General features: G+C 70.7%; 100 protein-coding genes, 1 pseudogene and 1 riboswitch (1 of these 102 cut by a window edge). Of the genes and pseudogenes, 34 read left to right on the top strand and 67 right to left on the bottom strand.

Annotation, left to right across the window (positions count from 1 at the left end):
- The 4 genes from ACFXGX_RS05900 to ACFXGX_RS05885 form a co-directional block, all read left to right on the top strand.
- Positions 1-36 carry the end of an alpha/beta fold hydrolase gene (locus tag ACFXGX_RS05900; protein ID WP_384785146.1) on the top strand. The gene continues 768 nt to the left of window position 1, outside the view, so 36 of the gene's 804 nt are visible here — the last part of the coding sequence; its start codon lies off the left edge, out of view; its stop codon occupies positions 34-36.
- Complete coding sequence (locus ACFXGX_RS05895) at positions 36-1,325, top strand: PP2C family protein-serine/threonine phosphatase (RefSeq protein ID WP_384785142.1); 1,290 nt, start codon at positions 36-38, stop codon at positions 1,323-1,325. The genes ACFXGX_RS05900 and ACFXGX_RS05895 overlap by 1 nt, the downstream gene beginning before the upstream one ends.
- On the top strand, positions 1,322-1,672 hold the full coding sequence (locus ACFXGX_RS05890; RefSeq protein WP_384785140.1) for an STAS domain-containing protein: 351 nt from the start codon (positions 1,322-1,324) through the stop codon (positions 1,670-1,672). The genes ACFXGX_RS05895 and ACFXGX_RS05890 overlap by 4 nt, the downstream gene beginning before the upstream one ends.
- Positions 1,673-1,784: 112 nt before the next feature.
- Complete coding sequence (locus ACFXGX_RS05885) at positions 1,785-3,419, top strand: molybdopterin-dependent oxidoreductase (RefSeq protein ID WP_384785137.1); 1,635 nt, start codon at positions 1,785-1,787, stop codon at positions 3,417-3,419.
- Positions 3,420-3,508: 89 nt separating this feature from the next.
- On the opposite strand, the gene ACFXGX_RS05880 is transcribed toward ACFXGX_RS05885, so the two are convergent.
- From ACFXGX_RS05880 to ACFXGX_RS05865, 4 genes are all read right to left on the bottom strand, one after another.
- Positions 3,509-4,219, bottom strand: a complete 711-nt coding sequence (locus ACFXGX_RS05880) for a hypothetical protein (protein ID WP_384785134.1) — start codon at positions 4,217-4,219, stop codon at positions 3,509-3,511.
- 160 nt (positions 4,220-4,379) lie between these two features.
- Positions 4,380-5,396 (bottom strand): iron-containing redox enzyme family protein, encoded by a 1,017-nt coding sequence (locus ACFXGX_RS05875; RefSeq protein ID WP_384785131.1) that lies wholly within the window; start codon positions 5,394-5,396, stop codon positions 4,380-4,382.
- Positions 5,393-5,605: a CDGSH iron-sulfur domain-containing protein gene (locus tag ACFXGX_RS05870; RefSeq protein WP_384785128.1), complete on the bottom strand. Its 213-nt coding sequence runs from the start codon at positions 5,603-5,605 to the stop codon at positions 5,393-5,395. Before ACFXGX_RS05870 ends, ACFXGX_RS05875 begins: the two co-directional genes overlap by 4 nt.
- The gene (locus tag ACFXGX_RS05865; RefSeq protein WP_384785327.1) at positions 5,589-6,221 is read right to left on the bottom strand and encodes a HemK2/MTQ2 family protein methyltransferase; all 633 of its coding nucleotides are present in this window, start codon (positions 6,219-6,221) and stop codon (positions 5,589-5,591) included. The genes ACFXGX_RS05870 and ACFXGX_RS05865 overlap by 17 nt, the downstream gene beginning before the upstream one ends.
- A 281-nt stretch (positions 6,222-6,502) precedes the next feature.
- Here ACFXGX_RS05865 and ACFXGX_RS05860 point away from each other — a divergent pair, with 281 nt between their 5' ends.
- The 3 genes from ACFXGX_RS05860 (at position 6,503) to ACFXGX_RS05850 (ending at position 9,860) form a co-directional block, all read left to right on the top strand.
- Entirely contained in the window at positions 6,503-6,637 is a 135-nt protein-coding gene (locus tag ACFXGX_RS05860; protein WP_384785125.1) for a hypothetical protein, read from the top strand.
- A gap of 264 nt (positions 6,638-6,901) precedes the next feature.
- Positions 6,902-8,959, top strand: a complete 2,058-nt coding sequence (locus tag ACFXGX_RS05855) for a SpoIIE family protein phosphatase (protein ID WP_384785324.1) — start codon at positions 6,902-6,904, stop codon at positions 8,957-8,959.
- A gap of 160 nt (positions 8,960-9,119) precedes the next feature.
- The gene (locus ACFXGX_RS05850) at positions 9,120-9,860 is read left to right on the top strand and encodes a GAP family protein (protein WP_384785122.1); all 741 of its coding nucleotides are present in this window, start codon (positions 9,120-9,122) and stop codon (positions 9,858-9,860) included.
- A gap of 82 nt (positions 9,861-9,942) precedes the next feature.
- Here ACFXGX_RS05850 and ACFXGX_RS05845 read toward each other — a convergent pair whose 3' ends face one another.
- Entirely contained in the window at positions 9,943-10,224 is a 282-nt protein-coding gene (locus tag ACFXGX_RS05845; protein ID WP_384785119.1) for an ANTAR domain-containing protein, read from the bottom strand.
- Between the two features lie 350 nt (positions 10,225-10,574).
- Between ACFXGX_RS05845 and ACFXGX_RS05840 the strand changes: the two genes are divergently transcribed.
- Positions 10,575-11,108 carry a hypothetical protein gene (locus ACFXGX_RS05840; RefSeq protein ID WP_384785116.1) on the top strand — a complete coding sequence of 178 codons (534 nt, stop codon included), beginning with the start codon at positions 10,575-10,577 and terminating at the stop codon, positions 11,106-11,108.
- Positions 11,109-11,249: 141 nt separating this feature from the next.
- Here the strand turns inward: ACFXGX_RS05840 and ACFXGX_RS05835 are convergent, their stop codons facing one another.
- Positions 11,250-11,813 (bottom strand): hemerythrin domain-containing protein, encoded by a 564-nt coding sequence (locus ACFXGX_RS05835; protein ID WP_384785113.1) that lies wholly within the window; start codon positions 11,811-11,813, stop codon positions 11,250-11,252.
- A gap of 174 nt (positions 11,814-11,987) precedes the next feature.
- Between ACFXGX_RS05835 and ACFXGX_RS05830 the strand changes: the two genes are divergently transcribed.
- Positions 11,988-12,245 (top strand): hypothetical protein, encoded by a 258-nt coding sequence (locus tag ACFXGX_RS05830; protein ID WP_384785110.1) that lies wholly within the window; start codon positions 11,988-11,990, stop codon positions 12,243-12,245.
- A 59-nt stretch (positions 12,246-12,304) separates the two neighbouring features.
- Here ACFXGX_RS05830 and ACFXGX_RS05825 read toward each other — a convergent pair whose 3' ends face one another.
- From ACFXGX_RS05825 to ACFXGX_RS05795, 7 genes are all read right to left on the bottom strand, one after another.
- Positions 12,305-12,532 carry a hypothetical protein gene (locus ACFXGX_RS05825; protein WP_384785107.1) on the bottom strand — a complete coding sequence of 76 codons (228 nt, stop codon included), beginning with the start codon at positions 12,530-12,532 and terminating at the stop codon, positions 12,305-12,307.
- Between the two features lie 184 nt (positions 12,533-12,716).
- Positions 12,717-13,856 carry a GAF domain-containing protein gene (locus ACFXGX_RS05820; RefSeq protein ID WP_384785104.1) on the bottom strand — a complete coding sequence of 380 codons (1,140 nt, stop codon included), beginning with the start codon at positions 13,854-13,856 and terminating at the stop codon, positions 12,717-12,719.
- A 278-nt stretch (positions 13,857-14,134) separates the two neighbouring features.
- Complete coding sequence (locus tag ACFXGX_RS05815) at positions 14,135-14,830, bottom strand: class F sortase (protein ID WP_384785101.1); 696 nt, start codon at positions 14,828-14,830, stop codon at positions 14,135-14,137.
- A gap of 94 nt (positions 14,831-14,924) precedes the next feature.
- Entirely contained in the window at positions 14,925-15,416 is a 492-nt protein-coding gene (locus ACFXGX_RS05810) for a sortase (protein ID WP_384785098.1), read from the bottom strand.
- Positions 15,417-15,708: 292 nt separating this feature from the next.
- On the bottom strand, positions 15,709-16,977 hold the full coding sequence (locus tag ACFXGX_RS05805; protein WP_384785095.1) for an MFS transporter: 1,269 nt from the start codon (positions 16,975-16,977) through the stop codon (positions 15,709-15,711).
- Between the two features lie 90 nt (positions 16,978-17,067).
- Complete coding sequence (locus ACFXGX_RS05800) at positions 17,068-17,721, bottom strand: DUF1707 domain-containing protein (RefSeq protein WP_384785092.1); 654 nt, start codon at positions 17,719-17,721, stop codon at positions 17,068-17,070.
- Positions 17,722-17,837: 116 nt separating this feature from the next.
- Positions 17,838-19,862 (bottom strand): ABC transporter ATP-binding protein, encoded by a 2,025-nt coding sequence (locus tag ACFXGX_RS05795; RefSeq protein ID WP_384785089.1) that lies wholly within the window; start codon positions 19,860-19,862, stop codon positions 17,838-17,840.
- A gap of 400 nt (positions 19,863-20,262) precedes the next feature.
- Between ACFXGX_RS05795 and ACFXGX_RS05790 the strand changes: the two genes are divergently transcribed.
- Positions 20,263-20,811 (top strand): DUF1062 domain-containing protein, encoded by a 549-nt coding sequence (locus ACFXGX_RS05790; RefSeq protein ID WP_384785086.1) that lies wholly within the window; start codon positions 20,263-20,265, stop codon positions 20,809-20,811.
- A 91-nt stretch (positions 20,812-20,902) separates the two neighbouring features.
- Here ACFXGX_RS05790 and ACFXGX_RS05785 read toward each other — a convergent pair whose 3' ends face one another.
- Positions 20,903-21,157, bottom strand: a complete 255-nt coding sequence (locus tag ACFXGX_RS05785) for a lipopolysaccharide assembly protein LapA domain-containing protein (protein WP_384785083.1) — start codon at positions 21,155-21,157, stop codon at positions 20,903-20,905.
- Positions 21,158-21,383: 226 nt separating this feature from the next.
- Between ACFXGX_RS05785 and ACFXGX_RS05780 the strand changes: the two genes are divergently transcribed.
- A complete protein-coding gene (locus ACFXGX_RS05780; RefSeq protein ID WP_384785080.1) occupies positions 21,384-21,605 on the top strand; it encodes a hypothetical protein in 222 nt (73 codons plus the stop codon).
- 94 nt (positions 21,606-21,699) lie between these two features.
- Complete coding sequence (locus ACFXGX_RS05775) at positions 21,700-22,056, top strand: hypothetical protein (protein WP_384785077.1); 357 nt, start codon at positions 21,700-21,702, stop codon at positions 22,054-22,056.
- A gap of 65 nt (positions 22,057-22,121) precedes the next feature.
- Here ACFXGX_RS05775 and ACFXGX_RS05770 read toward each other — a convergent pair whose 3' ends face one another.
- The 3 genes from ACFXGX_RS05770 to ACFXGX_RS05760 all read right to left on the bottom strand — a co-directional run bounded on the left by ACFXGX_RS05770 (position 22,122) and on the right by ACFXGX_RS05760 (position 24,388).
- A complete protein-coding gene (locus tag ACFXGX_RS05770; RefSeq protein ID WP_384785075.1) occupies positions 22,122-23,018 on the bottom strand; it encodes an NAD-dependent protein deacetylase in 897 nt (298 codons plus the stop codon).
- A 289-nt stretch (positions 23,019-23,307) separates the two neighbouring features.
- On the bottom strand, positions 23,308-23,856 hold the full coding sequence (locus ACFXGX_RS05765) for an FABP family protein (RefSeq protein ID WP_384785072.1): 549 nt from the start codon (positions 23,854-23,856) through the stop codon (positions 23,308-23,310).
- Between the two features lie 40 nt (positions 23,857-23,896).
- Complete coding sequence (locus ACFXGX_RS05760; RefSeq protein ID WP_384785069.1) at positions 23,897-24,388, bottom strand: hypothetical protein; 492 nt, start codon at positions 24,386-24,388, stop codon at positions 23,897-23,899.
- A 270-nt stretch (positions 24,389-24,658) separates the two neighbouring features.
- Between ACFXGX_RS05760 and ACFXGX_RS05755 the strand changes: the two genes are divergently transcribed.
- Complete coding sequence (locus ACFXGX_RS05755; protein WP_384785321.1) at positions 24,659-25,192, top strand: AAA family ATPase; 534 nt, start codon at positions 24,659-24,661, stop codon at positions 25,190-25,192.
- A 67-nt stretch (positions 25,193-25,259) separates the two neighbouring features.
- On the opposite strand, the gene ACFXGX_RS05750 is transcribed toward ACFXGX_RS05755, so the two are convergent.
- From ACFXGX_RS05750 to ACFXGX_RS05700, 11 genes are all read right to left on the bottom strand, one after another.
- Entirely contained in the window at positions 25,260-28,187 is a 2,928-nt protein-coding gene (locus ACFXGX_RS05750; RefSeq protein WP_384785066.1) for a hypothetical protein, read from the bottom strand.
- Positions 28,188-28,189: 2 nt separating this feature from the next.
- Positions 28,190-30,037 carry an HSP90 family protein gene (locus ACFXGX_RS05745; RefSeq protein ID WP_384785063.1) on the bottom strand — a complete coding sequence of 616 codons (1,848 nt, stop codon included), beginning with the start codon at positions 30,035-30,037 and terminating at the stop codon, positions 28,190-28,192.
- A gap of 112 nt (positions 30,038-30,149) precedes the next feature.
- Complete coding sequence (locus tag ACFXGX_RS05740) at positions 30,150-31,136, bottom strand: hypothetical protein (protein ID WP_384785060.1); 987 nt, start codon at positions 31,134-31,136, stop codon at positions 30,150-30,152.
- Between the two features lie 284 nt (positions 31,137-31,420).
- Positions 31,421-31,732: a hypothetical protein gene (locus ACFXGX_RS05735; protein WP_384785058.1), complete on the bottom strand. Its 312-nt coding sequence runs from the start codon at positions 31,730-31,732 to the stop codon at positions 31,421-31,423.
- A gap of 180 nt (positions 31,733-31,912) precedes the next feature.
- On the bottom strand, positions 31,913-32,695 hold the full coding sequence (locus ACFXGX_RS05730; protein WP_384785055.1) for a hypothetical protein: 783 nt from the start codon (positions 32,693-32,695) through the stop codon (positions 31,913-31,915).
- 187 nt (positions 32,696-32,882) lie between these two features.
- Positions 32,883-34,382 (bottom strand): MFS transporter, encoded by a 1,500-nt coding sequence (locus ACFXGX_RS05725; protein ID WP_384785052.1) that lies wholly within the window; start codon positions 34,380-34,382, stop codon positions 32,883-32,885.
- A gap of 352 nt (positions 34,383-34,734) precedes the next feature.
- Entirely contained in the window at positions 34,735-35,322 is a 588-nt protein-coding gene (locus tag ACFXGX_RS05720) for a histidine phosphatase family protein (protein ID WP_384785049.1), read from the bottom strand.
- 58 nt (positions 35,323-35,380) lie between these two features.
- A complete protein-coding gene (locus ACFXGX_RS05715) occupies positions 35,381-36,199 on the bottom strand; it encodes an ABC transporter permease (RefSeq protein ID WP_384785046.1) in 819 nt (272 codons plus the stop codon).
- Positions 36,196-36,963 (bottom strand): ABC transporter permease, encoded by a 768-nt coding sequence (locus ACFXGX_RS05710; protein ID WP_384785043.1) that lies wholly within the window; start codon positions 36,961-36,963, stop codon positions 36,196-36,198. Before ACFXGX_RS05710 ends, ACFXGX_RS05715 begins: the two co-directional genes overlap by 4 nt.
- Positions 36,960-37,964 carry an ABC transporter ATP-binding protein gene (locus ACFXGX_RS05705; protein WP_384785040.1) on the bottom strand — a complete coding sequence of 335 codons (1,005 nt, stop codon included), beginning with the start codon at positions 37,962-37,964 and terminating at the stop codon, positions 36,960-36,962. Before ACFXGX_RS05705 ends, ACFXGX_RS05710 begins: the two co-directional genes overlap by 4 nt.
- A gap of 58 nt (positions 37,965-38,022) precedes the next feature.
- On the bottom strand, positions 38,023-39,348 hold the full coding sequence (locus ACFXGX_RS05700; protein ID WP_384785037.1) for a nucleotidyltransferase family protein: 1,326 nt from the start codon (positions 39,346-39,348) through the stop codon (positions 38,023-38,025).
- A gap of 434 nt (positions 39,349-39,782) precedes the next feature.
- Here ACFXGX_RS05700 and ACFXGX_RS05695 point away from each other — a divergent pair, with 434 nt between their 5' ends.
- The 8 genes from ACFXGX_RS05695 to ACFXGX_RS05660 all read left to right on the top strand — a co-directional run bounded on the left by ACFXGX_RS05695 (position 39,783) and on the right by ACFXGX_RS05660 (position 49,381).
- Positions 39,783-40,664, top strand: a complete 882-nt coding sequence (locus tag ACFXGX_RS05695; protein WP_384785034.1) for a nucleoside-diphosphate kinase — start codon at positions 39,783-39,785, stop codon at positions 40,662-40,664.
- Between the two features lie 146 nt (positions 40,665-40,810).
- Complete coding sequence (locus tag ACFXGX_RS05690) at positions 40,811-41,623, top strand: metallophosphoesterase family protein (RefSeq protein WP_384785031.1); 813 nt, start codon at positions 40,811-40,813, stop codon at positions 41,621-41,623.
- Between the two features lie 267 nt (positions 41,624-41,890).
- Positions 41,891-42,064: a hypothetical protein gene (locus ACFXGX_RS05685; protein WP_384785028.1), complete on the top strand. Its 174-nt coding sequence runs from the start codon at positions 41,891-41,893 to the stop codon at positions 42,062-42,064.
- 50 nt (positions 42,065-42,114) lie between these two features.
- Positions 42,115-43,200 carry an alkaline phosphatase family protein gene (locus ACFXGX_RS05680; protein WP_384785025.1) on the top strand — a complete coding sequence of 362 codons (1,086 nt, stop codon included), beginning with the start codon at positions 42,115-42,117 and terminating at the stop codon, positions 43,198-43,200.
- 35 nt (positions 43,201-43,235) lie between these two features.
- Complete coding sequence (locus ACFXGX_RS05675; RefSeq protein ID WP_384785022.1) at positions 43,236-44,456, top strand: hypothetical protein; 1,221 nt, start codon at positions 43,236-43,238, stop codon at positions 44,454-44,456.
- A complete protein-coding gene (locus ACFXGX_RS05670) occupies positions 44,453-46,444 on the top strand; it encodes an aminotransferase class I/II-fold pyridoxal phosphate-dependent enzyme (protein WP_384785019.1) in 1,992 nt (663 codons plus the stop codon). The genes ACFXGX_RS05675 and ACFXGX_RS05670 overlap by 4 nt, the downstream gene beginning before the upstream one ends.
- On the top strand, positions 46,434-48,332 hold the full coding sequence (locus ACFXGX_RS05665; RefSeq protein WP_384785016.1) for a DUF4910 domain-containing protein: 1,899 nt from the start codon (positions 46,434-46,436) through the stop codon (positions 48,330-48,332). The genes ACFXGX_RS05670 and ACFXGX_RS05665 overlap by 11 nt, the downstream gene beginning before the upstream one ends.
- Positions 48,329-49,381, top strand: coding sequence for a GNAT family N-acetyltransferase (locus tag ACFXGX_RS05660; protein WP_384785013.1), 1,053 nt, complete (start codon positions 48,329-48,331; stop codon positions 49,379-49,381). The genes ACFXGX_RS05665 and ACFXGX_RS05660 overlap by 4 nt, the downstream gene beginning before the upstream one ends.
- An 18-nt stretch (positions 49,382-49,399) precedes the next feature.
- On the opposite strand, the gene ACFXGX_RS05655 is transcribed toward ACFXGX_RS05660, so the two are convergent.
- From ACFXGX_RS05655 to ACFXGX_RS05630, 6 genes are all read right to left on the bottom strand, one after another.
- A complete protein-coding gene (locus tag ACFXGX_RS05655; protein WP_384785010.1) occupies positions 49,400-50,029 on the bottom strand; it encodes a GPP34 family phosphoprotein in 630 nt (209 codons plus the stop codon).
- 91 nt (positions 50,030-50,120) lie between these two features.
- On the bottom strand, positions 50,121-50,543 hold the full coding sequence (locus tag ACFXGX_RS05650; RefSeq protein WP_384785007.1) for a hypothetical protein: 423 nt from the start codon (positions 50,541-50,543) through the stop codon (positions 50,121-50,123).
- A gap of 295 nt (positions 50,544-50,838) precedes the next feature.
- Positions 50,839-52,482 (bottom strand): FAD-dependent oxidoreductase, encoded by a 1,644-nt coding sequence (locus tag ACFXGX_RS05645; protein WP_384785004.1) that lies wholly within the window; start codon positions 52,480-52,482, stop codon positions 50,839-50,841.
- Positions 52,479-53,096 carry a VOC family protein gene (locus tag ACFXGX_RS05640; RefSeq protein WP_384785001.1) on the bottom strand — a complete coding sequence of 206 codons (618 nt, stop codon included), beginning with the start codon at positions 53,094-53,096 and terminating at the stop codon, positions 52,479-52,481. The genes ACFXGX_RS05645 and ACFXGX_RS05640 overlap by 4 nt, the downstream gene beginning before the upstream one ends.
- A 120-nt stretch (positions 53,097-53,216) precedes the next feature.
- Complete coding sequence (locus ACFXGX_RS05635) at positions 53,217-53,765, bottom strand: hypothetical protein (protein WP_384784998.1); 549 nt, start codon at positions 53,763-53,765, stop codon at positions 53,217-53,219.
- A gap of 213 nt (positions 53,766-53,978) precedes the next feature.
- Positions 53,979-54,605, bottom strand: coding sequence for an HD domain-containing protein (locus ACFXGX_RS05630; RefSeq protein WP_384784995.1), 627 nt, complete (start codon positions 54,603-54,605; stop codon positions 53,979-53,981).
- Between the two features lie 493 nt (positions 54,606-55,098).
- Between ACFXGX_RS05630 and ACFXGX_RS05625 the strand changes: the two genes are divergently transcribed.
- Entirely contained in the window at positions 55,099-59,373 is a 4,275-nt protein-coding gene (locus ACFXGX_RS05625; protein WP_384784992.1) for a discoidin domain-containing protein, read from the top strand.
- A 134-nt stretch (positions 59,374-59,507) separates the two neighbouring features.
- On the opposite strand, the gene ACFXGX_RS05620 is transcribed toward ACFXGX_RS05625, so the two are convergent.
- Positions 59,508-60,392 (bottom strand): hypothetical protein, encoded by an 885-nt coding sequence (locus ACFXGX_RS05620; protein ID WP_384784990.1) that lies wholly within the window; start codon positions 60,390-60,392, stop codon positions 59,508-59,510.
- 160 nt (positions 60,393-60,552) lie between these two features.
- On the opposite strand from ACFXGX_RS05620, the gene ACFXGX_RS05615 reads away from it, so the two are divergent.
- The 3 genes from ACFXGX_RS05615 (at position 60,553) to ACFXGX_RS05605 (ending at position 62,979) form a co-directional block, all read left to right on the top strand.
- Positions 60,553-60,792: a hypothetical protein gene (locus ACFXGX_RS05615; RefSeq protein ID WP_384784987.1), complete on the top strand. Its 240-nt coding sequence runs from the start codon at positions 60,553-60,555 to the stop codon at positions 60,790-60,792.
- Positions 60,792-61,169 (top strand): fic family toxin-antitoxin system, toxin component, encoded by a 378-nt coding sequence (locus ACFXGX_RS05610; RefSeq protein WP_384784984.1) that lies wholly within the window; start codon positions 60,792-60,794, stop codon positions 61,167-61,169. The genes ACFXGX_RS05615 and ACFXGX_RS05610 overlap by 1 nt, the downstream gene beginning before the upstream one ends.
- Before the next feature lie 103 nt (positions 61,170-61,272).
- Positions 61,273-62,979 (top strand): FG-GAP and VCBS repeat-containing protein, encoded by a 1,707-nt coding sequence (locus tag ACFXGX_RS05605; RefSeq protein WP_384784981.1) that lies wholly within the window; start codon positions 61,273-61,275, stop codon positions 62,977-62,979.
- Between the two features lie 106 nt (positions 62,980-63,085).
- On the opposite strand, the gene ACFXGX_RS05600 is transcribed toward ACFXGX_RS05605, so the two are convergent.
- From ACFXGX_RS05600 to ACFXGX_RS05500, 21 genes and pseudogenes are all read right to left on the bottom strand, one after another.
- Complete coding sequence (locus tag ACFXGX_RS05600) at positions 63,086-63,634, bottom strand: hypothetical protein (protein WP_384784978.1); 549 nt, start codon at positions 63,632-63,634, stop codon at positions 63,086-63,088.
- On the bottom strand, positions 63,631-65,550 hold the full coding sequence (locus tag ACFXGX_RS05595; RefSeq protein ID WP_384785318.1) for an amidase domain-containing protein: 1,920 nt from the start codon (positions 65,548-65,550) through the stop codon (positions 63,631-63,633). Before ACFXGX_RS05595 ends, ACFXGX_RS05600 begins: the two co-directional genes overlap by 4 nt.
- A gap of 297 nt (positions 65,551-65,847) precedes the next feature.
- Positions 65,848-67,617, bottom strand: a pseudogene (locus tag ACFXGX_RS05590) (DNRLRE domain-containing protein); the annotation flags it as partial.
- A gap of 356 nt (positions 67,618-67,973) precedes the next feature.
- Positions 67,974-69,695: an acyl-CoA dehydrogenase family protein gene (locus tag ACFXGX_RS05585; protein WP_384784975.1), complete on the bottom strand. Its 1,722-nt coding sequence runs from the start codon at positions 69,693-69,695 to the stop codon at positions 67,974-67,976.
- Positions 69,696-69,764: 69 nt separating this feature from the next.
- Complete coding sequence (locus ACFXGX_RS05580; protein ID WP_384784972.1) at positions 69,765-70,370, bottom strand: PadR family transcriptional regulator; 606 nt, start codon at positions 70,368-70,370, stop codon at positions 69,765-69,767.
- 269 nt (positions 70,371-70,639) lie between these two features.
- The gene (locus ACFXGX_RS05575; protein WP_384784969.1) at positions 70,640-70,951 is read right to left on the bottom strand and encodes a DUF3040 domain-containing protein; all 312 of its coding nucleotides are present in this window, start codon (positions 70,949-70,951) and stop codon (positions 70,640-70,642) included.
- A gap of 73 nt (positions 70,952-71,024) precedes the next feature.
- Positions 71,025-71,501, bottom strand: coding sequence for an Asp23/Gls24 family envelope stress response protein (locus ACFXGX_RS05570; RefSeq protein ID WP_384784966.1), 477 nt, complete (start codon positions 71,499-71,501; stop codon positions 71,025-71,027).
- 221 nt (positions 71,502-71,722) lie between these two features.
- Positions 71,723-73,405 (bottom strand): ABC transporter family substrate-binding protein, encoded by a 1,683-nt coding sequence (locus tag ACFXGX_RS05565; protein WP_384784963.1) that lies wholly within the window; start codon positions 73,403-73,405, stop codon positions 71,723-71,725.
- Between the two features lie 111 nt (positions 73,406-73,516).
- Positions 73,517-75,601: a dipeptide ABC transporter ATP-binding protein gene (locus ACFXGX_RS05560; RefSeq protein WP_384784960.1), complete on the bottom strand. Its 2,085-nt coding sequence runs from the start codon at positions 75,599-75,601 to the stop codon at positions 73,517-73,519.
- Complete coding sequence (locus ACFXGX_RS05555; RefSeq protein ID WP_384784957.1) at positions 75,598-76,554, bottom strand: ABC transporter permease; 957 nt, start codon at positions 76,552-76,554, stop codon at positions 75,598-75,600. Before ACFXGX_RS05555 ends, ACFXGX_RS05560 begins: the two co-directional genes overlap by 4 nt.
- Before the next feature lies 1 nt (position 76,555).
- On the bottom strand, positions 76,556-77,539 hold the full coding sequence (locus ACFXGX_RS05550) for an ABC transporter permease (protein ID WP_384784954.1): 984 nt from the start codon (positions 77,537-77,539) through the stop codon (positions 76,556-76,558).
- 273 nt (positions 77,540-77,812) lie between these two features.
- Positions 77,813-78,301 (bottom strand): beta-class carbonic anhydrase, encoded by a 489-nt coding sequence (locus tag ACFXGX_RS05545; RefSeq protein WP_384784951.1) that lies wholly within the window; start codon positions 78,299-78,301, stop codon positions 77,813-77,815.
- 101 nt (positions 78,302-78,402) lie between these two features.
- On the bottom strand, positions 78,403-78,603 hold the full coding sequence (locus ACFXGX_RS05540) for a hypothetical protein (RefSeq protein WP_384784948.1): 201 nt from the start codon (positions 78,601-78,603) through the stop codon (positions 78,403-78,405).
- Positions 78,604-78,661: 58 nt separating this feature from the next.
- Positions 78,662-81,445: a fumarate reductase/succinate dehydrogenase flavoprotein subunit gene (locus tag ACFXGX_RS05535; protein WP_384784945.1), complete on the bottom strand. Its 2,784-nt coding sequence runs from the start codon at positions 81,443-81,445 to the stop codon at positions 78,662-78,664.
- Between the two features lie 11 nt (positions 81,446-81,456).
- Positions 81,457-82,224, bottom strand: coding sequence for an ABC transporter ATP-binding protein (locus ACFXGX_RS05530; RefSeq protein ID WP_384784942.1), 768 nt, complete (start codon positions 82,222-82,224; stop codon positions 81,457-81,459).
- A complete protein-coding gene (locus ACFXGX_RS05525) occupies positions 82,208-83,161 on the bottom strand; it encodes an ABC transporter permease (protein WP_384784939.1) in 954 nt (317 codons plus the stop codon). Before ACFXGX_RS05525 ends, ACFXGX_RS05530 begins: the two co-directional genes overlap by 17 nt.
- Complete coding sequence (locus ACFXGX_RS05520) at positions 83,158-84,501, bottom strand: ABC transporter substrate-binding protein (RefSeq protein WP_384784936.1); 1,344 nt, start codon at positions 84,499-84,501, stop codon at positions 83,158-83,160. The genes ACFXGX_RS05525 and ACFXGX_RS05520 overlap by 4 nt, the downstream gene beginning before the upstream one ends.
- 26 nt (positions 84,502-84,527) lie before the next feature.
- A complete protein-coding gene (locus tag ACFXGX_RS05515; protein WP_351693958.1) occupies positions 84,528-84,755 on the bottom strand; it encodes a ferredoxin family protein in 228 nt (75 codons plus the stop codon).
- A gap of 40 nt (positions 84,756-84,795) precedes the next feature.
- On the bottom strand, positions 84,796-85,584 hold the full coding sequence (locus ACFXGX_RS05510) for a GntR family transcriptional regulator (protein ID WP_384784932.1): 789 nt from the start codon (positions 85,582-85,584) through the stop codon (positions 84,796-84,798).
- A 122-nt stretch (positions 85,585-85,706) separates the two neighbouring features.
- Positions 85,707-86,165, bottom strand: a complete 459-nt coding sequence (locus ACFXGX_RS05505; RefSeq protein ID WP_384784929.1) for an RrF2 family transcriptional regulator — start codon at positions 86,163-86,165, stop codon at positions 85,707-85,709.
- 46 nt (positions 86,166-86,211) lie between these two features.
- Positions 86,212-87,441 carry an acyl-CoA dehydrogenase family protein gene (locus tag ACFXGX_RS05500; RefSeq protein ID WP_384784927.1) on the bottom strand — a complete coding sequence of 410 codons (1,230 nt, stop codon included), beginning with the start codon at positions 87,439-87,441 and terminating at the stop codon, positions 86,212-86,214.
- Between the two features lie 832 nt (positions 87,442-88,273).
- Here ACFXGX_RS05500 and ACFXGX_RS05495 point away from each other — a divergent pair.
- A complete protein-coding gene (locus tag ACFXGX_RS05495) occupies positions 88,274-89,410 on the top strand; it encodes an LLM class flavin-dependent oxidoreductase (protein WP_384784925.1) in 1,137 nt (378 codons plus the stop codon).
- Between the two features lie 73 nt (positions 89,411-89,483).
- On the opposite strand, the gene ACFXGX_RS05490 is transcribed toward ACFXGX_RS05495, so the two are convergent.
- The 7 genes from ACFXGX_RS05490 to ACFXGX_RS05460 form a co-directional block, all read right to left on the bottom strand.
- On the bottom strand, positions 89,484-90,533 hold the full coding sequence (locus tag ACFXGX_RS05490) for an LLM class flavin-dependent oxidoreductase (RefSeq protein WP_384784923.1): 1,050 nt from the start codon (positions 90,531-90,533) through the stop codon (positions 89,484-89,486).
- 14 nt (positions 90,534-90,547) lie between these two features.
- Positions 90,548-92,311, bottom strand: a complete 1,764-nt coding sequence (locus ACFXGX_RS05485; protein WP_384784921.1) for a dipeptide ABC transporter ATP-binding protein — start codon at positions 92,309-92,311, stop codon at positions 90,548-90,550.
- Entirely contained in the window at positions 92,293-93,216 is a 924-nt protein-coding gene (locus ACFXGX_RS05480) for an ABC transporter permease (protein WP_384784919.1), read from the bottom strand. The genes ACFXGX_RS05485 and ACFXGX_RS05480 overlap by 19 nt, the downstream gene beginning before the upstream one ends.
- Positions 93,213-94,172, bottom strand: coding sequence for an ABC transporter permease (locus tag ACFXGX_RS05475; RefSeq protein WP_384784917.1), 960 nt, complete (start codon positions 94,170-94,172; stop codon positions 93,213-93,215). Before ACFXGX_RS05475 ends, ACFXGX_RS05480 begins: the two co-directional genes overlap by 4 nt.
- 3 nt (positions 94,173-94,175) lie before the next feature.
- Entirely contained in the window at positions 94,176-95,795 is a 1,620-nt protein-coding gene (locus tag ACFXGX_RS05470) for an ABC transporter substrate-binding protein (protein WP_384784915.1), read from the bottom strand.
- A gap of 492 nt (positions 95,796-96,287) precedes the next feature.
- A riboswitch (SAM riboswitch) is annotated at positions 96,288-96,402 on the bottom strand.
- Positions 96,403-96,576: 174 nt separating this feature from the next.
- The gene (locus ACFXGX_RS05465; protein WP_384784913.1) at positions 96,577-97,401 is read right to left on the bottom strand and encodes a DUF1684 domain-containing protein; all 825 of its coding nucleotides are present in this window, start codon (positions 97,399-97,401) and stop codon (positions 96,577-96,579) included.
- Positions 97,402-97,567: 166 nt separating this feature from the next.
- Positions 97,568-98,491 (bottom strand): LLM class F420-dependent oxidoreductase, encoded by a 924-nt coding sequence (locus ACFXGX_RS05460; RefSeq protein WP_384784911.1) that lies wholly within the window; start codon positions 98,489-98,491, stop codon positions 97,568-97,570.
- Positions 98,492-98,917: 426 nt separating this feature from the next.
- Here ACFXGX_RS05460 and ACFXGX_RS05455 point away from each other — a divergent pair, with 426 nt between their 5' ends.
- The 3 genes from ACFXGX_RS05455 (at position 98,918) to ACFXGX_RS05445 (ending at position 102,059) form a co-directional block, all read left to right on the top strand.
- A complete protein-coding gene (locus tag ACFXGX_RS05455; protein ID WP_384784909.1) occupies positions 98,918-100,192 on the top strand; it encodes a sulfite oxidase in 1,275 nt (424 codons plus the stop codon).
- 168 nt (positions 100,193-100,360) lie between these two features.
- Entirely contained in the window at positions 100,361-101,362 is a 1,002-nt protein-coding gene (locus tag ACFXGX_RS05450; RefSeq protein WP_384784907.1) for a universal stress protein, read from the top strand.
- Positions 101,363-101,561: 199 nt separating this feature from the next.
- Positions 101,562-102,059 carry a flavodoxin domain-containing protein gene (locus tag ACFXGX_RS05445; RefSeq protein WP_384784905.1) on the top strand — a complete coding sequence of 166 codons (498 nt, stop codon included), beginning with the start codon at positions 101,562-101,564 and terminating at the stop codon, positions 102,057-102,059.
- 137 nt (positions 102,060-102,196) lie between these two features.
- Here ACFXGX_RS05445 and ppdK read toward each other — a convergent pair whose 3' ends face one another.
- From ppdK to ACFXGX_RS05425, 4 genes are all read right to left on the bottom strand, one after another.
- Entirely contained in the window at positions 102,197-104,881 is a 2,685-nt protein-coding gene (gene ppdK / locus ACFXGX_RS05440; protein WP_384784903.1) for a pyruvate, phosphate dikinase, read from the bottom strand.
- A gap of 366 nt (positions 104,882-105,247) precedes the next feature.
- Positions 105,248-106,408 carry a homoserine O-acetyltransferase gene (locus ACFXGX_RS05435; RefSeq protein ID WP_384784901.1) on the bottom strand — a complete coding sequence of 387 codons (1,161 nt, stop codon included), beginning with the start codon at positions 106,406-106,408 and terminating at the stop codon, positions 105,248-105,250.
- Between the two features lie 8 nt (positions 106,409-106,416).
- On the bottom strand, positions 106,417-107,778 hold the full coding sequence (locus ACFXGX_RS05430) for a bifunctional o-acetylhomoserine/o-acetylserine sulfhydrylase (protein WP_384784899.1): 1,362 nt from the start codon (positions 107,776-107,778) through the stop codon (positions 106,417-106,419).
- A gap of 263 nt (positions 107,779-108,041) precedes the next feature.
- Positions 108,042-108,359 (bottom strand): hypothetical protein, encoded by a 318-nt coding sequence (locus ACFXGX_RS05425; protein WP_384784897.1) that lies wholly within the window; start codon positions 108,357-108,359, stop codon positions 108,042-108,044.
- 1,135 nt (positions 108,360-109,494) lie between these two features.
- On the opposite strand from ACFXGX_RS05425, the gene ACFXGX_RS05420 reads away from it, so the two are divergent.
- The 5 genes from ACFXGX_RS05420 to ACFXGX_RS05400 are packed head-to-tail and all read left to right on the top strand — an operon-like array spanning position 109,495 to position 114,481.
- Entirely contained in the window at positions 109,495-110,391 is an 897-nt protein-coding gene (locus tag ACFXGX_RS05420; protein ID WP_384784895.1) for a TauD/TfdA dioxygenase family protein, read from the top strand.
- Complete coding sequence (locus ACFXGX_RS05415) at positions 110,388-111,281, top strand: ABC transporter permease (protein WP_384784893.1); 894 nt, start codon at positions 110,388-110,390, stop codon at positions 111,279-111,281. Before ACFXGX_RS05420 ends, ACFXGX_RS05415 begins: the two co-directional genes overlap by 4 nt.
- A complete protein-coding gene (locus ACFXGX_RS05410; RefSeq protein WP_384784891.1) occupies positions 111,278-112,009 on the top strand; it encodes an ABC transporter ATP-binding protein in 732 nt (243 codons plus the stop codon). Before ACFXGX_RS05415 ends, ACFXGX_RS05410 begins: the two co-directional genes overlap by 4 nt.
- Positions 112,010-112,062: 53 nt before the next feature.
- On the top strand, positions 112,063-113,115 hold the full coding sequence (locus ACFXGX_RS05405; RefSeq protein WP_384784889.1) for an ABC transporter substrate-binding protein: 1,053 nt from the start codon (positions 112,063-112,065) through the stop codon (positions 113,113-113,115).
- Between the two features lie 37 nt (positions 113,116-113,152).
- Positions 113,153-114,481, top strand: coding sequence for an LLM class flavin-dependent oxidoreductase (locus tag ACFXGX_RS05400; RefSeq protein WP_384784887.1), 1,329 nt, complete (start codon positions 113,153-113,155; stop codon positions 114,479-114,481).
- Positions 114,482-114,556: the final 75 nt, after the last annotated feature.

The raw sequence follows: 114,556 nt of genomic DNA, 5'->3' as shown, positions 1-114,556 counted from the left end.
GACGCCATCCGTACGTTCCTGGAGAGCCTGCGGTGATGTGCCGCGCCGGGCAGCACCCCGATCCGCACGGGGCCGACGACGAGAAGTCGTCCGGCGCCGCGTTCGCCTCGTTGCTGGAGGACAGCGTCGAGGACCTGTACGAGAGCGCGCCGTGCGGATACCTGTCGACGCTGATGGACGGCACCATAGCGAAGATCAACACCACGCTGCTGACCTGGCTCGGTATGGAGCGTGAGGCGGTGGTGGGCCGGATGCGGTTCGCCGACCTGCTGACCGTGGGCGGAAAGCTGTACCACGAGACGCACTTCGCGCCGCTGCTGCGGATGCGGGGCGAGATCAGCGGCATAGCCCTGGAGATCAAGCATTCGAACGGCCGGATGCCGGTGCTGGTCTCCTCCGTGGTCAAGCACGGCAGTACCGGTGAGCCCCTGCTGATCCGCACCACCCTCTTCGACGCCCGTGACCGTCGCGCCTATGAGGAAGAGCTTCTGCGCGAGCGGAAGGCTGCCGATGAAGCGCGCAAGCGGGCGGAGGCCGACCGGGCCAGGCTGGAGGACGCCCTCGCGGTCCTCCAGCAGTCACTGCTGCCCGACATCCTGCCGTCGATCCCCGGGGTGGACACAGCCGCCTACTACCACACCGCCCATCCCGACCGGATCGGCGGCGACTTCTACGACGTCTTCCCCATCGACGAAAAGCGCTTCGGCTTCTTCCTCGGCGACGTGTGCGGCAAGGGGCCCCAGGCCGCCGCGGTCACCTCACTGACGCGCTACACCCTGCGCGCCGCCGCCCTGCACGGCTCCGATCCCGTCTCCGCCCTGAACACCCTCAACAAGGTGCTCTACGAACGGTACGCGGGCGCCAGCGGTGACCCGCGGTACTGCACCGCCGTGTTCGGCACCCTCGAGCCCGACCCCGACACCGGGCAGGTCGCCGTCCACCTGGCCTCGGGCGGCCACCCGCCGGTCATCGTCCTGCGAGCCGAGGGCACCGCCGCATTCCTGCCCACCCCCGGTGGCCTCCTCGTCGGCATCCTGCCCTCCGCCACCTTCGCCGCGGCCAGGACAGTCCTCGCCCCCGGCGACACCCTCCTGCTCTACACCGACGGCATCACCGAGGCCCGTACGAGCGAGGACCGCACCAGCCTGTACGGGGACGAGGCCCTGCTCGCCTTCGCCGCCGACCACGCCGGGAAGCCCACGCCCGCCCTGGTGCAAGCTCTCACCGGACTGCTGCACAGCTTCGGAGACGGGCTCGACGACGACACCGCCCTGCTCGCCCTCGGCGTCCCAGCCCCCGACACCCTGACGAGAAGCACCCGATGAGCCCGTTGAAGATCACCATCCGAGATGCCGACACCGGTCCCGTTCTAAAGATTTCCGGGGAACTCGACTACGACTCCGCCCGGGAACTGAGGGAGTTGATCCCCACGGTCGCCCTCCGACCGGGCCAGCGCCTCACGTTGGACCTCGGCGGCATGGAATTCTGCGACTCCAGCGGACTCAGCGCCCTGATCGCGGCACACCACCACGCCCACACCGCGCAGGCGGACATAGCGCTGGAGGCCGTACCCGCCAACACTCTGCGCATCCTGCGGATCGCCGGACTCGATCAGATCTTCTCCCTCGGCCAGGGTGGCGACACGGGCCTCGGGGCGGACCAGATCCGTTGAACGGGCCACAGTAGATCCGTAGCGGAATGCGGGCTGGATTGGTGGAGGATCTCATTTCACCCGATCAGGTGGATCGGCCAATCCGTCCGGTGCGCAGAACCGGATTCCCCGTGTGAGGGACGAAGAGAAGGATCAGCGAGTTCGGCCAGGCTTGTCGCGTTGGGCGCTGGGTGCGCTGAGCGGGGCGCTGGCCGCGTTCGCCGCACTGGCGGTGGCCGAACTGGTCGCCGCGTTGGTGCGTCCGCAGTCCAGCCCGGTCGTCGCGGTGGGCGGCGCGTCGATCGACGCGACACCCGCTCCAGTCAAGGACTGGGCGATCCGCCACTTCGGTACGAACGACAAGCTCGTGCTGGAGCTCGGCATCCTCGCCGTGCTGGCTGTCGCGGCTCTGGCGCTGGGTGTTCTGGCGGTGCGGTTTCGGCGGGTCGGAACCGCCGGGGTCCTTCTCTTCGGGGTGGTGGGGGCGGCGGCCGCCGTCAGCCGGCCCGACTCGGTCGGCCTCATCGACATGCTGCCCTCCGTCGTGGGGGCCGTGGCCGGGGCCCTGCTTCTGTACGTTCTGGCGAGCCGTCTGACCGCGGTGAGGCCGTCACCGGCGTCGGCGCCGCCCGCGCCCGTGACCGAGGGAGCGGGAGTCGGCTCACCCGCGCGCGAGGACTGGGACCGACGGGGATTCGTCCTGGCGGCCGCGTCGGCCGCCGCGGCCTCGGCCGTGATGGGTGTGGTCGGCCGGTCACTGAACACCTCGCGGGGGCAGGACGCGGTCGCATCACGACGGAGGGTCGTGCTGCCGGCCCCCCGGTCACCGGCGCAGCCGGTACCCAGGGGAGCCGGGTTGCGTGTCCCCGGCATCAGCCCCTTCGTCACCCCGAACGGCGACTTCTACCGGGTGGACACCGCGCTGGTGGTGCCCAAGGTGGACGCCACCGGATGGCGGCTGCGTATCCACGGCAAGGGTGTACGCCGTCCGACCGTCTACTCCTTCGACGACCTGCTGCGCAGGGAGCTGATCGAGCGGGACATCACCCTGACCTGTGTCTCCAACGAGGTCGGCGGCCCCTATGTGGGCAACGCCCGCTGGACCGGCGTACGTCTGGCCGACCTGCTGGACGAGTGCGGGGTGAGGCCTCCGTCCCGGGGAGGTCCGGCGGACCAGTTGGTGGCGCGTTCCGTGGACGGGATGACGATCGGCAGCCCGGTCGAGGAACTCATGGACGGCCGCGACGCGATGCTCGCCCTCGGCATGAACGGTGAGCCGCTGCCCTTCGAACACGGTTTCCCGGTGCGGATGGTGGTCCCGGGCCTGTACGGATTCGTCTCGGCCTGCAAGTGGATCGAGGACATCGAGCTCACCACGTTCGATTCCTACGACCCGTACTGGGTCAAGCGCGGCTGGGCCCGCCGGGCCCCGATCAAGACCGAGTCGCGTATCGACACCCCCAAGCCCTTCGCCCGGCCGAAGGCCGGCACGGTGATGATCGCCGGCGTCGCCTGGGCCCAGCACCGGGGCATCGACAAGGTCGAAGTCCGCATCGACGACGGCCCCTGGCAGAAGGCCCACCTGGCCGCCGAGGACACCCGCGACACCTGGCGCCAGTGGTCGATGCCCTGGAAGGCCACCCGAGGCGGCCACACCCTCACCGTCCGCGCGACCGACCGCACCGGTGCCGTGCAGACCGGCAGCCGCACCCGCACCATTCCCGACGGCGCCAGCGGACGGCACTCCGTCGTCGTCACCGTCGACTAGGCCGTTTCTTTCGGATCAACAGACCGTCCGCACACCGAAGAGCTGACACCCGCGCTGCCGAGGAGGCACGTGGTCGGTGAACCAGCGGCTCAGTTCTGGTTCGCCGGCCACACCGCCGCCGGGTCGCAGTGGTCCGGGCACGCGAGCAGGTAGACCTCGTTCGCCAGGAACAGGTTGTAGGTGTCGGCGCCGACGCTGTACGGCTGCTCCGGCAGACCGGGGTGCACGGCGAACTCCATGCTCTCCGGTACCTGGCAGAGGTACACCAGGTCGGAGCCGCACGCGCAGGTGTAGGACTCGGGGTCCTGTGCCCAGGACGGCGTGCCACCGACCTTGAAAGCCTGGGCTCCCAGCCCGCGCGAGTCGGGAGTGTCGACGAGGGGACTCAGTGTCAACGGCAGCGCGCGGACGGATGGTTCGGCTTCCGTCGACGGCACGGCCACGTTCCGCTGGAGCAGTACGCGCCAGAACGGACGCGGGTAGGGCGGCTGCGGAGCGTCCCAGTACCGGGGCACGAGCCGGCCGTCGGCCAACTCCGCCTCGGACGCGTCGTTGTGGGAACGGCAGTGGAAGACCATGAGGTGGTCTCCGCCGAAGTGCTCTATGTCCACGGGAATGTCGAGCTGGAAGAACAGGGCCATCCGCTCGCCGCAGAAGCACTCCGGCCAGGAGTCTGCGTCGTCGAGGAAGGGCCAGCCGCCCACCGAGTTCCGCACCGGCCGTTCCAGTGGCTCGGTCCCGACCTCGACGGTGTGGGCAGGCAGCACCGTCGGCATGTCCCTCGCACTGATTTCGGCCATCCGCTCACCCTAGCGGCTGTGCCATGAACGCTCTTCGCGGGTGAGCCGGCGTCGACCCAGGACCGCACAACTACACGGAAGAGCGCAGGGAATCGCACGGACTTAAGCGGGCATCTGACACGGCGCCCGCCCTGCCGCCCGCCCGGGCGGTCGCCGATTTTCAGCCTCCGTGCGGCCCGGTCCGTGACGGTCGGGTGACGCGGTTCGTGCGCAATGCCGACCGGCCGTCGCGCCAGGCCGGCAGCAGTCGGGCGCCCAACCGGTCCTCGAGATGTCCGGTGGCGCGGATCCCGAAGACCACGTCGGTCTCCAGCCACGGCTCGTCCGCCAGGAGTCCGGCGACGACCTCGTGCCGTACGACCTGTTCGTGCACCGCGTCGGCCTCGACGTGCTCGGTGTAGAACCGGACGGCAGCCGGACCGGCGTTCATCCGGCGCAGTGCCTGGGCCAGGCGGCGGGAGGCGGGGGAGGAGGTCACCTCGACAGTGGCGAAGTGACCCACGAGCGCTCCGCGCAGGGCACGGTGCAGGCCGAACAGAGACATGAGATTGACGGTGGCGAGCGCTTCGGCCGGGGCGGCGTCCAGGTAGTGGCCGTACGTGGTGTCCAGGCTCAGGTCGGTCATCAGGTCGGCGAACAGCCGGGCGTGGATCTCGTCCGCGCGGCCCGCGCCGAACTCGTCGAACTCCACCGCGACCATGGCGGCCTTCGCCCGCCCGCGCAGCCGGGGGATCACCCAGGCGTGCGGATCGGCCTCTTTGAGGTGGTAGAGCGAGCGCAACGCCGCGTACTGGCGGACGTGTTCGAGGCTGCCGTGGTCGCGGAGGAAGTGGGAGAGGCTCCCGTCGGCCTCCCCGACGGGTTCGAGCTGGAGTTCGTCGAGGGCGCCCTCCGCCGTGTCGGACGGGTCGACCGGCGCGTCCGTGCGCAGCGCGCGGAGGAATGGGTCCTCCAATGCGGCACGCAGGGTGAGGAGTTGGGGATCCCATTCTCGGTCGTCCGGTACGCCGTCGAAGCCGAGGTAGTGGAGTTCGTAGAGGACGTACAGCGCGAGTTGGAGATCGTCGCCGTAGGGGTCCGCGGGAAGCGGCGGGAAGTGGGCGTCCGATCCGCGCAGCGCGTCGAGGAGCGCGGCCGAGACCGGGCCACGCGGTTCCGGCAGGCGCGCGCCGGTCATGACGCCTCGTCCGGCTTCGTACGACGGCGGTGGCTGGTGTCGCACCAGGGCGGTGTGCGTGTGCGACGGCAGGTGCAGACGGCCACCACGAAACGCCGCGACACCGTCGACTCACCGTCCTCGCCCACGATCTCGACCGGCCCCTCGACCAGGAGCGGCCCCTCGCGCTGGACGCGGATACGGCGCGGGCGTTCAGGCGTGTTCGGCACGGATCACCACCAGTTCCTCTGTCGTACGGCCGCCCACAAGCCCGCGCTCGCGCAGCCAGCCGAGCCGAGAGCGCAGTACGGGTCCGAAGGGCAGCCGGGTGCGCTCGACGACCTCCGCGCGCAACCCGCCCGCGTGCAGCCGGGCCAGCGTCTCCTCGACACCGCTCAGGTGTGAATGCACGATCAGCAGCCGCCCGGCCGGGCTCAGGACCGCCGGGGCCGCAGCGCAGATCCGGTCGATCAGCAGGCGGCCGTCCGTACCCGCGTCCCAGGCGCGTGCCCGGCCCCGGGGCCGGGACTCGCCGGGGGCGGGGACGTACGGCGGGTTGGTGACCACCAGGTCGAACCGGCGGCCCGGTACGGCGGCCGACAGATCCCCGTGGCGTACTTTCACCACGTGCCCGTTGAGCAGTCCGTTGCACCACGCGGCGGCCAGCGCCCGCCAGGAGATGTCCACCGCCGTCACCCGGGCACCCAGGCGGGCCGCTTCCACGGCGAGCGCACCGCTGCCGGTGCCGAGGTCCAGGACCTCGGTGCGGGTGGTGATCCGCTCCCGGCGCAGCGCCCGTCTGAGCAGTCCGGTGTCCGTCTGCGGGCGGTAGACCCCCGGCGGGATCCAGCAGCGGAACCGGGCGGCGGGAGTCTTCTCGAATGTGCGGTTGACCAGGTACGCCTTCACGGCTCCGCTCCGAACGTGCTTGAGGGTGGCGGACAGGCCGGCCAGGAGCCGACAGCGCCACACGGGTACCCCTGAACCGCAGACGTAACGACGGTGCCGTTGTGCCGGGGGTGGACAGGACGCGCGGAGAGGTGAAGGCTCACATCTGAGCATTACGCTCGAAAAATGCCTAAAGAGTGCATATTGCGGAACTTGGGAGAGGCTGAGGAGGCAGGGAGATGCGTCGAGAGATGGTGCACAAGAAACCCGACAAGAAGTCCGAGCCCAGTCGTCGCGCGCCCGAGGAGATCGAGCGGCGTCCGCGTCCCGAGGTCCGAAAGGACATCGCGCGAACCTGGTGGCCGGACGGGTAGGCCGGCAGGAGAACGGCGCCGCCCCGTGAGCATGCCGGGGTACGCGAACTGAACCGTCGAGTGTGGCTGCGGAGGAGGCTCGCCGCTGTGTCGACCAACCCGAGAAGGTCGACCAACCCGAGAAGGGTGAGTCCGGGCCGCGCCGAGGAGCCGATCCTGGCAAAGAAGCAGGTCAGTGCCGGTGCCGAGGACACGATCCGCACCGAGACGCCGGGCCGTGCCGAGACGCCGGGCCGTGCCGAGAAGCCGGGCGGTATCGAGCCGCTGGCGGAGTCGCTCGCGCTGGCCGTCCGTCGCACCGGGGCCTCGGGCGGCGGAATCTACCTCGTGGACGACACCAGACAGCTACTGGGCCTGAAGGTGGCATGCGGGCTGTCCCGCGAAGTCGCCGATTCCTGGTTGCAGGTGCCCGTGACGGCGTCCGTGCCGGTCAGCGACGCGTTCCGTGAGGGCCGTGTGGTCTGGGTCGGCTCGCAGGAGGAGATGGCTCTCTCCTACCCGCAGACCGCGGCGGCGCTGCCCTACCGCTACGCCTTCGCGGCGGCACCGCTCTCCGGCCGCAGCCGCTGCTGGGGCGCACTGTTCCTGACCTGGCCGGCCGGCCACTCCGGCCGGGCCTCGCTCAGGGAGAGGGGAAACCTCGCCGCGCACGGCCGACGTGCCGCTCGTGTGCTGGAAAACGCCGGCCGGGCGTTCGTGCCGCCGGACGAGCCCCACATGATCCCCGTGGACGGCGCTTCCGAGCGCTTCGCCCTGTCCGCCCACGCGCCCGCCGATCTCCTGGAGCGGCTCCCGGAGGGCTTCGTCGCCCTCGACCTGGAGGGCAGGATCACCTTCATCACCAGCCGGGCCGCGTCCCTCCTCGGCCGCCGTGTCAGCCAGCTTCTGGGAACCAGGCCCTGGCAGTCCCTGCCGTGGATGGACCAGGTCCTCGTCGAGGACCACTACCGCACCGCGGTCATCAGCCGTGAGTCCGTCGGCTTCACCGTGCTGAGGCCGCCGGACACCTGGCTCGACATCGATCTCCACCCCGACTCCAGCGGCATCAGTGTCCGCGTCAACCCACGCCGCTCCGGTCCCGGTGACCCGCCCCGTACGGCCTCCCCACCCGCGCCCGAGGCGTCCGTCGGCCGTCTGTACCAGCTCGTGCACCTGGCGGCGGCCCTGACGGACGTGGCCGGTGTGCAGGACGTGGTCGACCTGATCGCCGTCCAGATCCTGCCCGCGTTCGGGGCCGACGGCATGGTCCTGTCAGCGGCCGACGCCGGACGCCTGAGGATCATGGGCCACCACGGCTACGACCCGGGGACCATCGAAAGCCTCGACGGCCTTCCGATCGAGACCAGCCTGACGCCCGCGGGCGAGGCGCTGATCAGGGGGGTCCCCCTGTTCTTCTCGGACCCCGACGAACTCGCCCACAGCTATCCGGCCGCACCCCGGATCAGCGGTAAGCAGGCCTGGGCCTTCCTCCCGCTCATCAGCGACGCCCGCCCCGTCGGCTGCTGCATCCTCACCTACGCCCGCCCCCACACGTTCACGGCCGACGACCGGGCCATCCTCACGTCGCTGGGCGGCCTCGTCGCCCAGGCCCTCGACCGGGCGCGCCTCTACGACGCCAAGCTCGACCTGGCCCACACGCTGCAGCAGGCACTCCTCCCGCGCAGCCTGCCCACTGTCGGTGGTCTGGAGGTGGCGGCCCGCTACCTCCCCGCCGGCCACGGCATGGACGTGGGAGGCGACTTCTACGACCTCATCCGGCTCGACCACGCGACCGCCGCGGCCGTCATCGGCGACGTCCAGGGCCACAACATGGCGGCCGCCGCCCTCATGGGACAGGTCCGTACGGCCGTCCACGCCACCGCGGGCGGGCGGCCCGACGAAGTGCTCTCCCGCACCAACCGGGTCCTCGCCGACCTGGAACCCGACCTGCTCGTGTCCTGTCTGTACGCGCACATCGACCTCGCCCGCGGGCAGATGAGCCTGGCCAGCGCCGGCCACGTGCCACCCCTGCTCCACCGGCCCGGGGAACGCCCCGGGGTGCTGGAGATCGAGCCGGGTCCGTTGCTCGGCATCGGTGTCGACCTCCCGTACCCGATCACCACGGTCCAGATGCCCCCGGGGACGATCCTCGCCCTTTACACCGACGGACTGGTCGAAGTGCCCGGCACCGACCTCGACCGGATGACCAGCGGGCTCGCGCAGCTCCTCGCGGGCCGGTCGCGGCCGGCCAAACTCATCGACAAGCTCATCCACCACTCCTGGCCCCATGGCCTGCCGACCGATGACATCGCCGTACTGCTGCTGAAGACCGACGAAGCCTGAGGCCGCGGCCACGGAACGGCCGGGATCGCCCGCGTCCCGCGCCCGTTGCGCAGACGGGTGACGTCGGTGCGTTCGGACGGCACGTGCGGACGGCACGTGTGCCCTTGCTGGGGCAGCATCGGGATGACTTCATCGAAAGGTGCTGTCCCGGTCGCACGACATGGCAGTTCCACGACGTGACAGTCGTACGACGTGGCAGTCGCACGACGTGGAAGGGGGTCCGGTGCTCGGCCAGGCGATGGGGGCGATGCTGCCGGCCGCGTTGGCGGTCGCGCTCAGTCCCTTCCCGCTGATCGGGATCATCCTGATCCTGTCCGGCACGCACGGCCGCCGCAACGGTCCGCTGTTCGCGGTCGGCTGGATCACCGGCCTCACGATCGCGGCCACGCTCATCGCGTTGCTCTTCGGCGGGGCGGACGACCCCGACAGCACATCGTCGGCGGTCGCGGACTGGGGGAGGGTCCTCGCCGGTGGAGCCCTCATCGTGCTGGGCGTGCGCATGTGGTGGAGACGCCCGCGCGCCGGTGAGCAGGCGGAACAGCCACGCTGGATGGCCTCCCTCGACGACGCCACGCCCGGACGGGCGCTGCTCCTCGGAGCCCTCCTCTCGGGAGCCAACCCCAAGAACCTCGTCCTGACCGCGTCGGCCACCACATCGATCGTCGAGGCCGGAGCGCACGACGTCGGGCTCGTCGCGGCCGTCGCCGTCTACGTCCTCATCGCCTCGTGCACGGTCCTCGGCTCCGTCGCCCTCCATCTCGCCGGAGGACGGCGCGCCGCGTCGTTCCTGGACGCCATCAGAGAGTTCATGGTCACCAACAGCACCGTGATCACGGTGATGGTGCTGCTGCTCCTGGGTGCCGGCGTCCTCGGTGACGGGCTGTCCGGGCTCGGCCGCTGAGCCCGCCACCGGACTCGGCCGGCGACCGGCGACGGCCCGACGAGAGGACCACCGATCGCCGATCGTGACGTCGGCGACGGAGTCACCTGTCCGCCTGCCGGAGTGCGGGGATCCGTGCGAGCTGCCGCTCCAGCTCCGCGCGGATGTCGGCGCGCAGCTCCTTGGTCCGCACCCACTCGATCAGCAGTTCCGCCACGCTCCGCAGCTTGATGTTCGTCCGCTGCGAGATCGCCCTCAGCACGTCCCACCCCTCGTGCGGCGTCAGCCCGCCCAGGGCCAGCACGACGCCGATCGCCTGGTCCACCACGGCGTGCGACCCCAGCGCCTCCTGGAGCTGGATGTTCTCCCCCTCCAGCTCCCTCACACGCGCCGCGACGCATGCCTCCAACGACGTCGAAGAGGTCGGTTTCACCTCGTCGCCCCCAGTCACCGTTTCCTCCGCGGTCTGGTATCCGGTACGGGATTCTCCACTTGCCCGTGTCTCTGCCCGCATGCCCGGATACGGCGGGTGAAAGCTCTGTCCGGGTCATCGAGAGATGTGGATCACTCCGGCGGTCGGTTCAGACAGCCCGGGGAGGACCGGCTCGCCGACAGGGGCGGCTGTGTCGCATCCCACCTCGCCGTCGAGGGCTGCGCCACATCGCGCCGCCGCCGCCCGGAGCTACCGTTCGTCGAAGGTGACTCATCTTCTCGGCAGCTCCCGGAGGGCCGGCAGTGCTCGCAGATCTCTCCCCGCTCATCGCGGCCGCCACGGAATGGCTGACGCGGGCCTACCCGGCCTGCGGTGGGCCGCTCGCGTCCGCCCTCTGTGAGGCCCAGGCCCGACAGGCCGTGACCGTCGCGGCGTGGCTGCGGTATCCGACGCCGATGGACGCCGCGCTGGTCGCGATGGCGGGCCCGGGAGGCGCCGGGAGGCTCGACATGGTCGTCGGCTCGGACGTGGCCGGTCAGGACGACGGCACGGTGGACGACGACGCCTGGCGTACGTGGGTGGACGAGGCCCTGGTGAGCTGGGCCGCGTCCCTCCTCACCGACGCCCGGCTGGCCGACCTGGCGGTCGCCGCGCTTGCCGACGGGGAGCATGTCAGGGTCGCGCCTGTGGCGTTCGGGCGTCTGAGGTCGCCGGACGACAGCGACCTGCGAGCCGCGGCCCTGCTGCGGCACCCCGACCTGCTCGCCCCGGTGGTGGCGCTCCATCACGAGGCGCTCGTCGGCCGTTTGGGGCAGGGGCGGGCGCTCGTCGCCTGAGAGGTGTCACGGGCGGGCACCGTCGCCTGAGGAGCCGTACACATACCGAGGCCCGACCGCCCGCGCGACACGAGATGTCGTACGGGCGGCCAGGTCGTCAGTCGTCATGGACGTGCGGCGCCGGTTCGGCGGAGAGCGCTGTCAGTCGAGTTTGCCCCGGCCGCTCAGCGCGTCGCGCAGCCGGTCGACCATGCCCACACCCGGTGCCAGGAGTTTGTTGGCGGGCGGAGTGTCGGGGGCCGACGGGTGCGGGCGGGTGGGCGCAACCTTCTTCGCCTGACGCACCTTGTCCCCGAGATCGTCCAGGGCTTCCGGAGGGCACGCGGCGCGCAGCATCGGGAAGAGGTTCTGTTCCTCGTCGGCCATGTGAGCGCGGATTTCGAGCATCAGGGTCCCGAGGAGCCGGTCGAACTCGGGGTCACCCGCCTCGTAGCTCTCCAGGTCCTTCATGAGCTGCTCGGCCTTTGAGTGGTCGTCGAGCTCCCGGTCGGCCATCGCGTCACCGTTCGGCACGTGGCGGCGCACGGCCGGGTACAGGTAGGCCTCCTCGGCCACCGAGTGACGTACGAGTTCCATCGTCACCTGGTCCGCGTAGACCTTCCGGTCCTTGTCGCCGGGCGCGCACCGGTCGATGCGCCCGAAGATCTCCTCGACCTCCCGATGATCGGTCGTCAGTTCGTCGATGACGTTTCCGCCGTGCCCCATGTTCTCCACCTCTCAGACGCGGTGACGGCTCCTGGATGGTCCGTCCGGTGCCTCCGGGTGCCCAGAGGGCGCAGGTTGACACGAGCTTTCGTCCGGCGGGGGTACCACCGGCGCAGGGACGTTTGAGGCCGTGGCTGGGGGACACTCGCAGGGCCCCGGCCCAGGAGGTTGGACATGAGCGACCGGTCGGTGATCGTTCACCCGCCCACGAAGCGCGACGGCCGTCAGGTGTGGGTGGACGGCAAGCTCGCGGGAGCGGCCCGGGATCTGCGAGCGCTGACCCGACTGCTGCACGAGGCGGGCTGGGCAGGCATGGACGAGGTCGACGTGGCCGAATGGGAGGTCATCGAGTGGCACGGCGGAGGCCCGGAGGCATGGTCTTTGTGGTCCGACCCGTGGCCCGCGAGCGCGCGGCTGCCTGGAGTGGGCTGAGCTTGCTCCGGTTCCAGGTCGGCACGGGCGACTCCAGCCCGTACCGCCGGGCGTCCGTCTCAGCCAACGCCCATGCGGAGATACCTCACCCCGCATTCGCGGCAGAAGGGATCGGACGCGGCGGTGCCCCAGGCCGTCGGGGGCTGCGTCCAGGCGACCTGATCGAGCTGCCGACCGCAGAGCGACACGCTCTTGCCCGCCTGCGTCATGTGCCAGAGCCCGACGCGGGCACCGACCGACTCGGGCCGGGCGCCTTCCGCGTACTCCGCTCGCAACTCGTACTCCACGAGCCGTCCTCGCTTCCTGCCCCGCCTGTCCTGCGACAGGCACCGTTCGAAGAGCCCCCACCGAGTTCCCCGGCTGATGGGGGCAAATCAGCGGACGGGTGCTGTGAGGGGGCGGCCGTCGCGGGAACCGGAACAGGACAGTCGGTGGGGACGGCTCGGTGACCCGGGCGAAGATCCCGCCGCCTCAGTTCTGGGCGTGGAGGTGTTCAAGAGCGTCCAGGACGACCGTCCGCCGGTACCAGGAGTTCCAGCGCGCCAGGTCGTCCGCGAGCGTCCGCAGCGCGGTGAGCTGTACGTGCGTCAGCCAGGGTCCCGGCCGGGCGTGGTGGGCGGTGATGACGCCCACGCACGCGCCGTCCTCGGCGAGGGCGGGCACCGCGTACATCGCGCGGCTGCCCGCGGCCAGCGCGGCGCGGCCCTCCTCCGTCGCGAGGAGGTCGGGGTCGGTCGTGACGTCCGCGACGGACACCGGCCGCCCGAGCAGGCGGGCCCGTGCGCACACGGCCGGCGGGGCGCTGACCTGGGCGACGTGCTTCCGATAGGTGGCGTCGAGACCCGAGTGGGATTCGAGGACGAGGGAGTTCCCCAGGGCGTGGTCGGCCAGATGTACTTCCGCGCCGTCCGCGTCGGCCACGGCGACGACCTCGTGGACGAGGGTGCGCAGCAGTTGCCGCCGGTCGTACGCCCCTTGGCCGGGGACGTCCAGCAGCTCGGGGGAGGGCGGGGGAGTGCGCAGGCGGCCCGGGAACCACTCGGACGAGTCCGTGGCGGGGCGCGGGGCGGTGACGACGGCGGAGGCGAGGACGCGCAGCGGCACGTTGTGGTGCTGGGAGGTCTCGCGCAGCAGGTCGAAGGCCGCCTGGAGGCCGGGGAGCGAGTAGCGCTCGAGCATGATTCCCTGGGCCATTCCGATGACGGCGCCGGTCCGGGCTTTCGCGCGCAGGCCGAGGAGCTCGTCCGCCTGGTCCTCGGGCCCTTCCGCCGTCTCGGCGGCCTGGCGCGGCGCCATCTCGGGCAGCGCGGCCAGGGCCGCGTCGAGGGTCGGGCAGACACGCAGACCCGGCGCCGGCGCGAGGGTGAAGATCTCCCGTACGTGCGGAGTGGAGACGATCACCAGGACCGGGTTCTCGGACAGGTGGCTTGTGTGGGTGTCCAGCACATGGATGCCTGCCGCGCTCAGCAGCCGCAGGCCCGTCAGATCGAGGATCACGCGCCGGTTCGAGCCCGCTGTCCGAAGGTGCGTGGTCAGTTCGTGGCCGAGCGCGGTGGCGCCCTCGGTGTCGAGAATGCCGGACAGGCACAGCACGTCCGCGCCGTCCGTCACCCGACGAACCGTGAGCGTCGCGTTCAGCTCCCGACGGCCGGTCCGAAGGGCAAGTGTTTGTTCTTGTGACATGCGGCCCGTCCTTCCCGGAGCGTCGGCCGCTGTCCGACCCTTCCTCCACCTTCACCGCACACGGGCGGCAGGGCAAGGAGTGATGCGACGCATGGCCCGAAGTGTCCCTCGTGAAGTCCCTCCGGCCACTGTCCCTCGAGAAGCCCCTCCGGCCGCGGGAGGAACCACGCAAAAGCGCACCCCTGCCACGCCGAGCAGGCGGCGCGCTACCCAGCCAGGGCGTGGCCCTTGGTCTGGCGCGCGCCGGTGAGGGTCGCGTACACCACGACATTGCCGAGGTATCCGCCGTTCCCGGCCCGGCCGCCGCAGGTGATCACGCGGAGTTCGGGCCGGCCCGTGCTGCCGTAGACCTTCTTGTCGGGGAACCGGTCCGTGTCGTAGACCTCCACGGCGTCCACGGTGAAGACGGCGGTACGGCCGTCGGCCCGGGCGATCTCGATCGTCTCGCCCTTGGTGATGGCGCCGAGCCGGTAGAACACGCCGGTGTCTCCGGCGCGTGTGTCCACGTGCCCCGTGGTCACGGCCGTACCGCGCGAACCCGGTGTCGTGCCCCCGCCGTACCAGCCGGCGAGATCGGTCTCGTCCTCGGGCGGGGGCCGCAGAGCCCCCGCCCTGTCGAGGCCCAGCCGTGCCAGGGAGGCGTTCACACCGATCGCGGGGATACGGATGCGTACGGGCTCGGAGCGAGGCAGCGGCGGGGCGGCGGGGTGTGCCGGCGGGGCGGCAAGACCCGCCGACGGGGTGGGGAAGGCCTGGTCGGCCGAGGGCTGCGGGGGCCGCCTGTCGACCATCGTGCCGAGCACCAGCAGGATGCCCGCCACCAGTGCCACGACCAGAGACGTGACCGGTGGCACGAACGTGCGCGTCGGCGCGTCGGCCTTGTCCCTGGATTCCTTCAACATCGGGCCTCTTGCCTGGAGGGAGCCGGGGGAGTCCGCTCCCGCCGTGCGGGCGTCGGGAGCGGGGATCGGGGGCCTGGGCGGCCGGAGCGGAAGGTCAGGCCCGGGCGCCGTGCGAGCGGCGGCGGATCCTGTACAGGGCCCCGGCCGCGGCCGCCGTGATCAGCGCACCGCCCATGGCCACCTGGGTGTTGGTGTCCTGGGCGTCTCCGAACCCGGCGTGGATGCCGCCGTTCGGCTGCTGGTCCGCGATCTCGTACGTGTCCGTGAGCTTGATCCGCGGCGGGCACTTCACGGTGACGGTGTCGGTGCCGGTCGCTCCCTCGGCCGGAATCGTGAACTCACCCACGAGCACACCCTTGCGGCTGCCCCCGAACATGTGGAACTGACCTCCCGCCGCAGACTCGCCCTTGCCGTACGTCACATCCGGGCCGCAGGCGGTGGTCGTGACCGTGACCGTGGAGCCCGGCAGTCCACTGCCCGGGTCGATACGGAGCTCCGTGTCACCGGCGGCCACGGCGGCCGGGCTCTGCAGAGCCAGGACGCCGAGGAGCAGTCCGACACCGACGCCAACGTGTGTGTTTCGCAAGGGAACCCTCCGACAAAGCAGTGGCCGACCTGTCCGCTCGGCGCTCCTGTGATCTCCACAGACGAGAAAACCGACGCTCCGTCAGCTCCGCAACTGGAAGCGTCGGCCCAGGTTTCACCCGGCCAGCGGCCTTGTCGTCTTCCGCATGAGCGTTTGCGCAGGTCCCCGAAGCGGACGCGCGACGGCGGCTGTCTCGCCTCAGGAGTCGGATGGGCTAACGGTCCTCATCCCCGAACGGGCCAAGGGGGCACGGCCGTGTGTCCCCTCCTCGGCGGCTGCCGAGCTCCCCGCTTCACGCGGCGCCGACCTCCGGAGTGGTGCGGACGCTGTCACCGCCGCCGCCGGTCGCGGCCGAGGCGGGGGCGGGGAGACGTCGTACGGCGGGGACGAACAGGAGGGCGAGCGACGCGGGGACGGCGATGACCGTCATCGCGTACAGCGTGGGCCGCACACCGAGGGAATCGGACACCGGGCCGGCGAGCGCGAGGCCCAGCGGCATGAGTCCCGTCGACAGCAGATAGTCGTACGAACTCACCCGGGACAGGGCGGTCTCGGGTATGTGCGTCTGCAGCGCGGTTTCCCAGATGACGAAGAAGAGGGAGACGCCGACGCCGGTGACCGCTTCGAGGAGGGCTATCACGGCGACGGGAGCGCCGGAGCCGATGATGACCGCCTGGCAGGAGCCCACCGCGAGCGCCGCGGCGGCGAGTGCCATCGGATGTCTGACCTTGAGCCGGTAGGCGCAGACGTCGCCGACGATGGAGCCGATGCCGAAGCCCGCGGTCACGATCGACCAGCCGGCCGCGCCGCCCCATTCGCGCTCGGCGAGGACGGGCCCCAGCACGAACACCGACGGCAGCACGACGACGTGGTAGACGGAAATCGCCGCCAAGCCGGACCACACCCACGTCCGGTTCCGTACCTGCGTCCAGCCGGCGCGCAGCTCCTTGAAGAACCTTCCGCCCGGGGCGGCCCGCGTCGCCTCGGGTGTCATGCCGCGCGGGGTCAGCCGGGCCAGGAACGCGGCACTGACCGCGAAGGTCAGCGAGTCCACCGCCAAGGCGCCGCCGGGACCGGCCACCGCCACCAGAATCCCGGCCACGGCGGGACCGACCACCAGTCCCGCCGACTGGACGAACCCGCGCAGGGCGTTCGCCTCCCGCAGCCGGTCGGCGCCGACGAGCAGGGGCATCAGTCCTGTGGCCGCCGGCATGAAGAACGCGTCGGCCGTGCCGAACACGATCATCAGCAGCACCAGATGCCGAATCTCGGCGACGCCGGTCAACAGCAGTACGGCGGCGAGCCCCTGCACGGCGAACCGCACCAGGTCCGACGCCAGCATGATGCGATGGCGCGGGAAACGGTCCGCCCACACCCCGCCCACGAGGGAGAACAGCAGCGTGGGCACGAGGCTCGCGGCCGCGACCAGCCCCACGTCGGAGGCGGACCCGCCCACCGAGAGCGCGGCGAAGGGCACGGCTATGAACGACACACGGTCGCCCACCACCGACAGGGACTGCCCGATGAACAGGCGGGCGAACTGCGGCTCATCACGCAGCACACCAGGAACCAAGGACTTCACGAAACGACCGATCAGGGACAGCGGACAGGAACTGCAGCGCCCGATGGTAAGCAGTGCCGTCCCCGCAGGTCACCTGAATTCAGCGGGGGGAAGGGCGGCGGACCTGCGCAGCAGCCACTGCCCGAACGTCCGGCGCGGTGGACGTACCACCACGCGGCCGTGCGCCTTCTCGCCGACCAGCTCGACCCGCAGGGTGACCGGTGTGTCCGGATGCGTCGGAGCGGGGCGGTGTTTGACCTTGCAGTGCACCAGCCGCAGTCCGTCGGTGTCGACCACGATCCCCGGCCGGGTGACCAGCGTCAGGGTCTTGCCCATCATGCCGACGTCGACGCGCAGGGTGTCGTGCGTGATCACGGCGTCGGTGAAGTCGAGGGTCACCTCGCAGAACGTCACGGCGAGCTCCAGCCTCCGCGGCACGACCCAGCGCCCCACCCGCTCGACCGCGCCGCTGTGGACCTGCTCGATCCGGACCGTGTCCTTGGCCTCCGCTCCGGCGGCGCCGACGGACGGCAGGTCGGTGGTGAGCGCGGCCAGTTCACCCAGGGTCCGCGCCGACAGGGCGGCTTCCAGGCGTTCGTCCAGCTCGTCCGCGGTCAGCAGGCCGTCCCCGGCCGCGATGCGCAGTACGTCCACCACCCGGTCCCGGTCCGCGTGCGAGGCCCGCAGCCCGAGCGACGAGCCGGGGCCGGCGGGCTTCCCGGTGGGCGCGATCTCTCCCGACATGCTTCCGTCCCGATCCTGTCGAACGACTCCGCGCGACGCGGGCAGCGGCGCGCGAGGAGAAGACTAACGCTATATCGCGATACGGGGATCCTGGTCGGACCCCCATCTCGACGGAGTCACGCGGGGTCCGCGGCAGCGGGTGAGCCGGGTGGGATCGAGGAGCCGGGTGAGTCGGGTGAGCTGGGGCGCGGGATGGTGGGGGTGGGGGCGTACTGGGCTGCCTGGGCCGTGAACATCGCCGCGTAGCGGCCCCGGGCCGCCATGAGTTCGTCGTGGCCGCCCTCCTCGACCAGCCGCCCCTGGTGCAGGACGTAGATCCGGTCGGAGTGGCGGACCCCGGACATACGGTGGGTGACGAGGACGACGGCGCGGTGCGGGGCGGCGAGTCCGCGGATGCGGTCGAACGCCGCGATCTCGGCCTCCGGATCGAGGGCGGACGTCGGTTCGTCCACGATGAGGATGCTGTCCGCCCGCGAGGTGGAGCTGCGCCAGTGCGTGCGGGCCAGGCCGACCTTCTGCCATTCGCCGCCGGACAGTTCGATGGCCCCGCGGAAGACGCGGGCCAGCAGACTCCGCAGCCCGTCGGGGAGTCTGGAGACGACCGGCCCCGCTCCCGCGTAGTCGACGGACGCCCACAGGTCGTCGTCGGTGGCCTCGGCTTCGGGGCGGCCGATCCGGATGTTCATCGCCGCCGTCACGGGCCAGCGCTGGAAGTCCTGCGTGAGCAGTGCGACGCGCTCGAAGACCTGGGAGCGTTCCAGCCCGGTGACGTCCAGGTCGCCCCAGCGCACCGTCCCTGCCTGGGGGAGCAGCAGGCCGGAGAGGACCTTCATGAGAGTGCTCTTGCCGGAGCCGTTCTCGCCGACGACGGCCGTGACCGAGCCCATGGGGATGGTGAGCGTGACCCGGTCGAGCGCCGGAGCCTCGCGGTCGGGATACCGATACGAGACCTCGTCGAGCGTGATCTGCTTGACCTGTTCCGGAACCGGACCGCCCGTCTCGGGGATCGCGTACGCGGCCGCCTCGGTCAGGAAGCGTCCGTGGTCGCGGACGTACAGGGACTCCTCGTGCAGGGTGTTGACGTTCATCACCAGAGCGCCCAGGCTCGCCGACCCGGACCGGACGGCGATCACCGCCGTGCCGGCCACCGCCAGACTCATGTGCCCGCTCATGACCAGCCAGATCATGGTTCCGTACGTGGCGGCCATCGCCAGTCCGGACAGCGCCGAGGCCACCCACTCTGTGACCGCCTTGCCGGCGGCCAGCCGCTCCTGCTCGGCCTCGGCGCTGCGCGCCATGCGTTCGTACCGGCTGAGCAGGAAGGGACCGACGCCGTGAATACGTACCTCCTGGGCGGCGGTGCGTTCGGTGAGGAGGTTGCCGATCAGCCGGCTGGCCCGCAGGTGCTCGATCCAGCTCATCACCGACACGTACCGTTCCTGGGCCACGCGCATCGCGCCCCAGCCGCGCGGGGCGGCGATGAGGACGAGCATCGGCAGCAGCGCCGGATGCAGCACCGTGAGCACGCCCGCCGTGGCCACCAGGGAGATGGTGCTGTTCAGCGCGGCCACACAGGCGCTGATCATCTGACGGGCGGACGCGGGACCGTACTGGGCGATGTCGATCAGCCGCCGGAAGTCCGGGTCGTCGATGGCCTCCAGCTCCACGGAGGCGGCGGCCGCAAGGTACTGGGTGGTGGCGATCCGCTCCACCAGCGGTTCGAGCCGGCCCGCCCGGGACGTGGACCAGCCCGCCAGCACGGAGTTGACGACGGCGATCGCGGCGGCGGCCAGCAGGCCCGGCATCAGAGCGTGCAGCCGCTCGGCCGCGGTGCCGACGCCGAGCAGTGCGTGCATGACCGCGTTGACCGCGAGCAGCCCGACGGCCGCGGCGACACCCTGCCCGATCTCGCTCACGCCGACGGCGATGAGAGCCCGGCGGTCCGTGTTCCATGCCATGCGCAAGGTCGCCCCTACCAGGGTCGGCATGGAACGCAGTGCCGACAGCATGGTCAAGTCGAGCTGCGCGTGCTCGTGTTGGGACCAGCCCATGTCGTAGCGCAACGGGCCGCCGAACAACTCGCGCTCCGCGTCGGACACTTCCGGCTCCGCGAGCCGGACCTTGCCGAAGAACCTCACCACACCGCGCCTCCCCGCGCGTGCCGGTTCCGTGCCCTGGACTGCGGGCCGCGAGCGAGTGTCGGCGGGAAGGCGCTTCTGCGTGTGGGCGCACGCCATCGGTTGGACGTCACCATCAGGGGAGGTTGCCCAACTCGCGCGTGACTATGTCGCATACGTCGGCTATCGGCCTCCGGGAGCCGGAGTGGCCGGGGTCGGCCGGAGACAGTCGGGTCGGCCGGTCGGAAATTCGGTGGAGTGGTGGCGTGGTCCGGCACTAGCGTGTCGCCGAGCCCATTCGTCCAGGCGAGGACGTGCCGTTGTACACCGTGTGAGACCTCCCGAGCGCTGATCTGTCGCGCGTCGCCCCCGTGCGCCGCGCTGCCTTTTGCTGCGGACTTCTCACTGAAACCGGTGTACCTCTGTGCTCAATAGCTGGGTGGTCATGCCCACCTGCCTGCCTACTGTTCTCCGCCGTTGCCACGCCTGCGCCTCCGAGCGCTTCCGGGCCAACGGAAAATTCCGTGTCAACGCGAACCACAAACTCCTCGACGCCTGGCTTCTCGTGCTCTGCGCCGGCTGCGGGGACACGGCGAAGCTCACGATCCTGGAGCGGGCGCACGTGCGCTCGGTCCGACCGGAGCTGCTGGACCGGATGCACGCCAACGACCCCGGCCTCGCGGCGGAGTTGCTGCAGGACCCGGTCGTGCGGCGCCGCAATCGCATCGCCCTCGACTGGGACGGCGCCTGGCGTCTCGACACCGGCGGTTCGGATCATCTGGGCCGCGAGGTGATCGACGTCTCGGTCCGCTTCGCGGCGCGGATACCCCTCCGCCCGATGCGGCTGATCGCCGACGGCTGCGGTCTTTCGCGGGCCGAGGTCGAGAGACTGATGGACGAGGGGAAGGTCATCTCGGCGGTCCGGTTGAGCGGCAAGGTGTCCGGCGACTTCACCTTCACACTCAAGCGCTGAGCCCTCTCGGGGTCGGTGCGGGCCTGTCCGGCATGATCCGCCGGGCAGGCCCCATGTCCGGGCGGCCTGACCGGGGAGTCCGGAGCGCGGGCTACCGGCGCGCCCGGCGGTAGGCGATCAGCAGCCCCAGGAGGATGCCGACGAGGAGGGTGACGGTCAGGACGATCCACAGGGGGAGGGTGACCTCAGGGATCCAGAGCCGGATGGTCACTGAGTTGGTATTGGCTGCGATGAACCAGATCGTCAGGGCTGCCAGCACGAAGAAACCGATGCTGCGTATCCGGTAGTCCCGCCCCTTGACCGTCACGGTGGACGGCCCGTGTGCCTTCGCGGTCTTCTGGGCCATAAAGCCAGTATCCGGCTGTTCATCCGAGCGGGCGACTCGATCGGCCGCGACCGGCCGGGGTCGCCGCTTCCGAGGTTCGGACCGCCCTTGTGCGGGCGGGTGGAACCCGTGGGCGGGCGAGCTGAACCGGGTGGGCGAGCTGAACCAGGCGGTGCGGCGAGAGGGTGCGGACTTGAGTCGAAAATCGAACATGTGAGCTAATCAAGCCATGGAGTCCGTGTCGCGCATGTCCTTCCCCCAAGACCTGGTCCAACTGGAAGTGGCCTGGTGTCGCACCTATGACGCCCTCGCGGTGCCCCGCCCAGTGGGGCACACGGCACTGCGCCGTCGTCTGCTGGTGCTGTCGGCCCGTCTGTGGTGGCATCCGTTCTGGACGGGGCCGGGCCGAATGCCCGCGGCCCGGCTGGAGCTGCGCAGGCGGGCCCGCGCTGTGAGCGCGCGGGGGTGAAGGCCGTACTCATCGTTGATTGTGGTCGTCGGGTCGTCGGGCCGTCGGGTCGTGCGGCCGTCGGCCGATCTGGGTCGGCCAATAGCCTCACTCCATGGATGCGCTCGTGCCCTTCGTCGTCATGTTCGGTGGCCTCGCCGCGGTCATCGGCTTCTTCGTCTGGCTCGCCGCCCGCGTCCGCGCCAGGGGTTTTGCCGGCGGAGCCGTGAACGCGGCCCTGGCCTCGTACGAAGAGGTGTTTCGTGCGACCTCGCACGCGGCCCACGTCGAGATCCAGGCACAGAAGGAAAGCAAGGCGCCGCTCCTGTCGCCCGACGACCACTGGGAGCGCGGCCCGGGCGATACGAGTCCGGCAGGTTCTCGGGACCGCCGGCCACCGGCCCGCTCCCGTGTGCGCCGTTCGCGAAGGGCCCTTGGCCGTTGGGCCGCTCGCCTACGCGGCGGCCACTGAACCACGCTCCCGGTCCGGTGGCTCGGCCGCGTTCGCGGTGGCCGGCCACCCTCACCCCGCCAGGCTCAGGCCGCGGCCTCGTCCAGGGGGATGCCGAGTCGGCCGGCCACCGTGGTGAGGGCCGTGCCCAGGGGGAGCGCGACCCGGGTGAGGGCGTGCCGGTCGCCCCGGGTCGCGTCCCGGTTGACGATCAGTACCGGCTTCCCGGCATCGGCCGCCTGACGGACGAACCGCAGTCCGGACATGACCGTCAGGGAGGAGCCCAGGACCAGCAGCGAAGTCGCCTCACGGACCAGCCGGCGGCACTCCTCGACCCGCGACTGCGGAACGGACTCGCCGAAGAAGACCACGTCCGGCTTGAGGATGCCGCCGCAGACCGTGCACGGGACCACGTGGAAGTCCCCGACCTGCTCGTCGGTGAGGTCGGCGTCACCGTCCGGGTTGACGGCGGCGGCCACCGGCGCGAAGCCGGGATTGGCCTCCTCCAGCAGGCGGGCGAGTTCGCGGCGCGGGGTGCGGGCACCGCAGGAGAGACAGACGACCCGCTCCAGGCTTCCGTGGAGTTCCACGACGCCCTGACTGCCGACGGTCTGATGCAGCCCGTCGACGTTCTGTGTGATCACCCCGGAGAGCAGGCCGTGCCGCCCGAACGCGGCCACGGCCCGGTGTCCGTCGTTGGGGCGGGCCCGGCCGAAGGTCCGCCAGCCGAGGTGGCTGCGCGCCCAGTAACGCCGCCGGGCCTGAGCGGTGGCGGTGAAGTCCTGGTAGGTCATCGGGGTGTGCCGACGCAGGCTCCCGCCCTCGCCCCGGTAATCGGGGATGCCCGACTCCGTCGAGATGCCCGCCCCGCTGAGCACCAGCACACCGCCGGTGCGCAGCGCGGCGGCGACCGGCTCCAGATCCGTGGTGCCCGGCGGGAGATCCCCGGAAGGGATCCAGTTGAGAGTGGGGCGCATGCGCATGCAACCAGGGTACGGACACGAGGACACGGTGTACGGGGAGGCAGGCACGCCACTACGCACGCCCAGGCACGGCACGACGCCGATGTGCGGGCAGGTAGGCACGGCCACGACGTACGCTCAGGCACCGCACGACGCCGATGTGCGGGCAGGTAGGCACGGCCACGACGTACGGCCGGGCACCGGGCCACGCCGATGTACGGGCACGGGCCCCGCGAGCACACACGGTCAGGTGGGAACCGCGCCGATCTCCGGCCCGGCCCGCCCAGGTGATTTGCTCCGACCTCGCGTCTCAGCTCTCGCCGGAGCGCCGGAGCCGCGCGGAAAGATGGTGCTGCAGCGGCTGACCGACCGCCTCCAGGTCATGGAGGAAGTCCAGGGTGTCCGCGTCCGTCAAGGTGTAGCGGCGGCGCGTGGCGACCACCTCTTTCGCCGTGGGAGCGAGTGCCACCTGCTGCGTGGCCAGGTCAACCGCACCGTCGGCCGCCTGACCGACCAGGATTTCCGCGATGCCGGTGGGCTGGGTGATCAACGCCTCCACGCGTCCGTCGGCCTGCATCCGCCACCAGCCGCTCTCCCGGGCCGACGGGCGCAGCGGTGAGCCGTCCGGGTCCAGCAGCCAGGCGCGTGCCTCGTAGTGCAGGAAGGGCCGGCCGTCGTGGCTGAAGGTGACCTCCTGCGCGTAGACGAACTCCTCGTCGAGCGTCGGGTAGCCACCGCGGCCTTGTCCGGCCCAGGTGCCGAGAAGTCCGATCACCGGCGTGAGCAGCACGTGCGGTGCGGGCTTCTCGTCCGAGCGGAATGCGTCGGGATACGGGTGCTGCCCGAAGAGGTCGACCATGACATCCACTCCAGGGTTGAGGCCGGTGCCGGCTGGCAGCCTAGTGGTATTCCGCCCGGAGATCGTGATCCTCCCGGCGGCGCGGCGGACGGCCCGAGGAGTAGAAAACCTGCCCCTTGCCCAGTGGCTGCTCGGGGACGGCACCTCGCCAGATCAGCAGTCCGTGAGTCCGCTCCCAGTAGAGCGCGTACGCGGCGTTGACCAGCAACTGCGCCGTGAGAGGCAGCACGCACAGAGCGGCCAGCGGGTTCGTCACGAGAGCCAGGGGCAGGGTCAGTACCAGCAGGACGGCCAGGAGTCCACCGTGGAACAAGTACGGCCGCGGGGCGTGGCCGCGAGACAGAACCGCATCGGGGTCCCGCAACGGCACCGCCCTGCGGAAGGCGCGCCCTTCCCCGATCAGGGAGAGGCACGGCACGACCACGAGGATGCCTGCGAACCACGCGACGACGTCCCCCGGTACCTCCGCATGTGGCAGCGCACGGAAGGGCAGGGCCACCACCAGACCGACGGCGGCGGCAGCCACCGTCATGCAGGCACCCCTGAGCTCGTGGTGCACATACCTGACCATGGCGATCCCCCCGACCCCGCCCACACAGGACCTCCAGTCTGCCGCAACCGCGTGCACCAGGAACCCGGACCCCGCCCATCCCCTTCACCTGTTACGAACCTCCCGACGCCGCGTCACTTTGCCCGAGAGGATGGGCCGTTGGAGGATGAAGCCCCCTCAGGACATCGATCCCGCCGGTGCCTCGGAACGTGCCCGTTGCTGTCGTCGGCCGTCGGTAGGGTGGTCGCCGTGATGGTGGGAACCGAGGAAACCCGGCTGGTCGTCCTGCGCGGCAACAGTGCCTCGGGGAAGTCCTCCGTCGCCGCCGGGCTCCGTGACAGATTCGGCCGCGGACTGGCCCTGGTCGGTCAGGACAACCTCCGTCGCATCGTGCTGCGCGAGCGGGACCGGGCCGGAGCGGCGAACATCGGTCTGATCGACCTGACCGCCCGCTACGCCCTGGACGCCGGCTATCACGTGGTGGTCGAGGGCATCCTCTGCGCCGATCACTACGGCGACATGCTCACCCGGCTGCGCGCCGACCACCGCGGTCCGACCCACGGGTACTACCTGGACGTGCCGTTGGACGAGACCTTCGCCCGGCACGCGGGCAAGCCGATCGCCGATGAGGTCGACGAGACGCTGCTGCGCGACTGGTATCAGCCTCTCGATCTCCTGCCCGATGGCGTCGAGACGGTCATCGGCGCCGACAGCGCTCTCCACGAGACCGTCGACCGCATCTTGCTCGACACCGGTCTGGCTCACCTGCCCGCACGGGATCGCTGACCAAGCATGGAGGAAGGGCTCGACCGCGGTGCCGGGACGCGCTCGTCCTGGCACCGCGGCCGGTGTGTCAGGCCTCGTCGCGCAGGCGGGACGCCAACGTCGTCAGAGGTTCGGCTTCCTCCGTGCAGCCCAGGGCGGTCAGCAGGGACACCGCCTTGTCGAGGCGGGTGAGGGCGGGGGAGACGCGTTCCAGGTAGAGGCCCTCCACGGCACCCGCGAAGCGGACGCACTCGGCCCACTCGCCCGCCCGGTCGTCCTCCGGTCCCGGCTCGCCGAGGAGGGCGAGAGCCTTCTCCAGCGCGGCCAGGGCGTCCTCGTACTCACCGGCGTACGCGTTGACCCGGCCGTGTTCGTAGGCCAGGGCCGAGTCCAGCGAGCGTCCCCGGGGCTCGTACTCGGCCTCGCGGGCCTCTTCGGCGATCCGGCCGGCGTCGGCGAGGAACGCGAGGGCATCGGCCAGGCCCTCCTCGCCGTGCTGCTGACCCTGCTGGCGGGCGAGTTCGCGCAGACAACTGCTGAGCTGCTCGTAACGCGGTGCCAGCGCGTGGGCGGCGAGTGCCTGGTTCACGGCTTCCCGGGCCCGGCCGAACTCGCCGGACTCGCCGAGGAGTACGGCCGCCTCGGCGGCGATCATGGCGTGGCTTCCGGGGTCGTCGTCCCAGTCGGCCGACTCGGCCGCGAGAGCGACGAGTTCGGTCGTGGCGGCCTTGAGGTCCTCACCCGCGTGCAGGGCCCGGGCCCGGGTCAGGCGTAGCTGGGCCAGGAGCCGGTCGTCCAACTCGCCCGCCGTGACGTCCGGTTCGGCCATCAGGGAGTCGAGCAGGGCGATGCAGTCCTCGACCCGGCCCATGTCGAGGCTGAGCTGGGCCGCGTTGCTGTAGCTGCAGAACGCCTCCGTGCGGCTGCCGTGACGCAGGTCCAGCTCAGCCGACCGTGTCAGATGGCGCAGTGCCTCGTCGGGCCGGCCCAGGTGCATACAGACCTCGGCCAGGTCGCTGTGGAGACGGCTGGTGTCGACCGCCTCGGCCGGCCAGTCCGCGGCCAGACGCAGGCCCTCCGTCAGGCTCGCGTGCGAGGCTTCCGGGTCCTGGAGGCCGAGCTGGAGCCGGGCCCGCAGACCGAGTGCGCGGGGCAGGTGCCAGGCGGGGCCCTGGTCCTTCAGCCGGCCGAGGAGGTCGTCGACCCCGGCGACCGCGGTGGGCAGGTCGCCGGAGAGGGCGTGCGTGCCGGCCTTCAGCAGCAGTGCGCCGGAGATCTGCCCGACGATGTCGTGCCGCGTGGCGAACGCCAGAAGCAGGTCCGCCTCGGCGAAGACCGGCGCGGCGTCGTCCTCGTTCCCGGACGTCTGCAGGCGCAGGCCGAGCACCGTGGCCCGCAGGCGCAGCAGACGGGCCTCGTGGACCGGTGTGAGGCCGGAGGTCTCCTCGTGCAGGGCGACGATGGACGCGTGGGCGGCGGTCAGTGCGGCGGCCTTCGCCTCGGCCCCGTCGTCGACGCCGCCCGCTGCGGCGAGCAGCGCGCAGGCGTGGGCGAGTGCCGCTCGCTCCGGCGCTCCGGCGTCCTCGTACAGTCCCGCGGCCTCCTCGTACAGCGCCTGCGCGACGGCGAAATCGTCCTTGTCGCCGGCCCGGCTCGCCTCGTCGTCCAGCAGGTCCGCGCGGAGCCGTACGAGGGGACCCACCTCCGGGTCGTCGGGGTGGGCGTAGTCGCGAGCGGCCGTGAGCGTGCGCAGCCGTGCCCAGACGGCGGTCGAGTCCGGGTGGCCCTGATCGTCCAACTCCCTTGCCCGGATGATCAGTTCACCGACCGACTCGGGTACGTCTGTGGCGGTCGTACGGGCGGGAGGCGCGGTGACCGGGACGGCCGTGGCGATGTCGTCGAGGCTGCGAGGGCGCAGGGTCAGCTCCAACGCGTCCCGGAGCGGGGCACGTTCGACGCGGGCCGCGCGGCGGTCGGCGTGGGCGGTGGTTCCGTTGCGGGCGTCGAAACGCGCGGCCAAGTCATCGGCGCGGTCCGCCACTTCGGCGCGCAGGCCGGCCACCGTCCAGGCGCGGCCCGCGAATCCCGCTGCGGGCAGTTCGCCGTGGCCGAGGTGCTCGACCCGACGGAGGAGAACCTCCACACCGGTGAGGACGTCGAGCATCTCCCGCGGCGACTCCACCTCGTCGAACAGCCCCCGGTTCTCGGCGAGGAGTTCCAGACCGCGCGCCTCGTTGCCGGTCAGCGCACAGAACTCCAGGTGACGGCCGACCTCCCCGGCCATCGACGGGTTGCGGCGGCAGGCGCGGTAGCCGGCGAGGTGCAGTTCCACGGCCCGGTCGGCAACGCCGGTGCGCAGCAGGGGGAGCAGCGCGTGCGAGATGGAACGCGCCGGCTCCTCCTGGCAGGAGTCCTTCCCCGCCAGGACGGGCTCCCAGACGCGCAGGGCCCGCTCGTCGTCGCCCGCCGCGAGGTGGTACAGGGCGCGCTCGCAGATCTCGCAGGCCTCGCAGTCGCTGAGCCTGGTGCGGTGGCGCCCCGCCCACAGTTCGTAGGCGAGCGCGGTGTCCTCACCGAGGTGCGCGGCGAGTTGGTACGCCTGCCCGTAGTACGGCTGAAGGCCCAGGTCGGCCTTCTCGTACCGGTCGCGCATCTCCGTCTGCCACTGGCGCAGGCTGGCCAGCGGTATCTCGGGCAGCGCGAGCAGCGCGTTGGCCACCCACTTGAACCGCCAGAACAGCAGGTGGCGCAGGCGCTCGTCGAAGACGTCGGGCTGCTCGTCGAACAGGGTCAGCAGACGGGCGAAGACGACGGGCGACTTCCGGGGTTCGGAGCCGTAGGTGTACGCCTCCTGGAGTTCGAGGAGTGCGCGAATGAGCGGTACCGGCTCGGCGAACTGCTCGGCCGTCTCGACGAGTTCCTCGGCGGTGACGGTGCGGGTGCGGCCGTAGGGGCGGCGGTCGTTCTCCTGGAGCGCCTGGAGCAGCTCGTCGGTGGTCTGGGGTGCGGTCGGCATCGTCAGCTGTCCTTGCGGAGGGCGTGGGCGAGGAGGTCGAGGAAGGAGCGGTTGATGAGGCTCGACTCGGCGGGCCTGAGCGGACGCCGGGACAGCATCGCCGCTTGGCCGTAGAGGGCTTCGGCGCTGGTGCGGGCGAGTTCGGGCTCCGTGATGGTGACGGCCGTACGCACCAGCGGGTTGAGCTGGTTGAGGATGAGCTGGGCCCGCGGAGCCTCCTGGCGCAGGGCGCCGAGGATGTCGCCCCACACGCCGCCTTCCTGTTCACGGGCGAGCTGGGAGCGGGTGCGCTCGTGCCGGGCCTCGCGGCTGTCGACGAGGAGGGCGGGCGCGGAGGCGGGCTGGAAGGCGCGCAGGGCGACGTCGCAGTCGAAGACGGCGAGAGCGTCGCGGGCCTGGGCGAGGTAGGCCGCGGCGGCCAGCTCCGTCTCCCGGTCGACGGGGTCGAGGTGGGCGGTCAGGGTCGCCGGGTCGAGGTCCGCGACGCTCGCCTCGGGCCTGATCTCCGGCAGCCGGTGCACGAGTTCACGGTCGTACGTGTAGCCGCCGTTGACGACGCCGAGTCCGGCGGCCGAGGCGATCGCGGCGACCTGCCGGAACTCCTCCACGCTCGACGTGACGAGCACCGTGCGGTGGGTGCGAGCGAACTCGTCGAGCGTGGCGTGCCCGTCGGTGGTCTCGAACGGCAGCCAGGGCAGCAGCATCCGCAGGATCTCGTCGTCGTGCACCGCGAGCGACTTGACGGCCAGGTGATGCACCTGGAGGAAGCGGGCGAGCAGGTCCGGGTCGCTGGCGGCGGCCCGGGCGATCCAGTCCCGCAGCCGTTCGGCGAGGGCGTCGCGGACGGCGGCGAGGGTGTCGTCCTCGTACAGGGACTCGCGGGACGCCGTCGGGCGCAGGCTCTCGGCGTCGACGACACACCGGACGAAGAACGCCCATTCGGGCAGGATCTCCTCGGCCTGCTCGGACAGCAGCATGCCCTTGACGTGCACGCGGTGGCCATGGCGGCGCCCGGCCGGCACCGTCTCGGGCAGCACGCAGGCGATGCCCTTCAGGCCCACGGCCGGCAGGTCCAGCTCGATCGTGTCCAGCGGCTTGAACCCGAGGACGTCCTCGCCGTACGCGGCCAGGGCGCGCGAACGGGATCCCGGCGTGGGGTACGTGACCGCCCAGGGTGCGGGTTCGGGGTTGACCGGCGCGGGCGTGCCGCCCGTCCCGTCGGTGAAGGTCACCGGGTGGCGCAGCAGCGAGCCGAAGTGCCGGGCCAGCGCCTGAACCTGGACCGGCCGGGTCCAGTCGCCGGCGTCGGCGCGCGGCGTGAGGGTGACCGTGGTGCCGGGCCGGGGGCGGGCGGACGCGGGCAGGGTGCGGACGGTGTAGCTGCCGTCGCCACGGCCCCGCCACTCCACGGCGGCCGCGTCGGGGGTACGGGCCGAGCGGCTCAGGACGTGGATCTCGTCGGCGACCAGGAAGCAGGACAGCAGACCGATGCCGAACTGGCCGATGAAATCGCCTCGTTGCTCGGCGATCTTCTCGGCGCGCTTGCTGCTGCGGCCGATCGTGGCGAGGAAGGTGTGCACATCGGCCTCGGTCAGACCGACGCCGTCGTCCTCGACCCGGACCACCGAACCGTCGGCGTACAGGCGGATCCCGAAGGCGTCGGTCGAGGCGCCCGGTTCGAGGGCGTGCCGGGCGGTCAGCGCGTCCACCGCGTTCTGCAGGAGTTCACGCAGATAGACGCGGGGGCTTGAGTAGAGATGGTGGGAGAGGAGGTCGACGAGGCCCCGCAGATCCACTTGGAAGGTGCGGTCGTCGCCCGCCGGGGTCGCGGCGGTGTCGGGCAGTGTCATCGGGCAGTCCGGAGGGGAGTGGAAACGGGGCGGCGGGATCGGCGTGCGCTCGGGCGCGACAGTGTTGCTGCGGGATCGGCGTGCACTCGGGCGCGCTGGTTGTGGTGTGCGCTCAGGCGCGGCGGTGATGGCGGGCGAACTGCTTCTCGGGCTCCGCGAAGTACGTCCACGGCCAGCTGGTGTACGCGCCGTCGAGTTCCTGGAAGACACGCCGGACCGTGTGACGCTCACCGGCCAGCGACAGGGCCATGGCGAACATATTGAAGTCCTGCTGCCAGCCCGGGTGCCGCGCATAGGCGGGGTGGAGGATGCTGTGGTCGGCCGCCTTGCGCAACTCGGCCTGGATCGCCGGGGTTTCGAGACAGTTCCCACGCTCCGACTCGACCCAGTCCTCGATGTGCGCCATGGCGATCACACAGCCGAGAGAGTGCCCCTGCGGGGCGCGGCCGAGCGCGTCCCGGGCGAACGCCAGCGCCTGGCCGGGATCGCCGCCCCAACGGGGCTGCAACTGCGACACCCACTCGATGTGGGTCTCCAGATCCAGCGGGTCCCGGCGCAGAGCGGCGTCGAGCCGGGCCTCCTTCACGCTCGAGGGCAGTGACATACCGCGCGCGGAGGTGAGGAGACGGCGCCACGGGGTGATCCACTCCGGCCGCAGCTCGGCGGCTTCCAGCAGTTGCTCCTCGGCGATCACGAGCCGCTCGCGGAAGACACGCCACTGCTCCTGCGTGACGTTCGCCGCGCGGTCGCTGGTGCGGGCCTCCCAGCCCCAGCTGATGTGGCGCGTCCCGGATATCAGCAGAGCCGTCGCCCGGTGCTCCTTGTCCTCCTCGACGGCACGCCCGATCCAGTCCTGCACACCGTCCAGCTCCGCCAGCTCGGCGAGCACCCTGTGGTCGCGGCCCGGATCGAAGGGGGACAGCGCGGCCTTGACGGCCTCCCAGTCACCGGCGTCGGCGGCTTCCACCAGCGCGAGCACCCGTACGTCCCCGAGCGCGCGCAGCGTGTGCACCCCGTTCCTGCCCCTGCGCGACACCGGGAGCGTGTGCGGATCCGCCGCCGGTCTCTCCGCGTCCTTGCCGAACAGCTTGCCCCACATGCCGTACCCTCCCCTGGTCCTTCATGATCGTCCGGTGCAGCATAAGCGGACCTACTGACACCGTGGCCACAGAGTTTCCGCGGGTCCTCCACGGGCCCGGATCCCACGCCGCACCGGATCTCGGCCCCGGTCCCGCCAACCGGGCGAGGCGACGGACGGAACGGCATGGTGCGAGGGCTTGAACAGGGCGGCGAGGCAGGAGCGGCTTCCGCGAGTCGTCGTCCGTGTGAGAGAGCTCTGCCGGTTCCGGTGCCTCCGCCAATGCCAGTTGCCGGCCGTCGGTGTCACCGTTCCCGTATGCGCCACCACCACCGGCGCCCGGCCGTCCACTCGCAGGCCCAGCCCGGATCGGGAAGCGTGCGTCGTTCGAACTCCGCGTCGATCCGCTCCACCAGCCGGCCGAGATCCGCCCGGGCTCCCCTGGGCAGATGCCGGAGAGCCACTTCCAGGTCGTCCCGGCCGTCCTCGTTCTCGATGCCGGGACTCTCACCGGAGCCGGTCAGATATTGCCCGGGCTGCTTGAACGCCCACGCGAACCGGTCGAGAGCGACAGCGACTGCGTTCAGGTGCAGGTAACGGGACTCAACGCGTCGCACAGCGGCCCGAGTTCGAGCCGATACGCCCGGGATCCTGAGGACGGGTGCGTGTTGGGGCGGCCGCCATCGCTCGTCGCGGACGGCCTTCGGGCGCCTACGCGGCATCGCCCTTTCGGATCAGAATCATGCGGGCATTCTGCCAGGGCCAAGCCCCCCGGAGTCGGGCGCGGGCGAGGATGGTCAGGTGGCCCAGGGCAGTCGGACGGCTTCGATCTCCGAGTCGTCGAGCAGTGCTTCGACGAGTTGTACGGGGCCGGCGACCTTTGTGGCCCACAGGTCATAGTCCGTGCAGACGATCCAGGACCGGTCTCGGGACCAGAGGTTGGACGGGCTTCTGAGATGTTCCTCGGGGTGGTCGTACAAGACTTTGGCGTCCGCGAGCCTGCCCGTGCGGATGCGTGGGTTCTCGTAGTCCCCGTCCGCGCGCAGCAGCGGGCTGTAGTACGCCAGGCAGGGGGTGTCGGCGCCCAGACGGCTGTGCTCGGTGAGGACGTCGATCAGACGGTTCCAGTCGGCTCGGGCCAGATGGCCTTCGGACGGCGCCTGGATCGTGGCCGGCCAGCTTCCCGACTTGATTGTGGGGAAGGAAGTGTGACACGGAAAGCGCCCCTCGGGCACCACCGGATCACCGATCCGCCCCGCGAGTTCGGTCCATCGCAGTCTGTGCCAACGGGGGCCGGGGCGTTCGCCCGCGAAGTCGTCGAGTACGTCGGCGGGGTCGAGGCCCGGGAAGACGTCGCGGTCACCAGAAAGCAGGGCCCGGTCATAGTCGTTCAAAGACATGTCGTTCGGCCCGAGCTCGTGCTCGTACATGGTGTGCAGTACCCAGGCCGCGTCGGGCGACGCCGGCGGCATGAACCCGGTGAGTCCGTCGTCGGCGGTCAGGTCTCGCAGCGCGTCGGCTTCCCGTGACTCGGCGAAGGGCCCCCGTGCGGCCGCTCGTGCGGCGGGTGTCTCGTACATCCGCCCAGCATCGCACCCGTGCTGACAGCCTTCCCGCGGCGGCCAGGTGGTCGGTCATGAGGTCCTCGCGGTGTTCCGTGCGCGGTCCCGCGCGCTGGGGTGATGGTGCGCGGGACCGTACGTTGCGTATCACCCACGAAGTCCGGCGCGCGCCGGGAGTCGTGACCGCTCGGCCGTGTCAGGTTCTTCAGCCGCGTCGGACCACTTCCTCCGCGTCGCCCTCCTCGAAACCCCGTCGGGCTGTCGGCGTGGCCCGTTCCGGCTCGGGGTGTGCCTGGCGTACGCGCTGGTCGGCGATGGCCAGCAGCAGGGCGATCACGCTCATTCCGACGGCGGTGAGCAGCCCGAGCTGAATGGCCGTCACGGAACGGCCGTGGTTGGCCTGATGAGCGAAGTACACCGCGCCCACCACGGCGATCCCGGCCGCCGAGCCGATGCGCTGCCCCGTCTGAAGCACGCCGCCGGCCGCGCCGGCCCGCTGCACGGGCACGCGCGTGAGGGTCAGCGTCGTATTGGGGGAGACCGTGAGGCCCGAGCCGAGCCCGCCCACGACCATGGGCAGGGCCGTGGCCCATCCGACGCTCTCCAGCGGAACCAACTGCACCGCCACGACCACCCCGAGCAGCCCCACCACCACCAGGAGCAAGCCGAAGACGACCAGCTTGCGTCCGTGGCGCATCACCAGCCGGCCTCCGACGGCGGCGCCGACCGCGGACGCGGCCGCGAAGGGCAGCACCGAGACACCGGCCGCCAGCGCGCTGTATCCGGCCGTGTTCTGCAGGAACAGGGAGTAGACGAAGAAGACCGTGGTGAAGCCCGCGAAGTAGGTGAGGCTGATCAGGGAACCCAGCGTGAAGGAGCGCAGGGAGAACAGGTCCAGATCGACCAGCGGCGCCCGCCCGCGCAGCTTCTGGCGCCGTTCCCACGCCCAGAACCCGATGAGCAGCAGCGCGCCGACCGGCAGCAGGGCCCACTTCAGCCGCCCGGTCCACTGCTGCTCCTGAACCAGCGGCAGCATGAGCGCGAGCACGGCGGCGCCGAGGAGCAGTACACCGAACGGGTCGAACTCCTCCCGCCGGCCCGTCGACACCGGGAACCGGGGCAGCAGCCGCAGTCCCGCGACGAACGCGGCCACTCCGATGGGCAGGTTGACGAAGAACACCCAGCGCCAGCCCTCGTCGGTGCCCACGGCGTCGATCAGCACGCCCCCCACCAGCGGTCCGGCCGCCGTCGAGACCCCGATCACACTGCCCAGCAGACCGAACGCCTTGGCCCGCTCCGCGCCCTGGAACATCTGCTGGATCAGCCCCGAGGTCTGCGGTGCGACCATGCCCGCCGCCGCGCCCTGGATGAGCCGGAACAGCACCAGCCAGGAGGCACTGGGAGCGAGGCCGCACGCCCACGAGGCCAGTGTGAACAGGGCCAGCCCCGCCAGGAAGGCCTGGCGCCGCCCCCGCATGTCACCCAGCCGGCCCGCCGGGACGAGCACCAGCCCGAAGGTCAGGGCGTACCCGGAGACCACCCAGGACTGGGCGGCCTCCGAGGCGGCCAACCCGTGCTCCATCGAGGGCAGCGCCACATTCACGATCGAGGTGTCGAGCAGCGAGATGAAGCCCGCCGTCAGACAGACGGCGAGCGCCTTCCACCGCCGGTGGTCGGGGGCGGGCGGGGCTTGGACAGTGGTCATGGGGTCACGCTAAGCAGCCACCCCGCCCAACGCGGGGAATGAGCCGTTCCGCGCGCGGGTCGTAGCCGAAAGGGGGTGTACGAGGCGGTCGGCGGCACCCGCACGCGCCGCCAGGCCCGCACAGTCGACCTTCGCACCGCCGCCGCCCTGCCCCGCGCGCCGCTGTACCGCCCGCGTGGCCGACCCTCGCCCCGCCGCCGTACGCCCCGCGCGCCGTACCGCCCGCGCAGCCGACCTCATGGCGCGGCCGTACCGCCCCGCGCAGCCGAATCCCTCCCGGTGGTCGCCGGGAGCGCCGGAGTGCCACTGCGCTTGGCGCCTCTCACCGCGGGCCCGGGGCATGGGGCTCGGGCTACGGGACGTTCCAGGCGGCGATGAACGGCTCTTCGTCCTCGGTGGCCAGGAAGCTGAGCGTGCCAGGATGCGGATGGCCGAGCAGGCGCGCGGCGGAGGCGTCGAGGCCGAGCCAGCGTGCGGCGAGTACGCGCGCCAGATGACCGTGCGCGACGACGGCGACATCGCCGTCGCACAGCATCGGCCGGATCCGGTCCAGCACCGCGTCCGTACGCGCGGCCACCTGCTCGATCCGCTCGCCGGGATGGTCGGCGTCGCCGGGAACGACGCCGTCCCGCCACAGGTTCCAACCCGGCCGCCGCTCCCGGATCTGCGCCGCGGTCAGGCCTTCGTAGCCGCCGTAGTCCCACTCGACCAGGTCCGGATCGGGCTCGACACCCGTCAGGCCCGCCAGTTCGGCGGTCCGTGTGGCACGGCTCAACGGGCTGCTGAACACCGCGACCAGAGGGCGTCGGGCCACCCTCGGGGCGAGTGCCCTCGCCGCGGCTTCACCCGCGTCCGTCAGCGGAACGTCGGTACGACCGGCGTGCCGGCCCGACAGGCTCCATTCGGTCTGACCGTGTCTGATCACTATCAGTTCGCCCATGGCCGCGCACGCTATCCGATCTTGAGGAAACGGCCGCACGCTTCCGGCCAAGAGGCCATCACGTCAGGAAGAGGGCCGCCCCGTCCCGCCTGCTCCTTCGGGCCCGCAGGCCCAGTACGGTCAGCGCCGCCGCCAGCCAGCACGCGCCGATCAGTGTCTCCCAGCCGGCCAGTGCGGCGGTGTGCGCGCTCGCCTCGCCCGCCAGTACCTCCCGGATCGCGAGCAGTCCGTGGGTGAGGGGCAGTACTCGGCCGAACCCGGCGAGGACGGGGGCGACGGCGTCCGCGGGCACCTCGGGGCCGCAGACGATCAGCATCACCGTGAACGCCGCGTTGGACACGACGTTGCGCAGGTCGACGGTGGTCAGCACCAGGGATCCGAGGAAGAGGCCCAGGCAGTAGCTCGTCACCGCGACGAGGATCAGCAGGGCGGAGAGCAGAGCCACCGATGCCACGCTCAGGCTCAGTCCCGCCACCGGACCGAGGAGGAGAACGGCGCCCAGTCCGCAGGCCACCCCGTCCGGCAGCCAGAAGAGGCTCCGCCCGACCAGGACGAGCGTGGGACTGCTGGGCGAGGCGACCAGCAGGGGAAGGGTGCCGTTCTGGAGCTCCCAGGTGGTGGACGCGGTCGCGAACATGCCGTGCAGCGCGACGAGCGCCACCGCGTTGCCGACCAGGAGGTAGCGGGCCTGTCCCGGCCCGAGCAGGTTGCCGATGGTGGCGAAGAACAGAACCTGGGCGAGCATGCGGACGAACCAGCCGAGCAGCCAGGTCTTCCAGGTGAACACGGTGCCGTAGTCGGCGGCGCCGGCGCGTGCCGCCCAGCCGAGCACCCGTGTGCGACGGCCCGTCCTGATGCCGTCCGCGGTGCGGCTCATCGCAGCCCCACCGTCCCGTTCTCGCGTACGAGCCGTACGACCCGACCGAGGAGGAGCCATCCGCCCGCCCCGGTGAGGAGGCCGAGCCCGAGGACGACACCGGTGCGCCACGCGACGGAGGTGACCGCCGACGGGCCGAGCGCGTCGCGCAGCAGGTCGGAGCTCCAGGAGAGATAGATGAGGCGGCCGACGGGATGGGTCCACTCCGGCAGCCGGTCGAGCGGGGTGAACACCCCGCCGAGCAGCAGGACGGGGTAACTCAGGGAGTTCTGGAAGGTGCGGGCCGTCCGGGTCGCGACGAACAGGGCGGCCATCAACGTGGCGGTGCCCGCGGTGGCGACGGCGGTGGCCAGGAGCGCCACGGCGAAGACGCCGGGATGCGGTACGTGGGGGACGGTGTCGAAGCCGAGGATCGCGACGGCCGCGACCTCCAGCACCGTCAGCAGGCTGATCGCGGTGCTCACCCAGACCCGGCTGAGGACCACCCGGGCGAAGTCGACCGGCGCGGCGATCTGGAGCTCCAGCGTGCCGAGCCAGCGGTCGTTGTCCACGACCTCCCCGGAGATCAGCATGGCCATGCTCCACACGCCCATCAGGACGGGGGCGAGCAGACCGTTGGCGAGGAGGTCGGGGCGTTCGTTGTGCCGGATCAGGAGCAGGAACACCGCGGCGAGCAGCGGTGTGCGCACCAGGTCGATGAGGTAGTCGCGGTGGGTGAGCACCAGGCGTCCCTGGAACCGGCCGGCCGCCGCGAGCAGGCTCACCGGTTCACCACACTGCGCGTCTCGTTCCGGTGCACGAGTTGCAGGTAGACCTCCTCGAGGCCGGGCAGCTCGGTGCGGACCTCGGTCACACCCCGCTCGACGACGAAGGCGAGGACACGGCCCACGGCTTCCTTGTTCTCGACCGTGACGAGTGTGGTCCCGTCGTCGGCGGGTTCCGTGCCGAGGATCCCCGGGAGCGCGCGCACCTGGGCGACCAGGGGTTCCTCGGCTCGGATCCGTATACGATCCTGGCGCGCGACGAGGCGGGCGAGCGTCCTCGGGGCCTCCGCGGCGACCACCCGCCCGTGGTTGATCATGGTGACGCGGTCGCAGAGCACTTCGGCCTCGGCCAGGTCGTGCGTGGCGAGCAGCACGGTACGTCCCTCGCCCGCGAGCCGCCGGATGAGTTCGCGCAACTGCCGTGCGGCCAGCGGGTCCAGGCCGTTGGTCGGCTCGTCGAGGAGCAGGACGCGGGGGTCGCCGATGATGCCGCGCGCGAGGTGGAGCCGCTGGCGCATGCCCACGGAGAAGGTCTCCACCCGGTCGTCGGCGCGCTCGGCGAGCCCGAGTTCGTCGAGCAGCGCGTCGGTGCGGGCGATGCCGTCCCGGGTCGTCAGACCGTACAAGGCGGCCCAGTAGCGCAGATTTTGACGTGCTGTCAGTCGGGGGTAGAGGCCTCGTTCGCCGCCGAACACGATGCCGAGCAGGGGCCGGATCCGGCGGTGTTCTGTCGCGAGGTCGTAGCCGAGCACCCGGCCGGCTCCGGAGGTCGGCAGCAGCACCGTGGAGAGGATCTTCATCAGGGTGCTCTTGCCCGCCCCGTTGGGGCCGAGGAGTCCGTGCACCTCGCCCTGCTCCACGGTGACGGAGACGTCGTCGAGCGCGACGACGGCCGGGCCGCGCCGTGTGCGGTACTCCCGCCGCAACCCGCTTGTCTCTACTGCCGGTTCGCCGTTGCCCGGACGGGCGACGCCACCTCCGCCGTTTCCGCTGTCCGTCATCGCGCTCCCGTTCCCGTGGGGGTCGTCGGACTGGTGTCTGCCGATCGGCACGGAAGGATCACGTGCCGGGCTCTACCGAGGTCGAGCGGGGCTCCTCGACAGCCTTGTCGGCGCAGGGCTCCCCAGCGACCGGGTCGCCGCCGCAGGGCTTCCCGGCGGCCGGGGCGGTGAAGGGTTCCGCTGCGGCCGGGGCGGTGGCGGGTTCCGCGGCGACCGGGCTGCCGCTCGCCGCCTCGTCCAGCCACTCCTGCCGGGCGGCCCCGGACACCAGCAGGAACGAGCCGAGCGGAGTCCGTGCCACGAGATGACGTCCGACGTCGTCCAGCCGCAGCCGGTCGGCCGGTTCGTCGCTCAGAGGTACACCGAACAGCGGCAACCCCGCGCCGAGCAGTCGCCGCGCGCCGATGCCGCGGTGGGCCAGGTCGGAGGCGAGTGCCGCGAAGCGGCCGCCTGCGCCCTCGATGCCCGACTGGGCGAGCAGAGCGGGCGCCCGGACCGGGCTGCTCCAGCGCGCCGCGGTGCGGGCCGCCCGCAGCAGCCGAGCACGCACGGCGGCAGCCCGGCTGTGGGGCGGCGCCACGGCGGGACGCCAGCCCAGCCGGGCCATGGCGCGCCGGGCTTCCCGCCACTCCGGCCACAGACCGGTCCTGGCGAGGTCGGTACGCAACTGCCGTACGCCCGTGTCGTCGAGGTGCTGGAGCAGCAGCGCCAGGTCGAGCAGATCGCGGCTGCGGAAGGGGCGCTCCCACCGTTCCGCCACCAGGGCGACCGCACAGACGGCCAGAGGGGAGCGGGAGGGGCGGGTGAGCTGCCAGGCCGGGGCACGCACCTCGGTCACGATCTCCGCGGTGAACAGGCCGACGGCGTAGGGGTCGGGGGAGGGCTCGGGTGCCGGGCTGCGGAACTCGGCTCCCAGATGCAGGGGCACGGAGTCGCCGGTCCTGGCGGGGCTGACCGTGAAGGCCGCCAACTCCCATCCTGTCGATGTCAGTTGTTGTGCGCAGCCCCACAGGTCCGCGTGGCCCGGGCAGACGACGTCGAGATCACCGGCCGCGCGGAGCACCCCTGACGGGTAGAGGCCGGCGATGGTCATCCCCTTGAGGAGGGAGACGCCGGGCGCCGCCGTCCGCAGCCCGGACCAGACGCGGCGGTAGTGGTCGACGCGTTCCCGGTGCAGGCGCAGTTCGGCCGCCTCCGCCTCGGTGAGCGCTTCGCCGCCCTCGGCCCACAGGCTCAGCAGGGTCGCGGCGAGCTTGTGGCGGCCGTCGCGGGCGGTTCGCAATACGGCCTGACGCGACGTCGTCGGCCCGGCGTCCAGCAGGGCGAGGACGGTCGCGGCCGTCACCTCCACGTCCGTCGCCGTTCCGGTCGGTGCGTCTGTCAACGCCGGCTCCGCCCCGGTGCACGAAGGTGGACGGGGCCCCCGGGCCGGGGGCCTCCGCGGTGGCCGAGGAGGAATGCGATCAGGATCGCTGGAGGGCGAACAGGCCCGGATCCGGATCCCGATCGCATTCGACGGACGACTACTTGCCCGGCTTCGGGCGGACCTTGACCTGCTTGAAGGCGACACTCATGGGACCCTCCTTGATGTGGTCGGTCATGGAAAGTAGCCTCAGCGTATTGCCCTCGAATGGTGCATGACAATGATGCAACTTGCTTTGCATACAGCGGACTTGGCGTGCCGCGCGGGTGCCGTTCCGGCCCGGCGGACAAGCGGAATGCCGGAGGAGCATGACGGTCCACGCGTGGTTGAGGGCTCCCCTCACTCATGATCCGGTAAGGCGTCGCACCTATCCCGATGACGTGTATTTCCGGGAAATGGCCGCCTTGCTGGACGGTTGGGAGACGGAAAGGGCGGACCGCGCTCTGCTGCGGTCGACTTTCGTGATGTTCAAGCCGGACGCCGTCGTCGGGCGTCGTGTCGAGCCCGCGCTCGCCTTCCTGGCAGGGCACGGATTCGAGCCCCTGGGTGCTCTGACCGTCCGGGTCGACGCGCGGGTGTGCCGGGAGCTGTGGCGCTACCAGATCAACGCGGCGCCCCTGGCGGTCATCCGGGCCGTGGACATGATTCTCGAGTCGGGACCGCCCTGTGTCTTCGTCGCGCTCCGCGACACCCGGGGTCCCGAACGCACCGGGACGACCGCGGCGGAACGGCTCGCCGAGCTGAAGGGGTCGTCCAAGAACCGCTCGGTGGACGGCGGTTCACTGCGCGGGGCGCTCGGATGCGAGCTGATGTGCCTGAACTTCCTGCACGCTCCCGACGATCCGGCCGACCTGATCCGCGAGGTGGGCGTCCTGCTGCCCCGACGGCGGGAACAGGCACTCGCCCTCCTGGCCGCCGACGTGTCGCCACCTGGCGCGACCGAAACAGCCGCCCTGGCAGGCGAGTTGTACGCCACTCACCCGGCCCACCCCCTCACCCGGCCGGTGCCCTCCGGTACTTCCACCCGGCGTCAGCCCTCGGGTGACACCTCGCGCCGCCCGGCCGAACCGGAATCGCTGCTGGCCCGGGTGGAACAGCTCGCCGCGGACGCGGAGGGGCCTCCGCTGTGGGACCGCATCGTGATCGCCGCGGAACTGGTGGAGGGCCTCCCCTCCGAAGGCCGGCCGCTGATCGGGCCGCCGCCCGGCACCCGCCTCAGCCACCCCCGCGCCCTCCGCCCGGCCGGGCCCCCGGCCACCACAGCGGCGGACCGCTGAACACGCGAGCCCCGCCCGGCGGCTGAACGCACATGCCTGCCCGAGCCCCGAAGCCACAGGCCCTGAACGCACGGGCCCTGCCCCGAACCCTGGACGCCCGGCCCCGCCCGACCGAGAACCCCCCAATCACTAGGAGGAAGGCCCCGATGACCGACGCCGACATCGAGCTGCACGGCCCCGCGAACTGGGAAGGACCGCCACGCCGGTACGGGCCGGCGGCCCGCGTCGCCGTGCTCTCCGACGTGCACGCCAACATCCCCGCCTTCGACGCGGTGCTCGCCGAACCGGACGTCGCCGCCGCCGACTTCGTCGTCCTGTGCGGCGATCTGACGTGGGGGCCGCAGCCGCAGGAGACGTACGAACGGATCCTCGCGCTGGGCGACCGCGCCCTGTGCCTACGGGGCAACGCCGACCGCTACGCCGCCCAGATCGGTACGGCCGCGCGGACCGCTGACACCCCGCGTCAGTCGTGGATCGCCGCACAGCACTCGCCCGAGGCCATCGCCTTCCTCGACCGTCTCCCCTTCGGGCTCGTCGTCGAGATCGACGGACTCGGACCCGTGCACTTCTGCCACGGTTCGCCGCGCAGTGACCACGAGCTGGTCACGCCAGGGACACCGCCGGAGCGGTTCGCCGAGCTGTCGGCGGCCATCGACGCGCGGGTCCTGGTCACCGGACACTCGCACCTCCAGTTCGACCGGGCCGTGGCGGGCCTGCGCAGCGTGAACCCCGGCAGCGTCGGGCTGCCGTACCACACGGGCGAACCGGGCACCGCGTACTGGGCGTTGCTGGGCCCCGACGTCCGGCTCAGTACGACTCGCTACGACGTCGAGGACGCCGTCGCGCGTGCGCACCGCGTCGCCGACCCGGACTCGGAACGGTACGCGGACACCCTGAAGAACGCGCCCGATCCGGAAATGATCGTCGTGGAGGCGGAGAAACTGATCTTCGTCAATTGATCCGCCAGGGGTCGCTGATCCAACTGTCCGCTGATCCAACTGTCCGCTGATCCATAAGGGTCCGTTGATCCACAAAGGCCTGCTGGATAGGACCTGCTCGTTCGACGGAATTTCTCGTTCCGTCAAATTCAGGAAACAGAAAGCGAGTTGACGGCGGATTTCCGGCATGACGTTGACATGTGAGCTCGCGGTGTGCTGACCTGTGCATGCAAAATTGGCAAGTTGTTTGGCACGTTTCTCTGGCACCGTTCCCGGCAGGAGGAATCCATGCGAACAGCTCCACTTCCCAGCGCGAAAGAACCCACCGAGGTGACGCGGACGTCGACCCCGGCGCCCGTCATGCTGCTACCGCGCCTGGTCGAACGCATGATCACGGACCGGCAGGCCGCGCACATCGTCAAGTTCCGCACCACCTGCACCGACTGCGTGCCGAACTTCTGAGCACGGCGTCGCGCGTCGGCGGACAGTCGACAGCGTCCGCCGACCTGCGCGTGGTCACCGAAGTCGTCGCGGGCACCCTGCGCGCCGCTCCTCGGGGGCTGTGCGTCCTCGCGGTCGACGGCCTGTCGCTCGAAGTGGCCGAGTCCGCGTTCCGGCACGCACATATCCGGCCACTTCGCTCCACCTTCCCGAGCACGTCGACGACAGCCTGGCTCACCGCGGTCACCGGCACCGATCCCGGCGTCCACGGCGCCGTGGGCATGGTCTACCGCGCACCCGGAGCCGACTGCGTCACCCACCTCGTCACCGGGGAAACATACGCCTTCGGCTCCCCCAGCACCCCCGGCAGCGCGCTGCTGCACGCGGGACCCACACTCTTCGACCGCGCGGCCGCGTCGGGCCGGACCGCCCTCGCGATCGGCGCGGAACTGGAGCGGCTGACCGGTCCATGGGTGGACGCGTTGCTGCACGGCGCCCGGATCGTGCCGTCACCGTCCGCCGCCGCGACACCCACGATCGACCCGGTAAGCGTGGTCGAGCGGACCGTGCGTGAGGTCGAGGCCGTCCTCGCGCGCGCCTACGACGCCCCGCCGCTGCTGTGGGCCTACGTGAACCTCGACGACCATATCCACCGGTCCGGCTACGACTCCCGGCTGCGCGAGGCGCTGTCGCTGCTCGACACGGCGGCCGCCCGCTGGGCCGAAACCGGCTGGAGCGTCCTCGCCCACGCCGACCACGGCCAGGTGGAGGTGACCCCCGACCCGGTCTTCGCCGAAGCATGGGCACGCCTCGACGCCCCCGCCCACTGCCGTATGCCCGGCGGCGGAGCCGGCCGCGTCCGCTGGCTCCATCCGCTTCCCGGGCGCGAGGAAACCGTGGCCGACGCACTGCGCGAGGCGCTGGGAGACCACGCCCTCGTCCTCACCCCGGACGAGCTCCACACACGGGGACTGCTGCCCGCGACACCCGCCGTCCGCGCCCGCATCGGCGAGGTCGTCGCCCTGGCCACCTCCCCCCACTTCCCCGTCCCCGACCCCACGGTGACCTGGGAGCACGGATCCATCTCCGAGGGCGAGACGCTCGTACCGCTGGCCGCCTGGAACCCCGTACCAGAACCCGTCCCGGCCCTGCCCTGATCCCCCCGGAACCACACGACACGATAGGAGAACCCGTGAGCACGGTCGTGTTCCGCAACAAGACCGGTGGTTCGGAGACCCTCCACGCGACCCCGGGACAGCCCCTCCTGGACGTGCTGCGCCTCCACGGAATCCCGGCGAACGCCGTGCTCGCCCATCGCGACGGGCAGGTGATCCCCGAGGCCACGGCCGTCGTCGGAACCGACGACGTGATCGAGGTGCGCCAAGTACGCCATTACGACCTCGACGTACTGCGCCGGCCCAAGGAGCACGTCTACGCCGCGCCGGACCCCGTCTACACCAAGTCCGTTCTCTTCGACCACGGCGGCACCCTGGAACGGCGCACCGAGCAGTTCACCGCGGAGACCTTCGTGACGTACGTCGAGGAGACGTTCGTCCAGAGCATCGCGGCCGGAGCCACCATGCGGGCCGGAGACCGGGTCGTCATCGGGCTCTCCGGCGGCCGGGACAGCGTCGCCTACCTCAAGCTCCTCGAACGCACCCGCGGCCGCTGGCCCGAGGTCGACATGACCGCGGTGACCATCACCGGACTGCCCGACTGGGACGAACCCGCCACCTTCCGCACCGCCCTGGACGCCTGCGCGGGCCTCGGCGTGGACCACGTCGTCGTCACCGCCGACGACGTGGCCGAGGTGTTCAAGCTGCGCGAGCCCTTCGTCGACGTCATGAACAAGGTCGTCGCCGGCGAACACCGCAACATGAACATGGTCATCGGCCATCAGGTCCTGCGCCGCATGCTGGAACAGGAAGCCGAACGCCGGGGCGCCCCGGTCGTCGCGTTCGGCTTCAACGCCGACGACCTGGTGGCCAGCATGGTCACCTGGTTCACCACGGGCTACCGGATGGGCGGCATCCCGGTCCGTGAACTCGGCTCCCTGCGTTACGTGTTCCCGCTGTACCGCATCACCAAGAAGGAACTCACCCTGTACCTGGAGCTCGTCGCACCCGGCCTCAACCGCCAGGGAGCACCGGGCCGGTTCACCACCGGCTCCGACGAACGCTCCCTCGCCTACGCCGTGGCCGACCACCTCTACGACCTGTGGCCGGGCATCGACTACTACCTCTTCAACGCCTTCGAGAACGTCCAGCGCACACTGCTTCCCCTGGTCGACGACTTGTGCCGGGTCTGCGGGGGCCGGTATGTGCTCCAGGAGGGCGTGGCCAACCCCGCCGGCCTGTGCGACGTGTGCGGATTCCTGCACCGCCAGGAGGCGTTGCGGGCGGACGCCGTATGAGCGATGCCCGCCGCCAGGACAGTCCTCCCTGGTATCTCACCTTCTTCGGGGAGGACTTCTGGGCCGTCGCGGACCACGAGTACACGCCCGAACGCACCGCGGCCGAGGCCGGATACCTCGCCGCCGTCCTCGACACCTCGGCACCCGGACGCCGCGTTCTCGACCTGGGCTGCGGCACCGGTCGCCACGCCCTCGCGCTCGCCGCACGGGGGTTCAGCGTCACCGGGGTCGACTCCGGGGGATGGGCGCTCGGGCGCGCCGAGGCCGCGGCCGACGCGGCGGGCGTCCGGGTCGACTGGCTGCGCGTCGACCTGCTGCGCGAACAGCCTTGGCCCGTAGCGGAGTTCGACGCCGTCGTCTGCGTCCAGTCGTTCGGGTGGGGGAGTGACGCCCGCCAACTGCGGCTGCTCCAGGAGGTCCGCCGGGTGCTCGTCCCGGGTGGACTGCTGGTCCTCGACCACTCCAACGTGCTGGCCATCGCCGGAAACTATGTGCCGGAGGCCACGTTCGAGACCGAGGGACTGCGCGCCGACTTCCGTCGTAGGTACCGGGTGGCCTCCGGCCGCAGCACCGGCGAGATCGAGGTACGACGAGGTGACGCGGAGCCCGTGGTCATCCACGACGACGTGCGGATGTACCAGCCGGCCGAGGTGCGTGACCTGCTGACCCGAGCCGGCTTCACCGTCGAACGCGTCGACGGTGACTTCGCCGTCGGCCGGGAGCCCGCCCCGACGACGCGCTACGTCCAGTTCGTCGCCCGGAGCCCGGCCGACACCCCGGCGGCGATCACCGCATGGGAAGGGAGGCACGACACCCGCGCCTCCACGCTGGACGGGGCCCGTCCCTCCGCGCCGGACGAGGCCCGCGCCTCCACGCTGGACCTGCGCTGGTCGCCGGACGAGTTCGAGTTCGTACGACCGTGGGTCGACGCCGCTTTCCGCGGCGCGTACGACGACGGCGGCCTGGCCGAACTCTCGCGCGCCTACCCTCTGTCCGACCCCTACTCCGCGGACATGGCCGCACCCGTTCTGTCGGAGCACTTCGGACTGGACATCGCGCCCGGCATGGTGACCGCCGGGGCGGGTGCCACCGGTCTGCTGCACGCGTGCGCGGCGCTGGCCGCGCCCGGACCTGTGCTGCGACTGGCCGGCGGCCACCCGGACCTGCCCCGCTGGGCCGCCCGCCTCGGCGCCGAGACGATCACCACCCGGTTCGAGGACCTCGCCGCCGATCTCGACCGGCACACCCCCTCGGTCCTCGTACTGGACCGGCCCACGATCACCGGAGACCTCTTCGGAAGGGAGCGGCTGGAGGAGATCGCCGAGACCGCCCGCGCGTGCGGCACGACCGTCGTCCTCGACGAGGCGTACGCCGTCTACGCCGGGCCCGGCGCGAGCTGTGTCCCGGCGGTCGCCGAACACCCGAACCTGATCGTGTTGCGCAGCATGTCGAAGGGGTACTGCTGTGGCGGCCTCCGGGTCGGATTCGCTTGCGCGGCACCCGAGTTGACGCGGCGACTGCGCGAGATCACGCCGCCCCTCGGAGCGGGTGGGGCGGGTCTCGCCGTCGCTCTCCGCCTCCTGGCGCGGGGTGACGTCTTCGGCGCGCTGCGGACCCGGATCGCGGAGGTGAAGCCGCTCGTGGCGAGCGCCTTGCGGCGGGCCGGACTGAAGGTCACCGAAGGGGCAGGCTGTCTGCCGTGGGTGACGGCCGACGGAGAGCGGGGGGCCACGAGCGTGGTGTGGGAGAAGCGTGGGGTGCGGGTGAAGGAGATCGGCCCAGTGGGGGTCGCCTACGGTGCCGAGGGCGTCTCCGGGACCGCGTTCGGCGGGCGGTCGGGGGAGGATCCCGGTTCCGGCGGGAGGCCGTGGGAAGATCCCGGTTCCGGTGGCTCCGGCCGCCGGGACGGCCTCCTGTACAAGATCGCCGTACCGCTCTCCGAAGCCCGTCTGACCGCCTTCCTCGACGCCTTCGCCGATGCCCGGTAGCCTCGCCGACCTCGTCGCCGGGATCCATCACGGGATCGACGCCGACGAGGCGATGTGCTGGGTCGCCAGGCTCACCGAGTGGGACCGCTACCAGGGATCGGCGGGCATCGCCGCCGCGGCCGACTTCGTGGCGGGCGAGGCCGAGCGCGCCGGACTGGCCGGAGTGGAGGTTCTGAGCTTTCCCGCCGACGGCCGCACCACGTGGTGGACGTTCACCGCGCCCTCGTCCTGGACCCCGCGCGCCGCGCACCTGTCGGTCCCGGGCCGGCCCGCGCTGGTCGACTATCCCGCCCAGCCGTACACCCTCGCCGCCCACTCGGCCGCCGCGCACACCGAAGCTCCTCTCGTGCGCGCGCAGGACGACGGGTGGCCGCCGGGCGCGGTCGTCCTGGTCCCCTCGGCCGCGCGACTCGACGCGAAGCTCCACGCCCGGATACGCCACGAGCGGGCGATCGGCTTCTGCGTGACGACCGGCCCCTCCCGGCCGGAGGCCGCGGGGCGCCTCGAACTGCCCGGCGGCAGCGCCTTGTTCGGGTTCAGCGTGGTGCCCGGCCAGATGGACGTACTGGACCGAGCCCACAGCCGGGGCGAGCGGGCCCGTGTGATCGTCGACGTCGACACCACCCCCGCCCGGATGCCGGTGGTCGTCGCCCGAACCCCGGCACGAGACGCCGACCTGTCGCCGTCGTCGTCGCTGTCGCCCGACGCCTGCCTGATCACCGCCCACCTGTGCCACCCCGCCCCCGGCGCCAACGACAACGCCTCCGGAGTCGCGGCCGCCCTCGCGGCCGGGCGCGTCCTCGCGGCCCGCCCGCTGCGCCGCCCCGTCCGGTTCCTCTGGGCACCCGAGTTCGTCGGACTCGCCGCCTACGTCCACCGGCTCGTGGAGGAAGGCGGAGGACCGCTGCCCACGATGGCCGTCGACCTCGACATGGTGGGCCAGGACCAACGGCGCTGCGGAGGCCCGCTGATCGTCGAACGCAGCCCGGAGTACCTCCCGCACTTCGCCAACGCCCTGGTCGAGGCCTGTGTGCGTGCCCTGCCGGCGGCCGCCCGCTCCTACAGCGGAGCCGTCGGATGCGACGTGTGGGGCTGGCGTTCGACCCCGTTCGTCGGCGCCTCCGACCACGCGGTCCTCGCCGACCGCGCGATCGGCTGCCCGGCCGTCCAACTGGGCCACTGGCCCGACCGGTTCAACCACTCCGGCGCCGACACACTGGACAAGGTCGACCCGCAGGAACTGCGCAGGTCCGCCGCGATCGCCGCGTCCGCGGCCGCCGTCGTCGCGACGGCAGGTGCCCCCGAGGCCGACCGGCTCGCCCACCTCCTCACCCGCTGGACGGCACGCCGGATGACCGCCTGCCTCCCGCCCGACGACGACCCGCTCGCCGCGACCTTGCTGACCCGCCACGCGCGGTACGGACGCGACGCACTGGACACCCTGCGGCCCTTCGGCGCCGACCCCGGCGTCCTCGACCGGCAGGCGTCCTTCCTCGACGGTCTGCGCCACACCCTCGCGGCGGCCTGGGACGACGTACCCGTGGAGCGCCACGGGGGCCCGCCCCTGCGCCGGGCATGGCCGGGTCCCTTCAACCTCCGCGCCCTGATGGGAGCCGTGAACGAGTCCGACCGGCGGTGGTTCTCACGCCGCCTCGCCGAGGACCGGGGCCGGTTCTACGCCTCCGCGATGGCCCTGGCTCAGAGCGTCGACGGAGTGTCGGGCACGGCGGACGTGGTCCGAACAGCTCGGCTCGACGCGGGAATCCGGTGGGAGCCGGGCTTCGGGGAGCGCTTCCTGGCCGCGATGGCGGGCGCGGGCTGGGTGAAGGAAGGGGAGGGGGAGGGAGAGGGGGAAGGAGAATGGGCAGAGGGAGGGCAAGGGATGTGAGCGCGCCGCTCATCACCGTGACGGTCACCGAATCCATCGACGACGTGGACACCGCCCAGTGGATTCAGGTCGCCGCGGCGGACACCGCGCCCGTCCACTACACCCCCGCGTACCTGCGGGCCTATCAGACAAGCCCGTTGAGCCCGATTCTCGCGGCGCGCTATCTGACGGTCTCCGACGCGGGCCGAACTCTCGCCGTGCTGCCGTGCTACCTCCAGAAGGAGGGCGACCCGTACGGCTTCCTGCGCGCCGTCGGCATCGAGGACACCGACGGCCCGGCGCTCCTCGGGCACAACTGGTACTGCTACGACACACGTGTGCCGGTACGGGCGACGAACCCCGCACAACGGGCGCGCGTTCTCGGAGCCGTGCTGGACGCGCTGCGCGAACTGGCCGCCGCCGACGGCGCCTTGACCGCGGGACTCGTCAGCGTCCCCGAGGGCGACCCGGTCCTCGACGTCGCCCAGGACAAGGGATGGCGGGTGGCGCCGATCGTCACCCGCTACCAACTCCCGCTGCACAGCGCGGAGGGAGACCCCTTCGACTCGTACGACTCCTATCTCGCGACCCTCGGCGCCCGCACCCGGCGTACGATCCGCCAATACCTGCGGCGCGCGGCGGACGCGGGTGTCACGACCGCCGTCGAAGCACCCCGCCCCGACTTCCTGCGCACGGTCGGCGACCTCACCCGCCGTACGGCGGCCAAGTACGGCAGCGCCGGAATGTATCCCGAGGGCGCCTTCACCGACTTCGTCATGGCCCTGGGCGACAACGCCCGTGTGGTCCGCGTCGACCGCGGTGGTCTCACGCTGGCCGCCGCGGTCGTCCTTCTGGACGAGGAGCGTCTGCACATGTGGGCAGGCGGCACCAGCCACGCCACGTTCGACGGCTTCAGCCCCAACTACCTTCTGTGGGCCACGGAAATCCGCACGGCCATCGAGTGGCGCAAGCGCTGGGTGGAGGGCGGCCGCAGCAACGAGCCCATGAAGACCCGCCACGGCATGAAGCCCCTACGCCTGTACGCCTGCGTCACCCCGTCCGGGGCCTGACCGGTGGCCATGCCCGGTTCAGGGGCCGCGCCAGAGGTTGGCGAAGGCCGCGTTCTCGATGGTCCGCCGCTGGCGTACCGCCTCCAGTTCCATCACCGCGTCGTGGACGGCGGCCACCACCATCGTCACGGGCTCGTCATCGAGGCCGGTCTCATCGTCGAGGCCGGTCTCATCGCCGGATCCTTCGTCGTCGGATCGTTCGTCATCGATGCTCAGGACTGCGACGAGGGCGGTCAGGACGGGTTCCTTCTCCTCCCAGCGGTCGACTGCACGGCGGCGCTCGGGCGTATCGACGGGTTCCAGGCTTTCCGAGCCGAAGGACAACCGGCCGCTTCGCCGCGGCTTCAGCTCACCGCTCTCTTCCAGGGCGGCCTGGTACACGGCCGAGAGGTCCCGGCCCCGGCGCCACAGCCAGTCCTCGATCCGCTCGTACGGTGCCTGCAGAGTGAGACCTGCCGCGGCCTCGCCCAGGAATCGATCGCCCGGCGGCGGTCCACCCGGCACGATCTGGTCGCCGTCCACGGCGACCGCCCCCGCACCGATGAGATCGATCAGCTCGGCTCCCGCGAGCGCGAGGGACAGGTCACCCTGCCCCACGGGATGCTTCAGGTCCAAGGCGATGATGAACAGATCTTTCGCCGTGGTCATGAACGGCTCCCCTCGGAGACATCGACAACGGAGCGTCCCCACCGACCCGGCCCGCGTCCGGGGCAGCCGGTCGTCGGCGGCCTCCTCACGACTACACGGTGTGCAGGGGTTCCTTGAAGGACTTGCGGAACACCGGACCGGCGAAGGGAATGATCGAGGACTTCATCTTTGATGTGAACGAGTCGGGGTGCCGTTCCAGTCTGACATCGACGCGGGTGCCGTCATCCGTGGGAGTCATCTGGAACTGCCAGCCCCCCGAGCCGAAGGGCACCGAGTCCCGAGTGGTGACCGTGACACTCTTCGCCGAGGGGTCCCATTCGTAGCGTGCCCGCTCCCACGACTTGTCGTTGCCCTCGGTCACCTCCGCCCAGGTATCGCCCCGCTCATGGACCTGGAAGTGCTCGGCATCGATGGAGGGCCACTCCTCGACGCGAGAGGGGCCGAAGTTCGTCAGCACGCCCATCACCTCCTCCGGGCTCATCGAGGAGTTCACGTGGAAGTGGAGGGATGGCATGACCTACTCCCTGGTTCGAGATGGACCCTCGTCCGTCGGCGGTCACCGGTACGCACCTCGCGGGTGCCTGGCTCGCTTCGCCGACGCTTGTTCGCAGACCCGGCCCTGCTGAGGCCTCGTAAGGGCCTGCTGGGCAGGCTCACTGACCGGGACGCTCACCTTTCAGAATGCACCTGCGCCCAGCACCGCGCACCAGCAGGTTCCTGGTTTGCACGCGTGCGACCGCGTCCGGGACCAGAGGTCCTGTCGCGGACGTCGGTACCGGACAGCCACGGATCCAGCCCCACGCCGGCTGTCACAGGACCTCGGCCCCGTCGATTCTGCGTCGATCGAAGATGAGCCGCACCGCCGCGGAACCTTCCCCCACCGCGGCGGCCACTCGTTTCACGCTTCCGCTTCGCGCGTCACCGACGCAGAACACCCCGGGCACGCTGGTTTCAAAGGGCAGCGGCACGCGACGGCCCGCGTGGAGGGCTACGTCCTGTCCGGTCAGCAGGAAGCCGTCGGGATCCATCGCCGGCCGCTCGTCGAGCCAGTCCGTGCAGGGCGTGGCACCGATGAACACGAAGACGGCGCTGACCGGCAGGGCGGAGCGGCGTCGGCTCGTCCGGTCCACAACATCAAGCCCTGTCACCTCGGAGTCGGCGGAAAGACCGACCACCTCCGTGTGTACCCGCACCTGGATCTTCGGGTCGGCGGCGATCGCGTCGATCAGGTAGCGGGACATCGAACGTTCAAGGTCGTCCCCGCGGACCACGAGGTACACCGGATCAGACGTCCGGGCCAGGAACAGTGCCGCCTGACCTGCCGAATTCGCGCCGCCGACCACTGCCACAGGTCGTCCGCGCGAGTATGTCGCCTCGACAACCGTGGCGGCGTAGTAGACGCCGTTGCTCTCCCAGGCCTCGATGCCCGGCACGGGCAGGCGCCGGTGGTTGGCACCGGTGGCGATGATGACGTCGCGAGCGCTGAATGCCCGGCCGTCGTCGCAGGTGACGGTGTGTATACCGTCCTCGCTGGTGAAGGCTGCCGCGCGGGCGTTCCGGTGGAGCCGCACTCCGAACTTTGCTGCCTGGATCGTCCCTCGGGCCGCCAGTTCGGCACCGGGCAGACCGGCCGGGAATCCCAGGTAGTTCTCAATTCTCGATGATGTGGCGGCTTGACCGCCAAAGGCGTCCGAGTCGATGAGGGCGGTCGTCAGTCCCTCGGACGCGCCGTACACCGCGGCCGCCAGACCGCCTGGGCCGCCACCGACAACGAGCAGGTCGCACATCTCTTGACCGCCGACCGCGTGCGGTGATGCTCCGAACTCTGCAGCGATGTCGGCCGGCTGTGGATTGCGCATCAATGGTCGGCCGGGGATGAGGATGATGGGAAGGTCTGCCAGGGATACCTTGAGCCTTCGCAGAAGCACCTCGGCCTCCGGCCGATCCTCAAGGTCCAGCCACTCCACGGCCGTCCTGCTGAGCGAGAACGAATGCAACAGGACTCGGCATCGTTCGTCGTAACGGGAACCGATGAGTGTGATACCCGCACCCCGTCTCAACAGGTTCGCCCGTCGTACGAGGAATGTCCGAAGGATGAGCTCGCTCAGATCACTGTCTTGCGCGACGATCGTCTGGATCTGCTCCAGCGGCACCCGCAGCAGTCGGCCCGGGCCCTTCATGACGCCGGCAAAGCGTGAGCGCTCGCCGGTCAGCATGCCTATCTCACCCAGAAACTCCGCGTGGCCGTATGACGCGACGAGCCGTTCTTCCGGCTGACCGAGCCGATCGATGATCTCCGCGGACCCCTCCAGAACGACGAAGAAGTCGTAGGACTCGTCACCTGCCGAAAAGAGAACCTCGCCGACGGGTGCCGGATATTCGGATCCGAGAGCCGCCAGCTTGTTGAGCTGGCCCGCGGACAGCCGCGCTACCGGGGCCCACTCCGCGGTCACGACGGCAGTTCGGTTCCGGCCTGCTCACGCACCATGTACTGGGCGTACCAGTCCGGCCAGTTCGGGTCCTCAGCACCGGTGCGTGCCTCATGCACCCCGTGCGCGGCCGCTGCGCGGCGCAGCGAACTCGCCACGTCCTCCACGGAGGCGAACGTCGTGGTCGCGGGGTCGACGCGTCCCGGGAGCCGGGTGGTGATCTCCTGGAGGAGCCAGCCGTTGCCGTCCGGGTCGCTGAAGGACAGGAACGAGCCGTAGCTCGTGCGCTGTGGATCCGGCCCCGGCAGTCGGGCGTCCGTTCCGGCGTGGTGGAAAACACCGCCGGCGTCGTGGAACACCTCGCTCGGCTCGGCGCCGAGCCCTTTCAGCTCATCGTATGCGGCGTTGATGTCGTCCACGATCAGTTGCAGGCCCTGAGCCGAGCCCGGCGCCTGGGACGTGACCGAGGCGCCGAAGATGACCGACGCCGGCGAGCCCGGCGGCGTCACCTGCACCACCCGGAAGTTCTCGTCCGGGGCGATGTCCGCGTCCAGCCTCCAGCCCAATCGCGTGTAGAAGCTCTTGGCCCGGTCGACGTCGGACACCGGCACCACCACGACTTCGAGTTTCATGTCCATGACTGACATTCCTCCGCTCGTACAAGATGCCGACATGACGAGACTCGCACGGCCGGACGCGGGCCGCGTCCGGGAATCCGGTGGACGGTGACCCGGTCCACGCCGGGGCCGGCAGCTGGCCTACCGACAGTGGCCGACGGCGCCGATGCCGAGTCGGCCGATCAGCCAGAAGGTGATCGCGGTGCCGGTGCCGTAGGCGACGTGCGCGGCGAAATCCCAGGCCACGGTCGTGGCGTCGTACTGCCAGATCGGTTTGTAGAGCCCCGCGATCGGCAAGGCGACGTAGTCACCGGCGAACACCGCGGCACCGAAAGGCAGGCCATACACGGGGGAGGGCCTGGGCAGTGATCCGGCCAGGATGCCGTAGGCGGCGCCGGCCGCCGAGCCGTAGGCCCAGTGAGCGATGGTGCTCGTGAGCCAGGCGGAACCATCAGGAAGCCGGCGCTGAGTGAAGCCCTCGATCACCCGCTTTGCCACCTGCCCCGGATCAGGGGCCTTCTCCCAGTTCTCGACCGGTGCGAATTCCCAGGCGAGCGGGCTGTCCGTCCCGCCTGTGCGACGGTACTTCAGGTAATGGACGGCATCCAGGCACACCGTTCCCACAGCCCCGGCCAGCAGGCCGGCCGTCACCGCTTCGAGGGGAGTCAGCGGAATCCTTTGGGAGCGCATGACGCAATCTCCTCATCGGTCGGGGCCAGGAAGGAAGGTCGATGATCTTCAGCGCCTGGACTGCGGTTGGGAGGTATCGGGCCCGCATCGAGTATCCGGCGGCCAGGACGTGCGCGCACGAGGAGAACGTCCGCGGCCATCCGTCCGGCACCTCGCAGTGCGGAAGACGCCCGCCATGAGGAATCGGGCCACGCGACGTTTCCGTCCGGTGGATCAGCCGACCGGGCGGTCCAGCGGGTTCGCCCGGACGCGCTCGGCGAGGCCGCCCCGGACGGACACGGCCGGTGAGCTCTGCGGCTTGCGCGCGGCCTGGTCGTGGAAGCAGGCCAGGAACTCGTCCGAGAGGCCCGCGCGCGGGTAGCGGGCCAGCACGTCCGCCTGGAACTTGGCGGTGAAATCGTCCAGATGCCGACCCGAGATGTCCACGCCGGTGGCCCGCCCCAGCAGATGGCCCTCCGGGTCCTCCCGCACGTCCACCGTGTCCCACATGTGCCGGACGATGACCTCCGACAGCCGCTGCCGACGCTCCGTCGGCCATCCCGCACCCGCCGCGAACACCCAGGCCACGTGCCCGCCGGCCACCTCGAAGTCGACCGTGTGACTGTCGAACTCCGCGACCAGGCCGATGTCGTGGAGCACCGCGGACACGTACAGCAGCTCGGCGTCGTGCTCGATGCCCTGCCGCGCGGCGTACGCGGAGGCCCACACATAGGACCGCACCGAATGGTTGAGCAGCGCGGGGGAGCAGTACGCGGTGGCGACTTCGAGGGCGGCGGCGCAAGCGGCCGTGTCGGGGGCGACGGGCACGGTCAGGTCTCCGTGGGCGCTGTGATCAGTCATGCCGCCGAGTATGCCTCCCCGTTCGGCCCCGGCCGCTCCCATTCCGCTGTCGGGACGGCTGCTCCCCGATCGGCCAGGTCCGCGAGGGGATGAGCCGTAGCCCGTGGCGCGGTCGGCTTTCACAGCGCCGCACAATCACGCAAGAAGTTGCGCTGCTTGCGCTCGCTTGCAGCGCTGCTTGTCCTGGCGCGGCGAGCCTCATGAATTGCTCCAATTGTCGCTCTGGTGGGGGTGTCAGGTCACTCCTCGGCGTTGATACGCGGGTGTTGATGGTGAAACTTGTGGCGTCCTGACGGTAGACGTGCTCGCACCGCTCTGAAATATTGCGATGAAACAATGCAAGAAGCTGCGCGTACGCGTCCTCTGCTGAGGGTGTCGTACGTGCGTGCAGCCGCCTCTTGCCGTTCGTCATGACGCGCCACCGCTCTGCCCAGGAACGAGCCGACCCCGCCGCCCCTCCGGCGTGCGACCCTCCGCAGGGAGTGAACCCCGTATGACTCCACACAAGCCGAGATCCTGGAGACGCCGCGCAGCGACCGCCGCGCTGGCTTCCACCGTCATGGTTCTGGGCCTGCCCGCCGTCGGTGCCCACGCCGCCGGCGGTCCCAACGCCGCCGCGGACGCCGCCACCAAGGCCGGCAGCGCCCGCGCCGCACACGCGGCCGTCAATGTCACCGACGGCGACGCGGACACGTACTGGCAGGCCGGTAAGAAGTCGGCCCAGTGGGTGCAGACCGACCTCGGGCGGACCAAGCGTGTCCGCCAGGTCGTGCTGCGCCTGCCCGAGCACTGGCAGACCCGCAAGCAGACGCTGGCACTTCAGGGCAGCGCCGACGGGAAGAGCTTCGCCACGCTCAAGTCGTCGGCGCAGTACGTCTTCAGTCCCGGCAACGGCAACACGGTGAAGGTCTCCTTCCCCGCGACCCTCGCCCGGTACGTACGGGCCGACTTCACCCGCAACTCGGTGGCACCCACGGCCCAGCTCGCCGAGATGCAAGTCCTCACGGCCGCCGCGTCGACCCCCAACCTCGCTCAGGGCAAGCCCTTCACCGAGAGCGGGCACGCCGACGTGTACCCCGCCGCCAACGCCGGTGACGGCAACCGCAACACGTACTGGGAGAGCACGAACAACGCCTTCCCGCAGTGGCTCCAGGTCGACCTCGGCTCATCGGTCAAGGTGAACCAGGTGACGCTGCGGCTGCCGAGCGGCTGGCCGAGCCGCAGCCAGACCCTGAAGGTCCAGGGCTCCACCGACAACCAGAACTTCACCGATCTGACGGCCTCGAAGGCGTACACCTTCGACAGCTCCAACGACCAGTCGACCACCATCGCCCTCGACACGACCACCACGCGGTACGTGCGCGTGCAGGTCACCGCCAACACCGGCTGGCCCGCAGGGCAGTTGTCCGAGCTGGAGGTCTACGGACCCGCCACCGGCGACACCCAGGCGCCGACCGCTCCGTCGAACCTGGCCTTCACCGAGCCGGCCACCGGCCAGATCAAGCTGACCTGGAACGCGGCGAGCGACGACACGGCCGTCACCGGGTACGACGTCTACGCCAACGGCCAACTGCGGGCGAGCGTCGCCGGGAACGTCCTGACCTACACCGACACCCAGCCGGCCGGCACCGACATCACGTACTTCGCACGGGCCAAGGACGCCGCGGGCAACGTCTCCTCCAACAGCAACAGCGTGACCCGGCAGGGATCGAGCGGGGACACCCAGGCGCCGACGGCCCCCGGCAACCTCGCCTACACCCAGTCCGGCAGCGACGTGAAGCTCACCTGGCAGGCGTCGAGCGACAACGTCAAGGTGACCGGCTACGACGTCTACGCGGGCGGCCAGCTCGTCAAGTCCGTCGCGGGCGACATCACGACGTACACCGACACCCCCTCGGCGACGGCCACCGTCACCTACTACGTGAAGGCGAAGGACGCCGCCGGGAACGTGTCGGCGGCGAGCAACAGTGTCACCCGGACCGGCTCGACCGGCTCCGGATCCAACCTCGCCGAGGGCAAGCCCATCGAGGCCTCGTCCTCCACCTTCACCTACGTCGCCGCCAACGCCAACGACGGCCAGATCGGCACGTATTGGGAGAGCGGAGGCGGCGCCTACCCGGCCACCCTGACCACCAGGCTGGGGGCCGACGCCGACCTCGCCCAGGTCGTCGTCAAGCTCAACCCGGACGCCGCCTGGGCGACCCGCACCCAGAACATCCAGGTGCTCGGCCGTGACCAGGACGCGACGGCGTTCACCAGCCTCGTCGCGGCGAAGGACTACACGTTCAACCCGGCCGGCGGGAACACCGTGACCATCCCGGTCACCGGGGCCGCCGCCGACATCCAGCTCAAGTTCACGTCCAACTCCGGTGCCCCGGGCGGGCAGGCCGCCGAGTTCCAGGTGATCGGCACCCCGGCCGCCAACCCCGACCTCAAGGTCACCGGCATCACCAACACCCCCGCGGCCCCGGTCGAGTCGGACGCCATCAGCCTGACGGCGACCGTCACCAACAGCGGGACCAAGGCGTCCAAGGCCACGGACCTCAACTTCACCCTCGGCGGCACCAAGGCCGCCACGGCCGATGTCCCGGCACTCGCGGCCGGTGAGACGAAGACGGTCACCGCGAGCATCGGGGCCCGGGACGCGGGCAGTTACCCGGTCGGCGCCGAGGTGGACCCGTCGAACAAGGTGATCGAGCAGAACGACGCGAACAACACCTTCACCCGTTCCGACGCTCTGGTCGTCAAGCCCGTCTCCAGCTCCGACCTCCTGGCGGCGCCGGTCTCCTGGACGCCCTCCAGCGCCTCGGCAGGCGACGAGGTCACGTTCACCGTCGCGATCAAGAACCAGGGCACGGTGGCCTCCGCCTCCGGCAGCCACGGGGTGACGCTGACGGTCCAGGACTCCAACGGTGCCACGGTCAAGACGCTCAGCGGCTCCTACAGCGGTGCCATCGCCGCGGGCCAGACGACCGCGCCGGTCGGTCTCGGCTCGTGGACGGCCGCCAACGGCAAGTACACCGTCAAGACCGTCATCGCCGACGACGCGAACGAACTGCCGGTCAAGCGGAGCAACAACACCACCACGCAGGCCCTGTTCGTCGGCCGCGGCGCCGACATGCCGTACGACATGTACGAGGCGGAGGACGGCACCCTCGGTGGCGGCGCCAAGGCCGTCGGACCGAACCGGACCATCGGCGATGTCGCCGGCGAGGCGAGCGGCCGCAAGGCGGTGACCCTCAACGGGACCGGGCAGTACGTCGAATGGACCACGCGTGCGGCCACCAACACCCTGGTGACGCGCTTCTCGATCCCGGACGGCACCGACTCGACGCTCAACGTCTACGTGGACGGCCAGTTCCTCAAGGCGATCGACCTCACCTCGAAGTACGCCTGGCTGTACGGCAATGAGACCGCGCCCGGCAACTCGCCCGGCTCCGGGGCCCCTCGGCACATCTACGACGAGGCGAGCCTGCAGCTCGGCAGGACCGTCCAGGCCGGCTCCAGGATCCGGCTCCAGAAGGACGCGGCCAACTCCTCGACGTACGCGATCGACTTCATCAACACCGAGCAGGCGACGGCGGTCGCCAACCCGGACCCGGCCGCGTACGCGGTCCCGACCGGATTCACCCACCAGGACGTCCAGAACGCCCTGGACAAGGTCCGCATGGACACCACCGGCAAGCTCGTCGGTGTCTACCTGCCCGCCGGTGACTACGAGACCTCGAGCAAGTTCCAGGTCTACGGCAAAGCGGTCAAGGTCGTCGGAGCGGGCCCTTGGTTCACCCGCTTCCACGCACCCTCCTCGCAGGAGAACACGGACATCGGCTTCCGCGCCGACTCCACGGCCAACGGCTCGACGTTCGCCGGCTTCACCTACCTCGGCAACTACACCTCCCGCATCGACGGCCCCGGCAAGGTGTTCGACTTCGCCAACGTCGCGAACGTCACCATCGACAACATCTGGGTCGAGCACATGGTGTGCCTCTACTGGGGCGCGAACACCGACAGCGTGACCATCAAGAACTCGCGTATCCGTGACACCTTCGCCGACGGCATCAACATGACGAACGGCTCCACGGACAACCACGTCGTGAACAACGACGCGCGTGCCACGGGCGACGACAGCTTCGCCCTCTTCTCGGCGATCGACGCCGGAGGCGCCGACGAGAAGAACAACCTCTACGAGAACCTGACATCGACGCTCACCTGGCGAGCGGCCGGCATCGCCGTCTACGGCGGCTACAACAACACCTTCCGCAACCTCCGCGTGGCCGACACCCTCGTCTACTCCGGCATCACCATCTCCTCGCTGGACTTCGGCTACCCGATGAACGGCTTCGGGACCGAGCCCACGACCATCGAGAACGTGTCCCTGGAGAGGACGGGCGGCCACTTCTGGGGCTCGCAGGTCTTCCCCGCCATCTGGGCGTTCTCCGCCTCGAAGGTCTTCCAGGGCATCCGGGTCAACGACGTCGACATCGACGACTCCACCTACGGAGGCGTGATGTTCCAGACCAACTACGTCGGTGGACAGCCGCAGTTCCCGGTGAAGGACACCATCTTCACGGACATCTCCATCACCAACTCCAAGAAGAGCGGGGACGCCTTCGACGCCAAGTCCGGATTCGGCATCTGGGCCAACGAGTTGCCGGAGCCCGGTCAGGGTCCGGCGGTCGGTGAAGCCACCTTCCGCAACCTGCGGATGAGCGGCAACGCCCAGGACATCCGCAACACGACCAGCACCTTCAAGATCAACGTCGAGTAGGTGCCGGACACCACCGATCGGTACGGGACCGTCCTCACCGGGGGCGGCCCCGTACCCGTACCCGTGCTTCGAACGAGTGCCGCATGCGCGGCCGTTTCGGAGCGGGGCGCGCTCTTTGCCGTGGTTATGGTGGGTCAACGCCAGCTGGGCGAGGCCGAGTAGGGCTCTCCTTGGGGTACGGGCCTGCCGGTGAACGCGTCGAGGAGGATGCGCTCACCGACCGGGCGGCGCAGCTTCACCGTCACCTTCTCGGCGAGCGACTGGCTGGTGCACGGTCCGTCGGAGGTGCCACGGATCGAGGCCGAGAGCACCACGCTGCCCTCGGCCTCGAGCACATCGACGGCCGGGCCGTCGTCGCACGCTCCGTGCTTGGCGAGCACGGTGAGCGTCCGGCCGTCCTGCGCGACGGTGTTCAGCCCGTAGAGCGGTACCAGTTCGTCCGTCTCATTCTGTACGGCCCCGATCGGGGAGCGGGGCGGTTTCGGGGGGGTGACCGCGACGCGTTTGAGCGGGGTGTCGTAGCCCTTGACCGTGAAGAGCCAGGCGGGCACGGTCGCTTTCCCCCTGCTGGTCAGTACCGTCATGCTGCCGAGCCGGGCACCGGTCACGGTGAGTGCCGGGCCGGGGCTCTCGCCGCGGTCCAGCGTGTCGTAGGCCGCTCGTGCCGAGGTGAGGGGGAGGGTGAGGGCTTCGCCGTCGGTCCACCGGATCCTCCCCGGCTTCTTCGGAGCGTCGGGGAGGGGGGTGCGCAGGTCGAAGTTCTGGGTGGCGTATGCGCGTTTGTCGGCGTCGTTGTGAAAGGCGCCGTCCGGCAGCTGAACGGCGTCGCCGAGCAGGTAGTAGTCCCGCCGCCACGCGCGCGCCACCTCGGACCCCTCCCAGGCGGCGGCGACCCGGCGGGCACGCTCGGCCGTGTCGACGTTGCGGACACTGTTGCCGGCGGGTGCCCTCTCGTCGCCGCATCCGACGACAGCGGCGGCGACCAGGCCGAGGGTGACGAGCATTTTGACGGACCGCATGATGCCCCCAGGAAGTCAGTGGAATGGAGTCGAATACGACGCCAGACCTGTGACGCCCAGGGCATGCCGGACGTTCGGCCCGGCAGGGGACGATACGTGCTGGAGCCGCCGGTTTCCCCGTTTCCCTCCCTGGGGTGGTAACGGCTGTTACCATGCCGGTATGGCGAAGACACAGCTGGGCGCACGCGTGGACGAGGAAGTCGCGGACCTCGCGAAGAAGCGAGCCGCCGACCTGGGGCTGAGCATCGGGGACTATCTCGCCCGGCTGGTGCAGGACGACACCAGCGGCCTGCGCGCCCGTGCGGTGGACGCGGCCGCCCGCTTCCTGACCGAACACCAGAGCGTCTTCGACGAGGCCGAACAGGCCCAGCAGCCGGCTCGGGGAGCGCACGCGGCCTGATGGATCTGCACATCGACGTCCCCTGGATCCTTCAGGTCGCCGAGGCCGCCGGAGCCAACGATCCGGCGCCGGACGACTACGGCGTACCCGCCTCGGCGGTCGCCCGCCACCGCGCCGAACTGTTCGAGCAGCCTGTCTACGACGGCCCCTACGCCAAAGCCGCCGCTCTCGTGCACACCCTGGGCCGGTGCCGCTGGCTGGAGCGCTCCAACCTGGCCGTCGCCGCGGCCAGCGGTGTCATGTACCTCGAAGCCGCCGGGATCGGCGTCAAGCCCGTACGCGCGGACGCCATCGCCCTCAAAGACCTGCTCCTCGATCCCACCTGCACGGCCGGAAAGATCGCCGCACTCCTCCGAACCTGGCCCACCACGACCTGACGCCCACTGACCAGGCACTGCTTTGCCTTCGCCCTTGCTTCGTGTGTGCGGAACTGCATCTGCGTGCCTGGGGGCACGCGTGCGCACCGCATGGAGGACACCGTTGAACTCACGTCGAACCACACACGCCCGGGGCGTGGCGCTGACCATAGCGGTCGGCCTGTCCATGACGGCGTGCACGGGTGCCGACCCCGTTGAATCCGGGCGCAGCGCCAGGAGGACGGTGTACGGCCCCCCTCCGGCCAGTTGGTGTGCGAACGGCACGCCGAGCGCCTCGTCCGGTGCCGGCAACCTCCACCCTGGAGCGCTCCATGACGACTTCAACGGCGACGGCTACTCCGATGTCGCCTTTCCCGCTCCGCGCGGTGACCTCAGCCGGAGCAAAGCCCGTCGAAAGCCCGGTTACGTGGCCGTCGTGTACGGCTCGTCCCACGGTCTGCGGATCTCGTCCAAGCAGCTCTTCGACCAGGACAAGCCCGGCGTGCCGGGGGTCGGCGAACCGGGTGACTACTACGGCATTTCCGTGACCACCGCGGACCTCGATCAGGACGGGTACGCGGACCTGATCGTCGGGTCCCGCGAGAACAGTCACGACGAAGCGTACGGAAGCGGTGGAGTCGAGGACGGAAAACCCCGCCAGTACTACTGGCAGGGATCCCTCTCGGTCGTCTGGGGAGGCCGGCACGGGCTGTCCGGCTCGGTCACGCTGCCCAGCCGGGCCGCCTCCCACGACGGGGTCGGTTCGCTCATCGTGGCGGGGGACTTCAACGGCGACGGTGCGCCGGATGTGGCGACCCAGGCCCGGGGTGGCGACCTGCGCGTCCTGTCCGGTCCGTTCGGGCCGGACGGCACGCCGGCCGGCGGCGTGCACGACGTGAAGGGCCCGCGCGAAGCCGGGATGAGGGACCTGGCCACCGGGGACGTGAACGGCGACGGCATCACCGACCTGGTCTCCGTGGGTGAGACGGAGACCGGGAGCACGCGTCGAGGCGACCTCGTGTACTGGAAGGGCAGCCCTGACGGCCTCACCGACGGCGTCGCCCTGAGCGGGATCCACGGTCCTCAGGATGTCGGTCATGCGGTGGCCGTCGGGGACGTGAACGGCGACGGTTACGCCGACATCGTCACCAACGCCTTCTTCGAGTTCGTCTCCGTCGACAGCGGCGCCGGCGGCAGCGGGATGGAGGAACCGGAATACGCCAGGAAGTACCGTCTGCCGCACCTCAAGAGCGGGGCGGTCGTCTATCTGCCAGGCGGCAAGAGAGGCCCCGACGTCGAGAAGATGACGATGCTCAACCAGGACAGTCCTGGAATACCCGGCGTCGCCCACGAGGATTCCGGAGCCGACGAGGAGGGCGGGACCGACTACTTCGGCGCCGGCGTCTCGGTGGGCGACATCGACGGTGACGGGTACGCGGACGTATCCGCCGGAATACCGCAGAAGGACGTCGGCGGCACGGACGGCGCGGGCAGTGTCGTCACGATGCGGGGAACCGCGCACGGCCTGACCGGAGAGGACGCGCAGCTCCTCACCCAGGACACCCGGGGTGTGCCCGGCACCGCTCAGGACGCCGACGTGTTCGGGACGGCGACCAAGATCGTGGACATCGACGCCGACGGCCATGCTGACCTGCTCGCCGGAGGTGAGGTCGCTCCGGACGGCACCCCGCACGGCGCTCGCGGCTCGGTCTGGGTGTTTCCGTCGACGGCGTGCGGGGTGACCTCGAAGGGCTCGATCGTCATCGGGCCCAGCACCCTCGGTGCCCCCAAACAGTTCCACTCCGCGCTGGGCGCGGACTTCAACTCCTGACCGTGGTCACGATGTGACCTGGAAGGCTGGTGATCACGACCGGCCCGCCGCCCACGGCGCCCCGCGCGGTACGGATGCGAGGGCGCCGTGGGTCTACGGGGTGAGGTCAGTGGGTCGCGCGGGAGGAACCTGAGCCGCCGGGGGTCCGGGGCGCCCAGGTGGGCTCCGACGTGGCCTCCTTCATGGACGGTTCGTCCATGAGGACGTGCCAGCCGCTGTCACCCGCGTTCCCGTCGAGGCGCACACTGATCTCCTTCTTCTGCCCGGTGTTCTGGAAGTACAGGACGACGGTCTGCCGCTCGGAGCCCTCGTCGTAGAAGTCGGCCGCCACCTTCCCGACCGCTCCCTTTCCGAACGCCTTGATCCAGTTCTCGGCCGTGCTGCGCGCGGCGTCCTTGTCGCTGTCGTCGGTGGCGAGTTCGGCGAGCCGGCCGGGGGAGTCGTCCGCGATCCGCCAGACCAGCTGCTGCGTGACACCGAGCGAGCCGGTCGACGGGTAGCCGAGCACATGCAGCGCCTCGTGGCCCGCGTAGTCCTCGGCGTAGCGGGTGTCGGCCGTGTCGCCCGTGGACGAGCACCCGGTCAGCGTCGCGAGCAGCACACCGGCTGCCAGCACCGCGGTCATCGGGGCGCGCGATGCGGTCCCTTCCGTCACTTGGTACTCCTGGGTCGGATGATCAGAACTCGTTGGATGGGGTTGCTGGTACCGCGGTAGCGCGCCAGCACGTCGTCGAGCGTGGTGTGGTTCTTGATGCCGTGCTGGGACAGTCCCAGATGCCCCTGCACCTTGGAGGTGACCACCGCCGCGTGGTTGTAGCGCCGTTCCTTCTTCCACTTGAAGAAGACGATGTCGCCGAGCTGCGCGTTGTACGTCTTGGAGACACGGCTCGAGGGACGGTGCCCGGAGAAGTGACGGCGCAGGTTGTCGGCACCGGACCAGGTGTAACTCTTGTTCTTGACCGAGCCGAAGAGGTAGTACTGCTGCCACCACGCGCCGTCGGTCTTGCGGCCGCCCCATCGGAATTTCATGCCGCCGCCGTGGTACAGGGCCTTGGAGACGAAGTTGGTGCAGTCCTGGGAGTACTCCCAGCCGATGTCGGTGTGGTTGTAGGCCCAGTTGGCGGTGCCGTGGCCGCTGACCGACCTGGCACCGAGAGCTGTGACCGTGGCCTTGGTCGCGGGCGCGGGCGGGGTCTCGTCGGGGAAGCCGTTCTCGCCCAGCTCGATCGAGCCGGGGTCGTCCGAGGTGTCGTCCGGGGACTCCGGGTCCGTCGCGGAGGTGGTCTCCACCTGGGACTGAGCGGCAGCCGTCGCGGACAGTGTCTGCCCGGCGTCGAAGTCGTCGGCCTCGCCGTCCATGACCGCGGTGTCCCCGGTCAGGCCGAAGGTGTACCGCTTGAGGGCGCTCCCCTTCGTCGGTTCGTCGCCGCCGTCGCCGTGCAGTGTCATCGACTGCGTGACGGTGGCACGCACGACGACCTGATCCGCGGTGGCGCCCTTGCCGACCAGGACGTCCGTCATCTCCACCGACGCGCCCGCATAGCTCTGGCCGGTGTCCGCGAGGGCCTGCCTGTTGTCGACGAGGTTCGGCTCCTGCGCGCCGAGCAGCGCGGCGAAGACCGCGCCGTGCGGTGCGTCGGCGGCCGCGTCGGGGGAGGAGAGGTCACCGCCGGTGAGGATCTTGCCCCGGGCGGCCAGGTACTCCTGGACGATGTCGCGGTACAGGGCGGTGCCGCCCCGGACCGCCGCGCCCTGTGCCGACGCCGAGCGCGACACGGGGCCCTCGCCGACGGCGTTCCTCACTCGCACCGAGACACGGTACGGAACGGTGTTGTCGAGCTTCGTGAACACGGCGCGCGGTGTGCCGGTCTCCTGCTCGGCCACGACGGTGCCGTCGGTCTTCTCGACCTGGACCGCGTAGCGGAGCTCACCTGCCACGCCCGGGTCGAGCGGCGGGTTCCAGGTGGCCAGCAGGCCCGAGTCACCGGGGACCGTCACGACGTCGGTGACCGCTCCGGGTGTCGTGGGCGGCAGGTAGCGGATCGTCAGCCGGGGCCGCGTGTTCGCGTCGGAGGCGGTGAGCGAGCGGTAGGCCGCCCCGTGCTCGTCGGCCGGGACGGTCAGGGCGAACCCCTGGTTCTCTCCCCGTTCGGTCCAAGACTGCACCAGTGGGCCGAGGTCCAGGTCCGGCAGGGGTGTGCCGGACACGTAGTCGTCGGTTCCGGCCGCGTCGAGGAGCGCCCCGCCGCTCTCGGCGGGTGTCCAGGCGGACGACAACTCGTACACGCCGGGCTGTTGTGCGGTGCAGTCGGCCGCGCAGTCGGAGCGGGTCAGCGACAGCGTGGCCGAGGTGACCCGGGCCCCCTTGGGCAGACCGGAGAGGTCCGCCTTGAAACGGGTCGCCCACTGGTGTCCGCCGGCCGGCCCGATCCGGAGTTCCCCGTCGGGCGCGGTGGGGCAGGGTGTGGTGGCGCAGTCGGTCGCGGTGGACACCTGGCCGAGGGCGTCGTCGGCGAGGGTGAGCGTCTTGCTCTCGGGTGCCGCGGGCAGCGGCTTCTCGCGCACGTTCATGGTCTGCTGCGCCGACCACGGTGAGCAGCCCACGCTGGTGCAGGCGCGGGCGGTCCAGCGGTAGGCGGCGCCGTCGGTGAGGACCCGGTCGGGAAGCCGGAGGGCGGCCCGCCGGCCGCTGTCCGTCCACACCGGCGTGAGGTTCGGTCCGGGTACGGCGTTGCCGGCCGAGTCCTTCACCGTGAACTCGGCGCTGACGCGGCCCTGCGCCGGATCCGTGACGACGGCGGAGATGATCGGCGTCAGGGTCTGCTCGGCCCCGGCCTGAAGGTCCTGCGGTGTGTCCGGGAGCGCGGCGACGCTGAAGGTGGCCCAGGCCGACCATTCCGTGTTGTAGTGCGTGCCGTCGTACGGCGAGGTACGGAACCGGTATGTCCGGCCGTGCCGCAGCACGCCGTCGGGCACGGTGACCTCGGCGGGGGTGCCGCTCGCCGTGTACTTGGACACCAGGAGGTCACCGACCTGGGTGTTGGTCGCGGCGTCGAAGATCTGGAAGGTGCCGTCGACCTGGTCGCCGTCCGGGTCGGCGAAGGTGTCGCGCAGGGTCGGCGTGGTCGTGTCGACGCGCCAAGTTCCCGTCCTGTCCTGGGTGAACGGGGGACCGGCCTGCTGTTTCGTGCCGGTGCGCGGCCGGTAGTTGTAGGTCACGGTGAGTCTGGGCGGATTGGCCGCAGCGTTGGCGGAGTTGACCCGCTTCCACTGGGCGACGAGGTTCTCGTCGGTGGCACGCAGCCCCATCGTGCCGCGTGTGGCCTTGGCGGAGGCCCAACTCTGCACGAGCGTGGTCGCGTCGGTGTTGATCCATCCGTCGGACGCCGAGGTGCAGGCGGAGTTGCCGCGCGTCTCCGTGGAGGTGGACGTCCGGGAGTTCCAGGCCGGCTGGGACGTCCATCGGGTGCTGGTCGAGGCGGCTCCGGCGGACCACACCTCCCACGGCGCCGCCTTGCAGTCCGTGTTGCCCGAGTGGAAGTTCCAGAGGCTGAGCCGGGCGCTGCTGACGAGGGCGTTCGCGATCGGCGCGGTGTTCCAGGTGATGAACGAACGTGCGGTGCGCGGGGTGCCGTCGGAGTTCTTCGTCCCCGGGTTGCCCAGGTCCAGTTCGGTGTCGGTGGACAGGTCCCCGGTCTCGCCCTGCTGGACGTAGGTGTCCATCACATTCGACAGCACGGAGGTGGAAGGGTCCACCGTCACCGGGTACTTGGTCCTCGGGTCGGCGAGGAATGCGGCGTCCGGCGTCACCACGAGGTCGACGGACGACCCGTCGTGGACGACCTTCATGGCCGCGGGCACGGTACGGGTGTGCTCACCGGAGACCGCGTCGACCGAGGCGTCCCACATCACCGGCGCCGGCATGACCGCCGTCTTCTCGCTGCGCCGGTCGGTCAGCAGCACGCTGCCGTCGGGTCGTTGGGTCACGGTGAGACCGCTCGCCTTGAGCGGCAGCGTGTAGCTGTACGAGTCTCCCGCCGGTCGCTGCTTGATCTCCACGAACTGCTCGAAGCCGGTGCGTGTGGCCTCGACGACCATGTCGGCGCCCGGCAGCGCGTTCTCGTACTCGGCCCGGTTGCCCTTGAGCGTGGGCGCGGGCAGGGCGCCCTTCCACTGCAGGGTGATCTGCCCGTCCCCCTCGCCGAGCGTTACCAGGTCGGAGGCGCGGCCCGCGTCGGCTCGTACGGTCCGCGAGCCCGTCAGGGACGTCCGCCGGACGGTGCCGCCCGTACCGCGTCCGGCCAGTCTCAGCCCCTGCGGGTGAGCCTTGGCCTCGACCGCCCCGTCGGCGTCCCGGGTCAGGTTCACGTCCACCGAGCGCCAGGACCTGGTGTCCTGGTCGTAGAAACGGATGGGTCCGGCGGACACCTCGGTGGTCAGCGAGCCGTCTTCGTTCACCCAGGTCGTGGAGGTCTCGGTACGCTCGGAGAGCGCCTCGATCCTGTGGCCCGAGGCCCGCGCGGCAGCGCGCGCGGACGCGATGTCCACGGCCTGGGTCACGTCGGCTGCCGCGACCTCGGCGGCCCGTGCGGGCGTCGCCACGACCGCGTCGGCACTCCCCAGCACCGTGAGGGACAGGGCCAGAACGGCCCCTCCGGCTATCCAGCGCGCGGGTCCCCCGGACCCCCGCCATCCGTGCCGCGGCACGGACTTACGCCTTGTCATGCTTCCTCGAGCTCTGTCGAACACCGTGCGAGCACGGTGTGGGCCAAGAATTTTCGCTCTTGAGGATGTTTGGCATGGCCGCGACGTTCCGGAAATCCGGGGCAGATCACCCTACTTGGGGGTGTCCCTGATCACATCGGTCTGATGGCGCCCATCACTCCGGGCGGGCCGGAGTAGTTCGGGGCATGGGGCATCACGAGTGGAAAGGCCTGGGCAACCGGCGCCGGACTGACGCCGGTTGCACGGACCACATGGTCCCGGCAGCGTCGCTACAGCGACATCTCGTACGCCCCGGACAGCGCCTCCACGCGCTTCCAGATCTCGGCCGAGCGTGCCTCGTCCACGACGGGGCGGCGGATCGCGCCGAGTGCCCAAGCCTGCTGCCGCTCGGTCGCGGAGTCCTTGCCGTGCAGTTCGACGCAGTGGCCGGAGAAGTCGCGGACCAGCACGGAGAACAGTTCGTCGAGCACCGACTCGTCCAGGTCCGTCAGACGCGCCTGCTCCAGGATGAGCTGTCCGTGCACCACCAGCGCGAACAACTGGCCCACGGAGAGGAGGAAGTCGAGGTCTCGGATCTGTGCCTCGTCGGGGGCCGTGGTGGTGACGAACTCGCACAGCGCGTCGGCCTGTTCGCGGAAGCGGGCGACGTTCGGGACCTCGGCGTAGGCGTCGTAGGCGCCGCGCCAGTCGTGGAAGCGAACGGAACCCAGGCCACGGGCCGGTCCCTGCCGGAAGAGGAAGTCGTCGTCGGCCGCGTCGAGACGGGTCGGCACGGCGGGCACGTCGATCGGGTCCAGCAGGTGGTTGCGCATGAACTTGAGGATCAGCGCGAGGTTGACGTGGACCGTGCCCTCCAGCTTGGGCAGGCCCCGGATCTCGACGGCGGCCTGGGCGAAGTAGTTGTCCTTCTCGAAGCCCTTGGCGGCGATCACGTCCCACATCAGGTCGATGACCTTCTCGCCCTCCGTGGTCACCTTCATCTTCGTCATCGGGTTGAAGAGAAGGTAACGGCGGTCCTCAGGACCCGCGGTACGGAAGTAGTCGACGGCGCGGTCGCTGAACAGCTTCATGCCGACGAGTCGGACGTACGCCTCGGTCAACTCCCGGCGGACATGCGGGAACGCTGTGACGGGGCGGCCGTAGAGGATGCGGTTCTGCGCGTGGGTGACGGCCTCGTACATCGCGTGCTCGCAGATGCCGATCGAGGCGGTGCAGAGGTTGAACTTGCCGACGTTGACCGTGTTGAGGGCGGCGTCGAAGGCGGCACGGCCGGTGTGCAGGACGTCCTCGGGGGCGACCGGGTAGGCCTCCAGGCGGAACTCGCTGACGAACTTGGAGGAGTCGACGACGTTCTTCACCAGGTGGTACGCCGGGTGGCGGCTGTCGGCGGCGAAGAAGACGTATCCGTCCGGGCCGTCGACGTCGGTGCGGCGGCCGAACACGGAGACGAGACCGGCGGCGTTGCCGTTGCCGATGTAGTACTTGGAGCCGCGGGCCAGGAAACCGCCGTCGGCCTGGGGCTCCAGCAGCATGTCGGTGGAGTAGATGTCGGCGCCGTGGGCCTTCTCGGACAGACCGAAGGCGAACACCTCGCCCTGGGACAGGAGGTCCGCGGCACGCGCGCGAGCCGTGGCGTTCTCGCTCTGCCAGACCGGGCCGAGACCGAGGATGGTCACCTGCCAGGCGTACCAGTAGTCGAGACCGTAGAACCCGAGAATCTCGTTCAGGGCGGCGATCCGGGCGGTGTCCCAGCGCTGGTCCTCGTCCGTGGCGGCGGAGGCCGGGGTCAGGAAGGTGGCGAACAGCCGCTCCTTCGCGGCGAAGGCGAGGAAGTCACCGAGCCAGGCGCGGGTTCGGTAGTCCTCGATGATCCGGCGCTTGCCGCGCTCCTCGAACCAGTCGACGGTGGCGCGCAGCAGCCTGCGCGTCTCGGGCTCGAAGTGCGCCGGGTCGTAGGTGTTCGGGTTGAACAGCAAGGGAGTGGTGGTCACAGAGGTTCGCCTTCCGAGGGATGGGGGCTGGGAATTGCATGAAGGGGAGACGGAGGTAGCGGGGGTGGGTCAGGCCGACTGCCGTGCAGGGGCGTCCCGCGGGTCGCGGCCCGTGACGTCGGCCGTCGTGCCGAGGGTGTGGAGCGTCGCGAGGACGTCGTCGAGCCAGGCGATCGTCATCCGCTCGTACGCGATGCCACCGCGGAGCACGACGTGCTGGAGTTCCTGACCGGCGTCGAGCGGACCGGGCGCGTCGGGACCGGTGAAGTCGCGCAGCTCTCCGGCGAGATAGCGCGCGAGCCGGTCGCTGTGGATCCGGTGGTGCCGTTCGACCTCGTCGACGAGCGCCGCCGGGTCGTCGAAGGCGGAGCCGCGGATCTTCACGGCCAGCTCGTGGCGGATGCTCTCCGGTTCGATCGGCTCGTGCAGCCACTGGGAGAGGGCGGCACGTCCGGGGCCGGCGACCGAGTACACCTTCTTGTCCGGCCGCCCCTGCTGGGGCACGTCCCGGACGGCGAGGACGCCCTCGCTCTCCATGCGCTTGAGCACGCGGTAGATCTGCTGGTGCGTGGCGGTCCAGAAATACCCGATGGACCGCTCGAAGCGTCGGGCCAGCTCATAGCCGGACCCCGGCTTTTCCAGCAGGGAGACGAGGATCGCGTGTTCGAGCGCCATACCGCACAGCTTTCTATGCAACTCGTTGCATAGACAAGCGCCGCAGCCCCGGTGAGACACGGCTCACCCGGGCCGCGGCGCACACCAGGGTGACTCGCGAGGCGATCACGGCGACGTTGTCGGCCTTCGGCAGGGAATCTCCGCCTCCTGCCTGAGCGGGCAGGGCAATGATGTGGCATGTGGCCAACTGCGAGAACGGCGCAGCCGTCCGGGACTGCTGACGTACCGTTCGTGAGTTCCAGTGCCGGGCCCAGGAGGCCGCGAACCGGTCAGAACCACGGCGTGAAAGGGCCCGTGGTTCTGATCCAGCGGCCCAGCAACCTGACGATCTGCAGCACGGTCAGCGGCCACACAACCGCGAAGCACCAGAGAAGGGCGGCCTCCGACGTGCGGATGCCGACCACCGCGAGCACCACCGAGCACATCAGCATCAGTGCGACCATGAAGGGCAGCCGGAGACCGCCGGACGGGCGGCGCGGCGGCGGCTCCTGGCCCTGCCGCAGCCCCTCCTCGATCTCCGCCAGTGCGACACGTTCGCGCGCTGTGAGACGGACACCGTCAGCGCGGTCCTTTTCGTCCACGGCGACGCACCTCCTGAGGGTTCTTCCACGGCGGCCGGTGGACGCGAGCCTCCGGCGGCGCCGGGGCGGCGGGTCAGGTCACACGAGGGCCGTCCTGCGGTTCCTCGTCCGGTTCGTCCGGCAGGCGCACGTCACCGACGGCCACGTTCACCTCGACGACCTCCAGGCCGGTCATGCGCTCGACGGCGGTGATCACGGCGACGCGCATGTCCGCGATCACGTCCCTGATGGGGTACCCGTACTCGACGACGACGTCGAGATCCACCGCGGTCTGCCGTTCGCCGACCTCGACGCTCACACCGCGGGTCTGACCGGGGCGCCCGGCGGGCACCCGGTCGCGGACGGACCCGAGGGCCCGGGTCATGCCGGTGCCGAGGCCGTGGATGCCGGGCACATCGCGTGCGGACGCCGCCGCGATCTTGGCCACCACGCCGTCGGCGATGGTGGTCCGTCCCTTGCCGCCCGGATCACCGGTGCCGGAGCGCCGGATCTCCTTGGCCCCGCCCGTTTCGTTCCTGGTGGTCGTGGAGCGAGTGGTCAGGTCCGTCATCAGGACCTCCTCGGTCTTCCGTGCGGACACCTCGCGTGACACTCAAGGGGGACGGCCCTTGTCCCTCAGCCATCGTCACACGAATGGCCCAATTCGTGCGATCCGGGGCGAATGGCGCAACGTCCGAACCGGGGGTGTCGTCACAGCGCTCGCACCGCGTGGGCCCGTACATCCGTGTCCACTGGAGACGGGAATCCCCGGCCTCTCGGCCGGGGACGACGTCACTTCTGCCAGCCGACCGTTTCGGGGAGCGGGTTGTAGAAGATGGTCGCGCCGACGTTGGCGAGGCCCTTCTTCACCGCGTACGTCGACGGGCCGCTGAAGAGCGGGAGGAAGGCGTACTGCTGGAGCGCCTTCCGTTCGACCTTGTTGGCGGCCGCGGCCTGCCGGCCCAGGTCGGCGATGCCGGTGGTGGCGCGGATCTCCTCGTCCAGCGCGGGCGAACCCGCGCCCGTGATGTTGGAGGCGCGGTCCGAGCAGTAGAAGTCGCACAGGTAGCGGGCGCCGAACGGGTCCATGGAGCGGTTGCCCGAGAGGAACAGATCGAACTTGCGGTCGCTGAGGATGCCGGCGAACTCCGCCTCGTCGGCCTTCTTGATGACCAGCCGGATGCCGACCGGCTTCAGCATCGCGGCGAAGGCGCCGGCGGTGGCCTTGTCCAGCGGGTCGTCGCCGAGGAGGGTGTAGCCCACTTCGAGCTTCTTGCCGTCCTTGGCCCGGACGCCGTCGCTTCCGGACTTCCAGCCGGCCGCGTCGAGCGCCTTCTTGGCCTCGTCGGGCGCGTACTTCAGTACGGCCGAGACGTTGTCCTCGTAGCCCTTCTGGAAGCTGTACAGCACGGCCGAACCGGGCAGCGGTTCCCTGTAGTCGAGGCCCTGGAACTGGATCTTCGCGATCTGCGAGCGGTCGATGCTCTCCTCCACGGCCTTGCGCACGGCCTTGTCGGCGAGCACGGGAGACTTCGTGTTGAAGTACAGCGAGTACTCGAAGGGGCTTCCGCCGCTGCGGATCTCCGTGCCCTTGAGCCCCTTGACCTGCTTCAGGCTCTCGGCGTCGACGGCCGAGACGTAGTCGAGCTGGCCGTTCTTGAAGGCGTTGACCGCGGCGGTCGATTCCAGGTTCACGTAGACGCGCTGGTCGAGCCTGCCCTTCTTGCCCCACCACTTCGGATTGCGGACGAAGGTGATGTTGCCCGAGTGGGTGTCCCACTTGCCGACGGTGTACGGACCCGCGCCCCACTCCGGGTGAGCCTTCTTGACGTACGCCTTGTTGAAGTTGCCGACTGTGGCGGCCTTGGGATGCAGGAACGTGGTGAACAGGCTCGACCAGGAGGCGTTGACGCCCTTGAACGTGATGACCGCCTGCTTGGCGCTCGTGCCCTTCTCCACCGAGGTGATCCGGTCGTAGCCGTCCGTGGACGAGGCGGCGTACGCCTTGTCCGAACCATTGTCGGCCTTCCACGTGGCCCTGATCGCGGTCCAGTCGATCGGCGTGCCGTCGTTGAAGACGGCCTTGGGGTTGATCGTCAGCGTCACCTTCTGGTTGCCGCCCTCGACGGACACCTTCACGTCGCTGTAGTAGTCCGGGTTGTACCGAACCTCGCCGGTCGGTGTGTAGGTGATCGCGTCGGCGTTGTACCAGGCCCAGACGCGAGCGGCCGTCAGCGTCGCATTGACGTTGAACGGGTTGCCCTGGTCGTCGAAGGTCCCGACCGTGGTGTAGGTGCCGCCGTCCTTGATCTTGTCGTACGGCGTGGGGTTGTAGTCGGCGGCGGCCGACGCGGCGGAGGGGGCACCCTTCGCGTCCGGGTCCGCGGAATCCTTCCCGGAAGAGGACTGGCACGCGGTGGCGGCGACGGACACGGCGGCGATGAGGGCGACGGGCAGGGCCAGTCGTGAGCGCATGGGGGGTGGATCCTTCTGGTCGGTGGTGGAGGCGGACGGGCACCCGCAGGTCGATGCCGGGCACCCGGGTTCGGGAGAGTGCGGGTGGTCCTCGATGGCCCCGGCAGGTACTCAGACGCCGTGGCAGGCGTACAGATGACCGGGCTGCCCGGTCACGGGGGTCGGCACAGGGCGTTCCTGGCGACAGCGACGGCGGACGTCGTCATCGGAGAGGCGGTACAGCGGGCAGCGGTCGACGAAGACACAGCCCGCGGGCAGTCGCGCGGCGCTCGGCTGCTCGCCCTCCAGCACGACACGTTCGCGGGTGCGTTCCCGCAGCGGATCGGGCCTCGGGACGGCCGACAACAGCGCCCGGGTGTACGGGTGCTTCGGGTCGGTGAAGATCGTCTCGGTGTCGCCGGTCTCGACGATGTACCCCAGGTACATCACCGCGATGCGGTCGGAGATGTAGCGGACCACGGCCAGATCGTGGGCGACCACGAGGTAGGCGAGCCCGAGTTCACGCTTGAGCCGTGCCAGCAGGTTGATCACCCCGGCCTGGACCGACACGTCCAGGGCGGACAGCGGTTCGTCGAGGGCCAGGAGCTTGGGCTCGGTCGCCAGGGCCCGCGCGATGCCGACCCGCTGGCGCTGACCGCCGGACAGGGCGGCCGGGAATCGGTCGCTCACAGCGTCGTCCAGACCGACGAGCCCGAGCAGTTCGTGAACACGGGAGCTGATCGACGCGCGGTCCCGTCCGATCGCCCGCAGTGGCTCGGCGAGCAGTTCGAAGACGGGCAGGCGCGGATCAAGAGCCCCCAGCGGATCCTGCATGACGATCTGGACGTCCTGCCTCAACTCCCGTACCAGCGCGCGGGATCCGGCCGCCCCCACCTCGGTGCCGGCGATCTCGATCCGGCCGCCCTCGGGCTGCCTGAGCCGCAGGATCTCCATCAGCGTCGTGGTCTTGCCGCTGCCGGACTCGCCCACCAGGCCCAGGGTCTCCCCGGCACGCAGTTCGAAGCTGACGCCGTTGACGGCGCGCAGTGTGCCGGTCCGGCGCTTGAGGAGCGCTCCCTTGGTGACCGGAAACGTCTTGACGAGCTCCTCGACCCGAAGCACCACCTCGCCGGCCTCGGGACGATCGGAAGCCGCCACTCCGGCGACCGGCACGACATCTCCGCGCGGATCGAGTGATCCGTCGGCGATCTCCGTGGCACGCAGACAGGCCACCTGTCCGTGGCCGCCGACCTGGCTCAATTCGGGTTCGCCGGAGTGGCACGCGTCGAGGGCGACGGCGCACCGGCTCGCGAAGGCGCAGCCGTCCGGCAGGCCCACCAGGGCGGGTGGCTCTCCGCCGATCGGTACGAGCGGCCGGCGGACCCCGCCGTCCACGGTCGGCACCGCGGCGAGCAGTCGCGCGGTGTACGGCATCGTCGGCCGGCGGAAGAGTTCCTCGACGCCCGCCCGTTCCACGAAGCGCCCCGCGTACATGACCGCGACATCGTCCGCGTGCCCGGCCACGACCCCGAGGTCGTGCGTGATGAGGACGAGACCGGCGCCGGTCTCCCGCTGCGCCAGTCGCAGCACGTCGAGGATCTGGGCCTGCACGGTGACGTCGAGTGCGGTGGTGGGCTCGTCGGCCACGAGTACGGACGGTCTGTTGGCGATGGCCAGGGCGATGACCACGCGCTGGCGCATGCCGCCGGAGAACTCGTGAGGAAAGGACGTGGCCCGGTTCCGCGCGTCGGGGATGCCGACGAGATCGAGCAGTTCGGCGGCCTGTTCCCGGGCGGCCCGCTTGGTCAGGTCCTGGTGGACCCGCAGGGCGTCGGAGAGCAGTCTGCCCACGGAGAAGATCGGCGTGAGCGCGGAGAGCGGGTCCTGGAAGATCATGCCGATGGAGTTGCCCCGTACCCGCGAGAGCGCCCGGTCGTCGAGACCGACCAGGTTCTGTCCACCGAGCAGCACCTCACCGCGCAGAGACGCGGAGGGCGGCAGCAGGCCCATGATTCCCGTGGCGGTGGCCGACTTCCCCGAGCCGGACTCGCCGACGATGCAGAGGGTCCGGCCGGGCAGCAGGTCGAAGCTCACGCCGCGTACGGCCTCGACGGTTCCGGCCTCCGAGGGGAAGGAGATCCGCAGGTCCCGTACGGACAGCACGGGCGTGGTCTCGGCGGGAGGTACGGCATCGAGCCGGGGGGTCGCGAGTGTCATCGTCGGCCTCCTGCCGAGCCGGTCACCGACGTGGGGTCGAGGGCGTCGCGCAGCCCGTCGCCGATGAAGGTCATCGACACCGTGAGCAGGACGACGAGACCCGCGGGGAAGGCGAAGAGCCAGGGCGCGCTCGTGACGCTGCTCGCCCCGTCCGCGAGCATCGTGCCGAGGGAGACGTCCGGGGGCTGGACGCCGAACCCGAGGAACGACAGGGCGGTTTCGCTGAGCACGGTCGCGACGACACCGAGGGTGAGGTTGACGATGAGCAGGGAGCCGAGGTTGGGGATGATGTGGCGCAGGACGATGCGCAACGGGCTGACGCCCATGAACTCGGCCGCCGTCACGTAGTCCCGCTCGCGCAGCGAGGTCGAGACGGACCAGATCACCCGCGCGGTGGACATCCAGCCGAACACGGTCAGCACGACGATGAGGACGCGCCAGTCGCCGGCCAGGCGGTGGGAGACCAGGGCCAGGATGAGGAACGAGGGCACGATCAGCAGGAAGTGGATGACGGCGAGAGTCACCTGCTCGACCCGGCCTCCGAAGTACGCGGCACCGGAGCCGATCACCGCCGCGACCACGACGGTCAGAACGGACACGCTCACGGCGATCACCAGCGAACGCTGGAGGCCGTGCACCGCACTGGCGTAGATGTCGTTGCCGCCCTGGTTGGTGCCGAACCAGTGTGCGGCGCCGGGCGGTTGGGTGAGCGCGGTGAAGTCGGCGTCGGTGAAGGCGTAGGAGGTGAACAGACCGCCGACGGCCGCGAACAGCACCAGCAGCACGAAGATCGCCACACCGACGACGGCGAGCCGGTTGCGCAGGAACCGTCGCAGATAGAGCCGGCCGAGGCCGAGGTTCGTCGTCGGGCGCGCGGAGCGAACCGCGTTCCGGACGGGTTCGGTTGCCGTCGCGCCACGGGAGGCGGCGTCGGTCGTCGCATCGGTGGCCATGTCAGCTCACCCTCACGCGAGGGTCGAGGAAGACCGTGGCGATGTCCGCCAGGATCGCGCCGACCGCGGTCAGGGCGGCCGCGAAGGCGGCCGTCGCGACGGTTCCGTGCACGTCGTTCTTGCTGATGGTCTGGATGAAGTAGCGGCCCATGCCGTTCCAGCCGAAGATCGTCTCGGTGATGACGGCACCGGTGAAGATGGCGGGGACGCTGAACGCCACGGAGGCCGCCGTCGGAATGAGCGCGGACCTCAGGGCGTGTCTGCGGACCGCCTGGGCGCGGGTGAGCCCCGTCGCCTGAGCCGTGCGGACGAAGTCGGCGTTGATCGTGTCCAGCAGCAGTGAACGCTGCGTCAGGTGGTAGCCCACGTAACCCATCAGGGTCAGCGTCAGCGTGGGCAGGATCAGGTGCAGGAGGCGGTCGCCGATGGTCGGGAGCAGTCCCTCGACGTCGGGTGAGTTCTCTCCGGCGACGTAGAGGAAGTGCAGTCCGGCGTGCTGGTTCAGCCAGATCGCGACGAAGACCACGGCGAGCGCGGCGACGGATGTCGGAACGTTGAACACCGCGATGGACACGGCCTGCGAGATCCGGTCGGCCCAGCCGTACTGCCGTGCGGCCGTGTACACGCCGAGCGCGACGCCGATCACGACGGACAGAACGGTCGCGATGACGACCAACTCCGCACTGACGAGGGACCGGTAGCCCACCTCATCGTTGACGGAGACTCCGGTGGGCGACCTGCCCCAGTCGAAGTGGAGGGCCACCGAGGTGAACCAGTCCCACCATCGGTGGACGAGCGGTACCCGCGGGTCGAGGTTGTACGGCGCCAAGGCCCGGTCGATCTGCGCTTCGCTGCGGACGGGCCGCAGCTCTTTGAAGTTCGACCGTGGGTCCAGAAACCAACTGGCCAGAAAGTACGTGGCGTTGGTCGCGACCACGATCATCAGGAGCCAGCCGAGCGCCTTGCGCGTCACATGGCGCACCATGTGCGGCACCTCCTCACGACACGAGAGGGGTGTGCCTCGGGCGCGCGAGAGGGACAGGGCAAAGGCATGCGTGGGGGGAACTTTCTGGGGGGAAGAGGGCGCGAAAGAACGAACGAGCGTCAGCTTGGTCCGTACTTTGCGGCGCACACCAGGCTTTTGGCGGTCCTGCCACGAGGCCGACATGTTGCCGTAGCAGACGATCCGGAATACCGGCCAATTCGGATGATCTTGGCGCGGCGCGGCGTGGACGCCCTCCCACCCTCCAGGGTGTGCTCAGTGGACCTCGTCGAGCCTGCCGGTCGTCACGTCGAAGATGAAGCCCCGGATGCGGTCCTTGTGCACGATGAAGGGGTCCGCCTTGATGCGCGAGATCGACTGGCGGACGTCCGTGGCCAGATCCCCGAAGGCTTCCGCCGCCCAGGGCGGACGGATACCGGTGTCCTGCTGGACCTTGTCCTTGAAGCCGTCGTCGGTGAAGGTCAGCATGCCGCAGTCGGTGTGGTGGATGAGGATGATCTCCTCGGTGCCCAGCAGGCGTTGGCTGATGGCCAGCGAGCGGAGTTCGTCCTGGGTGACCACACCGCCCGCGTTGCGGACGACGTGTGCCTCCCCGTCATTGAGGCCGAGGATCGCGTAGACGTTCAGCCGGGCGTCCATGCAGGCCAGGACGGCGAGCTGCCTGGAGGGCGGCAGGGGGAGCGGACCGGAGAAGGTCTCGGCGTAGCGGGCGTTGTTGAGCAGGAGCTGATCGGTCGCGGACATGGCGGACCTCGGTTCTCGTGCGCTGCGGATCGAGCGGGGAAGGCGGACCACGGTGGGGAAGGGGGGCCACGGCGCCGGAGCGCCGGGACGCGGTGGCGTGCTCACACGTCCCGGCGACAGAACCCGTCGAAGAGATCGACACGACGCGAGGGCCAGAAGCCCGTCAGCGTGACGAAGAAGGCCGTCATCACACCAGTGAACCCGTTGGCACCCGAGGCGGCAATGCAAAGCGTGTTCGGCCGGCCCTGGAGGCCGACGGGGCCGGCCGTCGCCGGCCGCTCACCGGAGACGCGTGCCGGCACGCCCCTCCCAGGTCAGGGAGCGCGCCCCGCTCTCCCGGCCCCGACGCGGAGGTCGTCGTCACACCGCTCGCGTCGCGTAGGCCCGTACGTCCGCGTCCGAGTCCGTCGTCGCCGTGGCCAGGGCCGCGAGGGCGTCCTCGGTGGCGCGGTGGCGGGTCAGCGCGAGTACGGCGGCCTTGCGTACGTCGGCGTTCGGGTCGGCGAGAGCCTTGGCGAGGGCGGGGACGGCCGTGCCGGGGTCCGCGGCCGACAGGGCGGTGGCGGAACCGGCCCGGACCTGCCAGGCCGTGTCGGACAGGGCGGCCACGGCCAGGGCGTCCAGCGGTGGCGGGCAGCCGGTGCCGGCCAGCGCAGCGTAGGCGGCCGCGCGTACCAGGGCGTCCGGATCGGCGACGAGCTCGGCCAGCACAGAGCGGGCCCGGACCGGCCCGGATCCCGCCGCCGTCGTGTCGCCGAGCCGCCCGGTGACAGCGGTGCCCAGCGTCCTGGCGATCGTGACGCGGACCTCGCGGGACGGGTCCCCGGCCGCACGGGCGACCTCTTCGGTGGCATCGACCGACACGAGTGCCCGGACGGCCTCGATGCGGACGGCGATGCTGGAGTCGGACAGAGACCCCTTGAAGAGTTCGGCGTCGCCGAGGCGAAGGGCGCGCAGGACGTCGAGTGCCGCGGCGCGTACGACGGGGTCGTCCGCGGAGAGGGCGAAGGCGAGCCCCTCGCGCAGGGCCTCTTCGGGAGGCAGCGTCTCGACGAGTTCGCGCAGTGATCCCGCCGCGGCCTCGCGCACGCCCGCGTCGGCGTCGACGAGCGCGGCGGCGAGGGCCGGTCCGGTGCCGGGCGGCACGGTCTCCGTCAGAACGGTGACGGCGGTCCTGCGGACGACGGGGTCGGAGTCGGTCAAGTAGGGCGCGATGACGGCGAGTTCGGGTTGCTCCTCCGCGAGCGAGAGGAGCTGGAGCAGGCGGGGCGTGGCAGGTGCCCCGGTGGTGGCACCGTGGGGGAGGGCCGTGCCCGTCGGCGTGGTCTCGGTCCCCATCGCCACCGGCGCCGCTTCCCGGGTCCCGGCCGTCGCCACCTGCTCCGGGTGGACCTCACCGAGGTGACGGGAAGGACCGCCGACCGGACGGAAACCGTCGACCGGTACCGCGTACGGGGCCACCGGTCGGGCTGTGAACTCCATCTTCCCGGAAAGGGACTTGTACAGATCCAGATGGTGGAACCAGGACGCGTCGTCGCGCCGAGGGTGGTCGAGACGGTCGTGGTAGAGACCCCAGCGGGACTCCGTACGCGCCAGGGACGCCCGCGCCGCCATTTCCGCGCAGTCACGGATGAAGGTGACCTCGGCGCAGCGCATCAGCTCGTGCGGGGTGCGGGCGCCCATCGCGGCGATGTCTGCCCGCATCCGCTCGAACGCCTCCAGGGCGAGGGACAGCCGGGCGCCCGACTTCGGCGGGGCCACGTAGTCGTTCACGAAGCGGCGCAGTTTGTACTCCACCTGGGTCTGCGGGGGACCGTCCGGATTGCGCAGCGGGCGGTAGACCAGTTCGTGGGCCTCGCGCAGCTGCCCGGACGGCAACTCACCCTCGTACGCCGTGTACTGGGCGGCGTCCGCGCCCGCCAGGTCGCCGAATACGAACGCGCCGATCATGTAGTTGTGCGGTACGCAGGCCAGATCGCCGGCGGCGTACAGGCGCGGGACGGTCGTACGGGCGTGGTCGTCCACCCGTACCCCCGAGGCCGAATGGCCGCCGCACAGACCGATTTCGGAGATGTGCATCTCCACGTCGTGCGTACGGTAGTCGTGACCGCGGCCGGAGTGGAACGTGCCCCGCGTCGGGCGCTCGGTCGAGTGCAGGATGGTCTCCAGGGCCGCGACCGACTCCTCCGGGAGATGGCTCAGTTTCAGGTACACCGGGCCGCGGTCGGACGCCACCTCGGCGGCGAACTCGGCCATCATCTGCCCGGACCAGTAGTCGGAGTCGACGAATCGCTCTCCGTGCCGGTTGACCTGGTAGCCGCCGAAGGGATTGGCCACATAGGCGCAGGCCGGACCGTTGTAGTCCTTGATCAGCGGGTTGATCTGGAAGCATTCGATACCGGTGAGTTCGGCACCCGCGTGATACGCCATGGCGTAGCCGTCGCCCGCGTTGGTCGGGTTCTCGTACGTCCCGTACAGATACCCGGAGGCGGGCAGACCGAGTCGGCCACAGGCGCCGGTGGCCAGGATCACTGCGCCCGCGCGGACGGTGACGAACCGCCCCGTACGGGTGTTGAACCCGGCCGCGCCCACGGCCCTCCCGCCCGCTGTCAACACGCGCACCGGCATCACCCGGTTCTCGATACGGATCCGCTCCCGCATCTCCCGCCGCCGCAACTGCCGGTACAGGACCTTCTTGACGTCCTTGCCCTCCGGCATCGGCAGTACATAGGAGCCGGAGCGGTGCACCTGGCGGACCGCGTACTCGCCGTGTTCGTCCTTCTCGAACTTCACCCCGTACGACTCCAGGCGCTGCACCATCGCGAAGCCGCGGGTGGCGGTCTGACGGACGGTGGACTGGTCGACGATGCCGTCGTTGGCGCGGGTGATCTCGGCGACGTAGTCGTCGGGCTCCGCGCGCCCCGGGACGACCGCGTTGTTCACGCCGTCCATGCCCATCGCGAGCGCGCCGGAATGACGGACGTGGGCCTTCTCCAACAGGAGGACGTCCGCGCCGTGTTCGGCGGCCGTCAGCGCCGCCATGGTGCCGGCGGTGCCGCCCCCGATGACGAGGACGTCGCAGCTCAGCTCCTCGGCGTCGCCGAGGGCGGGGATCTCCAGGGGGGTGTTCACGGAGGTGGTCACCGAAGGGCCTTTCAGGTACCGAGCGAGGAGAGGACTTCGCGTCGCAGCGCCACGCGCGCCGGATCGTCGTGCGCGGCGCGGTCGCGGGGGCGCGGCACGTCGTGCAGCGCGGCGAGCCGGCCGGAGCCGAGCAGTGCCACCCGGTCGCCGAGGAACAGCGCCTCGTCGACGTCGTGGGTCACGAACACGACGGTCGCGCCCGTCCCCCGCAACACCTCCACCAGCAGATCCTGCATGCCTGCGCGGGTCTGGGCGTCGAGGGCGCCGAAGGGTTCGTCCATGAGGACGGCGCGCGGCGCCGGCGCCAGGGCACGGGCCAGTTGCGCGCGCTGGCGCTGGCCGCCGGATACACGGTGGGGCAACTGCCCGGACTGCTCGGCGAGTCCGACCCGGGTGAGCCAGGACTCGGCCTGGGCGCGGCGTTCGGCACGCGGCAATCCCTGGATGGCAAGGGGCAGTTCGACGTTCGCGCGCAGGGTCCGCCAGGGCAGCAGGGCGTCCTCCTGGAAGATCAGGGCGCGGTCGGCGGAGGGGCCCGTCAACCGGTGCCCGTCCTGGGTGACCTCTCCGGTGAGGGGAGACAGCAGTCCGGAGAGTGTGCGCAGCAGCGTCGACTTGCCGCAGCCGGAGGGGCCGACGACGGTGAGGATCCCGCCGGGGTCGACGCCGAGGTCCACCCCGCGCAGCACGGGTGCGCCCGGGCGGCCGAGGGCGGCGTCCCGCAGGGCGAGGGCCGCCCCGGTGCGCGACGGGGAACGGAGGTCAGACGAGCTGGTCATGGGGCACGTCCCTCTCGGTCCTGGGTACAGTGCGTACGGGGACGGCGGTGCCGCGCGCCTGCCGCGGCACCCGCGCGCCGGGCACGTACGACGTACGCGGCAGCCAGCGGGTCAGGCGACGGCCCAGGACCTCCACGGCCGTCGACGTGATCCAGCCGAGGACACCGATCGTGACCATCCCCACGAACACGCCGGGATAGTTGACGATCGTGTAGTCCTGCCAGGTGCGATAGCCGACGCCGTACTGGCCGGAGATCATCTCGGCGGAGATGACACAGATCCACGAGACGCCGAGGCCGACCGACAGGCCGCCGAAGACGCCGGGCAGCGCGCCCGGCAGGACGACCGAGCCGAGGACGCGCAGGCGTCCGGCGCCCATGGTGCGCACCGCCTCCTCCCACACCGGGGTCAGCGCGCGCACGGCGTGCCGGGTCGACACGAGTACCGGGAAGAAGGCGGCGGTGAAGGTGATGAAGACGATGCCCTGCTCGTTGGAGGGGAACAGGAGGATCGCCACGGGGACCAGGGCGATGGCCGGGATGGGCCGGACGACTTCGAGCAGCGGGCCGAGCAGGTCCTCGGCGAGGCGGGAGCGGGCCACGAGCACGCCCGTGGCCACGCCCAGGACGGCGGCGAGCAGGAAGCCGGTGAGGATGCGGGTGAGGCTGTCGGTGAGGTCCGTCCAGTAGTCCGGGCCGGACAGACGGTCGGCGAAGGCGCGCGCCACGTCGGCGACCGTGGGGAACTGCGAGAAGCGCAGCCACAGGTCGACGTCGAGGCCGGTCAGCAACTGCCAGATGCCGAGGGCGCCCGCCAGTGAGCCGAGCCGCAGGGCGAACCGGCCCGCCCGGCGCGGATATCGGGGCGTGAGGCGGGCGGCGGCTTGTCGTGCTTTCCGAGGCGTGGCTCGGTCCGTCTGGCGCGCGTCCCGGCTCATGACGCCCGCCGCAGTGCGTCGGCGTACGTGATGGCGTGGGCGCCGCTGTGCCCGGCGACGTACGCCTTCGCGGTCGCCGGAGCGACGAAGGGGAGCAGCCGGCCGCCGTCGGTCACCCAGACCGCCTTGTCGGCGAACCACAGGGTGCCGGTGGTGGCGTCCGGCACGTAGGCGGCGCGGATCGCGCCCTTGTGCTCGGCGACATAACTCAGCAGTTGTGCCGGGGACTTGAAGGTACGGGTCTGCTGGGCGCCCTTGGGCCACACCTCGCCGGCGGCCGCCGGCGGCCTGGTGGCCAGGTGCTGGGCATAGGTGGCTGCGAGAGCCTTCCTGACGTACTTGTCGTCGACGAAGGCGTCGACGTCCACGTCGCCGGTGAGTTTCGCGGCCTTGAGGATCGTCACGTCCTGCTTCAGGGCGGAGATGAGGCGCGGTTTGATCGCCGGGTCGAAGGTGGAGATGCCGTGGGCGCCGTTGTAGAGGTAGACGACCTCGGCGGGGAGGCCGGTGGCCTCGGCGACCTTCTCGGCGGCGGAGACGGGGTGGGCGCCGAGATAGTCCGTGGCCTCCGCCTGGGCCCTGAGGAAGGCTTCCAGGACGGCGGGCCGCTTCTGGGCGAAGTCCTCGCGGGCGGTGACACCGTGGAAGGTCGGAAGGTTGAGCTCGGCCCCGTCGTACAAGGCCTTCGCCTTGCCCTGGTAGGTGAGCAGGCCCGGCCAGGCCACGAACTGGGACAGTGCGTCGGCGCTGCCCGCGGAGAGGGCGGAAGCCCCCACGGCGGGTTGCTGGTTGAGCTTCTGGATGCCCTTGTCGGGATCGATGCCGGCGCGTTGAAGGGCCCGTATGAGTGTGCCGTCGGCGGCCGAGCCGATGCTCGTCGAGACCTTCCTGCCCTTGAGGCCCGCGAGCGAGCCGATCGTGGAGTCGCGAGCGGTGACGATGGTGTTGAGGCCGCCGCGGAGGTTGTAGCCGGTGACCGATACGAGGCGTGTGGGGCGGTTGAGTTGCTTGCCCCGGGCCGCGTTGATGAGGAGGGGGAAGTCGCCCATCGAGCCGATGTCGATCTTGCCCGCGGTCATCTGGGCGGTGATCGGGGCGCCGGTGGCGTAGTCCTGCCAGTCGACCTTGTAGGTGTGGCCGTCATGGAGGGCGTCGAGTTCCTTCTCGAATGCGCCGAGCGAGCGCAGCAGGGTGCCTGCCGTGACGGTGTTGATGGTCTTGGACTGGTAGCCGACCGTGACGGTGACGGTCGAGCCGTCACCTCCCGCCGCGGCGGTGCCGCCGCACGCCGTGAGGGGGAGGAGTAGGAGCGAGGCGGCGGCAACTGCTGTGCGTTTCATGGGCGTTGGAGACCTTTCGAGACCTGTCATCGGAGCAGGTAGGGCATGTTGACCGTGACGGCTCCGGTGGGGCAGCGGGCCGCGCACGGACCGCAGTACCAGCACTCGTCGACGTGCATGTACGCCTTGCCGTTGCTCTCGTCGATGGCGAGGGAGTCCAGGGGGCACATGTCCACACAGAGCGTGCAGCCGTCGATGCACTTCGACTGGTCGATGGTCACGGGCACGTCGGCCCGCTGGGGTGCCAAGGGCATGGGTGTCTCCGGAGAGGTCGTGCGGAGGAAGGTGGTTGTGTCACTGAGAGCGGTGCAGGAGGCCGCTCATGGTGATGCGGTCGCCGCGGAACCGGATGAACTCCAGATCGACCGGACGGCCGTCGGCGAGGTGCGTGAGCCGTTCCAGCATGAGGACGGCCGTGCCGCGCGGGGCTTCGAGCACGGCGGCGGAGTGCGCGTCCGCGGTGACCGCCTCCAGGGTGATCTCGGCGTGACCCAGGGGCCGGCCGGTGATGGTTTCCAGGAGGCGGAAGACGTCGGTGTTCTCCAGATCGGCGCCGAGCAGGGCGGTGCCGATGTCGAGGGGGATGTAGGTGAGGTCGAGGGAGAGCGGGAGGCCGGCCAGGCGCCGCACGCGTTCGATGTACAGGACGTCGGTGCCGGGCGGGACCTGGAGGCGTTCGGCGACCGGGGCCGGTGCCGGGGCGGGGCCCGCCGTACGGACCTCGTTGGTGACCCGGCCGTGCTCATGGAGGGTTTCGGCGAGGCCCATCAGGCGGTCGAGGCCGTGCGGGTACTTCCGGGCGACGACCACGGTGCCGACGCCCGGCTGGCGTTCGACGAGGCCTTCGGCGCGCAGCAGGTCGAGGGCCTGGCGGACGGTGTTGCGGGAGGCGCGGTAGTCGCCGGCGAGGATCGACTCGTGAGGCAACGTGTCCGTGGGGAAGCCGCCGGTGAGGAGCTGGTGGCGGAGCAGATCGGCGAGCTGCCGGGCCCGGTCGGCGCGCAGCCGTCGCCGCGCGCGGTGGGCGGCGACGGTGGTCGCGCCCTGGCCGGCGTGGTCTCGGACGCGGTCGGTGGGAGGCACGGATCGAACCCTACCGATCCGCTGGGGAAAGCCGTGTTGCCGGAATGTTGCGCCACTTGAGGAAAGACCGGATGTGCGGCTGACCTGGGGCTATCGGCGTGCGGGGGCCAGATGTGCCAGTGTCAGGGGTTGGTCCAGGCTGCCGGGGCCTCGGTCAGCGCGCAGACTTCGGCGGGCAGTTGGGCTGACGCGACGTCGGCGAGCGAGACGCCTTCCAGGATCTCGCGCACGTTGGACCTCAGCGCGATCCACAGAGGGAGCAGCGACTGGGCCGGACCGGTGTAGGAGAGGTCAGGGGGGCGGACTCCGCGCACCGAGACGAGGGGTCCGTCAACGGCGCGAATGACGTCGGCGATGGTGATTTCCCCGGCGGGCCTGGCCAGGCGGTAGCCGCCGTTGCCGCCGCGCTGACTCAGCACGAGACCACTGCGGCGCATGTCGTTCAGGATGCCTTCGAGGAACTTGTGCGGAATGTCCTGCGCCTCGGCGATCGCCTCGGCCTTCACCGGCCCCTCGTCCCGCGACGCGGCGAGTTGCAGCGCGGCCCGTACCGCGTAGTCCGCCCTGGCTGAAATCCGCATGTGCGCATTATCCCGTACGGCTCGGTTCGGTTTCACGCTCTCTCGTTCAGACGGGCAGGACGAACGGAGGGTGCGCGCCGTTGAGGAAGTAATCCCCGACGTCACGGAGACGGTGACCGACCGGCTCGTACAGCGTGTGGGTTCGCGCGTTCCGCCAGAAGCGGTCGAATCCCAGCCGCGTGGACGCCGAGCGGGCGCCGATGACGTCGAGGGCGCGCGTGGTGGACTCCTGCGCGGCCCTGGACGCGGCGGCTTCGGCCATGGCCACGAGGACGGAGATCTCCGCGTACTCGTCGTAGTTCAGGTCGTCGCCGCGGGCCAGTCCGACGGCTACGGCTTGTACCGCCTGCTCGGCGAGTGCCGAGGCGGAGCGGGTGAGAACGGTCAGTTCTCCGTGCAGGGTCAGCGTCCGCGGGTCCGGGGCGGCGCCGGCCGGCCAGGCGGGATGCCGGAGTCGGTGCCCCGCCCTGCTGTACTCGCGTACTTCGGTGAGCACTCCCTCGGCGATGCCGAGAAGAAGCTGGACGGAGAGAAGGTGGCCGACCGGTGAGGTGAAGGCGGTCAGCGGCGACAGGACGTCCTCGTCCGCGGACAGGGATCCGAGCACGTTGGCGGCGGCGACCGGCACGGCGTGGAAGTCCACACTGCCTCCGGCCGCGAGCCGCTGCCCGAAGGCGTCCGAGTCGCCCTCGATCCGTACGCCGGGATGGGCGGGATCGACGACGACGGCGAAGGGCTCACCGGTGTCGGTCCGCTCGCCTCGTACGGCCAGGCGGTCGGCGACCAGTACCCCTGTGGCGTAGCTCTGCCGGCCGTCCAGGACGAAGCCCCCGCCCTTCCTGGCGAGCCTGAGGGAGGGTTCCTGGCGGGCGAAGCCACCACCCCAGAGATGGGGCTTCCGCGTGGAGCGCTGCACGGCCTCGGTGGCGCGGGCGGAGTCGGCGAAGGTCAGCGCGCTCCATGACAAGAAGTAGTGACAGCCCAGCAGTTGACCGATCGCGCCGTCGGCGGCGGAGATCTCCCGGACGACGGCGTAGGCCGTCGTCCAGTCCGCGCCGCCTCCCCCGGCGTCGGCCGGAACCAGCAGCGTCAGCAGTCCCGCCTCGCGCAGCCGGGACACTTCGTCGAAGGGGGTCTTGCCCGCCTGCTCCCTGGCCACCGCGTCCGTGGCCAGGTCATCGGCCGTCTCGCGGGCCGCGCGCAGCCAGTGCGCGTGGCCGGGCCCGGTTCGGTCGGATGCGGGGTCGGCTCCGGACAGTACGGTGGCAATGGCCATGGTGATGGTTTCCTCACATTCGGCGGCCAGGCGCCGTGTCGGGAGTCTTCCGCCGGTCGGGCACGCACGCGTGGCCCATGCGCCGGACGATGACGATGTGGTGCCCGCTGGGTCCCGCCCGGCTTGGGGCGGGGCGGTATCGCGGGATCACCAGGAGGCGAGAGACGGTTCGGCGGCACGCGCAACGGGTGCCGGGCGTCCTACGCGGCGCGACAGATGGCGCTGGCGACGTGACCGAAGTCGACGTGCCGACGGCGAACCAGTCGCTGCTGCGTGGGGGGCATGTACATCATCCTGCGCATCCGTTGGACGTGCGGTCAATGGTTTCCTAGTAAATCGATAGGAAATAAGCGGGAGCGGTCCCACGGCCGGTGGGACGGCCCGATGGGTACCGGCCAAGGCCGGTCGTCCGGCATACGGGCCGTAGTTGACGGGACGCCAGATGTACTGCTCAATGAGTCGCATGAACGCGGAGCATCGCCTGGTCACCCGCGACCACATCGACTTCGGTCGGGTGTGGTCCGCCGCCTGTTGCGCCTGACGCGGCAGCGGGCCGTCCGAACGGCCCGTCCCTCCCTCGGTGACCCGTCCCGGGCGGAGTTCTCCCTTCGCGGCATCGCCGCGAGCGTGTGCTGAACACCCGCTGAAATCGCCTTTGCCTTTGCCTTCGTCTTCTTCTTCGTCTCCGTCTTCGTTTCCGCCTTCGTTCCGTCCTCGTTTTTTGCCTTCGTGTACGGGCGGTGCCGCGCGACCTGTCACGCGCTCTCGTCGCCCGACGCGACCCGAGCCCGAATCCGGGCACACCCACAAGACCTCAGAAAGGCCATTTCCCATGCCCGTGGAGTTCCTTGGCATCGCCGCCACGCATGACGGCTCCGAGACCACCCCCCGCTCCGGCGCCGCCTTCGACAAGGAGTACACGCTCCGGCTCGCGCGGGCGCACGAGGACAACGGCTGGGACCGGGTGCTGTTCGCCTACGGTTCCGGATCGCCGGATCCCGCCCCGGCCGCCGCCTACATCGCGAGCAGGCTGGACCGCCTCCAGATCCTGCTCGCCCACCGGCCCAACGTCTCGTACCCGACCTTCGCCGCCAAGACCTTCGCCACCCTCGACCAGATCAGCGAGGGCCGGCTCACCGTGCACTTCATCACGGGCGGCAACGACCGTGAACAGTGCCGCGAGGGCGACACCCTCACCAAGGACGAACGCTACGCCCGCACACGGGAGTACATCCGGATCGTCAAGAAGATCTGGACCACCCACGAACCCTTCGACCACGAAGGCGAGCACTACAGCTTCCACGACTTCGTGAGCGACGTCTTCCCCGTCCAGCAACCGCGGCCCGACGTGTCGTTCGGCGGCTCCTCGCCCGCCGCGTACGCAGCCGGAGGCGCCGAGGCCGACATCTACTGCCTCTGGGGCGAGCCCCTGGAGAAGACCGCCGAGCAGATCGAGGCGGTGAAAGCCGCGGCGAAGGCGGCGGGCCGTACCGAAGTGCCGCGCATCCAGGTGGCGTTCCGCCCGATCATCGCCCCGACCGAGGAACTGGCCTGGGAGAAGGCCCACCGCACCGTCGGCGCGATCAAGGCCCGCAGGGAGAACGGCGAGCCGCTCACCCGGCGGCACAGCGTCGGTGGCCGGCCCCAGAACACCGGCTCGCAGCGGCTGATCGCCATCGCCGAGGCGGGGGAGCGGTACGACCGCGCCCTGTGGACCCCCACCGCCGCCGCGACCGGCGGCGCGGGCAACTCCAACGCCCTGGTCGGAACCCCGGAGACGGTCGCCAGGGCTTTGCTGGACTACTACGACCTGGGCGTCGACATCCTCTCCGCCCGCGGCTACGACCTGCTGGACGACGCGATCGACTTCGGCCGGTACGTGATCCCGATCGTCCGGGAAGAGGTCGCCAAGCGCGACGCCGAACGAGCGACGCTCGGCACCCAAAACGCCGTGGCGGTAAAGGGCTGACGCCCGCCGCACAGCGGCCCTCAACTCGCGCGCGAGTGAGGGCCGCTGCCCTTTGCCGACTCCGGGAGCGGCTTCAGCCGACTGTCTGGCGCGCCGTCAGGGAAGCCGGACGCCACCCCAGTTCGGGTGCGATCAGGTGCCGGGTGTCGTGCAGGATCTGCTCGTACTCCTCCCTGTGGAACTCGTACGGCAGTTCAAGGCGCAGCTCCGAAACCTGCGCGAATACCGGGTCGGCGGTGAGCTGTTCGAGGATCTGCTCGGCGGTGCCCACCACGTCGGGGGCGAACAGGGTCCGCTTCGGGCCCTGGGGCGCCAGGGTGCGGGCGTGACGACTCGCCGCGTAGGCGCGGTAGCGGGCCCGGCCCGCCGCGTCCGCGCTGTCGAACGGCACGATCACCCGGCCCAGCGCCACCCGCCCCGGATACTCCTCACCTCGTACGGACGGCGTGCTGCGGTACGCGGCCAGCAGATTGAGCTGGGCCGTGGTGAAATCGTCGGTTCCCTCGCCCGAGACGATGTTGCCGGACAGCAGACCCAGACCGTTCTCGGCGGCCCAGCGCACCGAGCGCAGGCTCCCGCCGCCGTACCAGATGCGGCGCGCCAGACCGGGACTGTACGGCTGCAGCCTGGGGCGCTGGGTGTTCCCCGGAGAGTGGATGACCGTGTCCGGGCCGCCGATGTGGTCACCGCGCAGATTGTCGAGGACGCGGGCGATCCTGCCGTACGACAGGTCGAAGCCGCGCCAGTCCCCGTCGTACACGAGGTCGCCCAGCAGCTCGGCGTGCGGCATGCCGGTGCTGAAGCCGATCTGGAGCCGGCCCCGTGACAACACGTCGGCCAGCGCCAGGTCCTCGGCGAGGCGGAAGGGACTCTCGTAGCCGATCGGGATGACGGCGGTGCCGAGTTCGATCCGCTCGGTGCGCTGGCCCGCCGCGGCGAGGAACACGGCCGCCGAGGCGACGCCGTGCTCGAGGTGCCGCTGCCGGATCCAGGCACCGTCGAAGTCCAACCGTTCGCCGTACTCGAACAGTTGGAGCGTCTCCTCCAGGCCGGTGTACGGGTCGCCGTCGGCGAAGTTCCCCGGGGTGAGAAAGGCCAGGGAGGTGATGGTGGGAGTACTCATGGGACGCCGGCCCTTCAGATCGTGATGGTCTCGGAGGCGGGGGAAGCCACCCGGCCGCCGGGGATCGCCGCGAGCAGCTCGCGGGTGTACGCGTGGTGGGGCTTGGTGAAGAGGTCCTCCGGAGGGCCCGTCTCGACGACGCGGCCCGCCCGCATGACCGCGACCTGGTCCGCGATCTGGCGTACGACGGCCAGGTCATGCGAGATGAAGAGGTAGGCCACCCCCGTGCCGGCCTGCAACTCGGCCAGCAGCTCCAGCACTTGGGCCTGCACCGAGACGTCGAGCGCGGACACGGGCTCGTCGCACACCACCAGGTCGGGGGAGAGCGCGAGCGCGCGGGCGATCGCGACCCGCTGCCGCTGCCCGCCGGACAGCTCCGCCGGCCGGCGCTCCAGCGTTGCCGAGGGCAGCGCCACCCGATCGAGCAGCTCGCGGGCGCGGGCGAGCCGGGAGGCACGGTCGCCGACCTTGAAGGCACGCAGCGGCTCGGTGATCACCTCACCGACGGAGAAGCGCGGATCGAGGGAGGCGTACGGGTTCTGGTACACGAACTGGGCGCGGCGGCGCAGCTCTCTGGCACGGGCACCTCGGGCGGTGGTGACGTCGGTACCGTCGAACAGGACCTGCCCGGAGGTGGCGTCGGCGAGCCGGAGCACCAGCCGGGCGGTGGTGGACTTGCCCGAGCCCGACTCGCCCACCAGGGCCAGGGTCTGTCCGCGAAGCAGGGTGAAGCTGACGTCGTCCACCGCGCGAAGGGTGCGAGGCCCGTCGGCGGTGCGCGGCAGGCGGAACTCCTTGACCAGGTTGCGCGCCTCCAGCAGGGGCGCGGCCTCCGTCGCGGTCACAGGTGCGGACGGGCGACGCCGTGCGGTGGTCATGCTCGGAGCGCTCGCCAGCAGACGCCGCGTGTACGCGTCCTGGGGGTCGGCTAGGACCTCGCGGGTGAGGCCCGACTCCACGACTCGGCCCTGTGCCATGACCACCAGCCGCTGCGCCCGGTCGGCGGCGACCCCGAGGTCGTGGGTCACCAGCAGGATCGCGGTGCCCGACTCCTCGGCGAGATGCTGGAGATGGTCGAGGATGACCCGCTGCACGGTGACGTCGAGGGCGCTCGTCGGCTCGTCGGCGATGATCAGCTCGGGTCGCGCGGCGATCGCGACGGCGATCAGGGCGCGTTGCCGCATACCGCCGGAGAGTTCGTGCGGATACTGCCGGGCCCGTACGGCGGCGTCGGGCAGCCCGGCCCGGTCCAGGACGGCGATGGCCTCGGCGGCGGCCGACCGGCGGGTCGCCAGACCATGGATGCGCAGCACTTCGGCGACCTGTTCGCCGATCCGCTTGACCGGATTGAGCGAGACGGTCGGGTCCTGGGGGACGAGACCGATCCGCGCCCCGCGTACGGTACGCAGTTCCGCCTCCGACAGGGTGGCCAGGTCGTGCCGGCCGAAGCGGACCGTGCCGGTGTCGATGCCCCCGTTGTCCGCCAGCAGACGGGTGATCGCGTGCGCGGTCGTGCTCTTCCCGGAACCGGACTCACCGACCACCGCCGTCACCTGGCCCGGCCACACGTCGAGGTCCACGCCCCGGACGGCCGGCACGGTGCCGCCGCGGGTGCGGTACGAGACGGACAGCCCGCGGATCTCCAGCAGGGGCGAGCTTTCCGGCAGTGGTGTGCTCTCCAGCAGGGGCGAGCTTTCCGGCAGCGGCGTGCTCTCCGGCAGTGGTGTGGTCACGTCCTCGCCGTTCTCGTGTTCGTGGGTCATCGCTGCCGGGCCCATTCGCCGTCCAGCGCCCTGGCGACGCGGTTGGCGGCCAGTACGGTCGCGGCGATCGCCAGACCGGGCAGCGCGGTCAGCCACCAGGCATTGGCCAGGTAGTTGCGGCCCTCGGAGATCAACGTGCCCCATTCCGGGGTCGGCGGGGGAGCGCCGTAGCCGAGGAAACTCAGCGCCGACACGGCCAGGATGGAGGCGCCGAAGTCGAGGGTGGCCAGGACGATCACCGGGCCGGCGGCGTTGGGCAGCACGTGCCGGCCCAGAACCGAGTACCAGCGGGCCCCGCAGGAGCGCGACGCCTCGACGAACACCGCCTGGCGCACCCGGAGCACCTCGGCGCGCGTGACCCGGGCGAAGGAGGCGACACTGGCGATACCGACCGCGACGGCCACCTTCACCGTCCCGTACCCCAGCGCCGTCACCAGCGCCAGCGACAGGAACAGCGCGGGGATGGACAGCAGGACGTCGACGAAACGCATCAGCACGTCGTCCACCCAGCGGCCCACGAACCCCGCGACCAGACCGAGCAGGCCACCCACCACGAACGCCACCAGCACCGCGATCAGGGTGGCCTTCAGCGACAACTGGGCTCCGTGCACCACCCGGGCGAACACATCGCGTCCCAGCTCGTCCGTACCGAACCAGTGCGCGCCGCTCGGACCGCGGAAGTTCTGCGCCGGCACCCCCTTCAGCGGATCCCGCGAGGTGAACAGCCGCGGCCGGAACGAGGCCAGCACCACCAGGACGAGGACGAGGAGCGACAGCAGCAGGCCGGGACGGCGTACAAGGAACCGCAGCACCCGCCGAACGCCGACACGACGTCCCGGTACGGGATCCGGCGCTCCGCCCACCGGCCGGGCGAGGCCGAGCGCGGCCTCGGTGGGGTCCTCGACAAGGCTCTGACTCATGCGACGCCCGCCCTTCCGCCCGAGGCGACCACGATCCGCGGATCGAGCACCGGATAGACCAGGTCGACGACCAGATTCGTCATCACGAAGATCAGCGCGCCGAAGGCCACCACCCCCTGGACCACCGGGATGTCCTGGGCCGTGACGGCCGCCGCGGTCACACGGCCAAGGCCGTCACGGGAGAACACCGTCTCGACGACGACCGAACCGGCGATCAGTTGTCCCACCAGCAGGCCGACGACCGTCAGAGCCGGCAGGGAGGCGTTGCGCAGCGCGTGCCGCAGATGGACCCGCCACCGGCCCGCTCCCTTGGCGCGGGCGGTCTCCACATACGCCTGGTCGAGCGCGGTGAGCAGGCTCTTGGCCAGCACCTGCGCGATCTGAGCGCCGGTCGGGACCGCGAGTGTCAGCGCCGGCAGCACCAGCCCCCTCAGCCCGTCGTTGCCGAACGCCGGAAACCAGTGCAGCCGGAAGGAGAACGCCTCGACGAGCAGCAGCCCCACCCAGAACGTCGGGACGGACACCCCCAGCGGCGGCAGCGACAACAGGAACTGACGCAGCCACCGCCGCGTGGTGTACGTCGCCGCCACCGCCAGTCCGCCGCCCAGGAACACCGCCAACAGCAGTGCCGTCGAGGTCAGTTGGAGGGTCTGGGGCAGCGCGTCGGCCAGTGTCGAAGCGACCGGCCGGCCGGTGGCGACCGAGTCGCCGAAGTCCCCGCGCACCGCCCGTCCGAGGTACTCGGCGTACTGCACGAGCACCGGCTTGTCGAAGCCGTACTCGTGCCGCAGGGCGGCGATCTGCCGTGGATCGACCTGCCCCGACTCCATCCCGGCACCGGCCATCGCCGTGACGGGGTCGCCCGGGAGGAAGTCCAGCACCAGGAACGACACGGTGTACGCCGCCCACAGCACCCCGGCCGCCTGCGCGAGCCGCTTGATCACATAGCCGCGCACGGGTCAGCCGATCCAGGTGTCGTGCAACTGGATCCGGCTGGAGGCGTCGAACGCGAGACCGTGCACCTTCGTGGACACACCCAGCTGGGTCTGCAGCTCCACCACCGGCACGTTGTAGGCGTCACGCACGATCGACTGCTGCGCCTGCGAAACCAGTTGGCTGCGCTTGGCCGGGTCGGTGGTCGCGGCCTGAGCGGACAGGGTCGTGTCCAGGTCACTCGCCGGCACACGGTAGAAGTTGGCCAGCTTCGTGGAGAAGGAGCTGCGCAGGATGTCGGGGTCGGCGCGGGTGATGTTCCCCCAGATCGCCTCGTACGAGCCCGCCTGCTGGATCGGCGTGAGCTGGGGGAGCTGGAGCTGCTTGAGGGTCACCTGGACTCCCACAGCCTTCAGTTGCTGCTGTATCAGCTCCAACGCGGGCTGGTTCGTCGCCGCGTTGGGAACCCAGTCGATGGTCAGGCTCAGCTTCTTGCCGTCCTTGACGCGGGTGCCGTCGCCGCCCGGCTTCCAACCGGCTTCGTCCAGAAGGGACTTCGCCTTGGCCGTGTCGAGGGTCAGGTCCGAGGCGAGGCTGGTGTAGTCAGGTGTGGTGTGCGCGAGGACGCTGGTGGCCGGCCGGGTGCCGGTGGGGAAGACGGTGTCGGCGATCTGCTTCCGGTCGATGGCGGACAGGATGGCCCGGCGGACTCTGGCGTCCTTCAGAACCGGCCGCGCGTTGTTGAAGCCGAGTCCGAAGGTGATGCCGGGGTTGGCCCGCCGCTGGAAGGCGACCTGACCGCCCTTGAGCGCCGCCTCGTCGGCCCGGCCCACGCTGCCGATCGCGTCCACCTGTCCGGACCGCAGACTGCCGGCCCGTACGCCCGCTTCCGGCACCACCTTGAACACCAGCTTGTCCAGGTAGGCCTCGCCCTTCTTGCTCCACCGGGAGGAACCCCAGGCGTAGCCGGGGCGTTTGGCCAGAGTGACCGACTGGTTCTGCACGTAGCCCTTCAGCACGAAGGGTCCGGACCCGACCACCCCGTCACTGCACTTCTGCTGCGGGGACCGCTTCACGCTCGCGGACGACTCGATCCCGAGTGAGTGCGTCGAAGTCGCCTGCAGGAACTGGGCGTTGGGCTGCTGGAAGGTGACCTTGACGGTGAGCGGGTCCACCACTGTGGTGCTCTTGGCACCGCTCAGGTAGCCCTCGGCCAGGGTGCCCAGGACACCGAGCCTCGGTACCGCGTCGAAATTGTCCTTGACCACCTGGGCGGTCAGCGGGGACCCGTCGCTGAAGGTGACACCCGAGCGCAGGTGGAAGGTGAAGGCGGTCGCGTCGGCACTGATGTCCCAGCTCTTCGCCAGCCACGGCACGATCTTGCCGGTCTTGGGGTCCTGGTCCGTCAGGGAGTCGACGATCTGGCGTACCGAGTAGATCGTGTCGTTGCTGCCGACCTGCTGGGGATCCACGCAACCGGCGTCGGAACCCACAGCGAAGGTCAGGGTTCCGCCGGAGCGCGGCTTGCCGCTCCCGGTGCCGGAGCCGTCGGTGCCCGATCCGCAGGCGGTCAGCAGCACGCTGGTGGTGAGAAGGGCGGTGAGTGCTGCCCATCGGGGAGATCTGAAGTCCGGACGTGCTCTCACGGAGGGTTCTCCTCTTGGTGTCGCCGGGCACGGGGCGTCGCACGAGGCACGACCGCGCACGGGTGCGCGGGCCCGTCGGCGCGACGCCGGTGACGGGCAAAGGCCTGCGGACAGGGGCCGGGCGGAAAGCGGAAGGCGGATCGGAGAGATCAGGAGGAAGAGGGAGCCGGGCGAGGACGCGTACCGCGACGGCTGGTCACGGACGTCGGCTGTCGGCGTGCCTCATGGACGTCGACGGTCCGCGCGTCTCCTCGACGCCGACGCGGGTGGGCGTCAGGTGGGCGTCACGGACGTCGACCGCCGACGGGGAGGCCTGTCGGCGCGCGCTGCGGAAAGTGCCGTCAGGCCCGACAGAAGCAGCTCGTCGAGCGCTTCAGATCGATGTGACGTCGGCGCGCCAGCCTGGAGAACACGACGGCGACGGCGAAGGAGGCGTCGGGGCCACCACCGTGCCGCATAAGGGTCCTCCATACGTCCGGCCCCGGTCACGGGGCCACGCGCTTGCGGGGATCGTCACTGATCCCCGCCGGGCTTTCACCTGGAGCACCCCACCGCGGGGGAGGGTTGCCGGTCAGCGAGCCAGGGCTTGACGCTGACACTCAATGCCGTTCGTGATCGTACGGAGCGGTTCTCACCTACGTCAATGGCGGCACCGGACTCCGGCGGAGCGGGCCACCGGAGTCCGGCGGAGCGAGCCACCGCACTCCGTCGGAGCGAGCCGGGCCGACCACGCCGCCGGGACGCCCGATGGAAGCACGCCCCGTCGGCGGAAGCAGGGTGGTCAGGCACCACCGCGTTCCCGCGGGATCTTCTGACCCGCCTCGATCGACACCGGCAGCCGGTTCTCCGCCGGAGGCAGCGGGCAGGTGGCCAGGTCCGTGTAGGCGCACGGCAGGTTCGTGGCACGGTTGAAGTCGAGGACGACCGTACCGTCGGAGCCGGGAGCCCCGACGGACAGGCTCCGGTTGGCGGCGTAGGTGGTGACCCCGGAGGTCGCGTCGGTGAAGAGAACCGACAGCCCGCCCGGGACATGTCCGGGGAACGCCGTCAGCGACAGAGGACGTCCGTCCAGCTCGAACTCGATCCTGCCCGGAGCGTCGTACACGTGCTCCAAGCCCTCGACCGCGGCGCCCACGGTGGTGGGACGCGGCTCGTCGAAGGGGACGTAACGGCCCGTCACGGCCCAGTGCGGGTCGGGGGCGTAGGCAGGCGTCCCGGTGAAGGCCTTGAGCAGCGGGGCGTCCGGGTGCCGGGGGCGCACGATGTCGTGACCGCCCCGCTTGGCGACCTCGATGACGGCGTCCTTCCAGATCGCGTCGACGCCACCGCGTTCGGGCAGCACGCCGAAACGGTGCTCACCGCGCACCGGAGTCCCGCCGACGACCAGTTCGTCACCGTCGTCGAGGGTCACCACGACCCCGTCGGGTCCGGTGTGCCATGCGCCGGGCGCGTCGGGGAAGCGCTGCGGCCGGTCGTCGAGCCAGTGCAGACCGGTGATCGCCAGGAACCCGTGCGGGGCGGCGAGCCGGGCTTCCTGTCCGCGGTACCAGTCCAGCCACTGCTCGGTGAAGGCGTGGAGGTCCGTGCTGGTCGCCTCGCTGGTCATGAGCTCTCCTTCGGTACAGACCGCGTGAGGTTCGTCCTCGTGCGGCGATGCGGGGATTCTTCGGAGCGGTCGGTGAATCGGTGGGTCGGCCGTTGGGGCTCGGCTCGTGGCGGGTCGGCGGGGTGGGTACGCCGGTGGGCCGACGGGCTCGGGCGCCGAGTTCGCATCAGGCGGCGAGTTCGCCGAGGAGCGCCCACGTACGGCGCCGGTCCGCCGCTCCCGCGATCTCGGTGGCCGAGAACACGACCTCGGTGGCGCCCGCGTCGCGGTAGCGCCGTACCTCGGCCTCGAGCGTCTTCTCGTCGCCGATCACGGCCAGATCCGCGGCTCTGCGGCCGCCGGACAGTTCGATGACCCGGGCGTAGGACGGGATCTGCTCGTAGAACGAGAGGCTCTCGGTGGCTTTCGCCCGCACCGCGTCCACATCGCCCGTGACCACGCCGGGCACCAGCGCCACGATCCGGGGCGCGGGCCGTCCGGCGGCCTCCGCCGAGGCCGTGACGGCGGGCACGATGTGCTCCGCGAGGGCGCGCGGTCCCGCGAGGTAGGGCAGGATCCCGTCCGCGAGCTCACCGCTGACCCGGAGCGCCTGCGGCCCCATCGCGGCGACCAGCAGCGGAACACCCGACTCGGCGCCCGGTACACGTGCGGACAGCGGAGTCGTGGCGCTGAGCAGCTCACCGCGGAAGTCGGCTGTGCCGGTCTCGGTCAACTGGCGCAGCACGGTGAGGAATTCGCGCAGACGGGCGATGGGACGCTCGAAGGGCAGGCCGAAGCCGGTCTCCGTCAGCAGTTTCGTGCCCAGGGCCAGGCCGAGGTGGTAGCGGCCGTGGGTCGCGGCCTGGGCGGTCTGCGCCTGACTGGAGACCAGCAGCGGGTGGCGGCCGAAGACGGGGATCGCGGAGGTGCCCACATGGAGTTCCGGTACCGCCCGCCCGACGAGCGCGGCGAGTTGGGGTGAGTCCGCGCCGAAGGTCTGGCCGAACCATACCGACCGCAGACCGGCCGCGGCGGCTTCCTGGGCCAGGTGCACACTGGCGTCCACCTGGTTCTGCGCGTCGGATGCGTTGAGTGCTACTCCAACAGTCATGTCAGGTGGAACGGGCGGCCGGTGAGCCCGCATTCCGTTCGAGTGTGACGGCTGTATGTCAGTCTTGTGATGCGCGACCGGCCACCCTGCCCTCCGATTCGCGGGGCGGCGGTTCCCGGCAGCCACGCCAACCGAGGTGCCAGGCAGCCCGGTTCACCGACACACGGGCTCCGTTGACGCCTTCCACCCCACGTGCTTACATCCCGCCATGCCGATGTCGGAGCCTCTGACCCGCCGCCGCGCCGTGGACCTCGTCCGCGTGGCCGCCGCGCTGTGTCGGACGACCGGCTGATCACGCCCCTCCTCGCGCCTCCGCGAACTCCCGCTCCGGACACGCCGGTCGAGTGCACATCAGGCCCCGCACGCCCGCGCCGACTCGTGCCCGACCCTCTCGTACTTCTCGCCCCGTCATGACGAGGACCCGCCATGCCTTCACCTACCCCCGCAGGCCCACACCACGAAACCGCGTACGACCGCCGCAGACTGCGCCAGTGGCTCGCGGGTGAGGCCAGAGCCGAGGGGGTCACCCGCCGTCGGCTGCTCACCCTGCTCACCGCGACCGCCGCCGCAACCGCGCTCGGCGCCCCACGGCCCGCCCACGCCGCCGACAGTCCGATCGTCAAGCCGCTGCCCGCCGAGTGGTTCATCCAGCGCGGTACCAACGCCGAGACCCGCTGGGAGGCACTGAGCGGAACCGGCCACCACACCCCCAACGAACGGTTCTTCGTACGCAACCACACCGCGACCCCCGTCCTGAACGCCGAGGACTGGCGCCTTCGGCTGTGGGGGAGCGGATTGCGCGGCAGCCCCGGCGAGGACCGGCCGGTGGAGTTCGGGTACGACGATCTGCGCGCGCTGCCGGCCGTGACCCGGACCGCCTTCGTCGAATGCGCCGGGAACGGCCGCTCCTACTACACGACGCAACAGAGCGAGACGGTCACCGGCACCGCCTGGACCCTGGGAGCGATCGGCGTCGCGCGCTGGCGCGGCGTGCGGTTGGCGGACGTGTTGCGCAGGGCAGGTCTGTCCCCGCGGGCCGTGGACGTCCAGCCGCGCGGTCTGGACGCCGAGTACGTCAGCGGCGGGGAGAGCCTGGGGCGAGTACGCCGTCCGCTGCCGCTCGCCAAGGCCCTGGACGACGTACTGCTCGCGTACGAGATGAACGGTGAACCACTGCCGTACGACCACGGCTATCCGGTACGGGTGCTGGTGCCCTCCTGGGTGGGGATCGCGTCGATCAAGTGGGTCGGCGACATCGAGGTGTCCGCCGAACCGCTCTTCTCGCCCTGGAACACCACCTTCTACCGGCTGTTCGGTCCCGCCTACCCCGAGGGCGGGAGCGCGCCGCTCACCCGGCAGACCACGAAGAGTGCCTTCGAGCTGGCGAGCGGGGCCACGTTCGCGGCCGGCCACAGACACGTGCTGCGCGGGCGGTCGTGGTCGGGTGCGGGAGGTGTCGCCAAGGTCGACGTCAGTACGGACGGAGGCGTCAACTGGCTGCCCGCCCGGCTGCACGACCGGCCCCGGTCCGGCACCTGGACCCGCTGGTCCCTCCCTTGGCAGCCCGACACACCCGGCGCCACCCACCTGCTGGCCCGCGCCACGGACACGGCCGGCCGGACCCAGCCGGACACCGTGGTGCCGAACACCCAGGGATACCTGTTCGGCGCGGTGGTGCGGCATCCGGTGAGCGTGGTGTGACTGACGGCGGCCCCGGCCGGGACGGCGGAACCGATGCCAACAGGCCTCGGACGCAGGGCCGTCCGGCCCCACGGCGCCGGACCTTCGGCAGGGGGTGCCACACGACGTACGGGACGACAGTGAGACGCGTCAGGCAATGATCCGACCGTTCCCGAAGGGGTTCCCGCCATGGCCGTTCACGAGCACCCTACCCAGGGCTCCGGTGTCCGTCCGTCCTCCTCGCGGGGGCACCGGGCGGCCGTGTCCGACTCCGGGCCCTCCGCAGCGGCGGACCCCGCCCCGGCAGTCGCCGTCACCTCCCACGAGGCCCCGCTGGTCGTCGCCGTGGACGGGTCCGAGCCGAGTCTGCGTGCCGTGGACTGGGCGGCCGACGAGGCAGCGCTGCGCGGTGTGCCCCTGCGCGTGGTGTACGCCTCCCTGTGGGAGCGGTACGAGGGCACGGCCCTCGCCGGCGAGCACAAGCCCTACGAAGAGGTCCGCGCCGACGACGTCGTGGCGGTCGGCCTCCGCCGGGCCCTGAGGCGTCACCCCGATCTCGAGGCCTCGGCCGAGGTCCTGGCCGAGGAGCCCGAGTACGCGCTGGTACGGGAGGGGCGCAACGCCTCCGCGCTGGTCCTCGGCACCCGTGGCCGCAGCGATTTCGTCGAGATGCTGCTCGGTTCCGTCAGCCTCGCGGTGGCCGCGTACGCCGACTGCCCGGTCATCGTGCTGCGCGGCTGCCACGACAACCAGGTCGGCGCCGCGCCCGCGCGCCGTGTGGTCGTGGGTGTCGGCGACACGGGGAAGAGCTCGGTGGCGCTGCGCTTCGCCGTGGGAGAGGCGAGGCTGCGCCGGGCACCCCTGGACGCCGTACGGGCCTGGCGCCGGCCCGCGCACGAGAGCGTGGACCACCCGCTGTTCGCCGGTGAACCCGCGCGACTGCACGAGGAGCAGGCCGTCACGGCGCTCGGTGAGGCACTGAAGGACGTGCCGGCCGACATCGACCTGCGCCGCCGCACCGTCGAGGGCCCGACTCGCCATGTCCTCCTGGACGCGTCCCACGACGCCGGTCTGCTGGTGGTCGGTGCCCGGCGCGATCCCGGACGCCTCGGGCTCCAGCTCGGCCGCGTCGCTCACGGAGTCCTGCACCACGCCCCCTGCCCGGTCGCCGTGGTTCCTGAACCGCTGTGAGCAGGGTTGGCCCGGCTGCGCGACCGCCCCGGTCCGGTGAGCTGACCGGGGTGGGCCGGTCGGCGGGGACGGCAGAGCCGACCGGCCCCGGGGTGGCCCGTACAGCCCATGGGCACCTTCTCCGCTCCGGCGGACGATCGAGGTGGTACCGAAGGAGAGGTAGACCGAAGAGGTCGACCGTGAGAGGAGGCGGATCGTCATGGCCGACACCGTGCTGGTCGCCTATGGAACGACGAACGGATCCACCGCGGAGATCGCCGAAGTGGTCGCCGAGACACTGCGCGAGGGCGGGTTGACCGCCCAGGCCCTTCCGGCCCGTTCGGTCACGAGCGTGGCGTCCTACGACGCCGTCGTGGTCGGCGGCGGACTCTACGCGGGACGCTGGCACAAGGACGCGCGGCGGTTTGTCCGCCGGCACCGGGTGGAGCTCGCGCACCGTCCGGTGTGGCTCTTCAGCAGCGGACCGCTCGACAGCTCCGCCGCCGACCGGGACGTCCCGCCCGTGCGGGGTGTCCAGCGGACCATGAACCGGATGGACGTCCAGGGACACATCACCTTCGGCGGGTGCCTGAAGGAAGGAGCCAGGGGACGGATCGCCAACATGATCATCAGCTCCGGGAAGGGCGGCGACTTCCGGGACTTCGGTGCCATCGAGGAGTGGGCGAAGGACATCGCGGCCTCGCTCGCCCGCGTGTAGTCGCTCCTTCGGTCAGCCGGTCCTGTGTCCCCGTCTACCGCGGCCGACCCGGTACGGGACGCTCGGCGGCGCCGTCCAGCGCACCGCCGCCCGAGCCCGAGACGGCCGGAGCCGGCGCCCGGGCCAACCCACCTGCCTCACTCGCTGTCGTCCGTCCGCGTCGAAGAGAGTGCCGCACGTCCGGCCTCCAGGCGCGCGACGGGAACGCGGAACGGCGAACAGGACACGTAGTCCAGCCCGGCCGTGTGGAAGAAGTGCACGGACTCGGGGTCCCCGCCGTGCTCGCCGCAGACGCCGATCTTCAGCTCGGGGCGTGCGGCACGGCCTTCGTCCACCGCGATGCGGACCAGCCGGCCCACACCGTCACGGTCGAGGGTCTCGAACGGGGAGGTGGCGAAGATGCCCTTGTCGAGGTAGGCCGAGAAGAACGCGGCCTCGACGTCGTCGCGTGAGAAGCCCCAGGTCGTCTGGGTGAGGTCGTTGGTGCCGAAGGAGAAGAACTCCGCCTCCTCGGCGATGCGGCCGGCCGTGAGCGCGGCCCGCGGGAGCTCGATCATGGTGCCGACCGGGAGCCGCACGGGGATGCCGGACTCTTCGGAGACCTCGGCCAGTACGCGTTCCACTTCGGCGCGCTCGATGCGCAGTTCCTCGACGGCGCCCACAAGCGGCACCATGATCTCCGCCGTGGGCTGCCCGCCGGCCCGTGTACGCTCCACGACCGCCTCGGCGATCGCGCGGACCTGCATGGCGACCAGCCCCGGGACGAGCAGGCCCAGCCGCACGCCACGCAGCCCGAGCATCGGGTTCTCCTCGTGCATACGGTTCACCGCGTCCAGCAGATCGGTGTCATGCGGGTCCGGCCGCTCGCCCCGGGCCTCGGCGGCGGCGATCCGCACCGCGAGTCCGGTCCGGTCGGGCAGGAACTCGTGCAGAGGCGGGTCGATGAGCCGGATGGTGACCGGCAGGGCGTCCATCGCCTCCAGGATGCCGATGAAGTCCTGCCGCTGGAGGGGCAGCAGCACGGCCAGAGCCCTTTCGCGCTCGCGCTCGTCGCGGGCCAGGATCATCGCCTCGACCAGCTTGCGGCGCTCGCCGAGGAACATGTGCTCGGTGCGGCACAGGCCGATGCCCTGGGCGCCGAACCGCCGGGCGCGGGCCGCGTCCTCGGGTGTGTCGGCGTTCGCCCGGACCTCCAGGCGCCGCAGGCCGTCCGCCCGCTCCATGGCGCCGACGACGGCCCCGACCAGCCCGTCGGACCGCTCGCCCGTCTCGAAGTACCGCATCACCGCGGAGTCGACCAGCGGGGCGGCGCCCAGGTACACGGCGCCTTCCGAACCGTCCACGGAGACGACCGTGCCCTCCTCGACGACGGTGTCCCCCACCGTGAACCGGCGCGCCGTGGTGTCCACGCTGATCTCCTCGGCCCCGCACACGCACACCGTGCCCATGCCGCGGGCGACGACGGCCGCGTGGCTGGTCTTGCCGCCGCGGCTGGTCAGCACCGCCTGGGCGGCGATCATGCCGGGCAGATCGTCCGGGGTCGTCTCCTGGCGGACCAGGACGACCTTCTCGCCGGCCGCGGAACGCCGTACCGCCTCCGGGGAGTCGAACACGGCGGCGCCCACGGCCGCCCCCGGTGAGGCCGGCAGACCGTGTGCCAGGGCCTCGCCGACGGCCGAGGTGTCGAACCGGGGGAACATCAACCGGGCGAGACCTGCCCCGCTGACCCTGGCCAGCCCCTCGTCCGGAGTGATCAGACCCTCCTCGGCCAGCTCCGTGGCGATGGCGAACGCGGCCTCCGCGGTGCGCTTGCCGACCCGGGTCTGGAGCATCCACAGTCGGCCGCGCTCGATCGTGAACTCGATGTCGCACAGATCCCGGTAGTGCGACTCCAACGTGCGCATGTGGGAGCGGAGTTGTTCGTACGACGGCGGATCCAGGTCCGCGAGAGCGGTCAGCGGGACGGTGTTGCGGATGCCGGCCACGACGTCCTCGCCCTGAGCGTTCGCGAGGTAGTCGCCGTACAGGCCGGGCCGTCCCGTGGCGGGGTCCCGGGTGAAGGCGACGCCGCTGCCGGAGTCGGCGCCGAGATTGCCGAAGACCATGGTCTGTACGTTGACCGCCGTGCCCAGGTCGTCGGGGATGTGCTCACGGCGTCGGTAGATCCGGGCGCGTTCGCCGTTCCAGGACTCGAACACGGCGAGGACCGCCTGCCGGAGCTGTTCGGCGGGTGACTGCGGGAAGTACTCACCGGTCTCCTGGCGTACGAGACTCAGGTACGACTCGACGAGCCCGGCCAGGTCGGCCGCCGTCAGGTCGAGGTCGCTCGCCGTGCCCCGGGCCTGCTTCAGGTCGTCCAGGACGCCTTCGAAGAGAGCGCTGTCGACGCCCATGACCGTGCTGCCGAACATCTGCACGAGGCGGCGATAGGAGTCCCAGGCGAAGCGCTCGTTGCCGGAGACCTTCGCCAGACCGAGGACGGACTCGTGATTGAGGCCGATGTCGAGGATCGTCTCCATCATGCCGGGCATGGAGAAGCGCGCCCCGGAGCGCACCGACAGCAGCAGAGGATCGTCCGGCTGCCCCAGCCGCCGTCCCGCCGTCTCCTCCAGGACCGTGAGCCGGTCGGAGATCTCCCGGATCAGGCCGTCCGGCTCGCTGCCGGTGGTGAGGAAGGCCCGGCAGGCGTCCGTGGTCACGGTGAAGCCCGGCGGGACGGGCAGCTCCAGCCGGGTCATCTCGGCGAGGTTGGCTCCCTTGCCGCCCAGCAGGTCGGCCTGGTCGCGGCCGCCTTCCGCGAAGTCGTACACGTAGCGGACCATGTCGCCGGTCTCCTCTGTCGGGTTACGGGCTGGAGCATGTCTCCAGCCTCCGACCGGCTCGTACGGAGCGGCAGGTGCTGTCGGGCCCCTTCACAGGGCCGGTCGGCCCACCTTGGTGAGCGTGCTCCTACCACCGTGGCACAGGACGGGGGCGGGCGGAGGTACGGCGATGGGGACGTGGAGGCGCGCGGGTCCCGGTCATACCCTCGCGGACCGACACCCGCTCGTCGTCCGGGGTGGGAGAACATCCGGCCGGCTCGTTGTGCCGGTGGACCGGCAGTCGCCACGTCAGTGGGCCGACGGTCGGTCCGGCAGGGGCCATTGGCCCTCGATGAGGGGCCCGGCCGACCCTCATGCGCCCATCGGTCATGCCCCCTCTTGCTCTACGGGTTTCCCTGAAACGAGTTCGCCCACCAGCGCGGCGACCTGCTCCACCTCGATGAGGAAGCCGTCGTGGCCGTGAGCGGATTCGATCCGCCGGAGACCGTCCGCGGTGGAGATACCGGCCGCCAGCTCCGCCTGCTGCGCCGGTGGGTAGAGGCGGTCCGAGTCGACCCCGGCCACGAGGGTGGGGGCGGTCACCCGGCGCAGGGCCGCGCGCACGCCACCGCGGTCCCGGCCGATGTCGTGGCTGTTCATGGCCTCCGACAGCACGACGTAGCTGCCCGCGTCGAAGCGTCTGACCAGCTTGGCCGCGTGATGGCCGAGGTAGGACTCGACCTGGTACCGGCCCCCGTTCCAGGGATCCTCCGTGCCCTGCGCCGTCCGGCCGAAGCGGACGCGGAGTTCGGGTTCGCTGCGGTAGGTGACGTGGGCGATCCGCCGGGCCAGTCCGAGTCCGGTGTCCGGGCCGGGGCCGGTGTCGTGGTAGTTGCCCCCGCGCCAGTTCGGGTCGGAGCGGATGGCGCGCAGTTGGATGTCGGCCCAGGCGATCTGCTCGGCGCTCGCCGCGGCGGTCGTGGCGAGGACCAGGAGCGCACCGGTCCTCTCGGGATACGACACGGCCCATTCGAGAGCCCGCATCCCACCCATCGAACCGCCGACCACCAGGGCCCAGCGCTCGATGCCGAGTGCGTCGGCCAGACCGGCCTCGGCCACCACCTGGTCGCGCTGTGTCAGAAAGGGGAAATCACCGCCCCAGCGACGTCCGCCCGGTGTGAGCGAGGACGGTCCGGTGCTTCCCTGGCAGCCCCCGAGGACGTTCGGGGCCACGACGAACCAGTGCTCCGGGTCCAGGACGCGTCCCGGTCCGACGAGGCCGTCCCACCAGCCGGGAGTGGGGTGCCCGGGTCCGGCCGGTCCGGCCACATGACTGTCCCCGGTGAGGGCGTGCAGCAGGAGAACGGCGTTGGAGGCGTCCGGTGCGAGCCGTCCCCATGTCTCGAACGCCAGCCGCACGCCCGGCAGTTCACCGCCCGCCTCCAGCGCGAGAGGCTTCTCACGGGCGTACCACTGGCGACGTCCCGGCGGGTCTCCCTCCCGCCAGGCACCGGTACCTGGCGGGAGGGATCCCTGAGGAGTCGTCAATACGGTGTTCAGGACGCTTCCTTGGCCGCGCGGAAGCCTGCCTCCAAGTCCGCCTTGAGATCGGCGAGGTTCTCGATGCCGACCGAGAGACGCACCAGACCGGGAGAGGTGCCGGTGGCCGCGAGCTGCTCGTCGTCGAGCTGACTGTGGGTGGTGGACGCCGGATGGATGATCAGGCTCCGTACGTCGCCGATGTTGGCGAGATGGCTGAACAACTCGACCGCGTCCACGAACCGTTTGCCCGCCTCCACTCCGTCCCGCAGCTCGAAGGAGACCACGGCACCGGCACCGCGCGGCAGGTACTTCCGCCCTGCCTCGTACCACCTGCTGGATGCGAGTCCCGGGTAGTGGACGGCGGCGACCTCGTCGCGCCCCTCCAGCCACTCGGCGAGTGCCTGGGCGTTCGCCGAGTGCCGCTCGATGCGCAGGCTCAGCGTCTCCACACCCTGCAGCAGCAGGAAGGAGGAGTGCGGGGAGAGCGCCGGGCCGAGGTCGCGCAGCAGTTGCACCCGAAGCTTGACGGCGAAGGCGCCCGGGCCGAGAGCGGGCCAGTACCGCAGGCCGTGGTAGCTCGGGTCCGGCTCGGTGAAGTCCGGGAACCGGTCCGTGTGCGCGCCGAAGTCGAAGGTGCCGCCGTCGACGACCACACCCGCGATGGTGGTGCCGTGCCCGCCCAGGAACTTGGTGGCCGAGTGCACGACGATGTCCGCGCCGTGCTCAAGTGGCCGCAGCAGATAGGGAGTCGGGACTGTGTTGTCCACGATCAGCGGCACGCCCCCGGCATGGGCGACGTCCGCGACGGCCCTTACGTCCAGCACGTTGCCGCGCGGGTTGCCGAGCGTCTCGGCGAACAGCGCCTTGGTGTTCGGCCGGATCGCGGCCCGCCACGCCTCTGCGTCGTCCGGGTCGTCGACGAAGGACACCTCGATGCCCAGCCTGGGGAGCGTGTGGCGGAAGAGGTTGTACGTACCGCCGTACAGCGAGGTACTGGAGACGATGTGGTCGCCGGAGCTCGCGAGCGTCAGGATGGCCAGTGTCTCCGCCGCCTGCCCGGAGGACAGCGCGACCGCCGCGACACCGCCCTCCAGCGCGGCGATCCGCTGCTCGAAGACGTCCTGGGTGGGGTTGTGGATGCGGGTGTAGATGTTGCCGGGTTCGGCCAGCGAGAACAGGTCGGCCGCATGCTGGGTGTCCCGGAACACGAACGACGTCGTCTGGTAGATCGGTGTCGCCCGGGCGCCGGTCGTCGGGTCGGGCGTGGCTCCGGCGTGGATCTGCTTGGTCTCGAAGGACCATGCCGAGGTGTCAGGTCCGGCGGGTGCGTCTTCGGGGGTGTGGCCGGCGGTGACGGAGTCGATGGGCTGGCTCATGGTGCTGCTCCCTGTACGGAGGGTGGGAACGGGAAGGCGTGAGGGAGCCCCCGGCGGTGCGGAGGCGTGAGGGACCCATGGCGCTTCGGACCATTGCCGGTACGGTGCCAGCGGTCAGCGCTGGGTGAAGGAAAAGATGCTGGTCAGAAGCCTGAGCGCGATGTCAGCTCGAGGCGCGACAACCGGTGGTGGTGACACGCACGTAATCGACGTGGCGGCGGGTCACGAGCACGGTCATGAGCCCAGGTAACCACACGCGAGCGTCAGGAACCAGCCAGACGGCGGGGTTTCATGCGTTCGAGGGCGTGTCGGCTGCGCTGTCTCTGGGCGTACGGAGAGGCACAGACCTGCCCGGTCCGCTGTGCCAGGCGGGCGTGCGGACGGGTCAGGCGGCCGATCTCCGCGTCGATGGCCGCCGGTCGGCGTTCGACCACGCCGGAGCCCGGAGAATCCGGATCGCCGCCGGCGCAGGGAGGGTGTGGATTCTCGGCCAGGAGCTGGATCCGGTCGGCGATGCGCCGCAGGTCCTCGACGGTCAGACCGACGCCCAGCACTTCGCGGATGCCGCGGACCCGGGCCACGTCGTCCGGCCCGTAACGGGCGTCGGCCGGCGGCCGTACGCGGTGGCGGGGTCAGCAGTCCCCGCTCTTCGGAGAACCGCAGGGCCCGTGGGGACGGTCCCGGCCGCTGCCGCCGCGTCCCCGTTTCGCTTGGCCACTTCGCCGCGCATCGTGCCGGACCCACGGGCTGGGTGCGGGCAGCGGCCGGGGGACGACGGCGAGCTCGGGACGGGGTAGCGCCTTGTGCTCGCTGACGAGATGGACCTCCCGGGTGACGGACGGCAGAGTGGCCATGGAGAGAGCTCTGGAACGAGACCGTGAGGCCCGGCGATGGCGACGGGCCGAACGGGCGCGCACGCCAGTTCCTGGCGTACGCGTCAAGGGCAGGCGCAGTCCGCCGGCTCACGTCACGGTGCGCGATGCAGGCGGCTTCCGAATCGATGAGCGATCCCGGGCTGACGGTCCGCCCGCAGCGACTTCACCGCCGGACAACCGGAGAGACCCTCCGTGTCCGCCATGCAAGACCCGCCTTGAATTTCTTGACCACCGTGGTGGCCGTCTGCTGAACTCCCGTCTCATGAACCCGCGCGTGGACCTCACCCGGCGGCGCCACATCGATCTGGCGCACATCGCCAGTACGTTCTGTTGTCGCTGACCCGGCTGATCGTCCCCGGCAGCCGTCGGTACGCACCGACGGTGCGCGTCTGACAGAGGTGGTTTCGATCCCCCCGTGTCGCGCCGCTGTCCAGCGGGATCGTCGCATCCGACGTCTGAGCGACTGTTTCCACGACCTCACGTCGCGCCTCTCCTTCCCGGCTGCGGGCTGAACGGTCCGCAGTGCGGGGCCCGCGTGGGCGGGGAGGCTGCACGAGCGGGCCGGCACGGTCGTCCCAGTCGTTGAAGCACGGGTGAGCCACCGACCCGACCGCGGTCGGTGACGGGGCTCGCCCCGGGTCCGGCGAACCGACACCAGCCCCTCAAGCGGCTCGGCCTGCCCGGTTTGCGCTTCCCGCGTGATCGCAGGCCATCGGCCCCCGCGTCGTGACCGCGACACCTACCCCGTCTCCGGCCGTTCGGGCCGCGAGTCGATCCGCCGTTGCCGCCTTCCGTCCCCAGCACTCGGTGGCGTGGCCACCTCCCCGAGAAGGACCACCTCATGCCCGTGTCCCTCCGTAAACTCACCGGCCGTATAGGCGCGTTGGTCCAGGGCGTCGACCTCACGGCGCCACCGACCGACTCCACGCTGACGGCACTCCGTGACGCCCTCAACGAGCACAAGGCACTCGTCTTCGACCGCGTCGGCCTCGACGACTCCGGCCAGGAGCGCGTGGCCGGCTGGTTCGGCGAACTCACCACCGCCCACCCGAACGTGGCGGCCGCCGACGGCACCACCAACGTGCTCGCCGTCGACAGCGAGACCTCCAAGGCCAACGAGTGGCACACCGACGTCACCTTCGTGGTCAACCCACCGCAGGTCACCACATTGAGGTCCCTGGTGACCACGCCATACGGCGGCGAGACACTCATCGCCAACGCCGCCGCTGCCTACCGCGATCTGCCCCGACCGCTGCGCACCCTCGCGGACTCGCTGCGCGTCGTCCACACCAACCAGTACGACTACGCGCGCCCCGCGGCCGCCACGGCACAGCAGCAGGAGTACGACCGGATCTTCGTCTCGACACCGTACGAGGCCGAGCACCCGGTCGTACGAGTCCATCCGCTGACCGGCGAACGGGGCCTGTTCATCGGCGGGTTCGCCAAGAGGATCGTCGGTCTGCCCAACAGCGACTCGGCGGATCTGCTGCGCATCTTCCAGTCGTACGTGACGCGTCCGGAGAACATCCTGCGCTGGACCTGGTCTCCCGGCCAACTGATCGTCTTCGACAACCGGATCACCCAGCACTACGCGGTCGACAACTACGACGACCACCCGCGACTCCTGAACCGGGTGACCGTCGCGGGAGAGGTGCCGGTCGGCGTCGACGGACGCCTCAGCGAACAGCTCGTCGGTGACGCCTCGCACTACACCAGTGTTCTGGCGGTGGCGGCATGACCGAGGTCCGCATACCGGCGCCGGCCGTTCTCAAGGGCCCGGCCGCCGCCACCGACAACGTACGGGAACGCGAGGTGTTCCTTCCGCGCGACGCGCGCCGCCGGTCGTCGCTCGCGGCACTCCGTGACCGGCTGCGCTGGCCGCTGGGCATCTATACGACGCCGGTCGCGATCCTCGTCCTCTGGGAGGTGCTCGCCCGGGCCGGCGTGGTGACGAAGACCTACGCCCCGGCGCCCACCTTGATCGTGCGGTCCGCCGTCGATCTGTGGCGGCAGGGCGTACTCGGGCCGGACCTGGCCATCTCACTGCAGCGGGCCGGCATCGGTCTCGCCCTCGGCCTGACGGTGGGCATCGTCGCGGGAGTCCTCGGCGGACTGCTGCGCAGCGGTGAGTACCTGTTCAACGGCGTCGTACAGGTCCTCAACACGATCCCCCTGCTCGCGGTGCTGCCGCTGATGATCGTGTGGTTCGGCATCGACGAGCTCACGAAGGTACTGCTGATCTCCTTCGGCGCCGGCGTGCCGATGTACCTCAACCTGTTCGCCGCGATCCGCGGAGTCGACCAGCGGCTCATCGAGATGGCACGCACGACCGGAGCGGGCACCTGGCGCCTGGTGACGCGGGTGCTGGTGCCCGGATCGCTGCCGGGCTTCCTGGTCGGCCTCCGCTTCTCCCTCGCGTACAGCGTCCTCGGCCTCGTCGCCGCGGAGACGGTCAACGCCGACAAGGGACTCGGCTTCCTCATCACCCAGGGACAGACCTATCTCCAGACCAACCAGGTCTTCGTGGGGCTGGTGATCTATTCACTTCTCGGCCTTCTCGCCGACCAGTTCGTCCGGGCTCTCGAACGGGTGCTGCTGCGGTGGCGCCCGAGTTATGAGGCGTCATGAGCAGCACCGTCGCGACCGACCTCCGCCGGCAGACCGGTGTCGTCGTGGAGCGGGTCGTCCGGCAGTTCGGTGACCGGGTCGTACTCGACCGACTCGATCTCACCATCGCCGACGAGGAATTGGTGATCCTGCTCGGCCCCTCGGGCTGCGGCAAGAGCACCCTCCTGCGGCTGCTCGCCGGACTGGACCGTCCCGACGGAGGACGCGTGGAGGTCCCGGCGAAGCGGGCGATCGTCTTCCAGGGCGACCGACTGCTGCCGTGGCAGCGGGTCCTGCGCAACGTCACACTCGGCCTGCACGGACCCGAGGCGGACCAGCGGGCCCGCGACGTGCTCGCCGAAGTCGGTCTCGCGGGCCGCGAAAGGGCATGGCCCAAGGAGCTCTCCGGCGGCGAGGCCCAACGGGTCTCCCTGGCAAGGGCATTGGTCTCGGAGCCCGAACTCGTCCTGCTCGACGAGCCGTTCGCGGCGCTCGACGCCATCACACGGCTGCGCATGCACGACCTCGTGCGCGCACTGCGCACGAAGCACCAGGCCGCGATGCTGCTCGTCACCCACGACATCGACGAGGCGATCGCACTGGCGGACCGCATCCTCGTCATGAGCGACGGCCGCATAGGCACCTCGCACGAGGTCCACCTCTCCGCCGAGGACCGCGAAGCGAGTGTCGCGCGCGAGGAACTCCGTGCCCGGCTCCTGGAAGACCTCGGCCTCGCCGGGCAGCACTGACCCCCAAGAACCCCTCAACACCCGTACCCAGCACAGAAAGCACAGGACATCCCATGCGCAAGACAACCACCCGACTCGTCGCCGCCGTCGCTCCGCTCGCCCTCGCAAGCACCCTCGTCGCCTGCGGATCGTCCTCCGACACCACCGCACCGCTGAGCAACGCCGGCAACGCGAGCGGCGAGAAGCACCCGGAGTGGAGCAAGTACACCTTCACGATCGGGGACAACGGCGGTGACGGCAGCCAGGCCCTGGCCAAACTGACCGGCGTCTTCGACGACGCGCCCTACAAGGTGAAGTTCGCCCGCTTCACCTACGGCCCACCACTCGTGCAAGCCGCCGCCTCGGGAGACATAGACCTGGGCAGCGTCGGTGACGTACCCCCGATCACCGGCGCGGCGAAGGAGTACGGCTTCAAGATCGTCGCCGTGAACCGCTCGCTCACGCCCGACCAGGCGGTGGAGAACATCATCGTGCCGAAGGGTTCGAAGCTGAGGACGGCCGCCGACCTCAAGGGCAAGCGGATCGCCGTCCCGCAGGGCAGTTCCGCCCACGGACTGGCCCTGAACGCGCTGAAGAGCGTCGGTCTCGGCCCCAAGGACGCGAAACTGGTCTTCCTCGACCCGGCGGCGGGCGCGACGGCGTTCAACACCGGCAAGGTCGACGCCTGGGCGATCTGGAACCCGCAGTCGGCGATCGCGGTCAAGAACGGCGCGCGGATCCTGGTCAAGGGCCTCCCGCCGATCGACCAGACGAGCAGCTACTACGTCGCGAGTGACACGTCGCTGAAGGACAAGACCAGGCGTGCGGCCCTCACGGACGCCCTGAAGAGGCTCTCCCGGGAGTACGCCTGGGCCATCAAGCACCCGGAGAAATACGCTCAGGCGCTTTCGCAGGAGCAGGGCATCCCGCTGGCCGACGCCAAGGCCTCCCTGGCCGCCTACTCCAACAGGGTGACGCCGGTGGAGAAGTCGGACATCGAACTGGAGCAGAAGCTCGCGGACGCCTTCCTGGAAGCGGGCCAGATCACCAAGAAGGTCGACCTGAACTCCATCACCGACAATCTCCTCCCGGCCGGCTACGACAGCTCCAAGCTCACCTTCGACTGACCCCGCCATCCACCTCGACGCGCAAAGGAGACAACCCGTGACCGACACCCAGCGCCGGCTCCACCTCAACGCCTTCCTCATGGAAGCGGGCCACCACGAGGCGGCGTGGCGGCTCCCGCACAGCAACCCCAGGGCGGACTTCGACCTGCGGCACTGGATCGAGCTGGCCCAGCTCGCCGAGAGCGCCAAGTTCGACTCGCTGTTCCTGGCGGACGGCCCGGCACTCATGGGAACAGGCGAGTTCCGCCCACCGGGCCAGCTCGAACCACTGACACTGCTGACCGCCCTGTCGCAGGCGACCAGCCGGATCGGCCTCATCGCCACCGTTTCGTCGACCTACAACGAGCCGTACAACCTCGCCCGCCGGCTCGCCTCCGTCGACCACGTCAGCGGCGGCCGCGCCGGCTGGAACATCGTCACCTCGGCAGGGGCGGACGAGGCCGCCAACTTCGGACTCGACGACCGCCCCGGCCACGCCGAACGGTACGCCCGCGCCGACGAGTTCCTCAAGGTCGCCAAGGCCCTGTGGGACAGTTGGGAGTCCGACGCCGTCGTCGCGGACAGGACCACCGGACGCTACGCCGACCCCGAGCGGCTGCACCGGCTCGGCCACGAGGGCAACCACTTCAAGGTGGCCGGCCCGCTCAATGTGCAGCGCCCGCCGCAGGGTTACCCACTGCTCGTGCAGGCCGGCTCGTCCGAGGACGGCCGGGACTTCGCGGCCCGCCACGCCGAGGCCATCTTCACCGCTCACACGACCTACGAGCGCGCGGCCGCCTTCTACGGCGACATCAAGGCACGCACCACGGCCGCGGGCCGCGACCCGGACGGCGTGATCGTCCTGCCCGGCATCGTCCCGTACATCGGGTCGACCGAGTCCGAAGCCCGCGCGCTGGCCCGGCAGTTCGACGAACTGCGTATACCTGAGTACGGGCTGCGCCAGTTGGCCGCCGTGTTCGAGACCGAGCCCTCGGTCTTCGAACTCGACAAGCCCCTGCCGGACTTCATCCTCGCCAGGCCGAAGCTGGAGGGCGCGCAGAGCCGTGCCGACCTGATCATCGACCTCGCGGTACGCGAACAGCTCACGGTCCGTCAGGTCATCTCCCGACTCGGCGGCGGACGCGGCCACTTCGAGTTCGTCGGCACGCCCGAGCAGGTCGCGGACACGATCATCGCCTGGTTCGAGGGCGGTGCCGCCGACGGATTCAACATCATGGCGCCCGCCCTGCCGTCGGGCCTCGCGGCGTTCGTGGAGCACGTCCTGCCGATCCTGCGCGGCAAGGGCCTGTTCCGAGAGGAGTACGAAGGCGCCACTCTGCGTGAGCACTACGGGCTTCCGGTCCCGGCGAACCAGTTCCGGGCCTGACCGTACGAGCCCGCGCCGGGGGCCGCCATGCCGGTTCCCCGGATGCGGGCACGCACGGACCTGCCTGCTGCGGAC

It is taken from the genome of Streptomyces sp. NPDC059371 (assembly GCF_042751995.1).
Taxonomy (GTDB): Bacteria; Actinomycetota; Actinomycetes; order Streptomycetales; family Streptomycetaceae; genus Streptomyces.
This window is presented reverse-complemented; position numbering and strand designations above follow the sequence as displayed.

Bases quoted from the DNA above. Each gene is read 5' to 3' on its own strand.
- ACFXGX_RS05895 (WP_384785142.1), top strand. From the start codon at position 36: ATGTGCCGCGCCGGGCAGCACCCCGATCCGCACGGGGCCGACGACGAG.
- ACFXGX_RS05890 (WP_384785140.1), top strand. From the start codon at position 1,322: ATGAGCCCGTTGAAGATCACCATCCGAGATGCCGACACCGGTCCCGTT.
- ACFXGX_RS05880 (WP_384785134.1), bottom strand. From the start codon at position 4,219: ATGGCCGAAATCAGTGCGAGGGACATGCCGACGGTGCTGCCTGCCCAC.
- ACFXGX_RS05875 (WP_384785131.1), bottom strand. From the start codon at position 5,396: ATGACCGGCGCGCGCCTGCCGGAACCGCGTGGCCCGGTCTCGGCCGCG.
- ACFXGX_RS05860 (WP_384785125.1), top strand. From the start codon at position 6,503: ATGCGTCGAGAGATGGTGCACAAGAAACCCGACAAGAAGTCCGAGCCC.
- ACFXGX_RS05850 (WP_384785122.1), top strand. From the start codon at position 9,120: ATGGCAGTTCCACGACGTGACAGTCGTACGACGTGGCAGTCGCACGAC.
- ACFXGX_RS05835 (WP_384785113.1), bottom strand. From the start codon at position 11,813: ATGGGGCACGGCGGAAACGTCATCGACGAACTGACGACCGATCATCGG.
- ACFXGX_RS05830 (WP_384785110.1), top strand. From the start codon at position 11,988: ATGAGCGACCGGTCGGTGATCGTTCACCCGCCCACGAAGCGCGACGGC.
- ACFXGX_RS05815 (WP_384785101.1), bottom strand. From the start codon at position 14,830: ATGTTGAAGGAATCCAGGGACAAGGCCGACGCGCCGACGCGCACGTTC.
- ACFXGX_RS05800 (WP_384785092.1), bottom strand. From the start codon at position 17,721: ATGTCGGGAGAGATCGCGCCCACCGGGAAGCCCGCCGGCCCCGGCTCG.
- ACFXGX_RS05785 (WP_384785083.1), bottom strand. From the start codon at position 21,157: ATGGCCCAGAAGACCGCGAAGGCACACGGGCCGTCCACCGTGACGGTC.
- ACFXGX_RS05780 (WP_384785080.1), top strand. From the start codon at position 21,384: ATGTCCTTCCCCCAAGACCTGGTCCAACTGGAAGTGGCCTGGTGTCGC.
- ACFXGX_RS05775 (WP_384785077.1), top strand. From the start codon at position 21,700: ATGGATGCGCTCGTGCCCTTCGTCGTCATGTTCGGTGGCCTCGCCGCG.
- ACFXGX_RS05770 (WP_384785075.1), bottom strand. From the start codon at position 23,018: ATGCGCATGCGCCCCACTCTCAACTGGATCCCTTCCGGGGATCTCCCG.
- ACFXGX_RS05765 (WP_384785072.1), bottom strand. From the start codon at position 23,856: ATGGTCGACCTCTTCGGGCAGCACCCGTATCCCGACGCATTCCGCTCG.
- ACFXGX_RS05760 (WP_384785069.1), bottom strand. From the start codon at position 24,388: ATGACGGTGGCTGCCGCCGCCGTCGGTCTGGTGGTGGCCCTGCCCTTC.
- ACFXGX_RS05755 (WP_384785321.1), top strand. From the start codon at position 24,659: ATGGTGGGAACCGAGGAAACCCGGCTGGTCGTCCTGCGCGGCAACAGT.
- ACFXGX_RS05750 (WP_384785066.1), bottom strand. From the start codon at position 28,187: ATGCCGACCGCACCCCAGACCACCGACGAGCTGCTCCAGGCGCTCCAG.
- ACFXGX_RS05745 (WP_384785063.1), bottom strand. From the start codon at position 30,037: ATGACACTGCCCGACACCGCCGCGACCCCGGCGGGCGACGACCGCACC.
- ACFXGX_RS05740 (WP_384785060.1), bottom strand. From the start codon at position 31,136: ATGTGGGGCAAGCTGTTCGGCAAGGACGCGGAGAGACCGGCGGCGGAT.
- ACFXGX_RS05730 (WP_384785055.1), bottom strand. From the start codon at position 32,695: ATGTACGAGACACCCGCCGCACGAGCGGCCGCACGGGGGCCCTTCGCC.
- ACFXGX_RS05725 (WP_384785052.1), bottom strand. From the start codon at position 34,382: ATGACCACTGTCCAAGCCCCGCCCGCCCCCGACCACCGGCGGTGGAAG.
- ACFXGX_RS05720 (WP_384785049.1), bottom strand. From the start codon at position 35,322: ATGGGCGAACTGATAGTGATCAGACACGGTCAGACCGAATGGAGCCTG.
- ACFXGX_RS05715 (WP_384785046.1), bottom strand. From the start codon at position 36,199: ATGAGCCGCACCGCGGACGGCATCAGGACGGGCCGTCGCACACGGGTG.
- ACFXGX_RS05705 (WP_384785040.1), bottom strand. From the start codon at position 37,964: ATGACGGACAGCGGAAACGGCGGAGGTGGCGTCGCCCGTCCGGGCAAC.
- ACFXGX_RS05695 (WP_384785034.1), top strand. From the start codon at position 39,783: ATGGCCGCCTTGCTGGACGGTTGGGAGACGGAAAGGGCGGACCGCGCT.
- ACFXGX_RS05690 (WP_384785031.1), top strand. From the start codon at position 40,811: ATGACCGACGCCGACATCGAGCTGCACGGCCCCGCGAACTGGGAAGGA.
- ACFXGX_RS05685 (WP_384785028.1), top strand. From the start codon at position 41,891: ATGCGAACAGCTCCACTTCCCAGCGCGAAAGAACCCACCGAGGTGACG.
- ACFXGX_RS05670 (WP_384785019.1), top strand. From the start codon at position 44,453: ATGAGCGATGCCCGCCGCCAGGACAGTCCTCCCTGGTATCTCACCTTC.
- ACFXGX_RS05665 (WP_384785016.1), top strand. From the start codon at position 46,434: ATGCCCGGTAGCCTCGCCGACCTCGTCGCCGGGATCCATCACGGGATC.
- ACFXGX_RS05655 (WP_384785010.1), bottom strand. From the start codon at position 50,029: ATGACCACGGCGAAAGATCTGTTCATCATCGCCTTGGACCTGAAGCAT.
- ACFXGX_RS05650 (WP_384785007.1), bottom strand. From the start codon at position 50,543: ATGCCATCCCTCCACTTCCACGTGAACTCCTCGATGAGCCCGGAGGAG.
- ACFXGX_RS05640 (WP_384785001.1), bottom strand. From the start codon at position 53,096: ATGGACATGAAACTCGAAGTCGTGGTGGTGCCGGTGTCCGACGTCGAC.
- ACFXGX_RS05635 (WP_384784998.1), bottom strand. From the start codon at position 53,765: ATGCGCTCCCAAAGGATTCCGCTGACTCCCCTCGAAGCGGTGACGGCC.
- ACFXGX_RS05630 (WP_384784995.1), bottom strand. From the start codon at position 54,605: ATGACTGATCACAGCGCCCACGGAGACCTGACCGTGCCCGTCGCCCCC.
- ACFXGX_RS05625 (WP_384784992.1), top strand. From the start codon at position 55,099: ATGACTCCACACAAGCCGAGATCCTGGAGACGCCGCGCAGCGACCGCC.
- ACFXGX_RS05620 (WP_384784990.1), bottom strand. From the start codon at position 60,392: ATGCGGTCCGTCAAAATGCTCGTCACCCTCGGCCTGGTCGCCGCCGCT.
- ACFXGX_RS05615 (WP_384784987.1), top strand. From the start codon at position 60,553: ATGGCGAAGACACAGCTGGGCGCACGCGTGGACGAGGAAGTCGCGGAC.
- ACFXGX_RS05610 (WP_384784984.1), top strand. From the start codon at position 60,792: ATGGATCTGCACATCGACGTCCCCTGGATCCTTCAGGTCGCCGAGGCC.
- ACFXGX_RS05595 (WP_384785318.1), bottom strand. From the start codon at position 65,550: ATGAACGTGCGCGAGAAGCCGCTGCCCGCGGCACCCGAGAGCAAGACG.
- ACFXGX_RS05580 (WP_384784972.1), bottom strand. From the start codon at position 70,370: ATGGCGCTCGAACACGCGATCCTCGTCTCCCTGCTGGAAAAGCCGGGG.
- ACFXGX_RS05570 (WP_384784966.1), bottom strand. From the start codon at position 71,501: ATGACGGACCTGACCACTCGCTCCACGACCACCAGGAACGAAACGGGC.
- ACFXGX_RS05565 (WP_384784963.1), bottom strand. From the start codon at position 73,405: ATGCGCTCACGACTGGCCCTGCCCGTCGCCCTCATCGCCGCCGTGTCC.
- ACFXGX_RS05560 (WP_384784960.1), bottom strand. From the start codon at position 75,601: ATGACACTCGCGACCCCCCGGCTCGATGCCGTACCTCCCGCCGAGACC.
- ACFXGX_RS05555 (WP_384784957.1), bottom strand. From the start codon at position 76,554: ATGGCCACCGATGCGACGACCGACGCCGCCTCCCGTGGCGCGACGGCA.
- ACFXGX_RS05550 (WP_384784954.1), bottom strand. From the start codon at position 77,539: ATGGTGCGCCATGTGACGCGCAAGGCGCTCGGCTGGCTCCTGATGATC.
- ACFXGX_RS05545 (WP_384784951.1), bottom strand. From the start codon at position 78,301: ATGTCCGCGACCGATCAGCTCCTGCTCAACAACGCCCGCTACGCCGAG.
- ACFXGX_RS05530 (WP_384784942.1), bottom strand. From the start codon at position 82,224: ATGACCAGCTCGTCTGACCTCCGTTCCCCGTCGCGCACCGGGGCGGCC.
- ACFXGX_RS05525 (WP_384784939.1), bottom strand. From the start codon at position 83,161: ATGAGCCGGGACGCGCGCCAGACGGACCGAGCCACGCCTCGGAAAGCA.
- ACFXGX_RS05520 (WP_384784936.1), bottom strand. From the start codon at position 84,501: ATGAAACGCACAGCAGTTGCCGCCGCCTCGCTCCTACTCCTCCCCCTC.
- ACFXGX_RS05515 (WP_351693958.1), bottom strand. From the start codon at position 84,755: ATGCCCTTGGCACCCCAGCGGGCCGACGTGCCCGTGACCATCGACCAG.
- ACFXGX_RS05505 (WP_384784929.1), bottom strand. From the start codon at position 86,165: ATGCGGATTTCAGCCAGGGCGGACTACGCGGTACGGGCCGCGCTGCAA.
- ACFXGX_RS05500 (WP_384784927.1), bottom strand. From the start codon at position 87,441: ATGGCCATTGCCACCGTACTGTCCGGAGCCGACCCCGCATCCGACCGA.
- ACFXGX_RS05495 (WP_384784925.1), top strand. From the start codon at position 88,274: ATGCCCGTGGAGTTCCTTGGCATCGCCGCCACGCATGACGGCTCCGAG.
- ACFXGX_RS05490 (WP_384784923.1), bottom strand. From the start codon at position 90,533: ATGAGTACTCCCACCATCACCTCCCTGGCCTTTCTCACCCCGGGGAAC.
- ACFXGX_RS05485 (WP_384784921.1), bottom strand. From the start codon at position 92,311: ATGGGCCCGGCAGCGATGACCCACGAACACGAGAACGGCGAGGACGTG.
- ACFXGX_RS05480 (WP_384784919.1), bottom strand. From the start codon at position 93,216: ATGAGTCAGAGCCTTGTCGAGGACCCCACCGAGGCCGCGCTCGGCCTC.
- ACFXGX_RS05465 (WP_384784913.1), bottom strand. From the start codon at position 97,401: ATGACCAGCGAGGCGACCAGCACGGACCTCCACGCCTTCACCGAGCAG.
- ACFXGX_RS05460 (WP_384784911.1), bottom strand. From the start codon at position 98,491: ATGACTGTTGGAGTAGCACTCAACGCATCCGACGCGCAGAACCAGGTG.
- ACFXGX_RS05455 (WP_384784909.1), top strand. From the start codon at position 98,918: ATGCCTTCACCTACCCCCGCAGGCCCACACCACGAAACCGCGTACGAC.
- ACFXGX_RS05450 (WP_384784907.1), top strand. From the start codon at position 100,361: ATGGCCGTTCACGAGCACCCTACCCAGGGCTCCGGTGTCCGTCCGTCC.
- ACFXGX_RS05445 (WP_384784905.1), top strand. From the start codon at position 101,562: ATGGCCGACACCGTGCTGGTCGCCTATGGAACGACGAACGGATCCACC.
- ppdK (WP_384784903.1), bottom strand. From the start codon at position 104,881: ATGGTCCGCTACGTGTACGACTTCGCGGAAGGCGGCCGCGACCAGGCC.
- ACFXGX_RS05430 (WP_384784899.1), bottom strand. From the start codon at position 107,778: ATGAGCCAGCCCATCGACTCCGTCACCGCCGGCCACACCCCCGAAGAC.
- ACFXGX_RS05420 (WP_384784895.1), top strand. From the start codon at position 109,495: ATGCCCGTGTCCCTCCGTAAACTCACCGGCCGTATAGGCGCGTTGGTC.
- ACFXGX_RS05415 (WP_384784893.1), top strand. From the start codon at position 110,388: ATGACCGAGGTCCGCATACCGGCGCCGGCCGTTCTCAAGGGCCCGGCC.
- ACFXGX_RS05410 (WP_384784891.1), top strand. From the start codon at position 111,278: ATGAGCAGCACCGTCGCGACCGACCTCCGCCGGCAGACCGGTGTCGTC.
- ACFXGX_RS05405 (WP_384784889.1), top strand. From the start codon at position 112,063: ATGCGCAAGACAACCACCCGACTCGTCGCCGCCGTCGCTCCGCTCGCC.